The following is a 115,343-nucleotide window of genomic DNA, read 5'->3' as shown; positions in this document are numbered from 1 at the left end:
TGCGCTCCAGAGCTCACAGCCTGCACTACAATGATGTGACTTTTAACCCAGGGATTCAGGTTGATTTCACGGATTTCTTCAACAAAGCGGCAGTTTGGCAGACAGACCCAGGTTCGGGTGCTGCGCTGAATACACTGTTTACCAACTTGGCTAAAACTGATCCTGAAATGTTCACAATGCTTCAGCAAATGATGGGCGCATACATGATGGATCCAGTCAACAATGCTCCTGGTGTTGGGAATTTCAGACTTGCAATAAATCCCGACACAAGCGACATCAACAACGACATCATGTACGACTCCCGTTTACGCCTCAACATGAAAGCTAAGGTGTGGGACAATGTTAAGTTTTCTGGTCGTCTGGCCATGTACAAGAACTGGGGTGATTCTACCAATTCTCAGGTTTTTGATTCCTGGCGAGCCTTCTCCATGGACGGCACCAACGGTGGGAACACTAACGGTGACGCCCTTCGCGTAGATCGCGCCTACATGGACTGGAGCAATATCGCTGATACGGGCATGTACCTCTCCATCGGTCGTCGTCCCTCCACTTACGGCCCTCCCACCGAGGTCCGCGAGAACGAACTGCGCGGCGGCACCCCGACCGGTAACGTCATGTTCCTCAACTTTGACGGCATCACGGTTGGCCGCAGCCTCGAAGACCTGACCGGCATCGAAGGCATGGTCGCCCGCTTCTGCTACGGCCAGGGTTTTGAGTCCGAGTGGGGCAACGGTGAGCTTTTCAACGACCTCAGAACCACTAAAGACACCCATTTTGCCGGCTTCAACTTCGACCTGTACAATGATGGCCAGAACTTCTTCCAGACCACTATCTTTACGGCCCAGGACATCAACGACGGCTTCAAGGGAACCATCGCTTTCCCGACTCAATATGCCGAGCTGTTCGCTCCAACGCTGTACAAGGACATGCAGAAGTTCCCCAACTTCAACTTTGAAACCCGCTATCAGCCCAGCACTACGATCGGTGATATCAACCTCGCTGGCATGGTCTTCTCCCGTGCTGAAGACAACGGCATTAAATGGTTCACCTCTGTCGGTTGGACCCAGATGCGCCCCAACGGCAATGCCGGCATGTTCGGCGGCATGGGCACCGATGCAGTTTTCGAAGCCGAGCTCTCTGCTGACGGCACCGAGATCTATATGGTTCCGAAAAACGCCAGCGAAGACAAGAACCGCGACGGTTACGGCTTCTACGCCGGTGTCCAGGTTCCAGCGCCCTACGGCAAGGCCGGCCTGGAGTACAACTACGGCTCCAAATACTGGACCCCTTTCACCCAGGGCCAAGATGACTCTCTTGGCAGCAAGCTGGCCACCCGCGGTCATGTCGGCGAAGCCTACTATATCTTCGACATTAACCCGAAGATGTTCATCAAGCTTGCTGGTCTCTACTACGACTTCGAGTACAGCAACAGCGGCTCACCGGTTGGCAAGCCGAAAAAGATTGACGACATCCAGGATGGCACTGCTTACTCCCTGTTGCCCGTCATCGACACAGCTTATGACCTGAATGCTTCTCTGACAGTGCAGTTCTAAGTCAGACCGTTCTTCTTGGGGGAGAGGTTCAACCTCTCCCCCACTTATTTGGCGATATTAATCTATATATCGATATATTATGTTGGTTTGCCAAAGACCATTATTCTGGTAAACATAAATAATCTTACAAAACTCTAACCAGCGACACACCTTTCTTTTTTAAGGAGAAACAACCATGAAAAAAGCGTTTATGTCAGGCGTACTCTGCAGCGTCCTACTACTCGCCCTGACTGCAGCCACAGCGCTGGCAGTCGAAAACGACCACTCCTACTACCTTCAGGGCCCTCTTGATACTGGGCCGGAAGTAACGGCCAAGTGTCTTAAGTGCCACGAGAAGCACGCCAATGACTTCATGAAGACCACTCACTGGACCTGGGCTCAGGAGCAAATGGTTGACGGTAAGAAAGTTGTTCGCGGCAAGAAAAATGCGATCAACAATTTTTGCACTTCAATCTCCGGCAATGAGCCACGCTGCACCAGCTGTCACGCCGGCTACGGCTGGACAGATTCCAGTTTCGACTTCACCGATTCCAGCAAGGTTGACTGCCTGGTCTGCCATGACACTACGGGAACCTACGTTAAAGAAGCCACGGGAGCAGGCAACCCTGCCAAGCGTGTCGACCTGGTTTACGTCGCCCAGAGCGTTGGCGCACCAAGCCGTTTCAACTGCGGCACCTGTCACTTCTATGGTGGTGGCGGAGATGCGGTCAAGCACGGCGATCTCGACTCTTCCATGGAGTATCCAAGCCGTTCTGTTGATGTTCACATGGATGCCGATGGCAATGACTTCACTTGCCAGGAGTGCCACGTCACAGAAGGTCATGCGATCCCCGGCAACTCACTCGGTGTTTCACCGGGCGGTACCAGCCATTTCTCCTGCGCCAAGTGCCATGAAGACGCTCCTCATGCCCAGAGCAGACTGAACAAGCACGCAGAGGACATCTCCTGCCAGACGTGCCATATTCCGTTCTACGCCAAAGAAGTCCCCACCAAGCTTTCATGGGACTGGTCAACGGCCGGACAGGACATTGAAGCTCCTGTAGATGAAAACGGCAAACACTCTTACAACAAAAAGAAAGGCCACTTCACCTGGGGTAAAATGGTGACACCCAACTACCTCTGGTACAACGGTAGCGCCAGCGCATACAACCGTGGCGATAAAATGGACCCGTCGAAAATGACCTACCTGACTTACCCTAATGGCGATATCAAGGATGAGAAGGCCAAGATCCACCCCTTCAAGCTCCATTCAGGCAAGCAGATCTATGATTCAAAGAACAAGTACTTCATCACCGCAAAAGTTTTCGGTGATGGCGGCTACTGGGTCGACTACGACTGGGATAAGGCAGCTCGCCTCGGCATGGAGTCCAGCGGTCTTGCCTACAGTGGTGAATATGGCTTTGCGCCCACCGAAATGTACTGGAGCATCAACCACATGGTTTCTCCCAAAGAAGATGCCCTGGGTTGCCTGGACTGCCACGGAGACAACGGCCGGATGACCTGGGAAGACCTCGGCTACAAAGGCGACCCGATGGACAACCCTAAATTCGCAAGATCCAAATAAGCGCCCTTAACTTGTTTGGCTTACGGGGACCGGCAACTGTCGGTCCCTTTTTTTATTCGGGCCTACATAAAAAAGCTATCTGATTATCTACTTCGCTCCACCAATAGCCATAGGGTCTTAAACTTTTTTTGAACAGGGATATACAGGATGTATAGGATAAAACCATAAGAACCAAACATTAGTGATTTCTCCACACTCCGAAGGTTTTGACTTTATCCTGCTTATCCTGCCTATCCCTGTTATTAATATTTCTTTTGACCTTAAAGCCTCTTGATTTGTAAGGATAGAATGGTTGTCTGCTAACCTTGATCAGTTAGTTGAGTGAAGTAGATAACCACAAAACTATTTAACGCAAAGGCGCAAAGGGGGCAGAGAAAGCCCGCAAAGAAAACCATCTCAAAAAGCGAGGACAAACTCCCTTTGCGTCTTTCCTTGCTTATCTTTGCGTCTTTGCGTTGAGCTTTTCCTATTCTCGCGTAAAGACGTATTCCCTTAGTATGGGCAATAGGTCCGATTAATTTGCGAGAATGCCGTATACGGCAAGAGTCTGTAAATCAGTTGATTTTTCCATGGATATGGCTATGATGATGGCACAAACAACTCTTTCAAGGAGTCACTCCCATGTTCGGACTTGGTACAACAGAACTGATTATCATCCTGGTACTTGTCATGATTATTTTCGGTGCCGGCAAATTACCACAGGTTGGTGGTGCGCTGGGTAAAGGCCTGCGCAACTTCAAGGACGGCGTCAAAGAAGGTAACGAAGAGAAGTCTGAAGAGGAACCTGAAAAAATCGATGATAAAGAGCAGGACAAATAGTCCGGAGCTAAATAGTTAACAACAAAAAAGCGACTCCCTATCAGGAGTCGCTTTTTTGTCGGATTTTAAACTTGTTTCGATTAGTAAGTCGCGCCCTGTTGGGGAGCAATCGTAACAACCACCCGTCGATTCAGCTGGCGTCCGGCCTCCGTTGCGTTATCAGCAATCGGCTGACCTTCACCAAAACCGATCACCTGCATGCGCGTAGCATCGACACCCCGGCCGGACAAAGCATTCTGAACGCTCATGGCACGACGCTCAGAGAGCGTCTGGTTGTAGCTTTCAGCACCAGAGCTATCCGTATGACCGGCGATCTGGATCGTCGTCTGAGGGTACTGCACCAGAACCTTGGCGATACGATCGATCTCCGTATAGGCTCCGGCCTTTAAGGTTGACGAGTTAACCTCGAAGAGGACATCACTCTTGAAGGTAACAGCGAGAAGATCGGCATTGCGCTGGATATTAGCCGCATCACTCGCAGCAAACTGCTGACGAAGCTCCGCTTCCTGGTTATCCATATAGCGGCCGATGGAACCACCGGCAACGCCGCCGAGGGCCGCTCCGATGCCTGCGCCGACCAGCGTTGACTTGGTGTCGCCACCAATAACCTGCCCCAGACCGGCGCCAACGGCCGCGCCGATACCGGTGCCATAAAGAGCCCCTTTTTGAGTGTTATTCTGAGGCGCAGCACAACCCCACAGAGTTACCGCAACCAGGACCAGAACTGAAATTCGTTTAATCATAAGCATGAAAGACCTCCCCTTCAAATTTTAAGGATTCAAGATATAGTATGGACAAACGTCTTGACGACAAACAACGCGCTACCATCTAAAGGCATGATATCTTACTGACGATAACTTTGCCACTTCTACGAATCATATCAGCAACTTTACGACAGATCGCACGAAAAACAGGGTAAACAGGCAGAAACAAGGCTTCTCGCCCTTGCCTTGTTATGGACCGCCGTGCTAATTTTCTTCTTTGCTTTTTTAGACGAGATCAAGCCTTGGAGGTTTACCTGGAAATGAAAATTACTCGTACCGAAGTCGAGCATGTCAGTCGCCTCGCTCGCCTGGCATTGAGCGCAGAGGAACTCGATTCTCTGACCGGAGAGATGGATGCAATTCTCGGTTATGTTGAGCAGCTTGCCGCTCTTGATACAGAAGGCATCGTCCCCACCGCCCACGCCGTGCCGATGGAAAACGCCTTTCGCCCTGACGAGATAAAAGACGGGTTCACCCCTGAACAAGCCTTGAGTAATGCTCCTGACGCTGCAGAGAGCGCCTTCAGGGTTCGCCGAGTCATCGAATAAACATCTTCTCTACGGACAAAATATTATGACGGTTTATGATCTAACTCTCTCGGAGTTACGCGCCAAACTGGACAAACGGGAAATCTCGTCTGTCGAGGTCACAAAGACTTACCTTGACCGCATTGCGGCGACCAATCCGGCCCTCAACACTTTTATCACCATCTGCAACGAAACGGCGCTCGCAGAAGCGCAGGCCGCTGATCAAGCTATCGCCGATGGCAAGGCACAAGCCTTGACGGGGTTGCCAATCGCTGCAAAAGACATTTTCAATACCGCCGGATTGCGTACCACCTGTGCGTCGCGCATTCTCGATAATTACGTCTCCCCTTACGATGCTACGGCCATTGCCCGCATCAAAGAACAAAAAGCCGTCATTGTCGGCAAGTTGAACATGGATGAGTTCGCCATGGGCAGCTCCAACGAGAACAGCGCCTTTGGCCCGGCTCGTAACCCCTGGAATCAAGACCTCGTTCCGGGTGGCTCTTCAGGTGGCAGCGCAGCCAGTGTAGCCGCGCGCCAGGCGGTTGCCGCGCTCGGCACAGACACCGGAGGGTCGATCCGGCAACCGGCGGCACACTGCAGCGTCGTCGGCCTCAAGCCGACCTACGGTCGGGTCTCCCGTTACGGCGTCATTGCCTATGCTTCATCACTGGACCAGGTCGGTCCGGTCACCCGCGACGTTCGCGACTGCGCCCTGATGTTGCAAGCCATCGCCGGCTACGACCCGGCAGACTCCACCTCCGTCAACACCCCGGTCGCTGACTATCAAAGCAACCTGACCGGAGACCTTAAAGGGTTGAAGATCGGCCTGCCGAAAGAATACTTCATCGAAGGCCTGGATGACGATGTCCGCAAAGCGGTCGAACAGGCCGCAGACAAATACCGTGAACTGGGCGCAGAGATTATTGAGGTCAGCCTCCCGCACACCTCTTACGCGGTCGCCTGCTACTACCTGATCGCAACAGCAGAGGCTTCCAGCAACCTCGCGCGGTACGACGGCGTACGCTATGGCCTGCGCGCCGAGAATGCCGATAATCTGGTCGATATGTACATGCAGACTCGTGCGGCCGGATTCGGTTCCGAAGTCAAGCGTCGCATCATGCTCGGCACCTACGCCCTCTCTTCGGGTTATTACGATGCTTATTACCTCAAGGCACAGAAAGTCAGGACCCTGATCCGTCAGGACTTCTTGAACGCCTTTGAAACCGTAGACGCGCTCTTGACGCCGGTGGCACCAACCCCTGCCTTCGCCTTGGGAGAGAAGGTCAACGACCCGCTGCAGATGTACCTGTCGGACATTTACACGATCCCGGTCAACCTGGCCGGCACCTGTGCCATGAGTCTGCCCTGCGGTTTCTCGACAGACGAGCGACCAATCGGCCTGCAGTTGATCGGCAAGCCTTTCGATGAAGCAACTCTTTTGCGCACAGCCCATGCTTACGAGCAGGCGACGGAATGGCACAAACGGAAACCAGAATTTTAATGTCTCTATAAACACAAAAGTTTAAACGCAAAAGGGCTAAGAATATGAGCCAAAGTTACGAAACTGTCATCGGCCTGGAAGTGCATGTCCAGCTGACCACCAACACCAAGATTTTTTGCGGCTGCTCTAAAGATTTCGGCCAAACACCCAACTCGCAGACCTGCCCGGTTTGTCTCGGCCTGCCCGGCGCCCTGCCCGTCCTCAACCAGAAGGTCGTAGAGCTTGCCATTAAAACCGGCCTGGCGACCAAATGCCAGATCGCACCACGCTCTATCTTCGCACGCAAAAATTATTTCTACCCGGACCTGCCCAAGGGCTACCAGATCTCCCAGTTCGAACTGCCGATCTGCGAGCATGGCTGGTTGGACATCGACCTCGACAATGGTGAACGCAAACGGATCGGGATCACCCGCGCTCACATGGAAGAGGATGCCGGCAAACTGATCCACGGCGACACCCCGCAAACAGCAGGGAGCTCGCTGGTCGACCTCAACCGTGCCTGTACACCCTTGCTGGAAATTGTCTCGGAGCCGGACATGCGCTCTGCTGAAGAGGCCATCGACTACCTGAAAAAACTACATCAGATCGTCGTTTATCTCGGGGTTTGCGATGGCAACCTGGAGGAAGGCAGCTTCCGTTGTGACGCCAACGTCTCGGTGCGCCCCTACGATCAGGAAGAGTTCGGCACCCGCGCCGAGTTGAAGAACATCAACTCCTTCCGCTTCATTAAGCAGGCCATCGAGTACGAGGTCGAACGTCAGATCGATCTGATTGAAGGAGGCGGCAAAGTCGTTCAGGAAACGCGACTCTTTGACAGCGACACCGGCATGACCCGCTCCATGCGCGGCAAGGAAGAGGCTCACGACTACCGCTACTTCCCAGACCCGGACCTTGTGCCGCTGGTCATCAGCCCGGAGTGGATCGAAGAAGTGCGGGCCACCCTCCCCGAGCTTCCGGAGGTAAAACGCGGCCGCTTTGTCGAAGAGTTGGGGATGTCCGTCTACGACGCCGGGGTACTCGCATCTGACCGTGCTCTGGCTGAATATTTTGATGCTTGTGTCGCCCTCGGCAGCGACGCCAAAAGCTGTGCTAACTGGATCATGGGTGAGATTTTGCGCAAGCTCAAGGAATCTGATACCGAGATTACGGACGTGCCGATCACGCCAGAGCTTCTCACCGGCTTGCTCGCCCGCATAGCAGACAACACAATCTCCGGCAAGATCGCCAAAACCGTCTTTGAAAAGATGTGGCAAAAGGGCCAGACCGCTGATCAGATCATAGACGCTGAGGGCCTCAAGCAGGTCACAGACACCGGTGCCATCGAAGGCCTGGTCGATGAGGTTATCGCCGCCAACCCGGACCAGGTCGCTGAGTACCTGGGCGGCAAAGACAAGCTGATCGGCTTCTTCGTCGGCAAGGTCATGCAGGCCAGCCAGGGCAAAGCCAACCCCGGCATGGTCAATCAACTACTGAAGAAAAAACTCACAGGAAACTGAAGACAATGAGCAATTGCGCAGCATTCCCCGACGCGGGTGGTATTCGACCCATCAAATACAACGATGGCGTTCTCAGCCTGATCGACCAACGTCTCCTGCCGACCGAAGAAGTCTGGCTGGAATACACAGACTACCTGGCGGTGGCCGAGGCGATTCGCAGCATGGTCGTCCGAGGAGCCCCGGCGATCGGCGTGACCGCAGCCTACGGTGCGCTCTTCGGGGCACGTGCCATAGAGACCGAAGACTATGCCGAATTTGTGAAAGAGTTTGACCATGCCTGCGAAGTTCTAGGGGCAACCAGGCCGACAGCGGTCAACCTCTTCTGGGCTCTGGACCGGATGAAGAGCCTGGTACAGGCTAACCCCGAGCAGCCTGTAGGCAACCTGAAGATCGCTCTTGAGTACGAGGCCATGGCGATCAACGAGGAAGATATCCGCATCAATATGAATATGGGCCGCCACGGGGCAGCGCTCCTGCCTGACAAGGTACGTATCTTGACGCATTGCAATGCGGGGGCCCTGGCAACGGGCGGTTACGGTACAGCCCTGGGAGTCATCCGCGCCGCAGTCGCTGCCGGCAAGGAGGTTGCTGTCTTTGCCGATGAGACCCGTCCCTTCCTGCAAGGTTCTCGGTTGACCGCATGGGAATTGCAAAGAGATGGCATCCAGACCGTTCTGATCTGCGACAACATGGCGGGCTACCTGATGTCGAAGGGCGCCATTGATGCGGTCATTGTGGGTGCCGACCGGATCGCGGCCAACGGCGATGTTGCAAACAAGATCGGCACCTATACCGTTGCCATTCTCGCCAAGGAGCACAAGATCCCTTTCTATGTCGCGGCGCCGACCTCGACGATTGATTTGCAGCTCACTGACGGCTCACAGATTCCGATCGAAGAAAGAGATACGCGCGAAGTGACCCACATCGGTGAGCAACAACTGGCGCCTACAGGTATTGCTGTCTTCAATCCAGCCTTTGACATAACACCAGCGCGCCTGATCAGCGCCATCATCACCGAACATGGTGTCGCCCAAGGGAACTACACAGAGCAACTGGCCGCTTATGTCCGGCAGAGCGGATAAATGACCTGATGACCTTTTCAGAGATTCGGACATGGCTGGAAGAACTCTTGACCGGTGATGAAAAAGCCCTTGCGGAGACTGCCAGAAAAGCTGGCTTTGCAGAACCGGCGAAGACCGCAACCAACCTGGTTCTTCTACAGGGAATATTTACAAGGCCCAAGCTTGTCATCAACATTGCCAAGCATGCGCTGACAACTGCCGATCCCGACCTGGCCCTCAACAATCTCGAGCGTTTAAGCGGTACAGTTAAAAATGAGCGACTGACCACGATCCTGAGCCACCCCATACCATCAAATCAACTCCTGACAATTCTTGGTGCTTCACCCTTCCTGGCAGGGCTGCTCTGTCGTAGAGCCAGCTTTTTTGAAGGGCTGTTTGTTCAATCCCAGATAGAGCAGACAAAAACCGAAGAACAAATGTGTGTTGAACTTCGTCAACTGATCGCTGATACGGCAGATACAGCGGCATTGCATCGTGGTCTACGCATTTACAAAGGCCAGGAGATGTTGCGTATCGGCGGTCGCGACCTGTGCGGGCTTGCAGAGTTGGAAGAGGTCACGGATGAGCTCTCCTCACTGGCTGCAGCCACCCTGCAGAGGGCATTCGAAGTCTGCAGCGTTCAGCTTCAGTCCGACTATGGTTTGCCCCTTATCGATGCCGAGGACGATGAAGCGCCGGAGACCGCAAAATTCACTGTGCTTGGCATGGGCAAGTTCGGCGGCTGCGAACTGAACTTTTCGTCTGATGTTGACCTGATCTACTTCTACAACTCTGATCGTGGCAAAACCACCGGCGTTAACGACCCTGTTCGAGGACTGCGCAACCAGATTTCAATCCATCAATACTTTGTAAAACTCTCTGAGTTGATCAGTAAGGCGATCGGACAGGCGACAGAAGACGGCTTCGTATTCCGCGTCGACCTGCGCTTGCGGCCGGAGGGCAACAGCGGAGAGATGGCCAACTCCATCGCCGCCGGGGAAATTTATTACGAGAGCTGGGGGCAGAGCTGGGAACGCTCTGCAATGCTCAAGGCTCGCCCTGTTGCGGGTTCAAAGCCCCTGGGCGAAGAGTTGCTGGAACGCTTGCAACCCTTCATCTACCGTCGCCACCTCGACTACGCCATGATCGATGACATCAAGATCATGAAGCAGAAGATCGATCGCAGCCTGACGCGTGAGAAAGAGGGGGAGTTGAACCTTAAGCTGGGACAAGGCGGGATCCGCGAAATAGAGTTTTTCATCCAGGCGCTGCAATTGATCAACGCCGGGAAAAAACCGCAGCTACGTGAACGCAACTCCCTCAAAGCTTTGCATCTTCTCTGTGCCGAGGAGCTCATTACCACCGAAGAGCGGGACAACCTGACTGCCGCCTATCGTTTTCTGCGCACGGCAGAGCACCGCATTCAGGTGGTCCATGAACAACAGACTCACAACCTGCCAACCAGGCCCGACGAACTCACTGCGCTGGCAAGGCGCTGTGGCTTCCCTCATACCGACGCATTCATGACAGAGCTGCAAAAGCACCGGGACAATGTCACGACAGTCTTTCATGATCTCTTCTATACCAGTGAAGAAGATCTGCCTACCCAGGTCAGTCGCGAAGTGTCCCTTCTCTTTGATGACAACGCGGACCCGGACCTCTGCCTGGACATTCTTGAAGAAAAAGGCTTCCGGCCCCCGGAACCGGCTTTCGAGAGCCTCAAGATGCTGCGTCAAGGTGGCACCAAGGGTTACCTGACAGAACGGGCACATCGACGACTCGACCGTATCGCTCCACTCCTCTTCCAGGAAGTCTTGCACTGCCCGGACCCACCGATGGCTCTGGCGAACATGGAAAAGTTTCTCGAAGCCTGTCGGCGGGCACGTGGCACTTACTATTCCCTACTCGCAGAGAACCCGGAGATTATCAAGGTTCTGGTCTCGCTTTTTGCAACCAGTCAATTCCTGTCACGCAACTTTATCCAGCACCCGGAAGTTCTCGACACCCTTGTATCAAGGAGCTACGCCCAGAACATCAAGACCCTGGAAGACCTTGACCATGAGCTGACCGAATTGCTGGACAATGCTCCACACTACGAGGAACTGCTGAACACCCTGCGACGGTTCCGCAATGAAGAGTTTCTGCGCATCGCCCTCAACGATATCTATGGCCATACACCACAGGGACACACCACGACGCAGTTGTCACTGGTCGCTGAAGTCTGCTTACAAAAGGCAATGGAGATCGCTCGCAAAGAGCTGATCGAGCGCTACGGGCTGCCTTATTGTGAAGGCAATGGAGACGCGCTGCATGAGGCAACCTTTGCGATCATCGGCATGGGTAAACTCGGCGGCATGGAGCTGAACTATCATTCCGACCTCGACATCATCTTTATCTACGAAGGTGACGGAAAGACCAGACCGGTTGAAGGGACCGACCCTGATCGCTTCAGGCCCCAGACCAATCAGCAGTATTTTGCACGTCTTGCTCAACGGATTATTTCAGTGCTGACCCTGATGACCCAGGAAGGGCATGTCTACGAAATAGACACGCGATTGAGACCTTCAGGGAATCAGGGGCCGCTGGTCTCGTCCCTGCCAGCCTATCGGGAATACCACGAAGAGTCAGCGGCGCCATGGGAGCGTCAGGCGTTAATCAAGGCCAGGGTTGTCGCAGGCCACCCCGGGCTAGCAGCAAATTACGACGCACTGACAGCAGAGATTGTTTACGAACAGCCCTTGCCCGAGAATCTCAAAGAAGAGATCTACCGACTGCGTCAACGCATGGAGAAAGAACTCGGCCAGGAAAGTGCGGAGAATCGAAACATCAAAACCGGGCGTGGCGGCATGGTTGATGTTGAGTTCATCGCTCAATATTTACAACTACTTCACGGCAGGGAGCATGTAGCGCTACGCTGTCGCAATACGGTAGAGGCTCTAGAAATTCTCAGGGACGAAAACTTGCTTTCGGAAAAAGACTGTGAGAATCTCGTTATCGGCTATAAGTTCTTAAGACGCCTCGAAAACAAGTTGCGGCTGGTACATGACCAATCAATTAACCAATTGATGTCTGAGCCACTCTATCTTGCCAAACTGGCGCGGCATCTTGGCTATTCAGAGGCCACCGGTCGACCTGAACAGTTGTTCAAGGATGAGTACGCCAGAACGACTCAGACCATCCGGGATATTTTTGAACGTATCTTGAACAGCAAGGAGAGTGCTCGAGCATGATTGCGGAGGGGGGCAACAAGCATATTCTGGTCGTGGATGACGATCCTAACATTCGTCGTTTTCTCTCCGAGTCTCTGCGTCTGCACGGATATCAAGTGCACAGTTTTGAAGATGCGGAAACCGCATTGGAGGAGCTGGACAAGCACGACTTCTCCCTCGCTCTCCTCGACATCCTGCTTCCCGGCACCAATGGCTTGCAACTCTGCCGTAAGCTGAGGGGGATCCCCAAAACCAGCGAACTGCCGATCATCATGATGACGGCTTTCTACAAGCAGGCAGACCACATTCAAGATGCTCGTGAGCAATACGGAGCAACAGACTACCTGCTCAAGCCATTCCCTCTAAAAACACTCCACGAAAAGATTGACGCGTTGCTCGGGGCTCCGACGGCCGCTTCCGAAACAGGTCGTCTGAGCATTGAAGGGAATCTCTCGGAAACTGCCTTTCCACGGATCCTTCACAACCTCTACAGCTTACGCGCGACCGGTCTCTTGCACCTGGAAAACAACAACCTGAAAAAAGTTGTCTATATTCGCAACGGCTATCCTATCTTTGTCCGGTCAAACCTGGTTCGCGAATTTCTTGGCCAGATGCTGGTTCGCACTGGCCTCCTCAGCGACGAGGTTCTTGCAGAGTCGCTGGAAGCGTCCAAGCAGAGCAAGCAACGACACGGCACGGCTCTGATCGAGATGGGCTTGCTCAAGCCCCAGCAACTGAACGACGCTCTGCGTACCCAGGTGCTGGACAAACTCCTCGACATATTTTCCTGGCCGGAAGGCAAATACCGCTTTGTCCAGGCTCGTGAATTTAAGCAGGGCGTCACCAGCATTGATCTTTCTCCGGCCAATTTGATTCTTCAGGGATTGCGCGACCACGCTAACAGAGACCAGGTTTTGAAAATTCTTGAGCCACATCTTGAACATTACCTGCAACAGGCAGAGAACCCTCTTTATCGTTTTCAGGAAATCCAGCTCTCGGTCAACGAGCAGCGCATACTTGCAAGTTGCCAGGGCAATGAGACCTTGGGCGAAGTTCTCAAACGGCACCTTTTGTCACGCAAAGAGGCAGAACCTCTTCTCGCGGCCCTCCTGACGACGGGGATACTCGTTACCCGCATGGAGTCAGAAGAAGCAAAAGAGGACTTGGATTGTGATGAGACGGAACTTACGCGAGCACGCAGAGAATCCTTTCTGAAAGATTACGCCTGGATGATGGAGCAGGACTACTTTACGCTCCTCGGTGTGAGTGAGTCGGACTCACGCGAGCAAGTGCGCAAATCGTATTACAACATGGTCAAAAAATATCATCCGGATCGTTTTTTTGAGCAGGACGCACTCCCCGACTTAAAGGACAAGGTTAACGCCCTCTTTCAACATATCAGCGACGCGCATGAAACACTGAGCGATACAAAGGCCAAAGCTCTTTACCTTAACGACCGCCAGGGAGAGAAAAAAACTTCGACCACCAGCCTGGAAAAAATCCTGCAAGCTGAAACCGCTTTCCAGAAGGGCATCGTCCTCTTTAGAGTTAAAAAATACGACCAGGCACAAAAAGCTTTTGCCGAAGCCCTTGAAATCAGTCCAAACGAAGCTGAATACCTGATGTACCAGGCGTGGTGTGCTTACAAATTCAACCCCAAGGCAACGGACGTCATCATCAATGCCCGTAAAAACCTGCTGCGGGCGATAGAGTTGAATCCCAAACTGAGCCTTGCGTATCTGTTCCTGGGCTATGTATGCAAAGACGAAGGCAATGAAAAAGAGGCTCTACGCCGCTTTGAAAAGGCCATTCAATGCAACCCGAATTGCACCGAGGCCTTGCGGGAGATACGGCTGATGAGCATGCGAAAAGAAAAAGAGAAAAAAGGCTTGTTCGGAAAAATGTTCAGCTGAGAATCAAGGAGTGCCATTAACAACCGGCATGGCCAGCCAGCTGAGGCAAGGATCATCAAGAGAAATCCCCTCTCTTGCGCAGGCACACTCAATACAGGTTTTTTCTATAAAGCGTTTTAACCGTTCAAACATCTCTATGTTGGTCGGCTTGAAAAGAACTCCGATCTGGGGCTGTAGCCGGCTCGGCGAATCTCCCGCCGGAATACAATAGAGCACCTCGGAGGGAATCCTCAGAATTTCACCCGCAAGTTTTGCTTCAAGGATCAACTCTGTGCCACGAGGAATTTCTCTGGCACAGGTAAGGCGTCCGCCACGGTCAGAAAGGGAAACCAGCTGACCCTCCAACCACTCGCTCTCAATCTTCAATTCAACCGATATTTCCGTGGGCACCCGGATGTTTCTACGTGGTGTTGGAAAGAAATGAGCTTCCAGAAGGAGATACAGTTCACTCAGAGAGATGGGGGTCGTCAGAAAATCACCCTTTTCAAGAGGCATGGACGTCAACCAAACCACCTGAACATCTTGATCGGGCAATTCGACACCGCGTTCAACAAAAGCAACCGTTGCTGCAGAGAGATCTTCAACCGCGAAAAATTTCCAATCGGCAAGAATGCTGGTCAACAGTTTACTGAACTGTTGACTGCGCGTAATCACGGCAACCTGTTTTATTTCAGACTGCTTACCCCCGAGTAACAATATCAGCGCTCCCCTTATATAAAAACATCACGAAAATTAATGACAATGGCGGTACAGTCATCGATGCCATCAACTCTCCTGCTCATCCAACGCCATCAGTCTGGCCAGCTCACGATCCAGCAAGTGTCTCGGCTGTACATTGCTTAGAGCACGAATCATGCTTCTTTTGAGATAAGGATTTTCGTCTGCAAGCTCAGTCAGAAGTTGCTTCATACGCTGTCTTTTCTGGTCTTCTTGTCCCATCACGGGACAGCCGCAGTCAATGACAGGAAATTCGTTCTGGCGAGCTAACTTGATTATATCGGATTCTTCCACATAAACCAGAGGACGAATCACCGTATGACGTTTATTGTCTGCCAGAAGTTTCGGACTCATGGCAGCAAGTTTACCAACATAAAACTGATTGAGCAGCAGGGTCTCGATAAAATCATCAAGATGATGACCGAGGGCAATCTTGTTGCACCCGAGCCGGTCGGCCACGGAATAGAGAACACCGCGACGAAGGCGCGCACAGAAAGCACAGTAGGAAGAACCGGGGCGTCTTTTTTCTTCAATAATCTCTGTGCAGTTCGTGCTTTCCATATGCACTTGGAAACCACATTCCAGCAGATAATCTTCCAGAACACCTTTGCGATAACCAGGAAAGCCGGCATCCACATTCACTGCGATCAACTCGTAATTAATCGGGGCACGGCGTTGTAGTTGCGTGAGGATATGCAACAGAGCGTAAGAATCTTTACCACCGGAAACAGCAACGGCAATACGGTCGCCATCTTCAATCAGGTTGAAATCGCCAACCGCCTGGCCGGTGAGTCTTTTGACTTTGCGAAAGTGGCTATTATTGAGTAGCACTGTCGTGATCCCGCTTCTTTTGAGATTTGCAACACAGTTGCTCACTCAAGTTAATATAAGATTGAAACATTTAACGCTATAGGTCTAAACTTTTCAAGGGGAGAAAGCAACGGCGACCTTGTGGCCGCCGTTAAAAGGGGGTGTTTCTTGCGGACAAGAACTTAGTGCCGCGTCATTTCATCATTGACGCGACACTAGCCTTTTGAACCAGAACTGTGATCGGCATGAAAGTGCTTCAAACCGAAGATTTGACGGACATCTTCCAGTGCCAGATAAAGAGAAGGAATCAACAAAAGGGTGATCCCCGTCGCAAAGAGGATTCCGAAGGCCAGGCTGATCGCCATAGGAACCAGGAACTGGGCCTGGACACTGGTTTCCAGAATCATCGGCATGAGACCGAAAAATGTCGTCAGAGAGGTCAGTAAAATCGGTCGGAAACGTCTTTGCCCTGCCTCCATAACCGCATCCATCAAAGACGTCCCCTTACGGCGAACACGGTTGATGTAGTCAATCAACAGCAATGAATCATTGACCACCACGCCGGTCAGGGCAACGATGCCAAACATGCTCAGGATACTCAGGTCGTAGCCCATAATAAAATGCCCAAGAATCGCGCCGACAATCCCGAACGGAATCGCAACCATAATCAGCAGCGGCTGAGAGTAGCTGCGAAAAGGAATCGCAAGCAAAGCAAAGATGACAATCAACACCAGTTTAAAACCTTTGAACATACTCTCCATCGACTCTCTACGGTTCTTGTCTTCACCTTCCATGTCGTAGCTCAACCCGGGGTAGTCGGCCATCAATTTCGGCAAGTCAGTTGCTTTAATTGCAGCGACAACCTCTTCGGCGTTGGCAGTATGGCTGTCGACTGTCGCCGTAACATTGATCACGCGCTTCCGATCGCTGCGGTTGATTTTGCTGAAACCGCGACTCTCAACCAGGGTCGCCGCCCGATCCAGAGGGATCTCGCCACCATTCGGCACCCGGATGCGCATGGTTTCCAGATCCCAGAACCGCCTCCGGCTCTCTTCCGGGTAGCGAACCAGAACCTTGACTTCATTGCGACCACGCTGTAATCGCAAAGCCTCAGAACCATAAAAAGCACCACGCAACTGTCGACCAAGGTTCTCTTCCGTAATCCCGAGGGTGCGGGCTTCTGCCTTCAGGCGAACTTTCACCTCCCGTTTGCCCAGAGTGTAATTGTCTGTGATATCTCCCGTCCCGGGATATGTAGCAATGAGTTCTTTGAGACGTTCGGCCGCCTCATCCAAAACGGTAAAGTCCTCATGAGCCAGTTGAATATCGATATTGGCACCGAGATGAATCAAGTTCGAAACAAACGTCAGCTTTTCAACCGAGGCGATCTCTCCCACCCGTTCGCGCCAGCGATTTGAGATTTCCGTAGCCGGCACTCCCCGCCGCTCACTCGGAGTCAGAAACATGGAAATCGTGGCCAAGTTCCCACCGGCACTGGAACTTGCGCCGCCAGGGCCCCTGTCCGTTGTCGCTGAACCAACCGACGCATAGACGTGACGCATCACTGAATCAGACGCCGGGCGATCCTTATCGTAGTCGGCAATCACGTCCATGCCGGCATTAACGATCTGCTCCTGAATCCGGGTTGTCAATTCCACAGAACTCCCCGGTGCCAACTCAAGAGCAACCTGAATAACATCACCATCGACCTCGGGCATAAAGCGGAACTTGACAATACCACCACCGACCAGACCGACCCCGGCCATCAGCAAAACCGCACAGGCAGCGGCAATCGTCGTGTAGCGGTATTCCAGACAAAGCGCGAGAGTCTTCCGATAGGGGCCCTCGATGAATTTCTGCAGTGCCTGACCAAACCGTTTGCGGTTTTTATCCAGCCAGCCCAGGAAACCACCCGTGTCCTGACGAGGTTTGCCAAACGCCAGGTGCGCTGGCAAAATGAATAGACCTTCGACAAGAGAGACCAGCAGAATCGTAATAACGATCGCCGGAATGACCATGATGAATTTGCCCATGATGCCGGTCGTGAAGAGCAGGGGCAAAAAGGCTGTCACCGAAGTTAGAATGGCAAAGATAACCGGCTGAGCAACCTCGATCGTGCCATCAACGGCCGCCTGCAGATAAGTTTTGCCGGACTGTCGATGCTCGTAAATGTTTTCTCCGACGACAATGGCATCATCGACCACGATGCCGAGCGCCATGATAAATGCGAAGAGCGAGATCATGTTAATCGATACGTCGATGGCGGGCATAAAGAGCAGGGCGCCGCAGAAAGAGATGGGGATGCCAAGCATGACCCAGAGTGCCAGACGAATCTCAAGGAACAGGCCGAGGGTAACAAACACCAGGACCAGACCGATCAAAGCATTCCTGATCAGCAGGTCTTTGCGGCTTTTGAAAAGCTCAGAATTATCGTTCCAGGTCGCAAGGTCGACCGATTCGGGAAGTTGCCTGCGCTTCGCCTCGACAAACTTTTTGACCGTATCGGATATTTCCGTGGGCTTCTGATCACCGACCCGATAAACCTTGACCATGGCTGCAGGTTGGCCATCAAAGAGCCCGAACTGATCGGTCTCCTCGAACCCATCCTGAATGGTTGCAATGTCACCGAGGCTGACTTCTGTACCATCGACCGTTGTTAAAACAACGATACGGGCGTACTCATGCCCCACATAGCGGCGCTCCTTGGTCCGGATAAGGACTTCGCCCGAGTCGGCCTTGATGGTTCCACCGGGAAGATCGAGAGACGCCTGACGAACCCTTTGCGCCACCTGATCAAAGGTTAAGCCGTAGCGGCGCAGGTTATCCTCGCTGATCTCAATGGAAATTTCGTAGGGTCGCACACCACTCAAATCGACCTGGGTGATGCCGGGTTCCAGTAGCAGTTCGTCTCGAACCTGCTCTGCCAACTCGCGTAAGCTGCGCTCCGGCAGAGCACCGAAGACAACCACGGAGATGACTTCACGGCGGTTGAGAATTTTACTGACCACCGGTTGTTCCGCATCCTTCGGAAAGGTGGTAATACGATCCACCTCGCTCTTAATATCTTGCAGGACCAGATCTATGTCAGCGTCAGTTGTAACTTCCGCAATAACACTCCCGTAACCTTCAGCCGCAACGGATTTAACCTGTTTGATACCGTCAACCCCGGTCAGGTTTTCCTCGACCTTGAAGATGACACCCTCTTCGACCTCTTCCGGACCAGCGCCAGGATAAGCCACGCTAACCTGAATCCGATCAAGGGTGATATCCGGGAAGACTTCCTGTTTGATGCTGAAGCCCATGATCACGCCGCCAACGATCAGCACCAGCATCAACAGATTGGCAGCAACGTGATTCTCCGCCATCCAGCGAATAGCCCCGTTCATTAGTTGGTCTCCCGCATTTTCGGTCTCAGCAGCATCCCTTCAGCGGCTCCGGAAAGGTTGGTCAGAACGATCTTTTCATTCGCATCCAATCCGGAACGAATCAAAACTTCATCACGTTCCCGACGCAGGATATCAACCTCACGGATATGCAACCGATTTTCGTCATCAATCACCCATATGGTGTCGTTATCGTGTAGGGCACCGCGCGGCACGGAAATGACATCAGGGAGCTCCTCTCCCAAAAGTTGCACATTAACGAACATGCCCGGCAGAAGATCATTCAGTAGATTCGCTTTCTCTGTATCCTCGGTGAAAGGATCATTCACAGTGACGACGACGCGCGCCATCCGGTTGCGCGGGTCAATTTCTCCCAATGATCGGGTAAGCTCTCCCTGCCAGTGGAATGTCCTGCCACCTGATTGCAACTCAACCTTCGCGAGAGAGCCTCTCTGCTTTGTTCCTTTGCGCGGCACTTGTAACCAGACAATTTCATCGAGAGAAACCGGCACAACAATTTCTATCTGGTCTATCCCTGCCACAGTCGCCACCGGTGCTCCCGCAATGAGAAACTGCCCTATCTCGAGCTGCTCGCTGCGCACGTAACAATCAAAGGGAGCATAGATCCTGGTCCGCTGCAGATTAAGTTCGGCCTGTTTGACATTCGCCTGAGCGGCATCGCGCAGAGCCCGGGCACTTTTCAACTGGGGTTCATAGACAACCAAGGGGTTTGGCTCTAAATCGCTCTCACTGTTCAGTGAATGCCATTCCTTCCGGGCCAGGTCAGCCAGGTTCTCGTTGCGCAAGAGTTCCAACTCTGCCTGGGCCAGAGTGGCTTGTGCGTGAGCGATCGCCAGCTGGTAGTCAAGGTCTTCGATGGCGAACAGCAATTCATCTTTTTGAAAGGTTCCGCCAGCAACCATCTGCGGTGAAAGCTCGCTGACCCGACCTTTAACCTGTGGCGTAATACTGACTTCATAGCGCGACTGGGCACTGCCGGTGCCGCTGACCAGGATCTGGCGGTTGGCTTTAGTCAGCACTCCAATTTCAACCAGAGGCCCGAGATGAGGCGTCTCATGAGGCTTGGGAGTCTTGCGCGACTTGACCAGAACGAAGGTCAACACCAGGGCAATCACGATCACCAGGAAAGGTAGTAGAGCTCGCTTCATCTTCATTGTTTCTTATCCTCTTCAATCTGCAAACGTGAATTCATTTGGTCCCTCATCCAGTCGCCACCCAGCGCTCTTGCCAGACTGATTCGCTCAGCAAGCAATTGGCGCCGCGCAGCAAGCAGTCGACTGCTGACATCAAAGTCAGTACGCTGGGCTGTCAATACAGGGAGATAGTCCACCAGGCCGGCGAGATAACGGTCCGTTGACAACCTCAAGGTTGCTCCGGTTGCCTGTGCGGTTTCAGCAAGCCGTTCGACGCGTTGTTCCGTTGCATAGTTATTGACCAAAGCGTCTTCGACTTCCTGAAAAGCGGTCAAAACTTTTTGCTGATAATTCGCAACGGCTTCCCGCAAGGCCGCCTCTTTTCTGTCGACCTCGGCACGTCGTCGGCCACCATCAACGAGTGGCATGGCCAGGTTGCCAAGCAGGCTCCAGAACTCGCCTTTGATCAGCCCTGCAGTCACATCCTGACGCAGAGAACCATAGCCGCCAGAAAGGCTGATCGACGGGAAGCGATCGGCAATAGCCGCAGCTACGCGGTAATCAGCGGCTTCAACACGCTGCAAAGCCGCCTGCAGGTCAGGCCGCTGACTGATCAGCTCAGCAGGGATACCGGCATCAAAAAGATCGGGGGCTCCGGGTAATTGCTCAAGACTGCCACCGGGACTGCTCTCAGGATATCGCCCTATCAGAACAGCTATGGCATGCTCGACTTGGCCCAAGGACGCTTCAAAAAGATATCGCGCAGCCTGTGCTCCGGCCAGGCTCTGACGAGCCTGGTACATATCGACAGCGGGAACCAGTCCCAGGTTATAGCGGTTTTCGACACGCAACAAAGTCTCTGCAAAAGAGGCAATGGACTGGTCGGTCAGCGCCAACTGTGCGCGCTGTTCAATGGCAAGGAAGTAGAGGTCAGCCAGTCGTGCTGACAGTCCCAGATAAAGGGTCTGCATGTCCTGGCGGCTGGCAGAGAGGTCTAACTCGGCAGCCCTGCTCTGCGCCGACAGCTTGCCCCAGAGATCAAGCTCGTACCCTGCCGCCAGAGACAGCTGTTGATTGTTGCCGATTAAATCATCCGAGAGGCCGGGCTGGCTTGAGCGACCCACATTCCCCCCGCCAGAGAGAAACGGAGACTCTGCACTGCGGGTGATCCGTGCCAGGGCTTCAACTTGTTCGAGGCGCGCCACCGCCTGCGTCAGTTCCAGGTTCTGTTTAAAAAGCTCTGTCATTAACTGATTGAGCTGTTCATCCTCGAAAGCCAGCCACCACTGCCCAGCAAGCGGCCTGGCCTCACCTGTCACTTGTTGCTCGAGGAACTCTTGCGGGAGCTCCACTGACAGCCTGACTTCTGTCGGTTTATGCAGGGAGCAGCCAGCCAGGAGCAGCATCATGATTAGAGCACTGACACGGTTCATTATTGAGTCCCCTCCATGCCTGCTGCCGCAAAATCAAGAAACAGTTCCACTTCCTCTTCAACACTCATATCGATACTGACATCTTCTGGAACAATGGAATGGCGTTCATGACAGCGCATCACGTGGCTCAGGGAACCCAACACAAAGTGAACCCGCCAGAAGAGGACCTGTCGCGACAGGCCGGGAAGAGAAAGACTCAGCGCCTGGAATAAACGGAGCATCAGCGGTTCCATGTGCCGCATGAAGATTGACATGGCAATCCCCTGTGGTTCAGCAAGGGTTCTGCCGACAAGAGCGACAAAATTCTCTGCGCCCGACCCCTGCTTACGTAAACGGAGCGTTGGTTCGACGAAGGTTCGCAAGACGTCACGGCAGCAAGGGAGTGTTCCGGCTTCTTCTGTTTTCTGCAGCAGAGCTTCGAGCTGACTATGGCGAATCTGGTTGAGGGGCCGCAGTCGACGATCGATAATAGCTTCGAGTAGAGACTCTTTACTCCCAAAGTGGTAATTGACCGCGGCCAGGTTGGCTTCAGCCTCGGTGGTAATGCTACGCAGGGAGGTGGCATGGTAGCCATCGCGGGCAAAAAAATGCTCTGCAGCGTCAAGAATCCTCTGCTTGGTATCGGCTTGACTCATCTGAGGACAAGGTCTCCATGAAAAAGGGAAAGGATTGATTCGATCATACACATGATTTAAACGTACGTTTGAATCATGTCAAGCCTTTTCTGATTGCTCCTGCGGCTTGATGAGTAAGGACGGCAAAATTCACTTTCGCCAAGCGAACCTGACAGTTTCACCGCAATCAATCACAGAAGCTACGATACATTTCCCCACGCACAACGAACCCTGCGCAGCAAAGACCGGGATGTTCTGCACAACCACTAATAATTTCAGAGACCTTCGTTGCACCCCGCCACTTACGTGCTAGCCTTTAGTTTGAGAGATGCCCCCTGCCTTTCGACATATCTGTCATTAAGGGTGTCTGTAAAAGCTACTTTGCCAGCAAGGATGCCTCCTCATGTCGCTCTGGAAAAAAACTCTTCTGATTGGCGTAAGCCTGTGCCTGCTTACCCTGGTCTTCATCACCTTGATCCTGCCGGGGATTATCAATAGCCGTGCCAGTCTTTGGGTCGCAGAAAACACAGGCAGAGCGCTCAAAATTGAATCGATCAGCATCAACCCGTTCAACCTCAGTGTGACGATCAAGCAACTCCAGCTCAGTGAAACTGATCAGGAAAAAACTTTCGTCTCCTGGGATTTACTGCGAGTTTCTTTAAGCGCCGCTTCGCTTTATCATCGCGCAGCGGTGATCGACGAATTACACATAGAAAAACCTTATGTTCACCTGGAAAGGCAACCGGCCGAACGCTTCAACTTCAGCGACCTGCTCCCGGAGAAACCAGATGAACCTGAGCACACAACCCTCGACGAACCGAGCCGTTTCTCCCTGAACAACCTGTCCATCCACCATGGCCGGATAGACCTGCTCGACAACAGTCTGGATGAAGCAGTACAGCACACCGTGCGTAATCTGCAACTGGTGCTGCCCTCAATCGGCAACCTGCCATATATGGTTGAGAATCCCGCCCAACCTCTCTTCAAAGCAGAAATCAATGATTCAGAAATCAATCTCGCGGGGGAAGTGAAACCTTTTAGCGATGTTCAGGAGATGCAGTTTAAACTCGAACTTGACGACATCGACCTGCCCTTTTATCTCGGCTATGTGCCATTCGAACTTCCGGTCGAGATCCTTAGCGGCAAGCTCAGCCTCAATCTTGACCTGCTCTATCGCCTCTTGCCGGAAACCGGAGGTGAATTCGAGTTAAGCGGAAAGCTCAATCTGGCGTCCCTTAACATCCATGACAGCTTGCAGGAGCAACTCTTTTTCCTGCCATTGCTGCAGGTTGAAATAGCCCCGTCAAAACCATTAGAAAAGGACCTCCACCTCTCGGCCTTACGTATTTACAACCTTGAAGTTCAGCTCAAGCGTGACCTCCAGGGACAATGGAACCATGCCCGTATGGCGTCGACGCAAACAAGTGACCCCGTCGAGGAAAACACCGAGGAACTATCGAACCCCTTCGATTTAAAGATCGACGCCATAGAAGTCCGCGATGGTGTTCTCTTCTTCACCGATGAAATGGCCAGCGGTGGATTTAGCACCATCGCCCGGGAGATCAATATTGACGTCAGGAATTTCACCCTTGACGGCAAGCAGTCCAGCCCCCTCAAGCTGATTCTGGAGACAGATCGTGGCGAAAGGGCCTCGGTCAAGGGGCTTTTCTCACTCAGCCCATTCACCATAGTCCTGGACACCGATCTGAGAAACATCGATACGGCTGCCTATGAACCCTATTACGTGGGATTTTATTCAGTCCCCATAGAAGGTAAAATCGATTTTCGCGCCAACCTTGCGAGCAACCCGGAGCAGCCATTCCTTTTGAGCCATGGGCAATTCAAAATCCGCGATGCTTATATGGCCTTCAACGCAGATGAAGGCATTAGACTCAAGGAAAACAACATATCGAACATTTCTTTTGACCTTGCCAGAAACCGACTGGAAATCGACTCTGCAGAATACACAGACAGTCGGATTAATTTCTCCCGAACCGCCGAGGGGCACTGGACTATTCTCTCAAACAACTTCCCGATTCTTGCCAAACTCACCGAGACCCGGGAAGAGCAGCCGGCTCCTGAGGTTACACCTGAAGGACCTGTTTTCAGCTATCGTATCGGCACTCTTGCCATCAAGAATCTGGAAATTGACATCATTGACAAGCTGCCGACAACAGCAACCAATTTGAACGCCAGCGCCATAAACCTGATCTTCAACAACCTGGCCGCACCTGAAAAAGTCGAGAGCCCGTTCACTTTAAGCGCACTCTTTCAGGGCAAAGGAGAGATCGACATCAAAGGGAAGGCTTCACTTGCCGACCAGTCGATCAGCATGAGTTCGCTCCTAAAACGCATCCCACTGGCCAGCTTGTCTCCCTATATAGAAGAACATCTCAATCTGGTTCTCACTGATGGCTACCTCAACACCAAGCTGCAAACGAACGTCACAGCGGGCTCTGACACGCGGCAGCTCACCTTCAGTGGCGATATCGGTGTCAGCCGATTCCACCTGATCGACAATCTGCACCAAGAGGACCTTTTAAAATGGAACAGTCTGCAGGTTGCCGGCATAGAAGGAGGAATGGAGCCTTTAAATCTAGAAATCGAATCAATCACCCTCAGTGATTATTTTGCCAAAGTACTGATCGATGAAGAGGCCCGTCTCAACATGGCTGAAGCCTTTAGCAAAAAGGAAGAACTCGAGGACAGAGGGGAACAAAAACAGGAGAGCTCCCCCGTGGAGGAGTCTGAGACGACAACACCTCCGGTCATAAATATCAACACCATCACCCTGCAGGGAGGTCATGTCGATTTCACCGACCGTCACCTCTCCCGACTGTTCACAGCAGATATGCGAGATCTCGGCGGGCGGATCGAAGGTGTCAGCTCTGAAGCTGAATCACGCGCCCAGGTCGACCTGAGAGGGCAGTTACGCAGCCAGTCTCCGTTACAGATCAGCGGCGTCATCAACCCGTTGGCGGAAAAGCTTTTTCTCGACCTCAAGCTGAATTTCCATGACATCGAACTCAGCCCCTTGTCACCCTATTCAGGCGACTATGTCGGCTATTTGATTGAAAAGGGCAAGCTCAACCTGACTCTTGAATATTATCTTGAGGACAATCAACTCAAGGCCAAAAACAAGGTCTTTCTCGACCAATTCAGCTTCGGTGATGAAATCGAAAGTGAGAATTCAACCGAACTGCCGGTAAAGCTTGCTGTGGCCCTGCTCAAAGACCGCAACGGCGAGATTCATCTCGACATCCCGGTCTCCGGAAGTCTCGAAGATCCTCAGTTCAGCATAGGTGGTGTGATCTGGACAGTCGTTAAGAATCTGTTGGTTAAAGTAGCAACCTCGCCCTTCGCCCTGCTCGGAGCCATGTTCGGTGACGGCGAAGAAGACTTCAGCCATATCAGCTTTGCCTACGGCTCGTCATCACTCAGTTCGGCAGAGATGGAGAAATTGCAGCGCATGGCACAGGCCCTGGCCGACCGGCCAAACATTGACGTCGAGGTCAGTGGCTTCGTTGATCTGGAAAACGATGAAGAAGGCTACCGCAGCGAGCAACTCACCAGACAGGTTAAGCGACTCAAGTACCTGGACCTGGTCAAGAATGATCAACTCGAGGAAGGAAGGACAGAAGAGAATGTGGTTGTGCCTGCTGAAGAATATGACGAATACCTCTGGCAGGTCTATCGCAAGGCCGACTTCCCCAAACCACGCAATTTTATCGGCATAACCAAAAAGATCCCCCCCGCAGAGATGGAAAAGTTGATCTTCACCCACACAGAGGTCTCTCCGGACGATCTCGCCGAACTCGCCCAGGCGCGAGCCCTTGCAGTACAGAGATACCTGATCGACGAGGGGCAACTGGAGCCGAAACGCATCTTCCTTAAGAAACCGGACATCACGGCGGCTCCGGAAGAGGAAACGAGCTACCGTGCCAGGGTTGAACTTGGCGCCGCTGTGCGTTGACCTCAGCGTTCATCTGCAAAAGCTCTTGTCAGACAATTTACTCCCTAGCGGTGACTTCGACTCCAGCGAAGACTCAAATAATATCAAAACAGCTAAATTTCCAGAGAAACACGCTTTTGAAACCTTGTTCCTCTGAACCCTTTTGCGTTATGTTACGGGATATTATTAATTTCCAAGGAGTCTAAATCGTCATGTTCTCACGTTTTATCATTGTTGTTTTGATCGCCGGGCTGGGTTATCTCGTTTATACAACGCCTAAAGAGGAAGACCACAAAGCCTTCCTGCTCACCGAACTGCAGCAGACTTACCCCGTCTCTGAGGAGATGCAGACGCGGATATGGAAACAAGTCGACTATTCAAATTTTTTCGTCTGCTCATTCATGAAGACATCTGTAGGCAGCACGATGATCACCTCCGGCTTCCTGAAAAAGGTCAAACTAATCGACACAGAATGGGTCGACAAAGTTAAAACCGAATTGCACCGTCAGGCCGAAACTTATTAAAACAACGGGCAAAGGCCTCTCTACATTTTCGATTTCCGGCACTGGTGTCCTTAAAATCGGGAGCGTAGAACAACAACGCTTGGCTCAATGCCGCCTGACGGCAAGCAACAACTAAGCGAGAAACATTCGAAATCTGTGGCGTCTCTTGGTTCGATTTTCACAAACTTTAAAAAACTCGACTGGCGGGTTCTGACCCGGCCCGTCATTCTCAGCGTGCTGGTTGGTCTGGTAACAGGTAGTGCTGCAGTCCTGTTCTATTTCGCCACCAACAGTATCGAGCACCTTTTTCTCGACAATCTTGCCGGCTACAGCCCTCCCAAAGAGGGAGCAGAAGCGGTTTTGGCTATGGGCGACCAGATGATCGATAACCTGGCCATGGACCACCGCTGGTTTCTCTTTCTGATTCCGATTATCGGTGGTCTGATCTCAGGCTTTCTGGTTTTCAAATTTGCTCCTGAAGCGGAAGGACACGGTACAGACGCCGCCATCGACGCCTTCCACAACAAGGGAGGCATTATCAGGGGACGGGTGCCCATTATTAAGGGTCTCGCTTCGATGGCAACAATCGGCACTGGCGGCTCGGCAGGCCGCGAGGGACCGATCGCCCAGATCGGGGCCGGTTTTGGCTCCTTCATTGCCACCAAGCTCAAGTTAACCTCTGCTGATCGCCGCATCCTTTTGCTGGCCGGCATGGCCGGAGGTATCGGAGCGACCTTCCGTGCACCTCTTGGTGGGGCCCTCTTTGCGGTAGAAGTCCTTTATAAAAACCCGGAATTTGAACATGAGGGGCTGATCCCGGCGATCATCTCCTCGATCACCGCGTTTTCACTCTTCGGCGCCACGACCGGTTGGAAACCACTTCTGGAAACACCTCATTTCAGCTTCGAGCATCCGCGTGAGCTGGTGCTGTTCCTCATGCTGGGCATCATCTGCGCCGGCCTCGGCAAGCTTTACGTCAAATGCTTCTACGGCGCTCAAGACCTGTTCCGCAAGTGGGACTTCCCGGTCATCTTGAAACCTGCAGTCGGTGGCTTCATGCTTGGCCTGCTCGCCATGATCGTCCCCCAGGTGCTCGGCTCAGGCTATGGCATGGTACAGGCCGCCATCTATGGCAAAGTGGCCCTCTGGGTCATGCTGGTTGTTGCCCTGGCCAAAATCATTGCGACCAGTTTGACGATTTCCTCCGGAGGTTCCGGTGGTGTCTTCGCCCCCAGCCTGGTGATCGGTGCCATGCTCGGCGGCGCCTTCGGCGCATCGGCAGAGCTGCTCTTTCCAGCGATGGTCCATGACCCGCGCGCCTACGTCCTGATCGGCATGGCCGGCTTCTTCTCCGCAGTCTCCAACACACCGATCGCCACCCTGATCATGGTCAGCGAATTAACCGGTAACTACGGATTGCTCGCTCCCCTGATGTTGGTCTGCACCGTGGCAATGATCGTTTACCCACGCAATTCAATTTACCAGAAGCAGGTCAAAAGCCGGATTGACTCACCGGTTCATCTTGGTGAATTCATTGTTGACGTTCTAGAAGGGATCAGGGTTGAGGATCTGCAGGAGCATGGACGAAAACCCACTTTGATTGCCGAAGGCTTGCCGCTGCCAGAGATTCTCAAGCTGATAGCCAATGCCGAGGGCGCTTACTATCCTGTGGTCGACGATGAGTTGCGCATGATCTCTATTTTTTCGGTCAACGATATCCGCCGCATCCTCAGCGAAGATCTCCCACCCAGCCTGGTTCTGGCCGGTGACATCGCGATCACACGCGTCATCACCACGACTCCCGATGAATCATTAACCGAAGTCATGCGAAAACTTTCCAGTCGCGGGCTTGAAGAGATCCCCGTGGTTGCTGAAGATGACCCGCAACAAGTACTCTACATGCTGACCCGCCGCGCCGTGCTGGCCCGTTACGCGACAGAGCTGGAAAAGAAAAAAGAGCATTATTCTTCAGATTAATGAGACCTTGATCGCAGCGGTAACGATGGACGCCATTCAGAACTTGAACCTCACAGCTATTGCAACACAGCTCTCCGGTTACTCACCAGTCATCCAGGAGCCCGGCCAACGCGGTCATGCCGCCGTTGCCATGCTTATCAAGCAGGGAACAACCTCTCCGGAAGTCCTCTTTATCATTCGTGCCGAGCATGATCGTGACCCCTGGTCCGGGAATATTGGCTTTCCTGGCGGCAGGCTCAATGATGCAAACGAATCTCCACAGCAGGCAGCCATTCGTGAGACCTTTGAAGAACTCTCCGTGGACTTGCGGCCGGCGCGATATCTCGGTCGCCTCGACGATCTTTTTGGCGCCACCATGCCAGTGCTGGTCTCCTGTTTTGTCTATCACGTAACAGAACCACTTACACTGAACCCTAACCATGAAGTGGCGGCTACCTTCTGGACACCACTCATAAACTTATTGGAGAGTGAGCGTCACCAGCAGAGAAACTTCTTTTACCGCGACAAGGAACATAGCCACCCGGCAATCGAACTGCTTGAACCTCAGCAACCGCTCCTATGGGGAATAACCTACCGCTTGATCCGCAGTTTTTTCGATATTTGCGCAATTGATTTCGGATTTTCAGAAGTAGAAGAACCTTGAGTCTCTATGGTCAGAACTTGCCTCCATGCAATTCTGCGCTAAAATTCCGTTATCATCACTAGGTGTTATAAAAAGTCTTAAGCTTGCCCCTGCCGAAAGAGAGGTCTGATGAAAAATCGCCATTTTCGCAGAATCCCGTTTGAAGCTGATGTCACCCTGAAAGCCGACGAGGAAACCTGCACAGGGCAGCTGTTCGATGTTTCTCTCAAAGGAGCCATGGTGGGCACGGAGACTCCCCTTCCATTCAACCTCGGAGCAAAGTGCAGTCTTTGTATCGTCCTGCCGGGCACCCCGATCTCTCTCAATTTTCAGGCAGAACTTGTCCACCAGGAAGAGCTTTGCTATGGCTTCAAGTTCATCAGTGAAAACCTCGAAACTCTGACCCACCTGCGAAAGTTGATTGAACTCAACACAGGTGATGCAGAAGCGACACGTAGCGAATTAGGCACTTGGCTTAGCAACTTATAAAGAAACTCCACCAGTACGCAAAAAGGCAGCCCTCACTCTGAAGGCTGCCTTTTATATTGAAACTATGCGAGGGAATTTATCGTCGACTGAGCCAATCGACAAGGTTAACGGCCAGTTGCCGGTTCGCCTTATCGAAGAAACGGTTCTGGAAAAGGGCATCATCGCCGATGACAACATAGCGGCCCTGGCCAATCTCTCCCGCCACCATCACACCGAAGGGCTGAACAGCATCGTTGCTGGAAAATTTGCTGTCGCGGTCAAGGTCTACCCAGCTCTTCTCTCCCGTCTCCGCCAGAACTACGGATTGTGGCGCGGTTCCACGTAAAGCCCATGCACCATAGAGGGAAAAACTTTCCAGCCCGGCCGTCAGAGGGTGCTCTGTGAGAGAAGTGACCTTGAAATTCTGTGGGTTGTCGCCAATCACATCACGCGTCTCACGTAAAGAGCCGTTGGTATGATCGACCTCCAGGCGATGCAGCAGATCACGCACAGGTTGCGCAATATGCAACAGGACTGCGAGCCCTCCGCCAGCATGAATAAACTCAACCACAGCCTCTACCTCAGCGCCGCTTAACGGGCGGAAGGGGCCGGAGATCACCAGAACATCAACCGCGGCCAAAGAATCTTTACTCAGTTCTTCGACTGAACTGGTAACGACCGCACCCTGCTCTTGGTAGAGTGCCGCCAGTTCGGAAAGGTCAAGGGCTCCACTCTTGCCTGTGAGAAACTGCTGCGCATGGCCTTCATCAAAGAGCACCACCGGTGCTGCAGAACAATAGGAAGTGTATGGTGAAACAATCAGAGAACACAGGAAAATAACACGCAGAATAAAGTGCATGACAAAACCTCGAATCAGAGAAGGTTGGGAGAGAGTTCAGACAGAACTATCTGTTAGTGGACAGTCTAGCTTGAACTCCGTACTGAGTTCAAGCCTTGATCCGGAATATCTTGTTCTTCGTCATCAACGATCAGGCCATAACAGTTTCCAACTGGGGGGATGCCGCGAACGTCCCTGGACACACAAACATCAGCAACTCCGGGACGGCCATGACGGTTACAGGACACCAGAGCTTCAACACATTCCCATCCCAAAACACCGCTATCTGCCATTCTGGTCAACTCTTCCAGGGCAGTACGGTTATCATACGACATTGGTCGATAAGGCCGCGGAGAAAGCAGAGCATCATAAACATCGCATGCGGCAACCATCTCCACCACCGGATCAATGGTTGTGATCCCACGCGGATAGCCACTGCCATCTCTTCGTTCATGATGATCACGTGCAACGAGCACGGCGGGGTGGTGGTGATCACCGAGATAATAGGCGAGCAGAACATACCCCGAAAGAGGGTGGTATTTGAGGAGTTGTTTCTCTCGAATCGTTAACGGGCCTGCTTTTTTAAGAACATGCAGCGGCACCGAAATTTTGCCGAAATCGTGGCTCGGCCCTGCGACAAACTCCGCATCACTCTTTTGCCTGTCTGCACCAAGGCCTTTAACAAGCACCGATGACAGGTTAAAAACCATCAGAATGTGTCGATAGGTATGAAAATCATGTTGCCGAAAATAATCAAGGGCTTTCAGCAATGGCAGGGGCAAACGGACACTTTTCATCTCGGCAAACAACTCTGCAACTAGCTCCTTGTCTGAGAAGATATCCAGATAAGGAGGGACCGCCAAAAAACGCTGCAAGTCGGCTTGCACTGTGCCGTACTCCAGCAGGGGACACTCTTCACGGTGCTGCAGGCGGCCAAGGGCTGCAACATCAGCAACCACTTGCTCCGTCAAAAAAGTACCAGCTGGCAAGATTTCTTTTTTATCCAGCGTCACAACAGCAATGGGTAATTCATACTCAAACATGAGTCGTCCTTATCCGTTCAAATTAACAGTATGAGAATCCTGTAGAGGAATATCTTCCTGAGAATAAGACATCAAAACAATTGATGGCTGACCTTACCAATTGAGTTCCGTACCAAAACGCATCTGCACCCGAGGCTATACTTCGCCAGAGTTACCGGATGGGGTCAAGAAAATTGATTGAGCCTCTCGTCCTCTTCGAAAAAAAACCATCCAGACTAACCGGCACCGATTATGGCTTCTGCCGCTCGGTTAACGATCTTATTCTGCCATTGATTATCAACGACAACCAACGCTTCTGACACGGCGTTGATTATTGCTCGTAATTGCTCTTTTCCTGAACTGGCCTCATTCAAGGCAGTGCGCAAAGCCATGGCTGTTTTGGCTCGATTCTGGACTTCGACCAGTAAGTCTTCGTTGACTCTCTTTATGCGATAGGTCTGTCAAAAAATAGATTAAAATCTATCGCTAAATACTGTCTACCTTAGGTAACGGTGTTGTCAAAAAAGTTGAAATACTGCCATTTCACGATATAAATTGCTGAAATAACCGTAAGCAGAAAAAAACGGCTGGCCGGTCAAGTTACAGGCTCATAATGATAAAAATCATAGAATCAGGCGTAAAACGCCTCGATATCCACTCATGGAGCCCCTCCCCACAGAGAAGAAAAAGCAAGACCTGTTCCTTAAAATATGTTATGAATATGCCCGATTTAATTTGATGTAAAAACGAACTACCAGAGGAGGTTTCAATCATGGGAATCATTGACGTGCAAAAAGCGATCAAGGACTCCATCCAGACGGAAAAGGACGCCATGGATTACTACAAGTATGGCGCGGAACGTATGGCTGAAGATAGAGCTCGGCAGACATTTGAGATCCTTGCTCGTGAAGAATATCAACATGCCGAATCTTTTTATAGAATCTACTCCGGCGATGACATTCCTTCTTTTCAGGAATTCATGAATGCACCACCAAACACGGATTCCTCGTGGTGGAAGAACCTGCAGAGCTTGTTAGTCCAAGATTTTGACGAGCGCAAGGCGCTGGAGCTGGCGATTGATCAGGAAGAGGCCCTGGAGAAAACCCTCCGCGAGATGGCCGCCCAGATTGATGACCCAGACATTTCGAGGGTCTACCTGGCGAACGCTACATCAACTCATAACCACCTTGAACTGGTTGAAGAAGACTACAAAGCCATGCTTGGCATGAGCGGCTGATTCTTCTCAAAGATGCATATAAAAAAAGCAGAAAAGGCTGTTCTCAACTGAGAGCGGCCTTTTTAATTGCAGTGTCCCGTCCTGAAATAAGCTTACAACTAGGGGGCTTATTTATGGGCATCAAACCCAACAAGGACATTTCAAACCTTCTCTTAACGCTAGGTCGCAAAGGAAAGTCTAAAATTGGGCAAGGGATTATAGATCAAAAACAAAAAGCCCCGCAACTCGCGGGGCTTTTTCGATTATTTGGTTTATTCCTAGTTAAACATCTTGGCGCCAAGGTAGGCGAGTGCCGGCCAGGCAATCAGTACGGCCGAGACAAAAGCAAAAACTCCGAGGACGCCCATAACTGCGATGGTGTAACTGGCCTTAACATTACTAACGATATTGGCTGCGCTTCTCATGATATCTCTCCTGGGGAAACTCTCTTTGCTGAGAGTGTTGGTTGTTAAAGTCTGATCCTAGTTAAACAGCTTCGCACCGAGGTAAGCGAGAGCAGGCCAGGCGATCAATACAGCAGAGATAAAAGCAAAGATGCCGAGCATGGCAATGATCAGAACCATGTAACTACTTTTTACGATATCGATAAAATTGCTTTGAGTTTTCATGACGACCTCCTGTCGGTTGGGTTTTAACGTTGCTCCTTACTCTTGATTAAACTTTTAACATTAAATAACTTTCATGTCAACTAACAAATTAAAAAAAATTCATACTTTGTTAATATTTGCAACTATCCGTTTTTAAGAGGTATTCGCCTATTCATGGTTGGGAAATGGTGTTTTTTGCTCTGTTTTACATTATTATTTTTAACTTTTTATTAATAAAAACCAATAATGCTTGCCTGGATCAGGAGCAGAACCCGTCGTCTCCGGACAAAAATTTATTCTTCTTGAGACGAAAGAAGACTGATGACTACTCCATTCTGCTTAAAATTTAACTTGCGCCTCTCAAAGGCACTCATTTAATATGAAACCCCTTGGGTCATAGATCCTTTCGTTCAGCAATGGTATGAGGGCACTTCAAACAAACCAAAAATGTAACAGTGCACAACATGTGGGGAGCACGACTCTGCAGCATATCGCCATTGTCAGCCCCCAAGCAGAACAGCAAGGAATCATAACAAGCCGGATTAACAACTAGCACCTGCGGCTCTCTTTGCAGGCCAGAGACACAACAGAAGGAAGGGTTCATTATGAAAAAAATCTTCACCCTGCTTTTAATGCTCGCACTTCCCTTTGTATTTTTCACAAACGTTGTTGCCGACAACACGCAGGGGCAAGGCATCTATATGAACTTTTGCGCGCCCTGTCATGCCAGCGGCGTTGCAGGCGCGCCCAAAACCGGCGACAAAGCCGCCTGGCAGGACCGTATTAACAAAGGGGAAGAAGCGATGGCCGCGCTGGCGATCAAAGGTTTTCAAGGATCAAGCGGATTCATGCCAGCCAAAGGCGGCAACAGTGCGTTAACAGACGAAGAGGTAACCTCTGCAACAACCTACATGGTCGAACAAAGCAAATAGACAGAAACTGCTTACCCACTAATTTGGGACGGGTGAGACCTCTGACCAATGGCAAGACCCGGCTTTCTGTAGAAGCCGGGTCTTGTACCTATCCTTGAATTTAAGACTTAGAGAATCTCGAATTGAGTTAAGCCTTAAAGATATCAGTCAAGTTATCGATTACCCCACCGAATTGATTGTTCCAACAAAAAATAACGTGTTATCTTGATCTTTCGCCTTTTTTTAATGATTGAACACATACAACTGTCGACAGAGACAGAAAAACATAGCGCGGAGCACCATGACACAAGAATCATCCCTCTATCAGCTGAAACGACCGGCTCGCTACCTGGGCGGAGAACGGGGTAGCATCCGTAAAGAGTGGGCGCAGGTCGAGGTGACCTTTGCTCTGGCATTCCCCGATGTCTACGAAGTCGGCATGAGCCATATCGGCTCAGCCATCCTTTATCGGACACTCAACGACCACCCATGGATTGCAGCAGAACGAGCCTATACCCCCTGGCCCGATCGTGAGCAACAGTTACGAGATGCGAAGCGCCCCCTCTCCTCCCTGGAAAATGGCCGCAGCCTCGCTGATTTCGACATTGTCGGTTTTTCTCTGCAATACGAGCTCTGCTACTCAAATGTCCTCTCAATGCTCGACCTGGCAGGTTTGCCAATGAGGGCCACAGAACGTGACGAGCAGGCCCCCCTGATTATCGTTGGTGGCCCCTGCGCATTCAACCCTGAACCTCTTGCTGACTTTTTCGACTGTGCCGTTATCGGCGATGGAGAAGAAGTCGTCGTTGAACTATGTGCTGCTGTCCGAGCCAGCAAAGCCTCTGGCGAGAACCGTGCTGAGCTTTTGAAGCGGCTGGCTGCCATTGAGGGAATTTATGTTCCTTCTCACTTCATTGTCAGCTATCAAGCAGATGGTCGCATCGAAGCGATCACCGCAAAAGATCCACAGCAACCGAAAGTTCGCCGCCGGGTCCTCGCCGACCTCGACTCCGCGCCCTACCCGGAACAGCCGATCGTGCCTTTTTTAGAGACGATCCATGACCGGGTCGCCATTGAAGTCGCCCGTGGCTGCACCCGGGGCTGCCGCTTTTGCCAGGCCGGCTACATCTACAGGCCGGTCCGCGAACGCCAACCGGACACCATCCGCAACCTGATCGATCAGCTACTGAACCACTCCGGATACGATGAGGTCTCTCTGTTGTCCCTGTCGACCGGTGACTACAGCGCTATCGAGACCTTAATGCAGAACCTTATGGGTTGTTACGCCGACCAGAGCATTGCGGTTTCCTTGCCCAGCCTGCGCGTTGGCTCCCTGACACCGGAGTTGATGAACGAAATAAAGAAGGTGCGAAAAACCGGCTTCACACTGGCCCCAGAAGCTGGCAGCGAAAGGCTGCGACAGGTGATCAACAAGGGGATCAATGCTGAAGATTTGGTTGACAGTGCCACCGCGGCCTTTGAACTCGGCTGGAGAATCATCAAGCTGTACTTCATGATCGGCCTGCCAACGGAAACGGACGAAGACCTTGACGCGCTCGTTGAACTTGCGGCCAGAGTCAAGAAAGCCGGCAAAGGAACGCAGGGTGGAGCAGATGTCAACGTATCGGTTTCAACCTTTGTGCCCAAAGCACATACCCCTTTTCAGTGGGAAGCACAGATAGGCTACGAAGAAACAATAGCTCGCCAGGAGATGCTGCGTGGTGCGCTGAAGAAGAAACGCCTGCGCCTGAAATGGCATGACGCCGAGCTTTCTTTTCTCGAAGGAGTCTTCGCCCGTGGAGACCGTCGTCTGGGTGCGGTCCTGGAGGAGGCGGTGAAACAAGGTTGTCGTTTCGATGGCTGGAGAGAGCACTTTCGCTACGACATCTGGATGGAAGCCTTTGTCAAAGCTGAGATTGATCCCGCATGGTATCTGCGCCAGCGTCTGCCGGGAGAAATCTTCCCCTGGGAGCATATTGATGCCGGAGTCAGCAGGGATTTCCTTGTACGGGAACGTCAAGCCGCCCTGCTCGGCAAAGCAACCCCGGACTGTCGCAACGGCCAATGCAGCTACTGCGGCCTCTGTGACTTTGAAACCGTCAAACCAAGGCTCGCCGACATAAACCGGCTACAAACGCCAGAGGCAGCAGAGCCAGAGGGACCAACAGAGCCAACGCTCCTGCCCAAGCTGCGCCTGACAATAACCAAAACCGGACGCACAGCCAGCCTGAGCCACCTTGAGTACATGACCCTGATCCACCGTGCGATTCGTCGAGCGGACCTGCCGATTAAATACTCTGCGGGCTTCCATCCGGCACCGCGCATCAGCTTTGGAGACGCCCTGCCTTTGGGAGTTTCAAGCGAAGCTGAACTTATCGATCTGGAGTTAAGGGAGCCATGTCTCGCTCAAGAGGCGCTAACTCGGCTTAACCGGGAGCTTCCCGAAGGAGTCGAGGTGTTGGCCGCGACGAGTTGGCCACGCAAAGGGGAATCACCGGCAAACAGCCTCTTTACCGCGACTTTCAAAGTCCCGCTTCCAGAAGATACAGAGGAGCACCTTGAGAAAAGACTGACCGCTTTCCTCGAGCAGGAGACGGTTCTGACCACAAGGATGAAAAAAGATCGCCCCGTGGAGATCAACCTGCGCCCCTGGGTTCATAATCTGAAACGACAGGACAACCTTTTGTGGATGGACATGCATTGCGGCAGTCCACTCTTCCTCGCGGCATTCCTGTTGGACAAAGATGTCGAAGAGGTACGATCACTCGGCATATGCAAAACCGCCGTCGAGTTGAAAGAACAGGATAGCCAGTTAGATTAAGAAAGAGAGTGGCAGGCACTGTCGCGAAGCACTCAAGCCTGCGGACGAAGCCGTCAAGAGACCCTGTCTTATTGAGCTCCTGCGGGTCGGAGAAAACAAATTTACGCATTTGCAGTTTTCACATATTAAACCATTTAAACTTTTAATCTTGAAGGAGACAGCCCATGACCAAAGAACTGGTCATCAACACCACGTCCCATGAGACGAGGATTGCCCTCCTGGAGAGCGGCCACATTGCCGAGCTCTACATCGAGCGCAACCGTGAACTGGGAATTGTCGGCAACATCTACCGCGGCAGAGTCATCCGGGTGCTCCCTGGCATGCAGGCGGCCTTCGTTGATATCGGTCTGGAGAAAGCAGCCTTCCTCTATGTCGCCGACGTTCTCGATGAGATGGAAGCCGTAGAACATTATGTCGAGGTTGGCCATCGTCACGATCAGCACAGTGAAGAGACGAGCGAAGAGCGCCCGCCGCTACCGCCGATCGAAGAACTGCTGCAGGAAGGCCAGGAGATCCTGGTTCAGGTTGCCAAGGAACCGCTCGGCACCAAGGGTGCACGCATCACGTCGCACATCTCACTGCCGGGACGCAACCTGGTCTATATGCCGACGGTCGACCATGTCGGAATCTCCCGCCGCATCGAGAACGAGGAAGAACGGGATCGCCTTAAGCACCTGATCGATGTCATGCGCCCGGAGGGGACCGGTTTCATCGTCCGCACCGTGGCCGAGAGCCGAGACGGTGAAGAACTCAAGGCCGACATGGACTATCTGGTCAACCTCTGGGAAAAAATCAGTGAGCACTGCGAAGACAAAGGCGCACCCTGCCTGATCCATTCGGATCTCGATGTCACCAGCAAGGTTTTGCGCGACATCCTCACGGAAGACGTCTCGCGGATCATCGTTGACAGCCCTGTCGAGTTCGACAAAATCGGCAGTTTTCTGAACACCTTTATGCCTGGACACAATTTCCAGGTCGACCAGTACAAAGGCGATGAGCCGATCTTTGACAGCTTTGGTCTCGAGGTGGAGATCGCCCGTGCGCTGGGACGAAAAGTCTGGCTGAAGAGCGGCGGCTACATTATTATTGAACAGACAGAAGCTCTTACGGCAGTCGATGTCAACACCGGGCGCTTTGTCGGCAAACACAATCTCGAAGACACGATTCTCAAGACCAACCTCGAGGCAGTCAAAGAGGTTGCCTTCCAGTTGCGCCTGCGCAACATCGGTGGTCTGATCATTATCGACTTTATCGATATGGAGAAAGAGGCCCACCGTGAGAAGGTGCACGGCTCACTGGAAGAAGTCCTCAAAAACGACAAGTCGAAAACCAACATTCTCAAGATCTCGGAACTTGGACTGGTCGAAATGACCCGTAAGCGGGTTCGTGAAAGTATCGGCCGCACCCTGTGCGAAGCCTGTCCTTACTGTGACGGCAAAGGGTATGTGAAAAGCCGCACCACCACCGTTTATGAAATTTTCCGTGAGCTGCAACGAGAGATGGGGCCTGCACCGGGCTACCGCATGACCCTCTTGGTTCATCCCGACATTGCTTCACTCCTCTATGATGATGAACGCCACGGCATCGAAGAGTTGGAGAAAAAGTTCGAAAAACAGATTACGATTACGGCACGCCAAAGCTTTCACCTTGAGCAGTTTGAAATTATTGTCGGCTAAGATTTTTTCTTGACATGCTTATACCGACGGACGTATAAGTACCAGTTCCTGAACGGACCAAGGTCCGTAATCCAAGGAACGAAAGCGAGGTGTATAGGCTATGTACGCGGTCATTAAAACCGGAGGAAAACAGTATAAAGTTTCCGCAGGCGACCTTCTTAAGGTCGAAAAACTTGCTGGTGCGGTGGGTGAAACCATCGAACTGGACGAAGTCCTCATGGTTGGCGGAGAAGAGGTTAAAATCGGAACACCTCTCTTACCTAATGCGAAAGTAACAGCAACGATCGTTGAGCAGGGTAAAGATAAAAAAATCCTGGTCTTCAAATCGAAGCGTCGTAAAAACTATCGCAAGAAGTACGGCCACCGTCAGCCCCTCACCCGTCTCAAGATAACGAATATTGAAGCTTAAGGAGTAGACTCATGGCTCACAAAAAAGGTGTCGGCAGTACTAGAAACGGCCGAGATAGCGCAGGCAAACGCCTCGGAGTCAAGCGTTACGATGGCCAACTGGTAACAGCCGGATCAATTCTGGTTCGCCAGCGCGGCACGACCATTCACCCCGGCAACAATGTCGGTTGCGGCAAAGACTACACTCTCTTTGCCCTGGTTGAAGGCAAGGTCAAATTCGAACGTCTCGGCAAAGACCGCAAGAAAGTTAGCGTCTACGCTTAAGGTCAGACTCCCGAACAACTTGAAAAACCCGAGGTTCTTTAGTGAGCTTCGGGTTTTTTATGTTAAGACTTTAAATAATGGAGAAGGATTCAAGGACAATGGTTAAGGGCCTCCCCCTGAACCTTTTACCCCTTACCTGAGCCTGTTCACATGAAATTCATTGATGAGGTCAACATACACGTCAAGGCTGGCGATGGCGGTCGCGGCTGCCTTTCCTTCCTCCGCGAAAAGTTTGTCCCCCTTGGCGGTCCTGACGGCGGTGACGGCGGTCGTGGCGGTGACGTCCTGCTTGAAGTGGATACGGCCCTTACGACCCTCCTCGACCTGCGCTACAAACATCACCTTAAGGCCAAGAATGGCATCCCCGGCATGGGCAAGAACAAGCACGGCAAAAGTGGTGAGGACCTCGTTATCAAGGTTCCGCCAGGGACCCTGGTCTACGACGACGAGACAGGCGAGCTGCTCGCCGACCTGACCAAAGCCGACCATGGCTTTCTGCTGCTCAAAGGCGGCCAGGGCGGTCGTGGAAATGCCCGGTTCCTGACCTCCACCAATCGTGCGCCCCGTCACACTCAACCCGGGATGCCCGGTGAAGAACGCATTCTGAGACTGCAGCTCAAGCTGCTCGCCGATGTCGGCCTGGTTGGCTTACCCAACGCCGGGAAATCGACTTTGATTTCATGTATCTCGGCAGCTCGCCCCAAGATTGCCGACTATCCCTTCACGACTCTGGTGCCAAATCTCGGCGTAGTCAAACATGGCGACTTTCGTTCCTTTGTTATGGCGGACATCCCCGGCCTCATTGAAGGCGCTAGTGACGGCCATGGCCTCGGCGCGCGATTCTTGCGACATATCGAGCGCACTGACCTCTTTCTTCATCTCGTCGACCTCTCCTACTTACAGGAAGGTGACCCGATTGAAAACTTCGAAAAGATCAATCATGAACTCGAACGTTTCAAGCAGGAATTGAGTGAACGTCCCATGCTGGTAGTCTTTACCAAGCAGGACATTACCGAAGTTCGTGAAAAAACCGAGGAAATTCGCGCCGAGTTCGAACAGCGCGGCTTCAAGACTTTCGCCATCTCCGCGGTGACCAGAGAAGGCCTCCCCGAGCTCGTCACGATCATCGCCAGCGAACTTGATCGTATGCGTCAGGCCGACCCGCTTGACAGCTCTAGCGACGAAGGGTAAAGTTTTCAGTCTTTTCAACAACTTCTACAAGTAGAGTACAATGCGCACAATTCTTCTGGCACATGTCAAACGAGTCGTTATCAAGATCGGCAGCGGCGTCATCTCGAACGGTGATGGCCTCGACCTCGATCGGATTGCAACCATCTGCGAAGATGTCCACAAACTTCGCCAGCGTGGTTACGAAGTCATCCTGGTTTCTTCTGCTGCGGTCGCGGCAGGCAAAGCGGACCTGGGCATTGTCGGCAAGCCGAAGACGATCCCTCTGAAGCAGGCCGCTGCAGCCATTGGTCAAAGTCGCCTCATGCGCGCCTACAAAGATTCGTTACGCCAATACGACCTCAAAGCCGGCCAGATTCTCCTGACACGCGATGACCTCGCTAACCGCCGCCGCTACCTCAATGCACGCAACACATTGATGACTCTGCTCGAATACGGCATTGTACCGATTATCAACGAGAATGATTCAGTCGTGGTTGACGAAATCCGTTTCGGCGACAACGACAATCTCTCTGCCATGGCCACCAACCTGGTGGAAGCCCAGCTTCTGGTCATTCTCTCCGATGTTGATGGACTCTACGACAGTGACCCGCGCAAGAATCCAGATGCGCGACTGGTTTCAGAAGTCGAACGTCTCACCCCCGAGATTGAGGCCATGGCCGGCAACGAAGACACGGACCTCGGTACCGGCGGTATGACCACCAAGCTCAAAGCCGCCAAGCGAGCCACACTCTTTGGTGCGGGTACGGCCATCATCAACGGCCGCACACCCCACAATCTGCTCTATCTTTTCGATGGCCATGAACTCGGCACCTACTTCCTGCCAGCGCGCGACCCGATGGCCGCCCGCAAGCACTGGATCGCCTTCACCAAGAAGCCAAAGGGCAAGCTGATCCTCGACCATGGCGCACAAGCGGCCGTCACCGAGCGCGGCAAAAGCCTCCTACCTTCAGGCATTTATCAACTTGAAGGTACGTTTGAGCGTGGCGACGCCGTACGTATCTGCGATCTGGATGGCATCGAATTTGCCAAGGGCGTTACCAACTACACCTCAGCAGAGCTGGTGCGAATCCTCGGCAAAAAGACCAAAGAGATTGAAGGGATCCTCGGCTACCAGTATGGTGACGAGGTCGTTCACCGCGACAACATGGTGATCAACACATGAAGGAGCAAACAAGATGAACGTAGCTGAACAGATGCTGAAGATCGCGCAGGAGGCCAAAGCGGCGTCCCGGATGTTGGCCAGTCTCTCCTCCGCAGTCAAGAACGAACTGCTGCAGAAGATGGCGCAGGCGCTTATAGACCATACCGAACAGTTGATCGAGTCCAACGAAAAAGACCTGATGGCAGCCCGCGAAGAAGGGCTGGCGCCGGCCATGGTCGATCGCCTGACTCTTGACTCGCAACGCATCCGCAGCATGGCAGACGGGCTACGTGAAGTCGCCGACCTTCCTGACCCGGTTGGCGAGATCACCGGCATGTGGCGTCGTCCCAACGACTTGCAGATCGGCCGCATGCGCATCCCGCTCGGCGTGATCGGTATCGTTTACGAATCTCGTCCCAACGTCACCGCCGACGCTGCAGGCCTTTGCCTGAAGAGTGGCAATGCTGTGATTTTGCGTGGCGGCAAAGAAGCGATTCACTCTAACCTGGCGATCGGCAGAATCCTGAAAAATGAATTGGAGCGCATGCGGCTGCCAACGGCGGCCCTGCAAGTAATCGAAACAACCGACCGAACCGCGGTGCTCGAACTACTCAAGCTGGAAGAAGAGATCGACCTGATCATTCCACGCGGTGGCGAAGGCCTGATTCTTTTTGTCAGTGAGAACTCCCGTATCCCTGTCATCAAACATTACAAGGGCGTCTGTCATACCTTTGTCGATGCCAGCGCCGACTATGCCAAGGCGGAGAGCATCTGCATCAACGCCAAGGTTCAACGCCCAGGCGTCTGCAACTCCATGGAGACGCTCCTTATCCACCAGGACATCGCCGAAACGTTCGTCCCCTATATCGCTTCGGCCATGCGCGCCCAGGGTGTCGAACTGCGCGGCTGCGAAACAACCAGAGAGTTTGCCCCGGAGGCACAACCGGCCACCGAAGAGGATTGGCACGCCGAGTACCTGGACCTGACCCTGGCGGTGCGAGTTGTCGAGAGTCTCGATGAAGCAATTGACCACATCCAGACCTACGGCTCGCTACATACAGAGGTCATCGTCACCCGCGACTACGAGAATTCACAACGATTCCTGCGCGAAGTCAACTCGAGTGTCGTCATGATCAACGCCTCATCGCGTTTTTCCGATGGCAATCAATTTGGGCTCGGTGCAGAAATCGGCATTTCAACCACAAAGCTGCATTCATTCGGCCCTATGGGACTCGAAGATTTGACAACGCGTAAGTTCATCGTCCTTGGTGACGGTCAGATTCGATCCTGACAAAAGCAGGACTGAACAGACAAGATCTTACTTCAACGCAGAGACACTCAGCTGCAGAGAGAATTTTTCTGACGGCGCCGAAAAGAATGGTGCTTTCTCTGCGGCTCAGCACCTTCGCGTTAAAAATTATGACCATTTTGCCTTGGACTTAAACCATGAAGACCGGCATCCTCGGCGGCACATTTAACCCGATCCACCTCGCTCACCTGCGCATTGCGGAAGAAGTGCATCAGACGCTTGAACTCGACAGAACACTTTTTATTCCGGCAGCAGAACCTCCCCACAAAGATGTCGCCGGCGAGGTTTCCTTCGCCCACCGTCTCGCCATGGTCGAGGCTGCAATTAAAGAGTACCCGGCCTTCCAGGCCTCCGATCTCGAACTGCAGCGGAGTGGCAAGAGCTTCTCCGTCGACACCTTGGAGATTTTGCGCCAGGAGGACCCGCAAGGGGAACTTTACTTCATCATTGGCCTCGATTCTTATCGTGACATCGCTTCATGGAAAAATGTTCCCCGCATTTTCAGTCTCTGCCACCTGGTTGTAACAACCCGTCCTGGCGTCGTAATCAAGGATTCTCTGCAGCCCCTCTCCGTTGCGATGCACAGAGACTTCTGTTACGATGAAGATGCAAAAAAAATACGCCACAAATCAGGCAATTATCTGATTTTTCTGGAAGAGACCAGACTCGACATCTCATCAACACAGATTCGTGCGCTGAAAAGAAAAGGCCAACCGATTGAGCACCTGGTTCCTGCTGCCGTCGCAACCTACATTGAAGAGAATGGCCTCTATAAAGAGAGCCCGCATCAATAAAAGAAGCACACTTTAAGCAGAAAAAACCTAACACAGGGAGTCACTAATTTGTTATCGCAAGACCGGGCGCAAAAATGCGCCGCTTTAGCCCTCGACAAAAAAGCATTTAACGTCCGCGTTCTCGACGTTCGTAAGATTTCATCACTAACCGATTTTCTTGTCCTCGCTTCCGGCAGCTCGGATCGCCAGGTCAAAGCGGCCGCCGAATCGGTACATCTCGGCCTGAAAAGCGAACACGCTACCATGCCGATCGGTATTGAGGGCCTCAACGAAGGCCGCTGGGTACTGATCGACTACGGTGATGTCATGGTGCACGTTTTCCACGAACCGGTTCGACTCTTCTACGACCTTGACGGTCTCTGGTGTGACGCTGAAGAGGTCCCGATTCAGGAAGACGCTATGGCGGGCCAGGAAACCCCGTGAAATTAAGCCTGCTCTGTGTCGGTCGCCTTAACCTGCCGTTCGCGAATGATGGCTGCGCCGAATTTACCGGGAGGTTGAAACGTTACCTGCCCCTCGTCATCCATGAGATCAAAGAGCATAAGACGGGACGCAAACAGGACCTGCCACGCATCGTTGCTACAGAGGGTGAAGCTCTCGGGCAGAAGATCCCGCCCGGAGCCTTTGTGATTGCACTGGACCAGGGCGGCAAGAAGCTAAGTTCTGAGGGGCTTGCAGACCTGATGCAAGATCACATGCTGCGCAGCATTCCGGAATGGACGCTTTTAATTGGTGGCCCCTATGGCCTGAGTGACTCCTTGAAGAAACGGGCAGACCTGACCCTCTCCCTGTCACCCATGACCCTGACTCATCAGATGGCACGCCTGCTGCTGCTTGAACAACTCTACAGATGTTGTACGATTATTCGCAACGAACCCTACCACCACCAGTAGCAGAAAGATTGTTCCATCAACCCTTTTTAAGTGATTTTTTCTTCGCCAGAAAGCCGTCTTTTGTGGTTAACTGACAGACCATACAATTTTCAGACATGTTAAGGAGAGTAGCATGAGTAAACGTTTCGACCAGGTCAAAGAGCAGTTACTGAAAGAACGCCAGAACCTTCTGCAGGAAGTCAGCAATTCCTATGAAGCCTGCCGTGAGATTGGTCAGGATGGCGTACCTGATATCGGTGACATGTCCTCTGCAGCCTACAGTCGCGACGTCCTCTTCAACGTCAGCGAAACGCAACGTCAGCGTATCAACGACATCGATGTAGCCCTGAATCAGATTGAAAAAGGCGAATATGGCATCTGCATGAGCTGCGGCGAAAATATTTCACCCCGGCGGATGGAAGTCAGGCCATTTTCCCGTTATTGTATAGAATGCAAAACCGACATTGAAAAATTTGGTGAATAACCTGATCTTAAGTGCTTCATGACGATAAGCCTACCGGGAGGGTCACAATGATTTATCTGGCAATATTAACCTTCGTTTTTGTTATTTTTGCATTCTGCTTCCTCTACTTCTGGGGCATCAACCCGGGAGATATGACAGTCTTCTACGCGGCAGGCGAGGGACTGACCTTTCCGGCTCCAATCATTATCATCGGCGCGATTCTGATCGGCTTGCTGCTGGGCAACGGGCTGCATATTCTGAGTCTTATCGCTCATTCATTTTCTCATTGGCGTCGCGACCAGAGCCAGAAAAAGGCCCAGGAGACAAATGCCATTTATCGCGAAGGCGTCGGCCGGCTCCTCTCCGGCGACCTGAAAAAAGCGCGTACCCTTCTAAACAAGGCCATTGATCGTGACCCCAAACGGGTCGACACTCTGATCGCCATGGCCAACCTGGCCGCCCAGGAGGGTAACTCCACGGAGAGCCTTGGCCTGTTGCGAAAAGCAGGGGATCTGGACCCGAAAAGTCTCGAGGTTCTTTTCAAGACGGCAGCGATCCAGGAAGAGACCGGCCATGATGATGAGGCCATGGCTTCTTACCAGGAACTTATTAGCCGCGAAAAGGACAACCGTAAAGCGCTTCGCTCTCTGCGAGATCTCTACATCAAGCACGACCGCTGGCAGGAGGCTCTTGAAACCCAGCGTCAGGTGCTCAAGGCCGGACCGGGCGCTAACCGCGTTGCCGATGAGAAAGCCCTGCTTCTCTACCTGCGCTATGAAGTGGCCAGCCAGTCAATATTGAACGGTTCTGCAGATCAGGCTAAATCGGAACTGAAGGACATCCTGCGCCAGGAGCCTGACTTTGCTCCGGCGCAAGTCTCCCTTGGTGATGCCCTGGTCGCTTTAAACCAGGGAGACGACGCGGTCAAAATCTGGCAGGAAGGCTACAAGAAGCTTGGCAAAGGTGTTTTCCTCGAACGTCTTGAGGACTACTTCATGGAGCGTGAAGATCCTTCTTCACTCCTGAACTTCTTCCGCAGCGAAGTCCTCGAGCAAGGTGATGATCTCATGTTCCGCCTCTTCTATGGCAAGCTCTGTCTTCGCCTGGAAATGGTCGACGAGGCCAAAGAGCAACTTCAGGCGGTCGAGAGTTCCGGCGTCGAATCCCCTCAAGTGCATCTCCTGCTTGCAGAAACCTACCGTCGCTGCCGCGAGCCGGAGCAGGCCATCAGTGAATACAAAAAGGCTCTTGGCATCTCCAAACGCCTGCACCTGAACTTCGTCTGTGAAAAATGTCAGCACGTTTCTGCCGAATGGAACAGTCGTTGTCCAGCCTGCGGCGAATGGAATGCGAGCAGTCTGGTCGATCGCAAGCTGATTCAGGATGCACGTCCTCTCGCTCTCGACAAGATGGTCATCCATCACGGCGAGCAAAAAGAATGGGCAGGTGCATGAAAAAACCGGTAGCACTGATCATTCTGGACGGCTGGGGAATTAACGAGAATTGCGAGAACAACGCCGTCTGCCTGGCAAAGACTCCACGCCTGGATGATCTGTTTCAGAGCTACCCGTCGACCTGGCTGAATGCCTCGGGCCTCAATGTCGGCCTGCCGGAAGGGCAGATGGGCAACTCGGAGGTCGGACATCTCAATATCGGCGCCGGCCGTATCATCTACCAGGATCTGACCCGCATCAGTCAGAGCATTGCCGAGGGAGATTTCTTTACCAATCGGGTCCTGCTCGAAGCCCTGCAGCAGATCCACAAAGCTGGCGGCAAACTCCACCTGATGGGGCTGCTCTCAGACGGCGGCGTCCATTCGCACAACACCCACCTCTACGCCTTGATCGAACTGGCTAAACGCCAGGGAGTTGAAGCCTGCATCCACGCCTTTATGGATGGTCGAGACACGCCTCCGCAGAGCGGAGCAGAGTATCTCGCACAACTTGAAACGGAGCTAAAGCGCATCCAACACGGGCAACTGGCAACCGTCATCGGCCGCTACTACGCTATGGATCGAGACAATCGCTGGGATCGTGTATCGCGAGCATGGCAGGCGATAACCCTCGGCCAGGGGCACGCGGTCAATTCAAGCGCTGAGGCGATCGAAGCGGCCTACGCGGCCGGCCAAACCGATGAGTTTGTCGAACCACAGGTCATCCAAAAAAATGGCACGCCGGTCGGCCCCATCAATGATCAGGATGGCATCATCTTTTTCAATTTCCGCGCAGACCGGGCCAGAGAAATCACCCGTCCCTTCACACAAAAAGACTTCAATAAATTTGAACGTGTGCAAACACCTCAACTCTCAACCTTTGTCTGCCTGACTGAATACGATGAAACCTTTGACCTGCCGATCGCTTATAGCACCGAAAGTTATCCCAAGATTCTCGGCGAAGTTGTTGCAGCCGCCGGGATGAACCAGTTGCGGATTGCCGAGACCGAAAAATATGCCCACGTCACCTTCTTCTTCAACGGTGGCATCGAAGCTCCTTTTAACAACGAAGATCGCGCACTGATTCCATCACCCAAAGAGGTCGCTACATACGACCTGAAACCCGAGATGAGCGCTCCTGAAGTCACCGAAGAGGTTATCAGACGTATTCAATCAGAACACTATGATCTGATTATCCTGAACTTTGCCAACCCAGACATGGTGGGCCATACAGGAGTTCTGCCAGCGGCAATCAAGGCTATGGAAACGGTTGACCTCTGCACCGGTCGAGTTATTGATGCTTTGCTGGCGACAGGAGGCTGTGCTCTGATAACAGCTGACCACGGCAATTGCGAAAAGATGCTCGATGAAAACGGCACGCCTCATACCGCGCACACGGCAAACAGGGTTCCGCTCATCTTCGTTGACGCTGCAAAACGCGACTGCAGTCTTCAGCCCGGCATCCTTGCTGATATTGCACCCACCATTCTCAACCTGCTGGGCCTCGAAGTTCCTGCTGAGATGACAGGCACGAACCTTATTTCATAAAGTGTAGTAAGTTATCATACCTCTGGGGGGGGGGGGAATCCATGTGGGTCAACTTGCGTCGTGCACTATCGGCAGGTATCGACCTGTTTTTACCACCGGCCTGCCTGCTCTGTGGACAGCTTCTGCCCCCAGGCTTCGACCCGCAGGAATTCTGCGCAGAATGTCAGGCAAGCATGCCGCCCCTGGGGAGATCACACTGCAGTTGTTGCAGCCAACCTTTCCCCGCATCTTCATCACAACATCTCTGTGCAACTTGCCTGCAGCGACCAGCTGCCTTTTCAACCGTCCACGCGGCCTGCTCCTACCAGGAGCGCGTCAAAGACGCCATCCATCAGCTAAAGTATCGCAACCAGGTCAACCTGGCAGAGCCCCTAGGAAAACTTCTCGGCAAATCGCTTGAGGTTGCTGAAGTCGGCTTCAAGCCAGAGTGTATTATTCCGGTCCCCTTACACCCCGGTCGCTTGAAAAAACGTGGCTACAACCAGGCGCTTGAAATCTCTCGGCCGCTGGCCAGAAAGATGCAGGTTCCTATCGATACCACTCTTTTACAACGCACCCTTAAAACACCGCCACAGCAAGGGCTGACCGCCGCAGAGAGAAGAAGTAATCTACGCAACGCTTTCATAGTCACCACAACACCCTCTGCACGAAACATCTTACTGGTCGATGATGTTATGACGACCGGTGAAACAGTCCGTGAGTGCAGCAGGGTTCTTATGAAAAACAATATTGCTGAGGTTCAGGTTGCCGTGATCGGACGCGCTTGAAAATCGGGGATTGTGACGCACAGAGCATTAGTGATAAAATCTTAAACCTAAGGAGTTTATCTTCCTAATGTCAAAAGCCAGTGCCATCATAAAAAACATCTCCCTTGAGCAAGCCCTGACGACTATACCCAGCGGCCTGTTTGTCGTCGACACAGAGATGCATATCGTCTACTGGAATCCTGCCGCGGAGCGGATCACTGGTTATAGTGCCGAAGAAGCCGTCGGAAAGCATTGTTCTTTTTTGCGAGGGATTCCCTGCGAGGAAAGATGCGGGCTTTTTCACTCCGACACCCCTAAGCCGATCATTGGTGGCAGATGTACAATCATTACCAAGTCGGGCAAAACGGCTCAACTGATCAAGAATATGGAGTTTCTTCGCGACGCTGACGGTGAAATTGTCGGCGGCATCGAATCGTTCAACGATCTTTCTCAACAGTACGCATTGGAAGAATCTTTGCGCGAACAGGCGACGACGCTGGAAGTCAGGGTCAATAAGCGCACAGAGGAACTCAAGAAGAGCGAACAACGCTTCCGTATCGTCCTTGACAACATGGACGACTTGGCCTACATCGCCAATGAAGACCTCATGCTCACTTTTATGAACCGTGCCATGCTGGAGTCTTTCGGGGATCGCGTTGGAGAATCTTGCCATGAAGTCCTCCACAACGAAAAAAATCCCTGCTCATGGTGCCCTATGGACAAGATCTTCAAGAACCGCACGGTCCGTGACGAACGCAAGCTCGGCGGGCACGAGAGAACCTACGAAATTGTACACACACCCTTGCCGGCAGAAGACGGCATCAGGCAGAAGCTTGCGGTCTGCAGAGATATTACCCTACGCAAAAAGACGGAAGACGACCTGAAAGAAGCCAATCGTGAACTGGATGCTTTTGCACATTCAATTTCCCATGACCTACGCGGTATTCTCGCCCCGGTCGTCACCTACATGGACTTCCTGAGCATAACCTACAGCGAGGTCTTTGACGACCAGATCCTTCAGATTCTAGGTGAAGTCGAACGCCAGAGTGAGAGGGCCATCGCGCTCCTTGATGATCTTCTGGACCTCGCACAGGTCAGCCACGTTAAAGCCGGCGACAACCCGACAGATGTCAATATGATCGTGAATGAAGTCGTTCGCGAACTGACCCTCAACAATGAGGACAGCCTGGATATCATTGCCGAGAAACTGCCCCAGACGTGGCTTCCCGAAACCCTTGTTTACCAGATTTTCATCAATTTACTGAGCAACGCCAACCACTACGTACCGAGGGAAAGTAGCGCCATCGAAATAGGCAGTTGGGATGAGAGCAAGAGTACCACCTACTTTGTTCGCGACTTCGGTCCGGGCGTTCCTGCGAAGGAACGGGAAACCATTTTTGAGATTTTTTCCCGTGGCAAAAGAGCCAAGGGACAACGCGGCACCGGTGTCGGCCTCGCCATTGTGCGTAAAATTGCCTTGCGCTGCATGGGCCAGGTTTGGGTTGAACAAACGCCCGGTGGGGGCGCAACCTTCTGCATCTCTTTGCCGAAAGCACCGGCCTTCGGAGAGAAACCCAATTAACCCACCCTCTCAAATCCGTACAAAACCAAAGGGATGACCAACGCCCTCCACAACGACCATGCCTAAACCAACAGAGACAGAACTACTCTGCCTGTACATGACGTTGCTTGACCACTTCGGGCCACTCAACTGGTGGCCGGCGGACAACCCCTTCGAGGTTGTTATCGGTGCCATCCTCACTCAGAATACAGCCTGGACCAATGTAGAACTGGCGATAGCAAACCTTAAAGAAGAGCAAGTTCTTTCCCCTGACAAATTGGCTGACATTCCGATTGATCGGCTCGAAGAGCTAATCAAGCCCTCCGGTTTTTTCCGGCAGAAAGCAAACCGACTGCAAAGTCTTTCCAGACATCTGGCAACGGAATGGCAAGGTAACTTGAACGATTTTTGCAGCGGATCACTTGATGAAGCCAGGGATAGATTGCTTGCCAGGCCCGGAATCGGCCCGGAAACCGCAGATTCTATTCTCCTTTACGCCGTATATCGGCCTTCATTTGTCGTTGATGCCTACACCAGACGCATTTTCGAGCGCGTCGGAGTTTTGCATGGCGACGAGACTTATGCTGAGGTTAGAGAGATCTTTACCCAGGCACTCCCCGAAGACGTTACCCTCTACAACCAATACCACGCACTGATCGTGCAACTGGCCAAGACCTTCTGCAAAAAGAGAAAGCCCCTTTGCAACGGATGCCCGATCTGCAGAGACTGCCGTTTCGCAACCCAGACAACGCTTGGCGAGACAAACGGACCATGCCCGCCCAAAGCCCCATAAAGATACAATATTGTCTGGAATTGTATCTTTATGGCCAAGCACAGCCACCCTCATTTGTAAATTCGACGCGGCAAAAAGCCGTGAAGACTCAATTTATGGCCGTTATAAATTTTTTAATCCCCATACATCATACTGGCACTCCTCCTGCAAATATCAGCCCCCAAGAAAATCAAGCGTTAACATCCGGAGGTATTAAACCGTGGGAAAATCTGTCAAAAACCCTAAAAAGCACATCGTTTCTTGCCGCGTCAACGAAGGTGAAATGGAAACCCTTCAACATCTGACCGAAGAGTCCGGCATCAGCATCTCGGAACTCTTGCGACAAAGTCTCTTACAACTTTGCGACCAGCCTCACCAGGGCAGCCAGCAAGCCGCCTGAACAAGAGACAGGCCCGATTAGCAAAAGCCCTTATTCAGAGGTTCTACCTCAGCTCAATCCCCTGATTTACCTTGACTTATTCAGCCATTTTGATAAGTTGCGGTGTTCAAATCTGCACCGAAAAGGGGGCCTGCGAGGCTGAATATGGACTACAAAGAGACGCTAAATCTTCCGGCAACCGATTTCCCGATGCGCGGCAACCTGCCACAACGCGAGCCGGAAATCATGCTCCGCTGGACCGAACTGGATCTCGACCGCAAACTTAGCGAGCCGAACCAGGAGAAGCCCAACTTCACTCTGCACGACGGCCCTCCCTATGCCAATGGCAACATTCACATTGGCCATGCGCTGAACAAAATCCTCAAAGACATCGTCATCAAAAGCAAGCGGATGCAGGGCTATTATGCGCCTTACGTCCCCGGCTGGGATTGCCATGGCCTGCCGATCGAGCTGAAAGTCGATCAGAAGCTGGGCAAGAAGAAGCGGGAGATGACCAAGGCCGAGGTTCGCAAAGAGTGCCGCACCTACGCCAAAGAATGGGTCGACATCCAGAGTGATGAATTCCGCCGTCTCGGCATTTTCGGTGACTGGAAACATCCCTACCTGACCATGACCACCGATTACGAAGCAGCAACCGCTCGTGAGCTTGCGCGCTTTGCCGAACGAGATGGTCTCTACAAGGGACGCAAACCAATCCACTGGTGTTCTTCCTGCGTAACAGCGCTGGCTGAGGCCGAAGTCGAGTATGAAGACCACACCTCGCCATCGATCTTCGTCAAGTTCCCCTACCTGGACGAGTTACCTGCAGGCTTTGACGCGCTCGCCGAAAAACCCTTGTCGTTTGTTATCTGGACGACGACCCCCTGGACGATTCCAGCCAACCTGGCCGTCTGCTTGCACCCTGAGCTGCCTTACGTCGCCATCGACACCGGCGCCGAGCTGTTGGTCATGGCAGAAGGCCTGCACGCCCAGGTCCTGGCCGAACTCAACATCACTGAATTCAAAATCGCCAAAACCTTTCAGGCTGACGTCTTCGAAAAGAAAGAGTGCCGCCACCCGCTTTACGACCGCGCTTCACTTCTGGTCCTCGGCGATTACGTCACCCTTGAAGCTGGGACCGGATGCGTACACACCGCGCCCGGGCATGGTCATGATGACTACCTGACCGGCCTGCGTTACGGACTCGAAATCTACAACCCGGTTGACGACTACGGTCGTTACCGTGAGGACCTTGAGTTCTTTGGCAAGGAGAAAGTTCCAGCCGTCAACCCTCAGGTCAGCGCCAAGTTGGCAGAAGTTGGCGCGCTGCTCGGCGAAGACAAGCTTTCTCACAGCTACCCCCACTGCTGGCGCTGCAAGAAACCGATCATCTTCCGGGCCACCGAACAGTGGTTCATCTCCATGGAAGCCAATCAACTCCGCCAGAAAGCACTCGAGCACATAAACGATGTACAGTGGATTCCACACTGGGGACGCGACCGCATCTACAACATGATCGAAAACCGTCCCGACTGGTGTATCAGCCGCCAGCGCAGCTGGGGTGTACCGATCACGGTCTTCTATTGCGGCAAATGCGATGAAGCTTTGGCCGATGGCAAGATCATGCACCATGTCGCCGATCTTTTCGAAGAGACGGGCAGCGATATCTGGTACGAAAAAGAAGCCAAAGAGCTCTTGCCTGAGGGCACTGTCTGCCCAAGTTGCGGCCATGATGATTTCCGCAAAGAGATGGACATCCTTGACGTCTGGTTCGACTCCGGCGTTTCGCATGCCGCGGTCGTGGAGAAGAAAGAACAGCTCAAGACACCAGCCGATCTCTACCTCGAAGGCAGTGACCAGCATCGCGGCTGGTTCCATTCCAGCCTGCTCGCCTCGGTCGGCACCCGTGATGCGGCGCCATACAAAGCGGTTCTGACTCATGGCTTCGTGCTCGACGAGAAAGGTCGCCCGATGTCCAAGTCGGTCGGCAATGTCGTCGCTCCAGAAAAAGTCATCAAACAATATGGCGCCGAGATCCTGCGTCTCTGGGTGGCCACCCAGGATTACCGCAACGACACCCGCGTCGGCGATGCGATCCTCAAGCAGGTCTCAGAAGCTTATCGACGCATCCGCAACACGGCCCGCTACATCCTGGGCAACATCCATGATTTCGATCCGGCCACCGACACGGTTGCCGACAAGGATCTGCTCGAGATCGATCGCTGGGCTCTCTCCCGCCTGGAAGAACTGGTTAATCGCGTTCTGAAATCCTACGAATCTTACGATTTCCACGTGCTCTATCACGCTGTACACAACTTCTGTTCTGTCGATATGAGCGCTTTTTACCTCGACGTCCTCAAGGACCGGCTCTACACCTCGCCGACCGAGAGCCTGGAGCGCCGCAGCGCCCAGACCTCTATGTATCGCATCCTGGATGCACTGACCCGCATGATGGCTCCGGTCCTCTCCTTCACCGCTGAAGAGATTTGGGAGTTTATACCTGGAGAGCGTGAAGAGAGTGTCCACTTGGCAGAGTTCCCAAGCTTTGAGGATAGTCTTATCGATAATGCCTTGGAGGAAAAGTACGAACGTATCCTGGCTGTTCGCAGTGACGTTGCCAAAGTTCTCGAATTGGCCCGTGCAGAGAAGATCATCGGTCATTCTCTTGACGCGCGCGTAGAACTCGCTGCCGATGGCGCCTTGGCCGATTTGCTTAAACAAGAGTCGGCACAGCTGGCCTGCCTGTTGATTGTCTCTCAGGTTGAAGTGACAGATAGTCTGGAAAACGCTACTACGGGGGAGAACTTGCCTGGGTTGAAGATCCGCGTCAGCAAGGCCGATGGCGAAAAATGCTCGCGCTGCTGGAACTACGCCACAACAGTTGGTGACCATGATGATCACCCCGAGATCTGCCACCGCTGTCTTCAAGCTCTTGCCTGAAGACAAACGAAACGCGGCACGCGGAATGAGTGACGAGAACAGGCACGACCCACCCGCAAGCCCTCGACAATCTGACAGCGCAACAGTAAGCGTTTGTTGTTAAGTTTTTTTTGCATCCCACGTTACTCGCCGCGCGTACCGAGAACCTATGAAAAGGTATTACACATTATCGGCCATCAGCCTGGTTCTTTTGATTCTTGACCAGGCAAGCAAACTGTACGTGGACGCCAACTTCCGCCTCCACGAAACGGTGCCGGTAATCCGTGGGTTTTTCCACCTGACCTATGTCCGCAACAAGGGGGCGGCCTTCGGCATCCTCTCCGACAGCGCTATCCGCATCCCCTTCTTCATCACCGTATCGATCATCGCCATGCTCGGCATCCTCTGGTATATCAAGCGACTCAGAGAAGACCAAAAGCTGGCCTTTTTTGCCTTGTCTCTGGTTTTTTCCGGAGCTTTCGGCAACCTGATCGACCGTATCCGACTCGGCGAAGTCATTGACTTCCTTGACGTCTTTTGGCAACGCTACCACTGGCCGGCCTTCAACGTCGCCGATTCAGCAATCACTATAGGCGTCACACTTCTGTTTATCGAGATGTGGCGTGAAGACAGGAACAAATCTAAATCTGAAAAGGAGGAGAGTACGTTATGAAAAAAATCTGTCTGCTTCTGGCGCTGGGCTTTATGGTATTCACCCTGTCTGCCTGTGAAACCATGAAAGGCCTCGGCAAAGACGTGGAAGACGCCGGCGAATGGGTTCAGGAAAAAGCAAACTAACAAAAGGCTGCCCCTCAAGGCAGCCTTTTCCTTTATCTAGAAGCAATCAAGCCACTGATAGTGATTCTTACTATGCCACCCTCTGTAAACGGGGATGATGCAGTTTGACATTACTCAGGCTCTGCAGAAAACCGATCAGACTCTGGTTGACTTCATCAGGAGCCTCCAAGTTAATCAGGTGACCGGCGTCATTGATGAGCTGACGGACACAATTTTCCGGACCAGGCTGCTTGAGTGCCGTCATGACCTTGTCTCGGGCGCCGGTCATGACCAGGGTCGGGACAGGATAGAGCTGACCTTCATCACGGTATCTGAGCCGACTCGGCCGCGAAGCCAAAGCTCCCGCCAGCATCGTATCAGAAGGCTTTCCCATCCAGTCACGCAGCTGGCTTTTCATGTTCCGCTTAGCCTCTGAAGGCTGCCCTGAGAGAAGGTGTTCACAAAGGTTATCAATTGCTGTCGGGCGATGTCCTTCTCGAACCAGTTCTGCCAAATCAAAACGACGGACCTCTTCGGCAGCATCTCCCGGCTGCATCGCTGGCGACAAGAAGCAGGTTGCGGCAACCCGGTGAGGATAGCGCTCAAGCATATCCAATAAAAGCCCACCGGCCATGGAGAAACCAACCATAACCGCACGGCCAATACCGAGATAACTCATCAGCGCATTGATGTCGTCGGACAATGCGGCGAGACTAAAGCTTTCTTCGACACAAACACTTTCACCAAAGCCCCTTAAATCAGGAGCGACAACACGCATGCCCTGCCCCGAGAGAGCTTCGATCTGCGCTTGCCACATTTGCCGACAGAGTGGAAAACTGTGGATCAGGATCACGGCTGGACCGCAGCCGACATCATCATAAGCCAACCAATTGCCATTGATACATGCCTTCATAAGAGACCTCCAGGGAGTATGGGTTGCAATAACGCACATCTCTTAAGGCAAGGTTCATACCATTGTTCTAAAAAACCAGAGTCTTTTTTTAGTCAACAATTACATATATTTAGAGAATAAAATAAACCAAAAAATATCGGTTTGTACTTGAACGGCTTGCAGATTTGCAAACCTGGATATATTTTTCTTTGCATTTGTGCAAAAAATAGCGGAAGAAAAAAGGTCAGGTATGAGCTATAGACATAGGTAACCCTATTTCCTTGACCTGTACAGTCATACCACCCTAAGCGCCCTGTTTTGTAGCAAGGAACAGCTCTTCAACCTTCTTCCTTGCCCAGGGCGTCTTGCGTAGAAACTTGAGACTGGACTTCACGGAAGGATCATTCCGGAAACAGTTAATATCGATGCGTTGCCCCAGTTCATTCCAACCATAAAATTCAACCAGTCTCTCTACGACCTGCTCCAAAGTTACACCATGCAGAGGGTTGTTGATTTGCTGTTCACTCACGGGATCACTATCTCCTCTTTTCACAAAAATGGAAAAAATGTAAAGCACCTAAAAAAATAACCCTGGAAATCTCTGTTGAACAGACCAGAAACATCCGGGTCTTGTTCTGGACCATCGGCCCCATCTTGTCTCGCTGCTTTTGTTCACCCAGGGGCAAACTCAAGCCTTGTCAAACCCCCTGCCAGCGACTAGAATCATCACCACCATGGAGCCGGAAAAATGAAAATATGTCTACTTGAGCCTTTCCATACCGGCTCCCATGCCGTCTGGGCGGAAGAGTTTGCCCGCTACAGCCAGCATGACGTAAAACTGATGACACTGAGCGGGCGACGTTGGAAATGGCGCATGCACGGTGGAGCGGTGACCCTGGCCCGCCACTTTATGGAGAGCGATGCTCTACCCGATCTTCTGCTTGCCAGCGACATGCTCGATCTGACAACCTTTCTTGCCCTGACCCGGGCGAAAACGGCCGGGTTGCCGACCGCACTCTATTTTCACGAGAATCAATTGTCCTACCCCTGGTCTCCCAACGGAGCCAACCCGGCGCAGCAACGCGCCCACTATGCATTCATCAATTACACCAGCGCTCTCGCTGCTGACAAGGTCCTCTTCAACTCACAATACCACCTTGAAGCTTTCACCGGTCAACTGACTGAGTTTTTGAAAAGCTTTCCCGACCAGAATGAGCTGGAGAGTGTTGATCTGATCAAAGCCAAGAGTGAAGTCCTCCACCTGGGTCTCGACCTGCAGCGCTTTGACGAACACCGGCAAGAAACAATCGACGAGGCCAGCAAACCACCACTGATCCTCTGGAACCACCGCTGGGAATATGACAAGAACCCGGAAGAATTCTTCACGGCTCTCTACCGCCTGCAAGAGGAAGAATTCGCTTTCGAAGTGTCTGTACTGGGTGAGTCCTACCGCAACTGCCCGCCTGTCTTTACCGAGGCACAGCAACGTCTCGGCGAGCGGATTATCCATTTTGGCTATGCCGAAAATTTTGCCGATTATGCCCATTGGCTCTGGCGGGCTGACATCCTGCCCGTCAACTCCAATCATGACTTTTTTGGAGCCAGCGTCATTCAGGCCATCTACTGTAACTGCACACCACTCCTGCCGCGTCGCCTGGCTTACCCGGAGCATATTCCCCCGGCACTGCAAGACGATTTTCTCTATGATGACTTTGAAAACCTGCTGCAACGTTTACGGAACATTTTAAAAAAACCTGTTCAACAAAAGGGTCTCTTGCGCTCCCACGTTGCCCGTTACGGCTGGCAAAAGCAGATAACACGCTACGACAACCTGTTCACCGGCATGTTATAGAGAAACTGTACTGACAACTTTTTGTTGCAACTATCGGAAGAATTGCTAAAGTGCGTTTGCATCACAAGCTCTTATTCCACAACAGAAACAGCCTTCTTCACATAAGGAACAAAGATGAAAAAACTTTTTTTGCTCGCCCTGCTCCTAATGGTCTGTCTGCTCGTGACAACAGGGTGCATCCCGGACCTTCCGGGCCCCATCGGAATCCCTGGGATTTAAAGCACAACCTTGAAGCCTGACAACAAAGCCTTCTTCACCCGATCTGGAGTCAACGCTCTTGCAGACACCCGTCAAAGGACATATCGCCCGGCGCGCCGCCGAAATCACGCCGTTTCTCGCCATGGAGATCATGGAGAGAGCCAAAACCCTTGAGCTGGAGGGCCGTGAAATCATCTACCTCTGTCTTGGAGAGCCCGATTTCCCGACCCCCGAGCCGATCGTTAAGGCAGCCCAGAAAGCGATGCTGGCAGGAGAGACGCGCTACACACACTCTCTCGGCCGCATCGAGCTACGGGAAGCGATCGCAGAACATTACCAAAAACGCTACAAAGTGACCGTTGACCCGGAGCAGGTCATCGTCTCCTCCGGCACCAGCCCGCTTATGTTGTTGCTCTTTGCCGCACTCTGCAACCCGGATGACGAAGTCATCCTCACCGACCCATGCTATGCCTGCTATCCCAACTTCATCCGCTTTGTCGGTGCAAAGCCGCGTTTTTTACGAACCCACCCGGAGCAGGGATTCCAGCCACAACCAGAAGACGTAGTCCCCCTGATTTACGACAGAACCAGGGCTTTGCTGATCAACTCACCGGCCAATCCGGCCGGGTCAATCCTCTCTCGAGCAGAACTTGCAACACTTGCCGAACTGCCGATCCCGCTAGTCTCGGATGAAATCTATCACGGTCTGACTTACGAAGGGGAAGAACACAGCCTTCTCGAATTCACGGATAAAGCTTATGTCCTCGGCGGTTTTTCAAAGGCTTACGCCATGACCGGTTGGCGGCTCGGCTACCTGATCGCCCCGGAGCATGCGGTCAGAACTCTGCAGACCCTGCATCAGAATGTCGTGATCAGCGCCAACAGTTTCGTCCAGTTGGCCGGAGTTGCAGCTCTAAAGGAATGTGACTCTTATGTCGAAGAGATGCGCAGGGAGTATGATCGACGGCGACGCCAACTGATTCCACGCCTGGAGGAGATCGGCCTGAAAGTCCACACGCACCCGGTTGGCGCCTTCTACGTGCTCGCCGATGCTCGCCACATTTCCAACGATTCGCTCGCCCTGGCCAAAGAGATCCTCGAAGCCACCGGCGTGGCTCTCACCCCCGGCATTGATTTTGGGGAAGGTGCCGAAGGCTTCCTGCGTTTCTCTTACGCCAACTCAATGGAAAATCTCAACACAGCCGTCGATCGGCTCGCTGATTTTTTCCGGCAACGGGCCTGGCTCTGATCAGGGCAAACTGAAAGCAAAGAACGGCCGGCCAGGAGCCCTTATCAGAACAGGTATTTCTCCTCTTCACAAACGGTCGCAGCCAACAGCCGCTTGGCCTGCAGAAGCCCTGTCGCATCATACTTGGCAAAGCGCCGCACTCCTGACAAGACCATCAACAGCTGATCGCCTTCCTCAACATAAAAAGCCCCCTTCTTGGCAGCACTGCCGGCGATTTCCGTGGCGCTGAAGGCAAACACTTTTACAACCGCCTCAAGTAAAGCTTTTTTCTTTTCATTCGCTGAACGACAAGCCTTCTCGGCGCGCAAGACAGCACTTTCAATGGCAAAGATTTGAATTGCGATGTCAGCCGCGGCCATGAGGATTTCCTGCTCATCAGCCAGCTTTGTCATATACTTCTGTACAGCCGTACCGGCGAGAATCAAAAACAACGTCTTGAGATTTTTCAGCAATGCTTTCTCGGCGGCGAAAGGAATCGAGTCATCCAGTTCCTCAAAGCTTGGCGTCATCAGCGCCTCAAAAGCCTTCATGGCCTCGGCTTGCAACGGCAGTTCGCCCTTCAACGACTTCTTAAGGATCATACCGGGAATCAATAAGCGATTGATTTCATTCGTCCCCTCGTAAATCCGGTTAATTCGTTCGTCACGATAGAAACGTTCCGCCGGGTATTCACTGACGAAACCGTAACCACCGTGAATCTGTACCACCTCATCGACAACCCGGGCCAGCACCTCGCTACAGTAAACCTTGGAAATCGCGCATTCCGTGGCGTACTCCTCGATTCCCTTCTGGTACTCAATATAGTAGTTGTCGATCTCTCTATCGATGGTTGCCAGCTTGGTATCAAGCAAACCGGCCAAACGGTAGACGAGTGATTCAGCGGCGAAGGTCTCCGCTGTCAAATCAGCGATTTTTTCCTGAATGGCCCCAAAACTACTGATCGGCTGATTAAACTGTTTACGCTCATTAGCATACCTGACGCCGACAAGAGTCGCCTGCTTGGCAGCTCCGGTCACACATGCGCCAAGCTTGAAGCGACCGACATTGAGGACATTGAAAGCGATCTTATGACCTTTGCCCGCCTCGCCCAGCAAATTTCCAACCGGGACCCTGCAGTTATCGAGAATCACTTGAGTCGTCGAAGACCCCTTGATGCCCATTTTTTTCTCTTCGGGACCAATAACCAGGCCTTCAAAATCCTTTTCGACCAGAAAGGCCGTAAAGAGTTCCTTGTCAATCTTGGCAAACACAATGAAAAGTTTGGCAAAACTGCCATTAGTGATGAACTGCTTGGTGCCGTTGAGGATATAATGTGTCCCATCCTCGCTTAAAATCGCGGTCGCTCGCGCGCCGAGGGCATCGCTACCAGAACCCGGCTCGGTCAAACAGTAGGCAGCAGGCCATTCGCCGCTGACCAGTTTCGGCAGGTACTGCTCCTTCTGTGCCTCGGTGCCATAATAAACCAACGGCAAAGTACCGATCCCGGTGTGTGCCGCATAAGCGACAGAAAAACCTCCGGCAGGCGCTATCTTTTCGGCAACCAGCATACTGGTCACCTTGTCCAGCTCCATGCCTCCATACGCTTCCGGAGTATCCATCATCAACAGACCAAGATCCCCGCATTTCTTGAAAGCTTCAATCACCAGATCAAAATTCTGGTCTTCAATCTCATCGATGTGCGGCACAATTTCATTTTCGACAAACTGCTCGGTGGTCTCAGCAATCTGTTTCTGCTCGTCAGTAAACTCCTCTGGCGTAAAGATCTCGTCACAAGTCACTTCCGTAACCAGGAATTCACCACCTTTAAAGATTCTTTCCGCCATAGTTCACCTCTCTTGAAATTCATCGATTAAAAAATTCACCTGCGAACAAGACAACATCTTAAACAGAGCCTTGTTTATAACTGAGATGATTTGATCGTTATATCAGCCCATCACATACGCTCAAAAATCCCGGCCGCGCCCATCCCGCCACCGATACACATGGAGACCATGCCATAACGGGATTGCCGCCGCTTCATCTCGTGCATCAGGGTCGCTGTCAGTTTGGCGCCGGTGCAACCCAGGGGATGGCCGAGAGCAATTGCGCCACCGTTGACGTTGATAATCTCAGGATCCAGAGCCAAGGTCTTGATGACCGCAAGTGACTGAGCGGCAAAAGCTTCATTGAGTTCAATCAAATCAAGGTCTTTTTGCTGCAGACCGGCCATCTTGAGTGCCAGAGGAATCGCTTCGACCGGGCCAATGCCCATAACCTCGGGTGGCACCCCCCTGACCGCAAAACTAACAAAGCGGGCCAGAGGGTCTCTCCCCATCCGCTTGAGAAACGTTTCGGAGACGACCAGAGTTGCCGCTGCACCATCGGTCATCTGTGAGGTGTTGCCTGCTGTCACCGAACCGTTGACTTTGAAAGCCGGCTTGAGCCGGGCCAGCCCTTCAACCGTGGTATCGGCGCGGACGCCATCATCAGCACTGACAATAACCTGGGTCTTCTCAACCTTACCCTTAACGATCGCCGTCTCCTCAACCTGCACGGGAATGATTTCTTCTGCAAATCGACCGGCATCGATGGCCGCGGCCGCCTTGGCGTGACTTCCGGTCGCGAACAGATCCTGAGACTTACGGTCAATTCCGTATTGATCGGCAACCAGCTCTGCCGTGATGCCCATGGCAGCAAAAGTTTCCGGCCAATCTGCGACCAAGGCCGGGTTGGCGCTGAACTTATTGCCCCCCATAGGCACAGTGGTCATCGACTCGACACCGCCGGCAACAACGCAATCGGCGAACCCGGCCATGATCCTTTCGGCCGCCAGGGCGATCGACTGCAGTCCCGAAGAGCAAAATCGATTAATGGTCTGGGCCGGCACCTGGTAGGGGATACCTGCTCTCAAGGCGGCAATCCTGGCGACGTTCATTCCCTGCTCACCTTCGGGGAAGGCACAGCCGAGCAGAATGTCGTCGATCTCCAGTGCGTCGATACCTGTGCGTTCCACTAACCCGGAGAGGGCAGCTGCCGCCAAATCATCGGGGCGCATGTCCTTGAATTTGCCTTTGTTTGCCCGGCAGCCAGCCGTTCGGTAGGACGCCAGAATATAGGCTGTTTTCATTGCTATTCTCCCTTAACGAAATCAGTTACGTAGCGGCTTGCCGGTCTTCAACATATGTTGGATGCGCTGGGCGGTCTTTTTGTTGCCGCACAATTTGAGGAAACCTTCGCGTTCCAGTTGCAGCAGATACTCCTCTGAAATCGGCATACCGGCGGGCACGTCACCACCACAGATAATCGAGGCAATAATACTGCCGATTTCCGCATCATACTCAGAAGCAAAACCGCCCATCTGCAGATTCCAGAGTTGGCTCTTGATACTGGCTGCTACGCTGCGTCCAGGTGCCGGAACATTCTCCATGGGCCGCTTCGGCCGGAAGTTGACCGACAGGGCCAGCACCTTCTGTTTGGCATCAGAGAGCAGACGGTCTATATCCATACTGACGCTATCTACCGTGCGCATGTAACCCATGTCGAACAGTTCAGCCGCTCCCATGGAGAACTTCGCCATACCAATCTGTTTAAAATATTTGAAGATAAACGGAGTCACATCGGTGTCGTGGCGAGTTGCCAATTCTGACGCGCGCAGGCACATCTCCTTGGTTCCGCCACCGGCCGGCAGTAAACCGACACCGACCTCGACCATACCCATGTAGGTTTCCGCATAAGCGTTGATTGCGGCAGCATGAAGGCAATATTCAGAAGCCCCGCCAAGGGTCATATTGAAGGGCGCGGCCACCACCGGCACCTTGGCAAGCTTGACCGCCATGGTCGCTTTCTGGAAAACGCGCACCATCATGTTGATATCTTCATAGGCCCCTTCCGCCATGGCCACCGCCAGCAGCATCAGGTTGGCGCCAACAGAAAAGTTGGCACCCTGGTTACCAATAACCAGGCCGACGCCTTCTGTCTCTGCCCGCTTGATCGCCTTATGGGTCATGGCCAGGATATCGCCCGTGACTGCGTTCATTTTTGAATGAAACTCCAGACAGAAAACACCGTCACCAAGATCAAGGACTGAGCTGCCGGAACTCTTCTCAACCACGCCCTGGCTCTTCTTGAGAATCTGTAGATTGATCTGCCCCGGCTTGAGTGGGTAAGGCCGGTATTGGTTAGATTCCAGATCGAAAAATTCTTTTTGACCGGACGCGTTGAAACGATAAAAGCTTTTGATCTTTTTCAATGCTTCAGGAACGATGACACCATCGCTTTCTGCGCGCTTGACGAAGTTTTCGACACCAAAGGCATCGAGCATTTCGAAAGGCCCGAGCTCCCAATTAAAACCCCACTTCATTGCATTATCAATGTTGACCACGTCGTCAGCGATTTCCGGGATGCGGTTAAAGGTATAGACCAGAGTGTCGCGCAAGGTCTTCCAGGCGTATTCGGCCGCCTTGTCCTGCCCTTCTGCAACCATCCTGATTTTCTGCGCCGGATCATCAACCATCTTGACCGCTGCGATGGAGGCGAATTTCGGTTTTACGACAGGCTTGAATTCTCCACTGGTGTAGTCGTAATAAAAGATTTTACGCTGACCGTCGACCTGTTCCTTACGATAGAAGCCAGCCTTGCTCTTGTTACCGAGCAGCCCCTTATCGACCATCTCTGCCATGAACGTCGGAACTTTGAAAACCTCTCGCTCCTCATCGTCTGGCAACAGCTGATAAGAATTGTTACCGACATGGATCAGGGTGTCGATACCAACCAGGTCGGCGGTACGAAAGGCTGCCGACTTCGGCCGACCTGTCGCCGGACCTGCGATAGCGTCGACCTCTTCCACGGTCATGCCCATAGCGACCATGTGCTCAATGCCCTTGTAGATGGCATAAACACCGATCCGGTTGGCGATAAAGTTGGCCGTATCCTTGGCGTGCACAATGCCTTTGCCGAGCCGAAAACTGATAAAAGCAGCGAGAGCGTCCACTACGGCCGGATCCGTCTCGCGACAGGGAACAATCTCCAACAGGCGCATGTAACGCGGCGGGTTGAAGAAGTGGGTGACCAAAAAATTCTTACGCACATCGGCCGGCAAGCCTTCAGCCATGGCGTTAACGGACAGGCCGCTGGTGTTGGTCGACAGGATCGTCCCCGGCGTCAGGTGCGGCACCACTTTCTCGAACAGGCTCTGCTTGATCGGCAAATGCTCGATGACCACCTCGATAACCCAGTCACAATCCTTAAGCCTTATCAGGTCATCATCGAAATTGCCGACCTCAATCTGGCTGGCATACTCTTGCAAATAGAGTGGCGCCGGTTTCATTTTCAACAAACCCGCAAGACCCGTTGCAGCAATGCGGTTACGCACCTGGGGCGTATCCAGGCTCAGACCCCAGGCTTCTTCCTCATCACTCAATTCCTTCGGAACCATGTCGAGCAGCAGAACATCAAGACCTGCGTTGGCCAGGTGAGCGGCAATCGTGGCGCCCATAACTCCGGCGCCCAATACGGCCACACGGTTGATTTGCCTCATGTGAGTCCTCCATTATCCTGCGGTTGATCATCAGAACCGTTGCCATTGCGCAGGTAAAGCCGTTCGATACCGTCCTGGTACTTGGCAGCAATCACCTTGCGCTTGAGTTTGAGGGTTGGTGTCAGTTCTCCTCCATCCACAGAAAAGTCACGCGGCAGGAGAATGAATTTTTTTATCGTTTGATAGGTGGGCAGCTTCTCGTTGATGCGTTGCAGACGGTGAGCATAACGTCTTTGCACCTGCTGGTTCGTGACCAGGTCTTCCATGTCCAGGTAATCAAGACCTTCTTGCTGCGCCATCTGGATCAAGCGTTCCAGATTCGGCGTCAGGATTGCGACGAGATAAGGTTTGCGATCACCATAGACAAAAGCCTGTGAGATGTACTTGTCCATTCTGAGAACATTCTCCAGAGGTTGCGGCGCAATGTTCTTGCCACCGGCGGTGATGATGATCTCTTTTTTCCTGTCGACGATATACACGTAACCATCCTCGTCGATCCTGGCAATATCACCAGTTTTCAGCCAGCCGTCCTGCATAACCCGCTCAGTCTCTTCGGGGGCCTTGAAATAACCCTGCATCAACAGAGGGCCACGAACCAGGAGCTCATTGTCGTCGGCAAGCTTGACCTCCGTCCCGGGCAACGGGGTGCCCACCGACCCGAAGCGAATTTTCCAGGGGCTGTTCAGGGTAACAGCGGGGCTTGTTTCCGTAAGTCCATAGCCCTCAAAAGTCGGAATGCCGATGACCCACATAAATTCGTTGATGAGCTTGTCGAGGGGAGCCCCGCCAGAAATAAAATATTTCAGCCGACCACCAAAACGCTTGCGGATCTTCTGAAAGACCAGCCAATCGAAGAAGCGGTACTTAAGGCCGAGCAACCCTAGCGGCTTCGGGTCTATGTAACGACGTGAAATAAACTCACGGCCAACCTTGATCGCAAGGTGAAAAAGGCTACTGCGGATTGAAGACATCTTGTGAACATCCTCGTAAATTCGCGCGTAAATTTTTTCGAAGAGCCGCGGCACGCTCACCATGACGGTCGGACTGGCTTCCTGCATATTTTCAACGACCTTGTCGATACTTTCGCAGAAAGCCACATGACAACCCGTCATCAAGGGTGCGTAGTAGCCTGCCGTGCGTTCAAGGACATGACTCAAAGGTAAGAAGCTGAGGAACGTCTCGTTCTTACCAAAGGCTTCCAGCTTTTCCAGGCCATAATGTGCATCATAGAGAATGTTGCCCTGGGAGAGCATAACCCCTTTAGGAACACCCGTGGTTCCGGACGTGTAGATGATTGTGATCAGGTCTGTAGACTGGATGGCATCGATACAGCTTTCGATCTTGCTGCGCTCCTTATCGGAGAGCGGATAAGAGTCTTCCGATAATTGGTAGAGGCTATAAACGGGAAGCTCGTGACTGCCGAGAAAGCGATCAAAGGAGACGACTTGCTCAAGTTCCGGAGTTTGGTCGCAGACGCCAAGCAGCTTTTCGTACTGGATCCGGTTCGAAACAAAAACAATTTTTGCTTCGCAGTGATTGATGACATAGGCAGCCTGCGCAGCAGTATTGGTCGCATAGATCGGAACGGTAATGCCCTGCACACACTGAATTGCAAAATCAGCAATCGCCCAGCCTGCACGGTTTTCGGAAAAGATCGCCACCTTATCGCCCGGAGCGACACCGGCCTTAAGCAATCCACGCGCAGCCATAAGCACTCTTTCGTAGAAATCGCTGTAGCTTAACGATCGAAAGCGCCCCTCTTTCTTATAGCTGATGGCAATCCGGTCGGCATACTGCTGTGCATTGGTTCTGAGCATTTCCGGGATCGACTGGTGCGGCAATTCATACATGTGAGGAAGGCTCCCGGGGATGGCAACAGTATAAAGGCTACGTCACAACGTCAGGGGTATATGGTGACTGCTATTAAGTATATCAACAGGAAGGAGACGAGCAAGGAGGGAACACCGCAAAAGTACTGAAATGACAAACTATTCGTCGATTAGCCAGAGAGAGGCAAAGCATTCCAGCGCTGCACAAGAGAGAACTTCTGCGACACAGCGAGAGAGGCAAGAGCATGTCGGGCAAGGGGAAAGCTTCTCAGCCACCAGCTTCCATCACAGGTGCAGGACCCGGCAAGATGTGCAGGCCCGATATCCTGGTCAGGGTCCGAGAAGCCATCACCCTTACCTTTCAGCCAGGCTTCCTTGCGCGTCCAGATGCGATAAAAGCGCCTGAGCCTGCGCGGTTCGGGGCAGGCACGCAGCCACTGGTTCTCGGTTTCGGAGAAGAACCGTCGGGCAAGAGGGGCATAATCCAGGTCGGGGTTAATTGTCTCAACATCAACACCCACCTCACCTCGGCTAACGACGGCACACACAGCCCAGTTGCCCGAGTGAGCCAGATTGAACGCGGGCGAGCCTGCAAGGCCGACGAGTGCAGGCTTGCCTGCGCGACCATAAGAAAAGCGAAGAGATTGGGGCTCCATATCCAGGTAGCCGGAGAGGATCTGACGCAAGCGAGCACGGGCGACGACAAAAGCGCGGGCTTTATCTGGGTTGCGCAGACGTTTGACACGCTGTAACTCTTGTTCATCGAGGAGAGGTTCGAGGGGATCTGAACAGACAAGCGGAAAACGCCAGAGGTGGACCTCTTCTGATTTCAAGTCAGGAAGGGACGGTGGGTCATGCCATGGCGTCAAAGTAAGCGGCATAATGAATACTCAATGCAAAAGCTACCAGGGACAGTTATACGGCCAGGCTTTTATGGCATTGCTCGCAAACACCATGGCTTGTTTTACCAAAGGGGCCCTTACGATGGCCAAGAGAGCGGCCACACCAGGCGCAAACCACATTCATCCTTTTTTCTTCCTCATAGCGATCTATAAACTTTTCCAGTGTTGAAACGTCTTCGTCAGAAAGGTTTAAAAACTGCAAACCGACCCCTGTGGCGTAATCAGGCTTTCGCCGATTATGATCACAATTTGTCCATGCGACCCGGGCATCACATGAGAGGGGCAGCTCCCCCTCCCGGCCGGGGAGAGAAAAGGAGAGGGACAAGGTGTCATCAACGTCCAAGGGTAATTTGGTTCTAAGGTAAAGTCCACCTACGCTTAAATTACTACTGAGACCTGAAAGGTTTATTTCAGGCAAGGATTTATATTTGATTTTAGCCTCAAAGATAACCCGCTCCAGGAGACTTTTACCACTAGCATTTTTAGTTTCTTCTGACATCAGCAGTGCCCTTTTAATTTCATCAGTCATTAGCCAATAGTCATTAGTCAATAGTCATTCGTCTTAGACAACTTGCTGGGTAGAAAAACTAAGCACTTATAACCAAAAAAAACGGTTGCAAAAATTTAACGCAAAGGCGCGAAAAGGTAAAGAATGATCGTAAAGAAAACCACTTCAAAAAAGAGGAGAGTCAGCCTTTGCGTCTTTCCTGGCCTTGCTTAGCGTCTTTGCGTTGGTCTCTTTATTTCAGGTCCTACTGTTTTGCGTAATGACGTATGCCCTTTGTTCCGGCTATCGTCCAGAAAAAAGCCATGGCCCCTTGAGAAATTCAGCTCATCGAGACGTTAACCATTCGCGCAATCGCTCTATCCCCTCGTCAAAAGTGACTTCAGGCTGATAGCCAAAGTCATTTCTTGCCGCGCTGAGATCAAACCAGTGTGAGGTGGATAATTCCTTGGCAACAAAGCGCGTCATCCTCGGTTCGCCTTTGAGTTTAATTAGCCCATAGACCTTCTCAAGGATCGCGCCGATTGTGTAAGCCAGGGCAGGAGAGAGGGTACGGGTCACCGGTGGCAAGCCACCTGCATCGAGGATCCGGTTGACCACATCCCAGATCGGCAAAGGTTCTCCTTGAGAGAGGAAATAAGCTTTACCGGCGACGACGGAACCGACGTCAAGGTGGTCGGCAGCCTGCAGGTGAGCGAGAGCGGCATTATCAATATAGACGGTATCAACCAGGCATTCACGGTTTCCAAGCTTACGCAGGGCCCCCTTGGCGCCACGCTCAAGAATACGAGGGACCAGGTGATTATCTTCCGGACCCCAGATCAGGTGCGGCCGCAAAGCAACAGTGGCAAGCGTTTGATCATTGGCCTGCAAGACCAACTGTTCCGCTTCGGCTTTGGTCTGAGGATAAAAGGCTTCGAAATGTTCCGGGTAAGGGACCGACTCGTCAACACCCTCCATGTCGGAGCCATCAAAGACCACGCTCGGCGAGCTGGTATGGACCAGGCGTTTGATGCCATGCAGACGACAGGCCTCGATCACATGTTTCGTCCCCAGGACGTTTGCCCTGTAGAACTCCTCGTATGGGCCCCAGACACCCGCCTTGGCGGCAACGTGGAAAATAATGTCGCAACCCTCGACAGCCCGCTTGACCGCTCCGGCATCAGCCAATTCTCCCCGGCAATGTTCAACACCCATCTCGATCAGAGCCGGGTGTGGATTTCGCGAGAAAGAGCGGACCTCGTCACCACGCTCTCGTAGCAGCTTGACGATTGCTTTGCCGAGGAAGCCTCCGCCACCAGTCACTAAAGCTTTCATGACAGCTTCTCCTCGGCCCAGACAGCCAGCTTCTCACGGAAAATCTTGGCATTGTGACGAATATCGACAGGGAATTCGGGATGGAAGAGGAAGGTCTTTATCTGACTGGTTACCTCATGCCCGGCGCCTATAGCAATTAATTCCTTGTGGATCTTTTCAAGTCTTGAGGTGTCAGTCCCCTTTTCCAATTCGATGCAGAGAACCGGCCTCTGATTCCCCCATTCACCGACACCAACCAGGGCTGTCCGAAACACGTTTGGATGGGTATTGAAGATTGCCTCGCAGGGGATCGTGAAGTAGGTCTTTTCAGTGGTCACAACCCTGTGCGCCTTACGTCCACAGAACCAGACGCGGCCCTGGTCATCACGATAACCTAGATCACCCATGCGATGGTAAAAACCCGGGTTTTCCTGGTCAGAAATCTTGCCGAGCGCGGTGGACTCCTCGCGGTTGAAATAGCTTTGGGTGACCTGCGGGCCCTTCACCACAATTTCACCGATCTCGCCAATGCCAAGCTTCAGTTTATCGTCCCAGGCACCGATCGGCGCGTCGGAGATAGCGATGATTTCAAGTTGGATATTCGGCACCGGCTTGCCGACACAGACACCTTTGCCCTGATCCGTGGCGTGACGGGTCTCGCTCAAGATTTCAGCGCTGCCGATCGAACACACGGGCAAGGCCTCGGTGGCCCCATAGGGGGTAAACACCTGGGCTCCGTCAGAGAGCATAGTGGTGAAACGTTCCAGGACTCCAGCGGGCACCGGCGCCCCGGCGGAGATCGCCCGCTTCAGGCTCGTCAGCTGAATATTGTTTTCTTCCCCGTAACGACCGACCTTATTGATCAGGGCCGGCGAACCGAACATGGTGGTGATCTGAAATTTTTCGATGGCAGCAATAATCTTGACCGGATCGACATCAGCCGGGCGGGTGAAGTCCATTTCAGGGACTACGGAGGTCATTCCCAAGGCCGGTGCGAAGAGAGCAAAGAGCGGAAAAGTCGGCAGGTCAATTTCACCGGGACGAATATCGTAGACCTGGCGCAGCATCTCCACTTGCGCTGAGAAGTTACCGTGGCTGTAGACAGCTCCCTTCGGTACGCCGGTGCTGCCGCTGGTAAAAAGAATCGCCGCAGTTTCTTCGTCAGAGGTCTGCGCTGTCTGGTATTGCTGGTCTTTAGGAATTCTGCTCAGGATTTTGTCGAGGGTCGAACCACCCCAGAACCTTTTGCCGACGGTCAGGAGTGTCTTAACAGTCGGCCTGCCCAAGCCAAGGAGAAGGCGGGCCAGATGTGCCTTTGGAATACCAATAAAGACTTCAGGTTGGGCTTCAGCGAGACAGGTTTTGAGGTTTTTAACACCCATGCCGGGATCGACCAGCACCGGTACTGCGCCGATTTTAAAGAGTGCGAAGGTCAGGGCAAAGAATTCGAACCCGGGGGGAACCATGAGGACGGTGCGGACACCACGCTTGACCCCGGTCGCTTCCAGGGCCGCTGCCATGCGATCGCTTTCCTGATCAAGTTCGGCAAAGGTGTATTTTGCGTAGAGGGTCTGCTGCCGGGCGTCACGGCCCTGTGGGATAAAGATAGCCGGAGTTTCCGGCTGCAACCGCGCGATCTCGGGGAGATGCGCGGCAACATTGGCGGAGGCCGTCTGGCTCATTACGCTCTCTCGTCAGGAGCTGCCGTGGCCGGCGGGTCGAGGGGGTTGGCCGCCAGGAATTGTTCGATAATCGGGATCACCTCATCGCTGGCATCTTCAAGGATGTAATGACCGCAGTCATCGAAAGCGTGGACTTCCGCATTGGGAAAGCGACGCTGCCACTCCTTGAGGAAATGCTTGTCGAACACAAAATCCTTCATGCCCCAACAGATTGTCATCGGCAGACCAGCAAAGCGATCCAGGCCCTCTTCGACCTCGGTAACCAGGTCATAACCTGGGTCTTCCGGGTTCAACGGGATATCCTGGACGAAGCGCAAGGTAGCTATGCGATCGGCAACCGTGTCGTAGGGAGCACAATAAGCTCCGCGCAAGGCCTGCGACATCGGGTTGCGCTTGCAGCCAACCCGGGCCGCCATCAGTGCAAACATGTTCAGCTTTTGCACCAGAAAGGCACCGATCGCCGTATCACGACAGATCTTCAGAGCCAGCGGAAACGTCTTGCCTTCAGGAAGGTGGAAGGCTCCCGTATTGAGAATCACCAGACGCGCGATCCGCTCCGGGTGCCGGGAGGCGTAAGCCATGCCGATCATGCCCCCCCAGTCATGCACGACCAGGGTGATGCGCTCGCGCACCTCGAGGTGCTCAAGCAAAGCCTCGAGATCATCGACCCGCTGCTTGAGGGTATAGGAGTAATCCTCGTCACCGGGCTTGTCTGAGAGACCGCAACCGATATGATCAGGGACGATAACACGATAACGATCGCGCAGCGTCTTTGCCAGGTTGCGATAGTAGAAAGACCAGCTCGGGTTACCATGAACCATGACCACGGGGTCACCCTGACCTTCGTCAAGGTAGTGATATCTCAGCTGGTTTAATTCCAGGAAATTATTTTCAAAGGGGTAGAGATCGCTCATTTAATGTACTCATTGAAAGACTTTGTTGTGTTTAGGTTTAACCATCCTGCATATCCTGTATATCCCTGTTAGATTTTAGCCCTTGGAATCAAAGACGATTTACAGGGATATGCAGGATGAACAGGATAAAAGCAAAAGCTGACGCTCATAGAGCTCTCTTTGCATTACATTTAAAAGTATTGGTTCTCGTTTGGCATAAACTCTTTACAATCACCACTGGATGGCCAGCATCAGGCAGTTCAAGCCACTGCCGATACCGAGAAAACCAACGGTGTCGCCGGGCAGAAGGAAGTCTCGTTCCTTGGCAATTGCAGCGGTTACCGGCAGAGAAACGGTGCCCATATTGCCGAGAAATTCGTACGAGGAAAAATCCTTGTCGGCAGAGAGACCGATCGTCTGCAGGATCAATTTCTGATGAGCCTCGCCCACCTGGTGACAGATAACCTTGTCGATGCGATCGGTGGTCAGATCCAGTTCCCTGGCAAAGGCATCCCAGGTCCTTTTCCCCAATTCCACACCGTACTTCATAACGGCGACGGCATCAGTCTGCATGTAAGGGACATGGTTTTCAGGGTCGTCGGACTTGATCCCCCAACGACAGAGGGTGTGATGCTGAGGCTCGGCCAGGTTAACACCGCCAAGCAGACGCGGCCGTCGTGCCGGTGTAAAGGAACCATCGGTGAGGAGAACAGCAGCAGCACCCGAACCGCCGGTTAAAGTGGCCAGAGACTTGGTGAAATTCTCCATGGTCGGGTTATCCAGCATCTGCTGAATCATGATCTCGTTGATTTCTCGAGAGCTTTCACAGGCAACCACGAGACCGGCACGGATCTGGCCCAACTCAATGCGATTGGCAATATCAAGGACACCGTTGAGGACTCCGAGACAGGCGTTGGAGGTATCGTAAATCGCAACATCCCCCTGGATGCCAAGGGCTGAAGCAACCTGACAGGCCGTTGCCGGTTCGTAGTGCTCACGACAGACACCGGCGTAGACGACGGCGCCGATATCAGACGGCGAAATCTTGCGCTCGCGCAGGGCCTTTTTTGCAGCCGCGATCGCCCCTTCCGAAATGCGCGTGTTCGGTTTCCACCAGCGGCGTTCCCTGATGCCGGTCAATGCTTCCAGTTGGCCCATGGGAATATGCAGGGCCTCGTACATCGGCTTCAGCCGGCTTTCCAACTCCGTCGATGTCACCACGATCGGCGCCAACTCATAGCCGACCGATTCCACGTATACTCGTGAGTACTTCATTCACACCACCATTATCTTAATTAATGCCAAGCTCGCCACATACTACAAGCTCGCTATAAGGCTGTAAAGCTATAAGACTGTAAGGTTTCAGGACTCTAGGGCTTTAAAGAATTCCCACTTTACAGCTTCAAAACTCTAGAGCTTAAAGCTTTCCATCCGGCCACAACCGGATGGAAAAGTCTTTCATCTGGTAGATGACCTTGCCATCCACCGAAAGGTAACCGTCAGCTTTCAAAAGACGTTGTTCATCATCAACCGAAGTGACGACAGCCTCGACCAGGACCTTATCATTGCTCGGAATAATCTGACCGCGATAGTTCCAGCGATGCGGCTCGCCCTGCGCGATAGTTTCCAGGACGGTGTTGGCAGCGCCCCCCCAACGTTTGACGGCAGCGATTTTAAGCAGTTGCAAAAAGGACTCGAGGCCGAGAGAGCCGGGCCAAACCGGATCCTGGTAGAAGTGGGCTTTAAAGAACCACTCATCTGGATCGACAAGCTTACTGCCGCGAATAAAGCCAAGGCTTTGCGGACCACCATCAGCAACAAACAACTCAATGTGATCGATCATACGCATCCTGGTTGCGGGGAAAGGTGCTTCTGTCGGGTAGTCAAACTGCCCACCGCGGGCGATTTCCCCGGCACTCGGCTGATAAGGTTGGGCTTCACGCACCCCGACCTGTTGAGCGAGAGATTCTGTCGAGAAGAAGCCAAAGACCGTGTCGCCGGTATAGACCGGACCGAGATGATCGCTGATTTCAAAATCGTAATTCTGGATGATCATACCGCCACTGCTGGCGATACGGGTAATCGTGACCCTGGTGGTCAAAGTTCCCGATTCGGGTGTCACCGGACGGTGCTGTATGGCATTGCCGTCGAGGTTGCGGAACTTGAGATCGGTTGCACTGGTCAAAGCTGAGCCAAGATAGGCGGCCAGCCAACCGCATGGCTGCAGGCCGGCTTCAAGCAAAACACTGAACGGCATCTCCGGCTGTCGTCCCGCCTTGAAGTACCAGGCATCGGACGGCACATCATACTCGGCTTCACAGGTTGCGCCTTCAAGCAGCTTGAACGGCTCGCCGGAAACATCGACGATGCGATCGAGGAACTGGAACGGTGGCCGCGGCAGGCGGGCAATCTTGCGCTCGCTGTCGAAGACCTTGTAAGGGGCACCGAACGCTTCGGATGGGTTGCCGTCCGAGAAGGCTAGGATTTTGTCGTAATCATACAGGACACGGGGGCTGGGGGTTGGGGGCTGGGGGCTGGAAGGAGACGGGCCTCGTTCCGTGACAGCCTTTGACCACAAGCCTTCAACCTTGTCGCGTGTCAGGCCGGCCAGGCGAATCGACATGTTCGGGATCTCGACGATCGGTTTGCCGTCGGCAAACATCAGCGCATCAACAATCGCAAACGGCTCGGGCCCATAGCCGAGTTCCTTGATGCTGACCTGGTAGGTGACGGTTTTGGTCGTCTCGATAACCTGGCCGCGACACTTCAAGCCGCTATCCACACCTGGGATCGGTTCGCACCAGGTGCTGCCCTCTTCACCGATCCAACCCATACGCAGCAGGTAGATACGCAGGGTGTGCATGCAGCACTCGTACATCAGGGTACCGGGCATAACGTTATCGTCGCAGAAGTGGCAGGTTAAAAACCAGTCGTCCGGGCTGATGTCCATCTCGGCGCGAATCTGACCGAGACCATAGCGACCACCCAGCGGGTTGAGTTCGATGACCCGATCGACCAGCTTTAAGTAACCACCGGGCAAGGTGTAGGGTTTTGTCAGTTTCAGATCAGCAAAGAGCTCACCGAAGGCCGTCGCCAGATCGCCGGCGTAGATGGCATCGACCTGGGCTTCATCGTAAGACTCAACGGTCAAGGGTGCCAAATCACGCCAGTCCTCAGGTTTGATACCGGGTTGCGGCAGCAAGTCGAGTTTGGTGTGGACAATACCTTTGCCCGCAGCCAGCTCCTGTTCGCTAAAGAAGCCTGCGCAACCGTTCTGCATGGACAGTAGAGGCTCGCCGTTGACAGTGCCCTCGAAGTTGAATCTGAAGAGGTAGGTCTGGTCCTGGCGGAAGAAATGGTCGATCTTGATATCGTAACGGATCACATCACCAACAACTGGCAGACCACGATGGAAAGTCACCACGGCATCGAGCAGGCGATAGACGGCCTTACCCTTGCTGAGGAAGTCGATCCCCAGGTAACCGGAGAGAAAGAGGTCGGCCTGGCCCGCTTCAACAGCCACGCAGGTGGGAATGCGGCCACCATCAAGATACCAGCGATCTGCGGTGACATCATGTTCTGTCACCACCCGGCCACTGGTCATGGAAAGCGGCTCGCCCTCAACCGTCATGATGCGGTCCACAAGCATCAGCGGCTCATCAGGCAACCGGACGCGGGTCGGATAAGTGTCGACTTCGGCAAACTCCGGCCCGAGCATCTTGGCGATCGAACCGATGGCAAACTCCATGCACATTTCGCGGGTGTAAAGCGGGGGCTGGGGGTTGGGGGCTGGGGGCTGGACAGGTGGATAGCTTTCACGTCCCGCGTCCCACATTTCGAGTCCCGCTTGAACCACAGGTTCAAGCCTCGGAACAGGCTCACCATTGGCAGCCATCTTCTGCAGCAAAGACATTTGCAGGTTGATATTTTCGGTCAGCGTCTTCTCCATGGTGCTGGCAAACGTCAGGTAGGCTTCATGGGTCTTGGCATTCAAAGCAGCCGTCTCAGCCATCTGCGCCACCAGGGGATCTCTGGCGAGATCCGGGGTCTGGGGACTGGGGTCTGGGGGTTGGACGAAAAATGTCTCCTGAAAGGGACCGTCCACATGCTGTTGACCTTCTCGTTCCGCGTTCCGCGTTCCGCTCCCCGAAGATTCTTCAAGTTTCTCCGGAGGTTTAGGTGGTTCAAAAGCACGTCCACCGATAACCGTTTCAATCCATGGACCGGATTCTTTTTCGCCAACCATCATACTCGTCGGGTAGAGGACATCAAGATTGACCGGCACCCGCTCCGCCAGACAATTGGAGAGCAGGCGCAGGAGCAAAGAAGTCGCCTTCTGTCCGGGGTAGCAGACCGCCCGGGTCATATGCGGTTTGCCTTCGAGGATGTTGCCGATCATCCGACTGCAGGAATTGCCCGGTCCCATCTCGAGGAAAATGCGTACGCCGTCAGCGTAGGCCTGCTCGATGACCCTGGTGTAGTCAACCGTCTCCAGTGCCTGGCCGAGGATCACATCGGCAGCGCTGTCTGTGGTGACCTGATAGCTCTGACCCAGGTTGCAGCTGTAGAAAGTAATGTCTTTGGGTGCAGTCACAGGGAAAAGGTGCAGCTCCCGGTAAGGCTTCGCCACCGGCTCGGCAACCTCGCAATGCACTGTGGTTACGCCACGCAGGGGGAAGAAGTGACCATTGACTTCGCGAGCCAGGGCTTCGACCTGGTTACGATCACCACCAACAACGCACTCCTTGTGCGTATTGATGATCAACAGGTAGGCCTTGTCTTTGCCGACAAGAGCCTCTTTTACTTTCTCTGCAGGAGCATCAACAAGACCTAAGACCCAGTCGACCTGTTCGTTCTTTGGCAAGTTCCAGACCTTGCGAGCGGCCTTGCACTCACCGGCAAGCTGTTCTGTAAAGAGGGTCGATTCGTTAAGCCTTTGCGACATGCCGTCGCGGTCCTGCCAGGCACCAAAGGAGAAAAGGCCGGCCGATTCGCCAAGGCTGTAACCGCTCACAGCGCTGGGCTCAATACCAAAGCTGCGCACCAGGTCGCTAACTGCAGTGCCCAGGGCAACCTGGGCGATAACCAGGGCATTATGGTCGTCATGCAGCGTCTCGGACAGTTCAGATTTCCAGAAATTTTCGGGTAAAAACTGCCGGGCCAAAAACTTGCTCAGGCCATCCTGATGGCTGTAGATAGCGGGCCAACGAGCTGAGAGATCACGCCCCATAGCCGCAAAATGATTGCCGGAGCCGGGGAAGATAAAGGCAACTTTACCTTGCTCTGCAAGCGGTGACGGAGCATAGAAAAGTCGATCGCGAAGGCTCGTGGAGAGCACAGTTCCATTCATGCCATTGCCACCCAGCATCTTTTCCGGATTATCACACAGGGAAAGCAACGCATGCTCAAGCAGGTCAAGCAGTTCCGCACGATTCGACGCAACCATGGCCAGACAACGTTGCTTGTTCTGGTTGAGACCCGTCTCGCGATACCACTGAAACGCCAAGGCTTCGATTCCGCCATCAGGGGCCATGGCGACATAGTCCTGAAGTTGAGTAATCTTTTTCAGCAACCCTTCAACATGATCCGCTTCAAGAACGAACAGGCCTTCGTCGAGGGCACCCAATGGCCGTTCAAATGTCGTGGGCTGAGCGCACCCTGCTTTATTTTCAAAACCTTCCAGGACAACATGGGAGCAGGTGCCATCATTGCCAAGACCGCTGACCAGCGCTCTTCGCGGCCCTTCGACCCGGTTGCGCAACCAGAATTGTGCTGCTTCGGCAGCGATGAAATTGCGCTTGCCGCGGACCCAGTCATAGCGGAGCGACTGCAGGTTGCGCAGTGGCGGTAAAAGTTGCGTTTCCAGACAGAGAGAGGCCTTGATCAGGGAAGCCAGACCGGCCACCGAACCCGTATGCCCGACTTCAGCCTTGACACTGCCTATATAGCAGGGCTTTTGCGTCTGTTTGGCACCGAAAATAGCGCCAAGGGCTTTCGCCTCAAGGAGATCCTCCGACGCCAGGCCGCTGCCATGGGTTTCCAGGTAACTGACTGATTCCGGAGTCGCCCCGGCTTCGAAGAGCGCCCGCTCAACAGAGAGAGAATAGGCATCACTGTTCGCGGTTTCATCCTCAATCCGGCCGCCGGTTGCCGTACCAACACCCTTTATAACAGCATAGATATGATCACCATCCTGCTTGGCGTCATCAAGTCGTTTCAGAATAACAGCAGCAGCGCCCTCACCGACCAGTGAACCGTCTGCATTTTTATCAAAGGGGCGAGCAACGCCACTCTTTGAATAAGGCTGCTTTTCATGGCGACCAAGAACCGCACGCAGATCGCCGGCCATGTCCGCAGCGCCTACAATCGCCCGGTTGATAGAGCCTTCCTGCAAAGCGCGCACACCCACTTCGAGGGCTCTTAGACCGGAGTTCTCCTCGCTCGACAGGGTGAAGCTGGGGCCACCGACCTTGAACTCCTTGGCCACCCGGCTGGCAACGATGCTGCCGAGCGCCCCCATTACCCGGTTGGCACTTAAGGCCGGACCGGCCGATTCGCGCAGAGCGGCAATCCAATCATTAAGCTCCGCTTCGGAGAGGTCGCGGCCAAGCTGTTGCGCCCACCGGCGAGCCAGTTTTTCAAGACCCCAGCGAAAGCTGAAGTTGGTCGCGTTAAGATCCAGCCCCGTTCCGATAAAGACCCCGGTAAAGAGCAGGTCCTCTTTCTTGATGCCGGCGTCCTTCAAGGCCTCGTCGGCCACCTTGAGCATCAGGAGTTGGCGGGGCAGCATCTCCTCAACCTCTTTCGGCGGAATGCGAAAGACTCCGGGAGAGGCGTGCGCATCAGAAACGTAAAAGCCTTTGAAATCGGATTTTTTGAAGCCTTTGTTTTTAAACCAACGGCTCTCTTCCGCCCCCCACCAGCGTGAGGGGAGCTCTGGCTTGACTGTTTCATCACCCAGGAAGCGGCTGCGCAGAGAGTCAAGAGAATCCCAGGGGCCAAGATGTGCACCCATGCCGACAATCGCGATCGGTGGGTTCTTCTTCTTGAATGACGGTGGATAGGTCACAGAACTTTTTGCCGGTTGTTTTGGAATCCATTCCTCAACCAGCAGGTGAGCGTTGATTCCGCCAAAACCGAAAGCACTTACGGCAGCCCGGCGCGGCTGGCCTTGCTTGCGCTGCTTCCAGGGCTTTGATTGGCGCAGAACCCGGAACGGACTTTTCTCAAGGTCAACACCCTTGGCCGGCTGCGCAAAGTTAGCGGTCGGCGGCAGAGTGCGTTCTTTCATCGCCAACAGGGTTTTCATCAAAGCGGCGGAACCGGCAGCTGTCAACAGATGCCCGATATTCGATTTCACCGACCCGATCACACACTGGCCCGACTGCCAACCTTCTTTACCCCAGAGACTTTTCAGGCTGGAGAACTCGACCACGTCTCCAACCGGGGTACCAGTGGCGTGGCACTCGATCATATCAACATCGGAAGGAGACCAACCGGCTTGCTGGTAGGCAGAACGCATCGCACGCAGCTGCCCTTCTGAGGCAGGAGCCAGCAAGCTGCCGCCGATATCGTTGGACAGGCCGATGCCGCGAATCACGGCATAGATATGATCGCCGGCACGCACGGCATCTTCGGTGCGTTTGAGCAGGAACATACCACTGCCCTCGCCGACCACCAGACCATCGCCATTGGCGTCGAAAGGGGAACAGGTACCGGAAGGAGATAAAGCATGCAGTTGGGAGAAGCCCATCTGGGTGTAGAGAGAATCAGGCCGCGCCAGTCCACCGGTCAGCATGGCATCGGCACGTCCGGCCAGCAGTTCATCGACAGCCAGCTTGATGGCATAGAGTGATGAGGCACAAGCCGCATCAAGGGTATAACAGGTGCCACCGAGGCCGAGAGCTTTGGCGAGGAGACCGGCAGGAAGACCGGCGACGTAGCGATTCAGAGGGTCGACACTCGGCAGCTCCGCTTGCGCTTCTGTACCGAGGACTTTTTCGGCGAAAGTGCGGCCGAGATAATCCCTGGCCATGGTCGAGGAGTGTTCACTGGGGAGAGCCAGGTTGCCGATGATGACGCCGACCTTCTGCCGATCAACCTGGTCGATGCGGCCATCACTAAACGCTTGGTGGCCGGTACGCAACAGCAGGCGATACATCGGGTCGAGACCGTTTAAGAAATCGGCATCGATCTCGAGGCCGGCAACGGATGACGTATCGATCTCGTCATCAATGAAGCAGGCTTTCTTCGAATAGATTTTGTCGGGAGCACCGATTGCGGGATCAAAGGCTTCATCGGGTTCGAGCAGCCAGCGCCCTTGCGGTGGCTGCCGAGACGTGTCGACATTGCCGGTAATCGTTTCCCAGAAACGGTCCAGGGTCGGTGACATTGGAAAAATGCCGCCGACCCCGACGATTGCTACAGATTTACCGTGCTTCATCCTCAGGCAACTCCCTGCAGTTTGTTGCGCTGGAAGCTCGCATTCAGCGACGTATCAATCACGCACTGGTAATCCTCGATACGGGCGATCAGTGCGCCGCTGCCCGGGTCGACAAAATCGATTTCCGCAGCGGCCTTGCTGGCATTTTGGTTGGTCACGCGGATACGGATCTCGGCACCGCTTTCAGGGAAGCGCTCCAGGTACTGACGATAACGTCCAGCGAAGACCGGCAGGGATGCAGACTTGTAGCGCTCGAAGCTCCAGAGGATCATCAACTGGAAGCTGCTGTCGAGGGCTAGAGGATCAGAGAGCCATGAATTTCGCAACGGCTGCTTGATCCAGTCGGTCGGCAGTGGCGCCGGACGGACCATCGAAGCGATGCCGTCAGCAGAGCAGCCAATTACCTCACGGATACCGTGGAAGTCTGGTCCGTGGAAGAGCCGGTCAGGTTGGTAGACTTCTTCGATCGGCCGACTGTAAGCCTGGAGTTCAACACGCTCCATAGCCACCTTGCCTTCAGGCAGCTTGGCAGCCAGAACGATTCTGGCGCGGCAGTGAACGAACTGCTTGCCGTTCGCCGCAACACCTGAGAGCTCCACGGGCACGACATGCACACCACCGCTCTTGAAGGACTTGCCGGTCATCACCTGCAAGGTATGGCTTTGCCCCTGCTCCAGGGTGACACCTTTCAACACCCGCAGATCGTTGAAACCATGGAAACGTAAGCCCGGATTGTTATGAATCGCACCATGCGCCATCCACTCAATCATCACCGCCATTGGCAGAACCGCCTTGCCATCTATGACGTGGGACTTGAGGAAGGGGTACTGTTCAATCGAGACCTCCAGGTCGAAGGCCTTGGAAACATAGATATTATCATGAGACTGAGATGAAACTTCGCTCGCCGCTTCTTCACGCCCACCGAGGATCACCAGCTCGACCGGCCCACCCGGTGGCGTTGCAATTTCCTCGACCAGGTAATCGGCACCCGCCTTGAGGTCGATGACAGCCACCCCTTCTTCAGCGAAAACTTTCTTCAGCGCCGGGGTCACCATGCCTCCATCCCAAGGCCCCCAGTTCAGGGAGAGGACGCGACAGTCAGAACGTTGTGCCGCCTCCTCTTGGGCTATCTTATTGAGGATCTCGTTGGCCACGGCATAATCAACCTGACCGGTGCGGCCGAAACGCCCGGTTGATGACGAGAACATCACCATGAATTTCAACGCATCATCGGCAACGGCAGTCAGCAGATTGCGCAGGCCCGCGATCTTGGTGCTGTAGACTAGCTCAAACTGCTCTGCGGTCTTGTCCTTGATCAGGCGATCGGCCAGCACTCCAGCGCCATGAATCAGACCCTTGACCGGACCGTACTCTTCACGAACGTCCTTGATGACAGCTGCAACAGCACCCCCGTCACGCAGGTCGACGGAGCGATAGATGGCCTGTCCTCCGGCCTCCTTAATGCGCCGCAAGCTCTGGCGGATTTCACGATTGCCAAGAATCTCCTGGCACTTGCGACCCACATCTTTCGGCTTAAGGGGGCTGTCGGCATTAGCAACCACCGCTTTTTTGATCACTGCTTCACCCTGCAACCCCTCCAGCCAGACCGGTTCCGATTGTGGTGCTGCACTGCGACCGAGCAGCAACAGTGTCGCGCGACTCGATGCGGCAAGAGCAATCGCAACCTCCGCAGTCACACCGCGTGCGCCGCCGCTAACCACGACCACATCACCATAATCGACCGGCGAATCAAGCTTTTCACCAGAGATAGCTTCTTCGACCAAGCTGAGCGTTTGCAAACCTTGAGTCGAGAAACCGACTTCCTGGACACCGTCAACCAGAAGTTCGCCAACCAGCATTTCTGCGCTTTTATTCACATCAGTCAGGTCTGCCGACAGGTCGAAGGCTTTGCAGGCGACTTCAGGCCACTCGTGCCCGGCCGTTTTGGCCAGACCGGCCAAGCCTCCTGAAAGGGCATCGGTCACTGCACCACCGTCAGCCAGACCGAAACAACCGTTCAGTCGCGACACCGTAGCCATGACCGCTCCAGACTTATCAGCAGCAGCTTTAAGCGCTGGCTCCGCCAATTGCATCAGGCGGAAAGCGCTCTGCAGGAAAAGATCATCACTACCGGAGTGTGGAGCAACCAGGACCAGCCCAGCCAGGTTGTCATTCGGGACAAGGCCATCAAGTTGAGCGAGACTGGTTTTCTCAGCCTTCAGCCCTTGGGCTTCCAGCTGCTGGCAAAGCGCATTGGTCAGCTCCGAACCATCATCACTGACCCAAACCAGAGACCCTTTTGCCAGATTTAGTGACTCCCGATTCCCGGAGGACGGCAACGGAATCGCCTTGAGGACCTTGCGTTCCACACCGCTGCCTACAGACGGCAACTCAAGAGGCGCTTCAACCTTCGCCTCTGGTTCAGAGACGCCGGACACACTGGCGAGAAAATCCACAATATGACCAACAGTCTGTAAAGTGCCTAGGTGTTCCGGTTTGATCGCCGGTGCTCCCGGTAGTTTGTCCTGCAGAGCGGAGAGAATCTCGACGCGTTTGATCGAATCGATGCCGAGATCCGTATCAAGCGCCATCTCAAGTTCAAGCATCTCGACCGGGTAACCGGTTTTGCCGGCAATCACGTCCAGCAAGGTTGCCGCCACGGCATCACGATCCAGTGGACTGCTCGTTGCAACGGGTGTTACCGGTGCGGCGCTCTTGTTGCCAGCCACTGCGAGATGTTCTACGATCTGACCGAGGGTTTGCAGCACGCCAAGATCTTCCGGTTTAACCGCCGGTGCCTCGGGGAGCTTCTCCTGCAATGAGGAAAGAATTTCAACACGCTTGATCGAATCGATACCAAGATCGGTGTCGAGGGCCATCTCCATCTCAAGCATCTCAATCGGATAGCCGGTCTTCTCGGCGATCACTTCGAGCAGCACGCTTGCAACGCGACCGCTATCAAGAGCTGGCGCTGCAGCGGCCTGTGCTACTGGCGCGTCAATGACCATGCCTGCGCTCAAATGATCGACAATCTGGCCAAGCGTCTGCAACACACCCAGATCTTCAGGCTTGACGGCCGGAGCTTCCGGCAACTTTTCCTGGAGCGCAGAGAGGATTTCGACGCGTTTGATCGAATCAATACCCAGATCAGTATCGAGAGCCATCTCCATCTCAAGCATCTCGATCGGATAGCCGGTCTTCTCGGCGATCACTTCGAGCAACACGCTTGAGATACGGCGACCATCAACCTCAGGGGCCGCAACCGGCACAGCACCTTGAGCGGCCGATGCCGGTGACATACCGGCACTCAAATGAGCGATGATCTGGCCAAGAGTCTGCAGAGTGCCAAGGTCTTCCGGCTTGACGGCAGGAGCCTCCGGCAACTTTTCCTGTAATGCGGAGAGGATCTCTACACGCTTGATCGAATCAATACCGAGGTCGGTATCGAGGGTCATCTCCAGTTCCAGCATCTCTTCCGGGTAACCGGTCTTCTCGGCGATCACGGCAAGCAAGGTGGCTGAAACGACATTGCTGTCAACTGCTGGCAATGCGGCAGCGGCAGCCGTGGGTGACGCCGCCATGCCGGCACTTAAGTGCTCAATGATCTGGCCGAGAGTCTGTAGAGTGCCCAGATCCTCCGGCTTGACCGCAGGGGCTTCGGGCAACTGCTCCTGCAGCGCGGAAAGGATCTCCACACGCTTGATCGAATCGATACCCAGGTCGGCATCGAGGGTCATCTCCAGTTCCAGCATCTCTTCCGGATAACCGGTTTTTTCAGCGATGACCGCGAGCAGAATCGAGGAGACCTTATTGCTGTCAAAGGCAGGGGCAAAAATCGGCGCTGGCGCGGCAGTCACAGCTGTCGGAACCGGTGCAACTGGAGCGGCCATCGGCTGAACCGGAGCAACGGCAGCAACAGGGGCCTGAGCAACGGGGGCAACAGCAGGCTTCAACGGCTGGCCCTGTATCAGACGGTTTTGCTGATCAACCAGGTTAAGGAAAGAGTGGGTCGCGGCTTCCTGACCGGCAAGGAACTGTTGATGCAGGCGCGACGTCTGCTCCTGCAGATTCTGCAAAGCCTGCATGCTCTGACGGGTCATCTGCAAGGCTTCCTGCAGGGAACCGGCATCGGTGACAGGTGCCGTCGAACTCGGCGTCGACACCGCTTGCGGAACAGCATGAGCGACAGGCGCTGCCGCAGGAGTTGCAACGGGTGCGGCTTGTTGCGCGACCGGCGGACGCTTTGCGGGGCGTTTGAAATAGTTAGCGCCGGTCAAAGGAATCGTCATGCCGGGCTTTTTGCCCTGCTTTGACTTGATGCTTGCAGCGTAGCCTTCATCCCAGTTCGACAGTACAACCGGGTAACCCAGCGCGCTCAGCTGAGCCAGGGCCCGGGCCAGGTCGTTGATGCCCGAACGCTTGCCATTGGAGGCGTCGACGGCAATCGCCTGGCAGGCTCGTTCACCAAGGATCGCTTTGACCATACCGGTCAAACGCGCACCAGGGCCAACCTCGAGGAAGGTGCGCATGCCGGCTGCGTACATGGCTTCAATTTCTGCGACAAAGTCGACTGGGCAGGCCAATTGAGCAGCGAGGATATCGCGAGTTTTCTTAGCCTCTTCCGGGTAAACACTTCCGGTGGTGTTGGCAAAGACACTGGCCGTCGGTTTACCAAACTTGATCTCCTGCAGACGTTCGCCAAAGGGGCCGCTGGCATCAGCGACCAGCTCACTGTGGAAGGCCGCTGCAACAGAAAGTTGCTTATAACGCAGGCCTTGCTCATCGAGGAGCTTGACGGCTTTTTCTATTTCAGCCGTCGCTCCGGAGAGGACGCCCTGTTCGGGAGTATTGCGATTGGCCAGAACGAGTTGCAGCCCGGAATTCTTGAGAAAGGTTTCGACCTGATCGAGAGGTGCGGATACCGCCAGCATCGAACCACGGTCGCCGTCACCGGCGGCCATCAATTCGCCACGCAGGCGTGACAGCGAATGGAACGCATCAATATCGAAATAGCCGCCGGAGCAGAGGGCGGTCAGCTCTCCGTAGCTGTGACCGGCATAAGCTTCGGCAGTAACGCCGAAGGTGTCCAGTACGTCGCGGGCTCCGAGGCTGACAGCACCGAGTGCAGGCTGGGCAACTTCAGTTGCCTGCAGATTTGCAACATTCTGATCTCTGCTGGCCTGGTCGAAACCGGGGCGAGGATAAACAAGTTCAACCAGACGACCTTCCTTGCCGTTTGTGTTAGACAAAAAAGCTCGATCGGCAGTCGTGAAGGAGTCGAGGAATTGCGGGAACTGGGTCGCCAGGTCCTTGAGCATGCCCGGGTACTGGGCGCCCTGACCGGGGAACAGCATCGCCAATGTGCCATCAAGCTCACCCTTGGCAAAAAAGCTGCCGTCGGGAGTGCTCCAGGAATCTTGATCGCTGCTCTTGAGCATAGCCAAAGCGCTTTTCACCTGAGCGGCAGGCTTGGATTTGTCTTTCTCAAAAACCATCAGCAAACGACAGGCTTGCTGTGCAGCAAAATTGTTACGGCTCTCATCAGCAGCCAGACGCAGAGTGTTCCAGGCCGCATCGGCCGGGAAGTTCTGCAAAGCGGAGGCCAGTCCGCTTTCATCTGCGGCACTAAAGGCAGCGATCTGCACATCACCCTGCCAGTCGGCAGCCACTTTGAGCGGCTGGTATTCCTCAAGCAGACAGTGGAAGTTGCTGCCACCAAAACCGAGCGCGCTGATACCGGCCCGGCGGGGATGATCGCCGCGCGGGATCCAGGGGCGGGTTTCGGTGTTGACATAGAATGGAGAGGTTGCCGCGGTCATTGCTTCCTGTGGCTTCTCGACTTTAATGGTCGGCGGCAAGGTCTTGTTGTAGAGCGCCATGGCGGCTTTAATCAGACCGGCAGAGCCTGCAGCTGCCTTGGTATGACCGATCTGGGACTTGATCGATCCGATCGCGCACCAGGGCGACTCCGCTTCGCCGAAAACTTCCTTCAGCGCAGTAACTTCGACAGCATCACCAACCTTGGTACCGGTGCCATGTGCTTCGATCAGTTCGATTGTTTGCGGATCAACGCCACCCTGCTCGTAGGCCCGGCGCAAAGCTTTCTGCTGCCCGGCAGCGCTCGGCTCGTAAATCGCCGCACCGCGACCATCACTTGACGCACCAATACCCTTGATGACAGCGTAGATTTTGTCCCCATCACGCTCGGCATCAGCCAGACGCTTGATGACGACAATTCCCAGGCCTTCGCCCAGAGTCGTGCCGTCAGCATTATCGGCAAAAGGTTTGGCATGGCCGGAAGGAGACAGGGCCGGAGTCTTGCTGAAGCAGGTGTACATGAAGATGTCGTTAAAAGTATCGATGCCGCCGGTGACCACCATGTCCGATTTGCCTGCGGCCAGTTCCATCGCCGCCAGGTTGAGGGCACTTAAGGAGCTGCCGCACGCGGCGTCGACCACGCAGTTGGTGCCACCGAAATCAAAATGTTTGCTGATCCGTCCGGCAACCACGTTGCCGAGCAGGCCGGGGAAGGAGTTTTCCTGCCAGGGGACGTATGAATCACTGATGCGCTGCATAACGTCTTCGGCGATCGCATCGGCGATGCCGGCGTCTTTCAGCGCTTCGCGCCAGCGCGGATGACCGAGGCGGGCACCGAGGGGCACAACCAGCTCCAGAGTTCCGGTCACGCCGATGATGACGCTGACGCGATCACGATCGAATTCCTTCTCAGTCGTATAGCCGGCATCCTGCAACGCCTGATCTACGGCAACCAGCCCGAGCAATTGCGACGTATCAATCGCCTCAAGCGCATTGGGCAGAACGCCGTACTCCATCGGGTTGAAATCAACCGGGGAGAGGAAGCCGCCGTACTTAGCGTAAACCTTGTCAGCCGTCTTGGGATCGGCGTCGAAATAATCGTCTGAACGCCAATGGGTTTCGGGAACCTCGATGATCGAGTCCGTACCATTCTTGATATTGGTCCAGAAGGTTCCCTTATCTTCTGCCTGGGGAAAAAGGCAGCCGATACCGACGATTGCCAACGGCGTCGTTGCCGCTGTCTTCTGATTCTGTTCTCCGCTGTTTTTCTTCAACTGAGAAACTCCTTAATCTGAGCGATTTCCAGGGGTGCCGAAAGCTCTGCCTCATCATCGAGACAAACCCCTTGAAGTTTAAGTTGGTTGGCCCTTATCAACACGGCCGCACCAAAGAGAATATTCATAGCCACTGTGGCAACTTTTCGTTGTTCGGCCGCATCCAGCACAGAGCCCTTTACCCATTCGTTAAAAGCGCCCATCGCCGGCCCGCACCAGATCTGATAATCGAGCTTGCGGTCGGCGACACCGCGATTGGCCCAGACCGGCGACTGGCCGAGATACCAGCGGAACACCAAGGCCATCTTGTACTTCGGGTCAGCCTCAGCCTTGGCCAACTGGCGCGGGTCTCGCTGGGTGAAAAAGCTGCACGTCTCTTCCCAGACCTGATCGAGATTCTTGCGAAACACCGTCTTTTCGAGCTTCTGGCGCTCTTCGACAGGCAGATCTTCAATACTGCTGTGAGCGCGGTAGAGCTCATAGAGCTTGGCCGCACGCATGGAGAACATGGTGCCTCGTTTGATCACCTGAACCTTGACACCCATCTCAAACATATCGCCGGACGGCGCCATGGTGACATCAGCCTGCCGGGTCTCGGCGAGCATCTTGCGTACTTCATCACAGGTTCCGGACTCAACACAGGCCTGGTTAATCGTACCGGTCACAAGGTAATCGACGCCCAGAGCAAAGGCCGCAGCCGCAGAGGCTGGCGTGGCAATGCCGCCGCCAAGGCCAACGCGCAGGGGCTGGTTGTAATTATACTCTTTCTGCAAGGTATTTTTCTGCGCCTTGATGGTCGGGAAGAGCGCCATGGCAGGACGGTTGTCAGTATGTCCACCTGAATCGGACTCGACGGTCACATCCTGAGCCATAGGAATCTCGGCAGCCATCTCAGCCTGCTCAGCGGTCAAGTCTCCCGCAGCAACAAGTTTTTGCAAGAAACGCTCCGGCGGTGGAGCAAAAAAACGTGCGGCGACTTCTTCTCGGGAAATTTTGGCGATGATGCGGTTCGGAGCAATGACACGCCCCTGGGCATCACGAGAGATGCCGTGGGTTCGATAGCGCACAAGAGCAGGCGTCAGCGCGAGAAAAGCCGAGGCTTCCACCAGGTTAATGCCACGACGCAGGTAAAGGTCGACCAGGGCATTTTCCAGCTCCGGCTCGTTGGGGCTATGAATCAGGTTAAAGCCGTAAGTGAGCCCGGCAGAAGAGCTTTCCAGCTGATCAATGGCCGCCTCGACCTCTTCGATCAACAGTCCCGCAGCACCAAAGAAACCAAGCATACCAGCATGGGCCAAAGCCTCGACCATAGCCACAGAGCTGATGCCTTTGGCCATGGAACCACCAACGTATGGATAGCGAATAGCGTAGTCACGACAGAAACTGACATCGCCAAGTTTTTCTATCGGACAAGCCAGGGCCATACCGTTAAAGACCTGTCCCTCGGCAAGCGCATGAAGTGGCCCAACTGTGCCAGTCATGACCTGAGTGTCACAACCCTGTGCCTGCAGGTAAAGCGGTTGCTGGATATGACGCAAAGCTGCGGTCAAAGCCGGCCCTGCAGCAACCTGTTCAACGGGGTCAAAAACCCCTAAGGGCTCTGATGGTTTGTAATGCGACTTTTGCAAATGACACTCCCTGAAGCGACTATTCGAGCATTTCTAAACCTCTGTGAAACAAGGCTCAATCCTGCAGAATTTTTAAACACAAATTTTTCATTTAAGCAGAACTGATGAGTATAGTTTTTTTTTGTCCGGGCCACAAGAAATTATAGCCACACAATGGCCATTTCATGCGGTTTTACAAGACATTTACAAAAACTGGTCATCCGAAAAGCCGAAGACTGAAGATGGGCCTCAAAGAGAAGGTCAGCTTGCCGTCCATGGAAATCGAAAAGAATCCCAGCCGAGCCTCGAAAAAGACAAGCATTCCAGCCGCTTGCAGAGCACCTTAAACTTGGGTGGCAGGCACAAACCAGATCCCATAAATTTTCTTTATAGATTAAATACTTACAGGACAAAAACAACAAACAAAGGACTTGCTAAACAGCACAGAAGAGATAAAATTTATTTGCGGGGAGAACAGCTAAAACAACCCTGCCTTTTTCGGGAACGGGCACCTAGAAGAAAGGGGTGATCGACTATGTTACCGATACGTTTTGATCCGATGCGGGAGCTCAGTACCCTGCAACGCGAAATGGATGATCTGTTCAAGAGGATGTTTGGTTCAAACCGGGAAATCGGTGAAAGCAGTATGTTGACGACGTCACCTGCCGTCAACAGCTTCATAAAGAACGGCGTGTTTCACCTTGAGGCGGAACTGCCGGGAGTCGACACGGACAAACTGGATGTCAGGATGGATGATGGCAACCTGGTGATTCATGGCGAACGTCGCAGCACGCACAAGACCGAAGACGTAAATTACCTGCTCAAAGAGTCAAGCTTAAGCACCTTCGAGCGGCGCATGTCACTTCCCACAGGAGCCGATATCGAGAAGGCCCACGCCACTTACAATAACGGCATGCTCGAAGTAACAGTACCGATTAACGAAGCAAAATTGACGGGCCGCAAGATCCCTATTGAGGGCGTCAAAAGCGGCAAGAAGAGTAAAGAAATTCACTGATTACAACAGCTGGCAAACCGCCCGTTCCCGGCTCTGAACAATTGTTCAGAGCTTTTTCTTTGACACAAAGATGGAGAGAAAACAATAGGAGGCAGCCCCAGGCGACGGACATTTACCAGCCGCCCCCACCGCCGCCCCCACCGCCCCCACCTGAGGAACCGCCGCCACCGGAACCGGAGGAAGAGCCAGGAGCAGCCGACGAAGACGACAAGGCAGAACCAAGCGAACTGCCAAGAGAGGTACTGAAATGACCAAGGTTTTGCACCTGCCAGTTGTTGCCATGATACCAGACCGGGCGGTAGTGTTCGCCACGCTCTTCCAGTCGCACAAAGAGGCCTGCGAAACGTTCCATCCAGTGCTGCTCGACACCGAGAGCGAGCGCGTAGGGAAGAAAACGTTCAAAGAGCTCCGGCGTCTTCTCCGGAGGGTTGCGAAAGTTCATCTCTTCGCGCTCGGCAACTTCGAGGAACTGGCGAAAGCCTTCCATCTCGTCGAGCAAGCGACGACCGGCCCGGGTTGGCGCCTTGAGCAGGTAATGGAAAAGCAGGTTAATGACTATGGCAGAGATGAGCATCACTGGGAGCGTCACCGACACCTGGCTACCGAGGATCCCGATCACGACAACTTCTGCGGCAAAGAATGGCAGGGAGAAACCGGTGATAAAAACGGCACCGATCGTATCCAGGGGAGATTTCAGGGTGCGCCAGGCATGCCAGACCTTCTTGCCTAGAGAGAAGACACCGAGCGTCCAGAAGGTCAGCCAGACCGAAAGGAACAGCCCTGTCATTTTCAGCTCCGTATTTGGCAGCCCGTAAATCACTCCGCCATAAACCAATACAGAGACGAGAATTCCCGGGATCAGCCAGCCACGGTTGCGTACAAAATAAACCTTTTCACTATTCCTGCTCAGGGCCGCTTCATGCGACTTGAGCGCCTTGCGTATCGTGGCATGCTTGCTTTGCTTCAAGGTGATCGAAGTCCCCTTGAGGTTGCGAAACAGGTGTTTCAGGATCGCCTTTTCACCGGCCGCCAAGTTATCTGGCGGATTGCTGGTACGAGTCAGGGTGTACTCCCGGCCCTCCTCCTTAATCTCGATCAAGCCTTTGACCGCGAGGTTGACCAGGGCCGCAGCGAAGGTCTTGTGATCATAGCCCATGCGGTCGACGTACCGCGACGAACCGGGCGACAAACCGACCGGGGGCTCGTAACGGGTGATCACCACGCCGGATTGAGGATCACGACCAACCATGACCCAGGCCAACAGGTAGTAGGCCACCAGCGCAGAAAGGCCAATCAGCAAGATCACCCAGCTCTGGTTGTCTCGCAGCAGGAAGTTGATTTCCTCGCGACGGGTCGGCTTATGGACATAACCTTTAGGCCAGGAAACCACAATCGTCAGCCCTTCTCCCTGAGAGAAAGCTCGTGTCGTCTTAAAACGCACGCTGGCATCATAATCAACAGAAGTGCTGTAATCCTGGCCCTTCGCTCCAAGCGGGCCGGTGTAGGCCTCCGCCTCAAGCTGCTCCGCGCGAAGCCCTTCGGGTAGAGTCACGCGGGCGCTGACCGCTTCGATCGGGAAGCTCCAGTGGTTTCCGGTCACATTCCAGTAAAGCTCGTCGTGATCATCAAAAAAACCAAGCTGCCGGTTGGTTCGATAGGTGATCGCGTAAGTATAATCACCCTTATCCAGGTAAATATTCTTGTCGCCCAGGTAGACCCGCACCCCATTGCCCTGGGCCTTGCTGTGCCAGCTTTCCTGGTGGCCATCGCGTTTCGCTTCCAAAACCTCGAAACCAACCCGGTAACGATTGCCGAAACGATCCTTGTAATCGGTAGGGAAATCACGATAGATGCCACGCTTGATCTCTTGCTGCTCAGCGCGCACACGAATCGTTTCAGTGACCTGCATCGAGCCGTCGACAAAGACTTCGATATCACTTTGATAATCGAGGATGCGCTCGTCCGCCAATGCGGAGCAAGCAAGAGGCACAAACAACGTCAGCCAGAACAAAACACGGTAGATCATGACAAAATCTCCGGAGAGTTCTTTTCTGCGGCATCTTCGAGCTCAAAGAATGGTTTCGGGATAAATTTGAAGACGCGGGCAAGGAGAAGATCAGGGAAGGAATCGATCCGGGTATTCAGGTTGCGTACAGATCCGTTATAGAAACGGCGGGCATATTGGATGTGGTTCTCAATTTCGGTTAATTCGCTCTGCAGCTGCAAAAAACTCTGGTCAGCCTTGAGCTCCGGGTAGGCTTCCGCAAGAGCTATCAGGCTGCGCAGGCCACCACCGATCTGTGACTCAACAGCACCCCTCTCTCCAACATCGCTCATCTGCCCCGTCCGGCTGCGCAGCTCGATCAAGGTCTCTAACGTCGAGCGCTCATAGCTCGCATACTGCTCAACCGCCGCCACCAGCTTCGGGATCAGGTCATAGCGCCGCTTGAGCTGCACATCAATATCACTCCAGGCTGTCAGAACCCGCTGACGATCTCGCACCAGACGATTGTAGACCACGATCACCCAAACGATTATGACAACAACAAACAACCAGACAACAGTCACATCTGCCTCCCTTTAATTCGGTGACAGTATACTCATTTACTGTCAAGCATCGCAACTGAGTATAGGTTCACCACATTCCGGAGATTGCCCTTTCAATGCCGTCTGCTAACCTTAATAACATGAAGACTTTGGAAATCTTTTTCGACTACATCTGACCCTGGTGCTACTTCGGTACCGTGCGTACCGATAAACTGCGCAAGGAGTTTGATCTCGACATTCGATTGAGCGTGTTCCCGCTCCATCCGGAGACTCCCGAGGAAGGTCAGTCCCTGGAAGATCTATTCGCCGGGAGTTATGACATCGAGGCCATGATGCAGCGCTGCAAGCAGGTCGCCGCAGAGCTTGACCTGCCCTTTGGCGAGCGCACCCACACTTACAATAGTCGCCGCGCCCAAGAGCTGGGGAAATGGGCAGAGGAGCAGGGGCCAGGCGAAGCCTTCCACACGGCCGTTTATCATGCCTATTACGTTGATGGCTGCAACATCGCGTTGCCAGACAAACTTGCCGAAATCGCTGAATCTGTCGGCCTTGATCCCGACGTCGCCCTGTTGACCCTTGACAAGAGACGCTATGCTGCACATGTTGATGAAGATTGGAAGCGAGCGAAAGAATTCGGCATCTCATCGATCCCTACAATCGTCTATCAGCAACACGCGCTGGTCGGCTTTCAACCCTACGCTCACTACCGTCGATTGATCGATTCAACAAATTCATAGTATCGACTGCTGGCAGCCATGCCTTCTTCATATTCCTTCAGGACAAGCCAATGACCGATCAACTCCCAGACGCAATCAGGCAACACCTGCCTTCCAGCCAAGAGAAAAAAACTCCGCACAGCTGGTTGAAGATCCTTGGTATTGTTGTCGTTGCCAGCGTCATCTCCACCCTCGTGGCAATCGGAGCGGTGTACCTCTACCTCTTCCCTGGCGACTTCAAACCGGTCACCTTAAGCGTTAGCGAGGAGCAGGCATTAGAGAGTAAACTTGATCAGTTGGGTAGCATGCATCGATCTCGAGTTTTGCATCAAGACAGGAAACAACCAGGAGACAAGAAAGATCTGCAACCTGAGCGTTACGACGAAACCAACGCCAACCGAGAAATCATACTCACGGAACGTGAACTGAACGCCCTGCTGGCAAAGAATACCGACCTGGCCAGCAAACTCGCCATCGACCTCTCTCAAGATCTGGCCAGCGCCAAACTGCTGATCCCTCTTGATGAGGAGTTCCCGCTACTCGGTGGCAAAACACTCAAAGTCACCGCCGGGTTGGAGCTGTCCTACAAGAACGCAAAACCGGTCGTCGCCTTACGGGGCATTAGCCTCTGGGGCGTACCGATCCCCAACGCCTGGCTCGGCAACATAAAGAACGTCGACCTGGTCCAGGAGTTCGGTGATCAGAAAGGCTTCTGGGCAGCCTTTTCCGACGGTGTAGAAGAAATGGAAGTCAGTGATGGTCATTTGCGGGTGAAGTTGAAGGAATAAAAGTTCAAGAGTATTCAACGCGGAGACGCGGAGACACAGAGGGAGACAAACAATCAGCTTAAGGTTTTAACATCTTTAAAGACCGCCAAACAACGGCACCCTGTTTTTTCAGCGCCTCAGCGTCTCCGTGTTGATTCGTTTTTTGGATGCCCTCAGAAAGAAGCGAAGATGCGTGCCGTTGATCGGCCTGGGGCCTGCAGGTCAAGATCAAGGAAGTAACCAAAAGGTGTCTGCCAGACATCGTACCCTGAACCGCGAAGACGCTCCACAGCGCGACCCAGCAAAGCCTTGGTGAATTTTGCCGAGGCTTTTGTTTCTGCCAGATGTGAAAAAGTGTGGATAACAATACGTTGTGTCTTGTTCTTACGCGCCCCCCACTTGAGATTCTTCACCAGCTTCTTTTCCACCCCCGCAGCATTCTCTTCATCAAAGGCTTCTGCGTGAATCAAACCGACCACCGCCGCCTTGATTTCGCCCGGCTCATGGCAATCCGGTTCGTCATCGAGCGTCTTAACCGCAGGAGTGTACGCAAACCGATCTGTGTAGAGCATTAAAAGTTTCATGCTTCAGCAATATCAAGCTCGATCGTTCAAAACAAGAAAAAGAGCGCAAACAAATGCTTTAATTGAAGACTCAAAGCCCTTGCTCAGCAGAATGATCGGCGCATTTATTTGCTGTAAACATCTAATTTAAATAGAGAACTTGACGTTTAATTATCTAGTGATAGCTTTACTATTAAGCATTACTAAATCTTTTAAGGAAACATGATATGAAAAAACTTTTACTTCTACTGTCGACCATCTTTATTGTCGCGTCACTGTCAGCATGCGCATCGATGGATGGCGGCGATGAGGTCAAGGTCAAGTGCCCAGCCTGCGGCCAAGATTTCTCCGTGGATGCTGCTGATACCGGCAGCTAATTTAACGAACAAACGCTTACACCATTTGAGGAATAAAGAACACGACACCCCGCCGCAAGGTGAAAGTGTCGTGAGTCTTTAATCAAGGCAATTCCTCAACGTATTCAGCCTGAGGTTGTTCTCTCTCAGCTACGCCAAAAGGCTTGCCAATCAATCCGTTTATATGATAAAAATCCGCTGCATAACTTAGAGCTGAAACGGGATGTAGCGCAGCCTGGTAGCGCACCTGCTTCGGGAGCAGGGGGTCGCAAGTTCAAATCTTGTCATCCCGACCAGTATTTACAAGGAGCGACCTCCCCGGGGTCGCTCTTTCTTTTTGTTCTCCGGTCCATGTCCGGTCCGAATCACATCTGTAGATGACAATTTGAGCGTTCAGGGAGTGAGTGTTTGCATGCTCCGGGGCGGGGTTTCTAATCCGGGGCTCCTCTGGGGCGGATCGGGTACGGAGCGTCATTTTGGGGAAAACATATTTCCCCAGAGAATTAATCTAGAAAAAACGCCTAACACATATTGACATCCGCATATTGCAATGATACGTTCCTGAGCCTTGTTTTAGTTAAGTTATATATAAGCACAAGAACGTAATTCTTCACTCTGCGACCGCACCCTTTTCCTAATTAGCAGCAGGTGTTTTTTTGACAAACAATTTTGTAAAGGCGAGGGAGTAATTGTATGAAAGTAAACTTAGCATTGATGATGGTTTTGTGCGTCTACTCTTTTGTTGGCGCTGCGCATTCTGCTAACGCCCCAACGGATCCAAACAAGCAGACACCTTGGGGACTTTATCTAACTTCTGAGGAAACTTACGAGATGAAACAGCGTCTCGGGAAGCAAATGTTATTTGTTGATGTGCGCGATCCAATCGAAATAATGTTCACAGGCTTTACTGACGTCGTAGACATAAATATTCCTTTTAAGTTTGCAGACAGAACAGAATGGAACACCAAGAAGCCTGTTTTTCAAATGGTAGAGAACCTAAATTTTGAGAAAGATATTGAAGCGGCTTTAGAGGCAAGAAGACTCAATAAAAATGTACCCGTGGTCATTATGTGCAGATCTGGCGGAACTCGAGGCGCACCTGCCACAAAACGCCTTGAGGGAAAAGGGTATACAAATGTTTACGTTGTTACTGATGGCTTTGAGGGGGGGACTGTCAAGGAAGGTGACAAAAAGAATTGGCGGCTCAAAAATGGATGGAAAAATGCCGGCTTACCGTGGAGCTACAAACTAAACAAAGAGAAGATGTATTTAACTTCTTATAAATAATCAACAAGAAAAGGCTCAAATGTACACACACGCGACAACACAAACACTGAGTACAAAAGTTAGTAGAAATTCAAATTATAAGTGGCTACTTGGCTTGATCATGGTTGCCGTAATTGCCCTAGGGTGGAGATATCCTCTTTTGGGATTTGTGGTCCCCGCAGTAATGACAGCTGGAATAATTGGTGGGTTCATGAAAGGCAGATGGGTATGTGGCAATGCATGCCCTAGAGGTAGCTTTCTTGATTCTTGGTTCTCATTTGTCGCAGGGGACAGAAAATTTCCTCGTGTCCTCAAAAGTGGAATGTTTCGCTGGACAATACTATCGGCATTAATGGGCTTTATGGTTTTTCGCCTCTTTCAAAATCCTACAAGCTTTGATCACTGGGGAATTGTCTTTTGGCAAATGTGTGTAGTGACAACAATTGCTGCTATTGGCCTAGGGGCCAGATACAGTGCAAGAAGCTGGTGTTCAATTTGCCCTGTAGGGACACTTGCAAGCACGGCAGGGAAAGGCAAATATCCTTTGCAGGTTTCATCAACTTGTAAAGCGTGTGGCCTCTGTGAAAAGAGCTGCCCAATGAAACTAGAGGTTGCTCGTTACCGCCACATAGGAAAATCCGAGGAAAAAGATTGCATCAAATGCTCTGAATGTATCAACTCATGTCCTCACAATAGTGTCTTGAGTTGGCCAATCAAAGAGGCTGCATAATGATTCGTAAAACTATTTCACTGACAGCATTGCTGAGTTTCATCCTCTTGATGCTCACAAGCATAATTCTCTACATCATCCCTGCTGGCAGGGTTGCCTATTGGGCAGACTACCACCTGTGGGGGCTCACCAAAACACAATGGGGTGATTTGCACATCAATCTTGGATTTCTGTTTTTTGCTACCATTTTGGCTCACACCTATTACAACTGGAAAGCCATAGCAACATACATGAAAAACAAGGCAAAGGAGTTCAGGCTCTTCACAAAAGAATTCAATGTCGCCCTGTTCCTTACTCTGGCATTCTCAGCTGGTACGCTCTATGGGATCCCACCATTTTCTTCTATCCTCCAATGGGGTGAAGATATCAGTTCCAAAGCTAACGCATTCTATGGTGAACCGCCCTATGGTCATGCAGAACTATCTTCTTTTCAAACGTTTTCCAACAAAATGGAACTGGACCTTTTTCAAAGCATAGAGCGATTGAACAATTCTGGCATCTCATTTGAAAACAGCGGCCAGACACTCAAAGAAATAGCAAGCTTGAACTATGTCTCACCAAACGACATCTACTTGGCAATTTCACCACTTCATGAGCGCATTAAAACATTTCCCAAACAGCCTCCTGCAGGCCTAGGGATGCGACCACTAATTGATCTATGCCAAGAATACTCTGTCAGCATAAAGTCTGTTCTCTCCATCCTTGCTGACAACGGGATCTCGGCGAAAGAGACCATGAGCATCAAGGAAGTTGCGAATCTTGCTGGGATAGATCCTTTTGCCACTTACGAACTTATTCGAAACCATCTGTAACATTTCTCAAACAATACTGTTAATGTTCGCCCAGACGAACCATGTTGGGGCTTTTCTATGAGCTTGCCTGGAAATTTCCATTCTCAGCCAACACGGAACTGTTATGATTTTCAAAATTCTTAGCAAAAGACCCGAGATGAGCCCTATTTGTCCAGGCCAAAAAGCTGGAAAGCTGTTTGCAAAAGGGCTGAACTGCACACAAGCCGTACTTCAAGCCACGACAGGCAGAACCGACAAGGACATCATGAAAATGGCGAAAGCTTTTGGTGGTGGGATTAGTGACAGGAAGTGTCTATGTGGAGCAATCACCGGGGGACTGATGGCTTTGGGCCTAAACGGCAAAGGCAACAAATCTGGAGAGTTAATTGATCATTTTAGAAAAGACCAAGGGGCAACATGCTGTGTCGCCCTCTCACGTGGGCTCAAATGGAAAAGTAAAGAGCACCGAAACAATTGCCGTAGGATTACAGAAGAGACTGCAAAAACTGTTTCTAAGCTCCTCTAAATAGCGCAACTACTCCCACCCTAATGTTCTCCCATGGGCAAGACAGCCTAAACTGACTTGTTAACATCCCAGAGAAAAAACAATCATTCAACTAACGACCCAAAGGATTTCTTAAACTGTACGACAAAAACCCACGCAAAAAAGGACCATTGAATCCAGACCATTCCATCTCAACAAACAGGACTTAAACGCCCCGCAAACATTAAAATTCTTTACTCAAAAGCGGTATTAATGTATCCATATTTTCAAATAATATACGGAGAGCGGCATGATTGAAATTTGGATAGGCGTAATATCATTTGTTACCGGGTTTGTAAGTTTCGTGTATGGAGCTAGGCTTTGCTGGGAATGTGGTAAAACTTGTCATTTCGGAGAAGAACCCACAATCAAAAAGAAAAAGCTAAGGTTCTATTTGCCTGCAGCAACAGGATTTTTTCTATTTGGCTTCATGTTGATTTTTGGAATGTATACTGATGGTTTTCTACCTAGATATATCTATGCTTTAACCAGTGCTGTCCTTCTGTCTCATTTCCTTGTCTCCTTGTTTATGCCAAGCTTCAAGCGCGACCAAAGGCACTTAACAGAACAAAACCACTTCAACAATGACCAAGAGACATGTCAGCCAAATCTATATACAGGGTAGAGTCTAAACTTTTGAGCGACCCAAAGACATCACACGTGAGCGTCATCCAGCGGGGTTGGCCTCCAACAAGAGACCCTGCATAAGGACACTAGCCCCAGCCATTCCCGGTTGGGGCTTTTTCATTTCCACCACTCGGCCTCCCCTCCCCATCCCCCAAAACTTTCATCTCAGGGCCGAATTACATCTCTAACTGACAATTTGAGTGTTCAGGAACGTAGCGTTTGTGTGTTCCGGGGCGGGGTTTTGTCTCCGGGGCTATTCTGGGGCAGATCCGGGGCGAGTGGGAAGTCTGGGGCGGGGACTAAATACTCAATGGTCACGCTTTCGAGGAACAAACCTGCCTGCAGTCGGGGGGCTGAAAAAAACTTCTTTAAGAAAACCGATCGATAAAGATTCAGAACGATTCCAGGGCAACAAAAGCAACAATCTAGCCAAAGGGCAATAATTCAAGAAGAGGTTTGCAGCCAAGCCGACGGTAGTGATGTACATCAGAAAAAGGAAGCCAGGGATATACGTTCCTACAAAAACCCAGATGAAATAGGCCAGTCGAACTTGAACAGGAAGTGGTTTGAATTGAAAACTAAAGAGCCACAGAAAAAACAAAGAGTGAAATGCCGACAAGATAACAACCCATTGATAGAAATATCTATCGTAGAGCCCTGCTAACAAAACAAGCCATATTGTCAGCCATATCCACCAGATCAACCGCTTTCTAGTCGTTTCAGGTAATTTTTGCCAGGGCGAGCTTTTCTGTTTCCCTTTTTGTTCCTTTGGAGTCATAAAAAACCGTCTATGTTTTAATATTTGTCATACTTACTATAGCAGCTTTGGAGCCCTGGCCCTATTCCGGTTCGAATCAATCTCCAAAGAGACAATTTGAGTGTTCAAGGAGTGATCTCTTTGGTGATCCGGGGCGGGGTTTCTTCTCCGGGGCTACTTTGGGGCTTTTTTTTTGCTAACAGGGAAATCACGTAAATGATATAACCTACTGAACATACTAAGATCGCCTACTGTTGCAGTCAATCACGTTATATACACTGGTAACTCAATAAACATGAAATCAAACATGACTACCCAAAACGGTAAAATAGCACCTTTCCTTAAGTGGGCAGGAGGCAAAAGATGGCTTGTGAAACTTCGTGATGACCTTCTCGATACTGGGTTTAATAGATATGTTGAGCCATTCCTAGGGAGTGGTGCTGTTTTTTTTCATGTAAATCCCACTACATCGATACTTAATGACAAAAACAAAGCTCTTATAGATGTGTATAGAGCCATTAAAAACGACCATAGCAGAGTCCTTTACCTTTTAAACGCACACAGTAAAAAGCACTCTAAAGAATATTATTATGAGATGAGAGCAAAAAAGTGCAGGAACCAATTTTCAAAAGCTGCACAATTTATTTATTTAAATAGGACTTGCTGGAATGGACTTTATAGGGTGAATTTAAAAGGCGATTTCAATGTTCCGAAAGGGACTAAGGACAAAGTTTTATTAGATACTGACAACTTTGCAGAAATAGCAAATTTACTTCATGGAGCACAATTAGAAGATGGTGACTTTGAAAAAGTGATCGACAGCACAGTAGAAGGAGACTTAGTTTTTATTGATCCACCATACACGGCAAACCACAACAACAACGGCTTTTTAAAATATAATGAACACATTTTTAGTTGGAAAGACCAGATTAGATTGAGAGACGCCACGCTGAAAGCCAAAAACAGGGGAGCAAAGATAATACTAACTAACGCAAACCACGGCTCGGTAAGAGAATTATATAGTAGACACTTCAATCTACAGGATATTTCTAGGGCCAGTGTCCTTTCTGGAAAGAAAGAATATCGGGGCGCAGTACAAGAATTATTAATTACCAGTTAGCTAGGGGGATAAAACATTGCTTTTAGGGATAAAGAAAATTTTTCTATGGTGTTTTAGCAGGGTCCCAATTATAGGGAACCTGACCAAAACAAGCTTTAAAGCACAAAAAGAAGCTACCATTGAAATGGTCCTCACACTAATTTTTTCAACACTCCCTATCTGGTTTAGTGGCTTGAGGGTCGCTTCAAACAAGTACTATAAATTGCTCGACTTACCGGAGAAAAACCGTCCGGCAGAAATTAATTTCCTTGAGATTTATTGGAGTGCCATCATTGATGCAATTTCAAATGCCGAATTACTCATGTATTCGGCGGCACTTCTTGGTCCAACCTTATATCTTGCTTTTAAATCCTTCATTCAAAAAAGAGAACCTTTCCCTTGGGTCCGCCCACAAATTATCTTTGCTGTCTTGATAAATTTTATTGCTGCAGATTTATTCTTTGCCTCACGCGAAAACCATTACTCTGCAGAGCCTTCATTCTTAATTGTTACCTTATGCTTCTATTCTGCATCCTTATTAATTTTGTTCCCAGCTATGGCGTATGAACATGACAGGATCCTGTTGGACCCCTCAAGAGAACAGAGGACTGAACAAAAATCCTATCAACGAAGCTACAAGACACATAGGGGGCAATAATGGAAGAAAAGACGAGGAGCTTTGACGTCAATTATCTAAAAGTATCTCAACCCATTGGTGATTTTTACATAGCCTCTATACCGGCTCAACAACTTGTAGACATAACTGATTTTGATGTGCGGCGTGTATTAATGGAAGAACGTGATGTTGAACGATACCTCGGCATTCAAAGGCCATTAAATAAAAACCGTGTCAAAGAAATAACAAACTATGTTGGGACCTTAGATGCTTGCTTCCCTACCGGAATAATCATTGCTATTCCAAACAGATGCATCGAGTTAAACGAAGATACTAGCGTAATGACGATCAAAAATTACGTTGACGACGTTGACGACATCGACGAAGAAGATAATGTCATATATAAAAGAATTGCCCGAGTACTTGATGGGCAACATCGTTTAGCCGGTCTTAAAGGTGTTAAAGAAACCTTTGAAGTCAACGTTAGCATTTTTGTAGACATAGATATTGCAGACCAGGGGAACATTTTCTCAACTGTCAACCTAGCCCAAACAAAAGTAAACAAAAGCTTAGCTTATGATTTATATGATTTGACGAAATCAAGAAGCCCGCAGAAAACTTGTCACATTATTACAGTAACCCTTGATAGAGACCCTGATAGCCCATTTTATAAAATGATAAAGCGCCTTGGGGTTGCAACCCCTGGGCGCTCTGAAGAAACATTAACTCAAGCAACATTTATCCAACCTCTACTTAAAATGATTTCGGCTGATCCGATGAAAGACCGAGATCGTTATCTGCGCAAGAAAAAACCAAGCAAGATTGACCCAAAGCTATTAAGTAGACATCCATTTCAACACATGTTTGTTGATGAGAAAGACTTTGAAATCACAGATATTGTTTGGAACTACTTTTCAGCTGTCAAAGGAAAATGGTCAACAGCATGGGCATCAAGAGATAAGGGTGTAATGCTCAACAAGACAAATGGGTATCGAGCTTTAATGCGCTATCTTTTATTTCTGTATAACAACAAATTCAACCCGGGGAAAGTGCCTACAACAGAGGACTTTAAAACTGTTCTTGATGATATAACGATTAAAGATGCAGACTTTAATGTTGAAAATTTTGCACCGGGAAGTAGCGGTGAAAGTCTATTATTCAAAACATTAACGGAGCAAACAAAAATCAACCAACCCATGGACAAAAAGAACTAAACCTATTTAATTAGGGACTCAAACTCACGCCCCAGCCATCCCCGGTTGGGGCTTTTTCATTTCCACAATTCTGACTCCCCTCCCCACCCCCCAAATTTTCATCTCAGGACCGGAATAGGACCGGACTCGCTAACCAGCTTTTCAGAATCCCAGCAAAACAGAGCACCCCCGTCAGCAACGCAAAGAATACCCTAATCTGTGCACCAAAAATTCAATCAAAGGAGGACCACTATGTCCAGTAAACGATTTCCGTTCACCAAGAGAGCCATCGAAGCAATTTCACCACACGATCCCGACAGCAAAAGCCGTGAAGCCGAATACTCGGATGCAGAATGTATTGGTTTGAAGTTGAGGGTCAGTAAGGGAGGACGCAAGTTCTTCCAACATAGATACCGCTATATGGGCCGGAAGAAATGCCTGACCATAGGGGAGTTCCCTCACGTCACCATCCAGGATGCACGTCAGAGGGTAAGCGAGCACAAGTCCCTATTGTCCAGACAGATTGATCCCAGTGATGAACGTTCCCAAAAGACCAACGATCTCACCTTTTCAGTTTTCGTTGCAGACTTCTACATTCCCCACGCAAAGCAACACAAGAAGACATGGCAAGAGGACGTCTATAAACTTGAAGGGCAGATCATCCCCGCTTTTGGGAAGTATCGGTTGTCATCGATTACGGCAAGAGACATATCAACGTTCCTGACACAACAGAAAGAAAGAACGTCATCAACAACGGCCAATCACTATGCGACCCTGCTGAAGAGGATGTTCAACCTGGCCGTCAAGTGGGGCCTGCTCGAAAAGTCACCCGCAACTGGCCTGGATCGGTTCAAGGAGAAGCCTCACAGAGAACGCTACCTAACCAAGGAGGAGTTGCCGAGATTCTTGAAGGCTCTAGATGACTTGGAAGACGGACTATCCAAAGCGGCCATCAAGCTACTTCTTTTCACTGGAGGACGAAGAGGAGAGATCACATCATTACGATACGACCAACTGAAGCTGAATGAGAAGAGGCTGTTTCTGCCTGACACAAAGAATGGTAAGTCTCGGTCGATCATACTTAACGACAGGGCCATAGCGGTGATCAAAGAACTAAAGAAGAACAAAAGCAACTCACCACGCACCGAGGAAAGTGAGTATCTGTTCCCGACTAAACAGGGGACCAAGAGGCCGTACATATATGACCTGAGGACACCATTCGGAAAGGCTTGTGACGCAGCCGGGATTAGCGGTCTGAGAGTGCACGACCTGAGACACAGCTTTGCTACGTTGGCTTTACAAGGAGGGGCGAGTCTCTACGATGTCAGCAAGCTATTGGGTCACAGTGACGTTTCGATGACGCAGAGGTATGCCCATATGGCTGATGACAGTTTGCAGACAGCCACGGACAACATGGCGGGAGTCATTGATAGGGTAGTGGACGGGTAACCCCTACATTTATTTTCAATGGAAAGTAGAGCCCTGTGGAACTGTAGTTGAGTCTAGAACGTCATTCATCATGTCACATATCACTCTCACCGGAGATGGTTTTGGTAACATAAAAGTATTCGTGGCCCTGACAAAATCTAAATGCTCCTGTTTGTCAGTGCCGGTGAAGAAGATGAACCTGCTACACAAAGTGGGGTCTACTTCCAAAGCTTGTATGTACATTTCGATACCGTTCATTTTCGGCATTTCTATGTCCGAGACAATCAAGTCGAAGCGTCCCTGCTGAATGCGAGAGATACCCTCTTCCCCGTTTCTGGCGATAACCACTTCAACATCATCTACAGCCAAGGCCTCAAGCATGCGTGCAACTGAGTGATTGTCTTCAACTATCAAAACACGTTTACTGTCAGGCTGGGATATTCTTTTGGCCCTTTGGACAAGGCTTTCCCCATCAGGTAGCGATGAAATGTATTGCTGGATGTTTATCCTATGTTGGTCAACTTCTGATACGGCCTTCTGAAATTCAACATCCGCAGCATTCAAAGTGTCTATGGCGTAAAGAAAGACTTCATTCCATTCAGAAAATTCTGCCTCCGCAAGTATGTCCACCATCGTTTCCTTGGTTAATTCACCCGATCTCAAAAGTTGCCAGGCACGAGTAAAAGGGGCCTCTATTTTCCTACGGAAAACTCCATCGAGGGAAAAGCTAGCCTTCTTCATTTTTATGTCTGAGATGGAGGCACTTGCTTTCTGAAGCAGTTGTTCGTGCTCCTTTTCTTCAACAGACATTATTGATAAAAACCGGGAAAAATCATCATCTTCACGGAAAACTACTGCCGCTTTTGCATATAAGTTGGAGGCTGTAGCCTCAACACCTATCAACCAGCGAACGATATCATGCATCCTTCCCCCCTTTCCCATACACGGGATCATCCTTTCCTCTAGCCAAGACAAAGCATAACAGTCACAGAGCAATTCACAATCGGCTCATCCCATATCGGGGTGGGCCTTTTTCTTTTTTCAGGAGGATCACATGGTCAGGCTCACATCCATACAACAAACCCTGAGCCTTCGGGGCACCACCCCCGAAGTAGTCATCATACGGTCACTACAATTCATGGATAATGGCTATAACCCCGAAGTACAAGAACACATCATCATCCAGATAAGTCACAATGACTTCAGCAGGACTCAGAGATATGCCCATATGGCGGATGATAGTTTGCAGACTTCCACTGACAACATGGCGGGAGTCATTGATAGGGCTGTCGGTGGTTAGGTCAAACAGACGCAGAATGATGTAATCAGAGATCCCCTCTGAGAAAGACCAAAGTCATGGTTATCAAATACACAACAACGTAGGTTCCCATAGCGAAGTAGATCCTTTTCCTCACCGTAAACCTGCCCTTGATCCCTGTCACGAAATAGACAAAAGCAGAAGCCCCAAGAAGTATCAGCATCATTCTCATAAAGCGCACCCCTTCATAGCTTCAATAATATCACTACATGGCCTGTTCCTCTCAAGGGGCAGGCCTTTTCTTTTTTCAGGAGGACACATGAAAAGGCTCAAGTCATTGCAAGACGTATTGGATCACAAAGACACCATACCCACCCTAGCGTATATCCGAGGAATTCAGTTCTGCGGAAGCCAAGGATACCAAGCAGACATAGATGGCTGGATAGTCGTCATGCAGGAAGGTGATGACATAACCCACATAAAGGAGATTGGAGTCGATGGACTATTCGATGATGAGCTACCAAATTTTGAATATTGCTCAGCTTTTGCTGATGGCGCTCAAGTTACTTTCGAGTTGGTTTTTCAGCTTGATGATTCAAGGACTGTCGCGGTGATTGTTCCAGATGAGCCGTGGTTGGATCCATTCCTACGTAACATTCTCAGGGAAGCAGCAGGGGCGCTATTGCCTTTGTCACAGATTAAGGAGGTGACGCTATGAAAATACTAAAACAACCTAACGGATTGGAGGGCTATATCGTTAAGGTTGAAGAGACTGACCTGGACAGGCCATTGGAGCTATTGGAGGTACAAGGTGAATGGGTGGACATCATCAATCGATGTGAAGGGGTCGTCCTGAAGGGCGGCCTTTTTCATTGTTTGTACCTGACAAATAACGAATTTGCCATCGAGTTCATGATCCCCGATGAAGCATGGCTACCTGAAGAACTGAGACAACGAATATATGAGCATCTTATATGAAAGGAGAAAAACTATGTCTGAAGAGATACGTATCTTGAGGAAAAGCACATGCCCTTCTCTGTCGGTACGCTCTGAACTGGCCTATGAATTCGGGTACCACAACAAGACCATCATGTTCCGTATCACCGAGAACACAGGATCCGGTCATTTCTGTGACCATTGGGTTCCCCTGGACGACATACTCAAGTGTCTCCAGGAAGCAAAAGAGCCCTTCAGCTTGAGTGTATTCAAGACTGTCTACTGTGGGCAGAGCATCAACAACACAGGATTCCTTGGAGCGGCACTGAAGAAAGAGGGATTGATCGTCTGTGAGAAGCGGCAATACATGAAGAAGGATACAAAACCCTTCATAGAAGAACTGAACAAACTTACTAAAGCCACCAAGACCACTACGAAGAAGGCAAGCAAGAAGGAGGCCTCAAAATGATAGAGAAACTGGTTCCTATTGCTGTGGCTGTAGGCCTTTGTTTGATGTTCAAGAATACTCGAATTTTTTCAATCGTTGCTATCGCAGCAACATCCTATTTTTACCCTATTCCGTTTCTGGTGATCGGGACTGTTGCCGGGATTGGCTACGGTGTTTACAGGTGGCGGCAGGGGTGACTCGACGACCTGACCCTGGCCTGTCGCCCGTAAGCCCATGAAAACTATGGCAGGGCGACAAGTCGTCGGGTGCGTCGATCGAACGCCAAAAAAAATCCCACAACAAATGCGGGGCAAGGGAGTCGGTACACATCACAAAAAACTTTTCAAAACACCTGTCGCACTCGACGCCTCGACGCCATCCCATAAAAATCAAAGACTTACGATTTTAGGGGCAGCGCCGAAGCGTCGGGTCCTGGCCTAGTCGCCTGAAGCTATGTCGTCAATCCGAATACCCGCCGAGTTTCGCAGATCATCACAGACATCACAGTCGCTTGACTCAAAATCATGTCCTGCCTTGATTAACAGGCCGTCGCACACATTGGCGATAAACTCCTCAAATTCGTGGGACTCTGCCGTCTTGAGCAGATTATACCCTTCGCCAAACTCGGAAAGATCAACGTCTTCAAGGATGATGTCTCCGAACAGATCAACCAGCCAAAACGTTCCTTCTTTGTAGCAAATCCCTTTGCCCCGGTACGGCTTTATCAACTCATACGCGTGGTTGCTCAAATGCCAGTTCACTCTTTCCAAAATATAATCAATGTTAAGCCATTCTTGTCGTTGCATTAGTTTCTTCCTTTCAAAAATTAGTTAATTGAATTGAGTATGTAACGTTTAGGGGACAGGTGTTCGCACCCAACAAACTGTAGCGGCAAAACACCCTTACGAACCATGTCCGCGATACAGCGACCTGCCAGCGGCGACTCACCCCTCTTCAATGAACCCCAAAGCATGGGGCCGCAAAGTTTCTCCGCAGTGTATTCAACGTTGGGCTGTAGTACATGCAAGCCATCTAAGATTTCGTGCTTTATCCGGTCATAAAAACCTTTATGTACGGTGTAATCTTCATCTAAAACAATCATGATTTCAGTCTTCATTTTTACCTCCAAGAACAGTAATAGCTATGGTCCTGTGTTTCCCCCGTGTGAATGTCACCGAGACCCCCTGCGTCAGCAGTCCGGCCTGAAGTGGTAATAACCGCTTCGATAATGCAATCGGATTTTGCGGCCACTCCCTCGACCTCTGAGTGTTTCGGCCAACTGTGGCGTTCAGATCCTCCAGCAGTTCAGCAGGAGTCCCGACCCATCCTGCAGATTTTAATGTTTCCGCAAAGTCAAGAACCTCTGAGGCAAGTAAGCAGCTTTGCAGACTGTCGAGCTGGCCCTGATTGATGACGTTGCTGTACTCCATTTGGTAGGCCCCTTTAGGAGCATCAGAAATCACTTCCATCGCAGCAAGCCACCGGCAAAAATCCAGCATCCGCTCAGGGTGACTGACTTCCGCTTCGGGTAGATATTTAAAGATGTTTGCAATCAACCCGAAAAGCTCACGCATAATCACCGGCAGATCGGCATCGAACTCTCTCAGCAGTTCCGTCTCTGATTTTCTCTGGACCTCTGATATCGGCTGCAGTTCTATCGTCAGGCTGCGTTGATGCAGGTCGGGCTGCTCGACAATATTTCCAATGCCGTTGATCACTAACCCTCCGTGCAGATTGATGCTCTGCTCCTCATCGTCCGTGTATAGGCGCCTTGTATTCAATGTCCCACCCGTTGAGGTCATGCAGAGATAGTCAGACATAGTTGAGCTGACAGTACGGGTATTGTCGATACATCGCAGGTGCGAGTTCTGCATCGAGATCGCAAGGTCTTTCACGTTTTTGGGCAGTACCTGGACACCTGTTCTACTCGGATCAATCAGCTTCAAAAGTAGATTGCACAGAAACGACTTGCCGCTCCCCTGCCCGCCGACCAGAAGCAGTATCAGATAGTTAGTCGATGGAATCTTCGGGTGCGCCAACGTGTAACTGATCCAGGCAACCACCAACATCTTCAATACCTCGCGCATATTGAGATACTTACGCAGTGTTCTCATTCACTGACCTCCGCAGGCATACTCATTGGCAGTGTTGATGGCGTGCGGAAGAACAGAGTTGTAGAATCTTCCTTGACGATCTCCACTTCCCCGGCAGTGATTCTGACGTGCGTGTGCTTACTGTCGCCCAGGTCAATCTCGATACCGCCTTCAATGGGCGCGGTTCGGTACCAAACCTCTCGACATATGCCAGCTGATTCAGCATGCGCTTGAAGTGAATGATTGATATCCCTGATGTCGGCTTGTCGGAGGTTAATGTTGTGCCGTTGGGCATTGACCCGGATGAGGTTGTTAAGTTGCTTGCTCCCAACAGCCAAAACATAAGGGTTGCCTGCATCCTTCATGATGGCGTAGGCATTTCCCGTTTGTCCGAGCACTAGGTTCAACTCAGCTGGAAGGTTGTCTGGGAACTTCTGTGTGATTGTAGGCCTGTCCCTACAGGCTACGACTTGTGGTGACGAGAGAACATCACCGGGGAGTTCAACAACTTGTGGTTCAAGCTCTTTCATGGTTTACCTCCTATTAGCTAGAGCTTTTTGTCAGGAGAAAACCAGATAGAGCCCCATGCCCAGATCCACATCTCCTACTAGTAATGCGTTACTAGTAACGAGATACGGATGAGATGGTTTGTAGCTATCTGTTATTACTAAGAAAATTTTTACAAAAAAACCTTCAAAAGTCTTTGTTACCGGTAATCGTCTTCTGCTTTTCTTATTAGTGTGCCAGCCTCGTCATCTTCATCATCAAAATCTTTGGCTTCGCCATGGGCTAGAGAATCATCGTATTCATAATGTCTAGAAATCAGCTTTGCCCGTTCAGCGGCGTTACGTCTGTCATCGATGATTTTAAAACGTGGCATGTAATTATTTTCTTCATGCAGGGGAAAGAACGGATCATCTGTCAGTCCGGTTAAATCTTTCAGAGCTTTTCTAAGTAAGGTTATGTCCTTGGGGATAACACCGTGTTTAGTACCATGCGACTTATCGCTGATGAAGTCAGATGTTGGCTTCTTTCGACTCAGCCATATTAATATCTCTCCTGTTTTGTTTAGAGAATTATCTTTCTTTCTCCACAGGCCGACATCTTGGAATGACAGAACCTTTTGATAATATCCCTTGTTAAACAATGAGATCTTAAAGTTTTTGTTTATTCTAATCTGGCAGTCTTCCCAGCTTGTGATTTTTCTTGCTGATGTTTGAACGGGTTTCCAATCAGTAATATACGTACGAAAATATAATTTAGCCCAGTTAGATACGTTTTTCACATTCAATAGAGGCCTGCCCTCTGCTTGAGCCACGACCTCAATCCTATGACGAACGGGGAATTTAACAGCTTGTTCTAGGGCTTGCTGAAGGCACAAAGCGAATTTGAGTCTTTCTCTGCAAGCGATCCAGAGAAGTTCTAACGTCCTCAGACGTTCTTCAGAGGTTTTACCACGAGCATTTTTGTACCTCTCTTCTGCATGGTCGCACAATATTTCTAAGTAATCATAAAGATCATATGGAGTTTCATCAGCTGGGAGTAAATCTAGATTGATCATTCGGGCGACTGCTGCTTCGATGGAAATCGTCGGTATTTTTGGTTTAGCCATGACATGACTCCTGTCGTATTTACTTGTTCAGCCAGACAATTCTACGTTGAAACAATTGGTGCAAGTGAGCGGAAATGATGTCGAGCGTCGAGTCTTTTTGAAAATTTTTCTGATGTAGTGACAGAAGATCATCCCATGAAAAAATTGTTGTGACAACCCGCCGCACTTGACGACCCGTCGCCATCAAACTGTCCTGATGAAATTTCACCATTAGGCCGCCACTCCCAACTCGCCACCTCTGCCCCTGACCGACCACCTATGGCCCGACCGTGACAGCCCCATGGCCCTACCCATCCCAGACGTCTGGCGCAGGTCTATGAGACGACGAGAAGCTCGTAAATGTGCATGCCGGCGAGGATGTGTTTGCGTGCATTCGGCAGGCGCTTCGAAAAGTTGCTATTGTTCTAAGGAGTTATGATGAGAGCGGATGCGCCTGCAGGGGAAATCTCGAGATATGTGCCTTCGGTAAACTTCCGAATAACTTTACTTAAGAACCTAGTTGGCATAGATTAGTTTTGTCTTATTTGTTGTCTTCCATGGGGGATGGAATGATCAACTTTCTTGCAGGACGATATTGAACCAACCATCTGACCGCTGTTGTCGGCTACATGCTGACCTCTGGCGGTTTTTTTAGGGCGTCAAGACAAAAACTCTGCCCCCATCACACCTTAACGCTCAATTTCTGGAGGATTCTTCAATGAAACTAACGACTATTGCCGTAACACTCCTTGCTTTGATGATGATTGGCTGTGGTCCTAAAGAAACTGAGCAGTATTTATCATGCGAAGCTATATTCGTAAGCCCAATTAGATCCTCGGGCACAGGAAGCAAATCAAATTTTGGTTTCACCATAACAAAATTAGATGACAAAGTTATCAAAGTGAAATCTAATTTTGGAAGGGTTTATACTGAAGAAGAAACTATCCATCAGGAAGAGGGCAAAAACATTGCCCTTAAGTTGATAGTCGAGGACACTAGGATTAAAATGCATGCTTTATTTGAAGGCGAAGAAAGGCCTATTGAAACAATAATAGATAACTCTGGAGGACTCAACAGAAGTTCATACGGAGGCTGGTTTGAGGGCTCTTGCAAAGTGAGCGCAAAGGTATTTTAGTAAATAGAGTACAATTCCACATTGAGTAGAGACCCCTCCAAGAACGCCCCCTGGATGACGTCCTCTCTGGTACGTTGGCGCACAGTGAGCAGAGCGAACGCTTCTGCTTCGGGAACAGGTGCGCTATGACCATATTTTGATGATATAGCGCATCTTGGTAGCGCACTTTAGTCTCAAAACATGCCCCAGCGCATGGAGAAAAATCTATGGATTAAGAGGTTTTTTCAAATGACTCAATCTAACTACATTTCAATCCTTCCTGAAAATCCACACAAGAGACTCCTTATTCTCGCCCAGCAGCACTCTGAAGAGAGAAACGTCGCCAAGATGATTGAGGCCTTAGAAGAATATGTCGCTTTACGCTCGGAGCATCTTCAAATCAGGAGAAAACTTGCCGACATATATTTGTACCACGGTGAAAATAACAAGGCCTACAATCTCTACTCAGGTTTGGTCCCTGATTATGAGAACCTCCGATACAGCGCTGGGATAGTTAGAGCAAGGATACTGATGAACAAGGCCATTCCAAATATCCCTGAAAATTTGCATATCATTGCAAATATGTACGAAACAGACTGCCAAAATGCAGACGCCATTGAGGTTTACAAAATACTGATTGAACTCTATGAAGAGTCAGGTCAAATAGATGAGATGAACGAATGTAAGCACAACATCAACCGCATCTTCAAAGAGTCACCAGAAAATAGCGAGGATGGATTGTTAGGGAGAACTCTTTCAGAGTGTCCCCTCTATTGCTTAGAGAAACATGGCCTGAAAAACCAGTATGGCTGGTTCCCTGGAGATCTCGATATAGATGGGAGCTCTGGCTAAATATGCTTTTGTTATTGATAGCATATTTATACTAAAGGTATATTAACTTACTTCACCATACTCCCTGAATTGCAGAAGTAGTCAATCAAATGGCAAGTATATTAGTCAAACAAAGTATCTCCAGAATGGCCAAGGTCTCGGCCGCTACGTATTTTTCTACTGTTACAGGGCTCTGGTCGATACTTCAAATATTCACCTATTTTGAGGGATCTACCTTCAAAAAAATTGTTGGTCCTTATTGGGGAGCTCTTTATGGCTGTCCCGTCCTTGTCGCACTATTGATCGCTTGTTTACACACAAAGAGATATTACCAATTAGGGAAAAAGGAAGAAGAGCTTTCTGGGGACGAAAATGACCTAAGGCTGCCTGCCCTAAATAACGGTGTTAAATATTTAGACCGCTTTCAAATTAAAGCAAACCTTTCCAGAGAGGGACTAACTAGTGTGTATGTTGCATGGGATGAAGCGGCCACCCCTCACAGAGAAGTAGTGTTGAAGTTACTCAAACTGGATGTACGAGATAAGTCTGCAAATCAATTCATAAGAAGAGAACTTGAAATATGTAAAAAGCTAAAAAGCTACAATTTGCATGGGTTGATCAAGATCCATGAAGTTCATTGGTTATCAAACAAACAAGGCGCATTTATTGTGCAGGATTATCTAGGCACCTCAAGAAGCTTACATGACATTTTGCTAGCAGAGGGGCAACTGGAAGTTGAGCGGGCTCTTACTATTATTCTTCAATTGTGTGACGGCATAGCAGGGTTACACAAAAACAAGATTGTTCACTGTGACATCAAGCCGCTCAATATTTTAATCAATGATGCCGGAGAACCCATCATAATTGACTTCGGGACTGCTAGATACTTCGGAGAAATTATTGGCCCTGACGATATGAGAGTAAGCTTTCCTTACACAGACCCTGCTTTAACTGCTAATGAGCCAGCAGATGAGAAGAGTGATGTATACTCCCTTGCCGTTACATTGACTCACATGTTGAATGGGCTACCAGACAAAATTAGAGAAGAAGGAAACCCCACTAAGGTATTAGGCCGGAGTTCTGAACAAAAGGATATCCCCAATATGGGTATACAACATTTAGATTCCAGCTTAGTCATCTGCATAGCTTCTGCACTTCGACAAGAGGGGTACAAACCAACGTTGACAATAGACATGTTCAAAACTGAAATTAGTCAAATCATTACGACAATGGACTTTTCTTCCGAATAGTACTCCCACGAGATAAATACAAGAACGACACGGGATGTTCCGCAGCCTGGACGCACAGTGAGCAGAACGAACGATTCTGCTTCGGGAACCTGTGCGCTATGACGATGAGCTATACAACACAAAAGCACATCAAACCACCGTTATCATTGACTTATAGCGATAGCGCAGCCTGGTAGCGCACCTGCCTCATATAAACTTCAATTAAAGGGGTGTTTTTTCTCTTGACATGTCTGACTAAAAAGGTAAGATATCAAACAACAGAACATAGTTCTTCATTTTTACCTCCTAAAAACCCATAGAAACCCGTTGCCCCACTCTCCCCCTCCTGGATTGTGGGGCTTTTTTTATTACAATGCAGGGTCAGCAATAATTCCGCATTTCTGTCGAAAAGCCACTGTGAATTAGTTGCGAGAGGATTTACAGTACCCCCCCCACTTTGACCTCAACATACGACCAAGTATAATTGGCCTGTAACCATCCCTTAAAGAATATCGGTAATGTCTTATTTGAGTTCGTACTCTAAACTTTTACGGACACTGGAGGAATCGGCATGGAGTTCATATTCGATCATATTGTCATTAACGTTGTCGACATTGATAAAATGGTCAAGTTTTATACTGAAGTTCTGCAATTGCCAGGCGAGAGGCTGGAGGAGTTTACTGCGGGGCAGGTTCCCTTTCCCTCTGTAAGGCTTTCTACCGACAGCATCATCGACCTTTTCCCGAAAAAAATGTGGGAGAAAACCAATCCAGAGGAAGTCTGTCGTCCCAACCTCAACCACTTCTGCTTTGCGACTGACGAAGCTGGTTCAAAAGCCCTTCAGGCAAGGCTCAATGAGCAAGGCGTTGTTATTGAGGAAGGGCCAGTCAAACGCTGGGGAGCACATGGGACTGGCACGTCAATTTATTTTAGGGACCCGGAAGGGAATACGATTGAAGTCCGCTATTACTCTGATGGGGAAAGGGCTCTACCTTGTTTCCTTGACTCATGAAAACCCGTGGGCTTTTTTCATAAGTCAGGGGTACTGAGAATTTCTCTGTGTGTCAGAAATGCATGCCTAATTTTAGGGTATAATTATTTGCTCTGGCTAATAACCTTCCGAGGTAGGGAGGCTTCATTTCAAAGGCCTATTGGGTTTGGCT

Annotated in this window: 94 protein-coding genes, 1 tRNA gene and 1 pseudogene (1 of these 96 running past the window's edge); 59 read left to right on the top strand and 37 right to left on the bottom strand. The window is 51.8% G+C overall.

The genetic code is table 11. From position 1 onward, the window contains the following. The 3 genes from P9J64_15585 to tatA all read left to right on the top strand — a co-directional run. Nucleotides 1-1,553: the 3' portion of a DUF3373 family protein gene (locus P9J64_15585; GenBank protein MDG5469743.1), read on the top strand. The gene continues 178 nt to the left of window position 1, outside the view; 1,553 of the gene's 1,731 nt are visible here — the last part of the coding sequence; its start codon lies off the left edge, out of view; the stop codon is at nt 1,551-1,553. A gap of 175 nt (nt 1,554-1,728) precedes the next feature. Beyond that, entirely contained in the window at nt 1,729-3,117 is a 1,389-nt protein-coding gene (locus P9J64_15580) for a tetrathionate reductase family octaheme c-type cytochrome (GenBank protein MDG5469742.1), read from the top strand. Nucleotides 3,118-3,738: 621 nt separating this feature from the next. After that, a complete protein-coding gene (gene tatA, locus P9J64_15575; protein ID MDG5469741.1) occupies nt 3,739-3,936 on the top strand; it encodes a twin-arginine translocase TatA/TatE family subunit in 198 nt (65 codons plus the stop codon). Nucleotides 3,937-4,016: 80 nt separating this feature from the next. Here the strand turns inward: tatA and P9J64_15570 are convergent, their stop codons facing one another. After that, a complete protein-coding gene (locus P9J64_15570) occupies nt 4,017-4,679 on the bottom strand; it encodes an OmpA family protein (GenBank protein MDG5469740.1) in 663 nt (220 codons plus the stop codon). A gap of 281 nt (nt 4,680-4,960) precedes the next feature. Here P9J64_15570 and gatC point away from each other — a divergent pair, with 281 nt between their 5' ends. From gatC to P9J64_15540, 6 genes are read left to right on the top strand one after another with little or no spacing between them, the layout of a single operon-like run. Continuing rightward, the gene (gene gatC / locus P9J64_15565; GenBank protein ID MDG5469739.1) at nt 4,961-5,248 is read left to right on the top strand and encodes an Asp-tRNA(Asn)/Glu-tRNA(Gln) amidotransferase subunit GatC; all 288 of its coding nucleotides are present in this window, start codon (nt 4,961-4,963) and stop codon (nt 5,246-5,248) included. Between the two features lie 25 nt (nt 5,249-5,273). Continuing rightward, nucleotides 5,274-6,731, top strand: a complete 1,458-nt coding sequence (gene gatA / locus P9J64_15560) for an Asp-tRNA(Asn)/Glu-tRNA(Gln) amidotransferase subunit GatA (GenBank protein MDG5469738.1) — start codon at nt 5,274-5,276, stop codon at nt 6,729-6,731. 44 nt (nt 6,732-6,775) lie between these two features. Next, the gene (gene gatB, locus P9J64_15555) at nt 6,776-8,227 is read left to right on the top strand and encodes an Asp-tRNA(Asn)/Glu-tRNA(Gln) amidotransferase subunit GatB (GenBank protein MDG5469737.1); all 1,452 of its coding nucleotides are present in this window, start codon (nt 6,776-6,778) and stop codon (nt 8,225-8,227) included. 5 nt (nt 8,228-8,232) lie between these two features. After that, nucleotides 8,233-9,309: an S-methyl-5-thioribose-1-phosphate isomerase gene (gene mtnA / locus P9J64_15550; protein MDG5469736.1), complete on the top strand. Its 1,077-nt coding sequence runs from the start codon at nt 8,233-8,235 to the stop codon at nt 9,307-9,309. Between the two features lie 8 nt (nt 9,310-9,317). Next, the gene (gene glnE, locus P9J64_15545) at nt 9,318-12,518 is read left to right on the top strand and encodes a bifunctional [glutamate--ammonia ligase]-adenylyl-L-tyrosine phosphorylase/[glutamate--ammonia-ligase] adenylyltransferase (protein MDG5469735.1); all 3,201 of its coding nucleotides are present in this window, start codon (nt 9,318-9,320) and stop codon (nt 12,516-12,518) included. Next, the gene (locus P9J64_15540) at nt 12,515-14,410 is read left to right on the top strand and encodes a response regulator (protein ID MDG5469734.1); all 1,896 of its coding nucleotides are present in this window, start codon (nt 12,515-12,517) and stop codon (nt 14,408-14,410) included. The genes glnE and P9J64_15540 overlap by 4 nt, the downstream gene beginning before the upstream one ends. Nucleotides 14,411-14,413: 3 nt before the next feature. Here the strand turns inward: P9J64_15540 and P9J64_15535 are convergent, their stop codons facing one another. The 6 genes from P9J64_15535 to P9J64_15510 form a co-directional block, all read right to left on the bottom strand. Beyond that, nucleotides 14,414-15,106, bottom strand: a complete 693-nt coding sequence (locus P9J64_15535) for a PilZ domain-containing protein (protein ID MDG5469733.1) — start codon at nt 15,104-15,106, stop codon at nt 14,414-14,416. A 69-nt stretch (nt 15,107-15,175) separates the two neighbouring features. After that, on the bottom strand, nt 15,176-15,958 hold the full coding sequence (ttcA, locus tag P9J64_15530) for a tRNA 2-thiocytidine(32) synthetase TtcA (GenBank protein MDG5469732.1): 783 nt from the start codon (nt 15,956-15,958) through the stop codon (nt 15,176-15,178). A gap of 194 nt (nt 15,959-16,152) precedes the next feature. Further along, nucleotides 16,153-19,323, bottom strand: coding sequence for an efflux RND transporter permease subunit (locus tag P9J64_15525; GenBank protein ID MDG5469731.1), 3,171 nt, complete (start codon nt 19,321-19,323; stop codon nt 16,153-16,155). Next, nucleotides 19,323-20,495 carry an efflux RND transporter periplasmic adaptor subunit gene (locus tag P9J64_15520; protein MDG5469730.1) on the bottom strand — a complete coding sequence of 391 codons (1,173 nt, stop codon included), beginning with the start codon at nt 20,493-20,495 and terminating at the stop codon, nt 19,323-19,325. Before P9J64_15520 ends, P9J64_15525 begins: the two co-directional genes overlap by 1 nt. Then, on the bottom strand, nt 20,492-21,907 hold the full coding sequence (locus P9J64_15515; GenBank protein ID MDG5469729.1) for an efflux transporter outer membrane subunit: 1,416 nt from the start codon (nt 21,905-21,907) through the stop codon (nt 20,492-20,494). Before P9J64_15515 ends, P9J64_15520 begins: the two co-directional genes overlap by 4 nt. After that, the gene (locus P9J64_15510; protein MDG5469728.1) at nt 21,907-22,542 is read right to left on the bottom strand and encodes a TetR family transcriptional regulator; all 636 of its coding nucleotides are present in this window, start codon (nt 22,540-22,542) and stop codon (nt 21,907-21,909) included. The genes P9J64_15515 and P9J64_15510 overlap by 1 nt, the downstream gene beginning before the upstream one ends. Nucleotides 22,543-22,924: 382 nt before the next feature. Between P9J64_15510 and P9J64_15505 the strand changes: the two genes are divergently transcribed. From P9J64_15505 to P9J64_15485, 5 genes are all read left to right on the top strand, one after another. After that, complete coding sequence (locus P9J64_15505) at nt 22,925-26,494, top strand: DUF748 domain-containing protein (GenBank protein ID MDG5469727.1); 3,570 nt, start codon at nt 22,925-22,927, stop codon at nt 26,492-26,494. A 191-nt stretch (nt 26,495-26,685) separates the two neighbouring features. After that, nucleotides 26,686-26,997, top strand: coding sequence for a hypothetical protein (locus P9J64_15500; GenBank protein MDG5469726.1), 312 nt, complete (start codon nt 26,686-26,688; stop codon nt 26,995-26,997). 135 nt (nt 26,998-27,132) lie between these two features. After that, complete coding sequence (locus tag P9J64_15495) at nt 27,133-28,953, top strand: chloride channel protein (protein MDG5469725.1); 1,821 nt, start codon at nt 27,133-27,135, stop codon at nt 28,951-28,953. Between the two features lie 7 nt (nt 28,954-28,960). Continuing rightward, nucleotides 28,961-29,596: a CoA pyrophosphatase gene (locus tag P9J64_15490; protein ID MDG5469724.1), complete on the top strand. Its 636-nt coding sequence runs from the start codon at nt 28,961-28,963 to the stop codon at nt 29,594-29,596. Between the two features lie 108 nt (nt 29,597-29,704). Beyond that, on the top strand, nt 29,705-30,064 hold the full coding sequence (locus P9J64_15485; GenBank protein ID MDG5469723.1) for a PilZ domain-containing protein: 360 nt from the start codon (nt 29,705-29,707) through the stop codon (nt 30,062-30,064). Nucleotides 30,065-30,140: 76 nt separating this feature from the next. On the opposite strand, the gene P9J64_15480 is transcribed toward P9J64_15485, so the two are convergent. From P9J64_15480 to P9J64_15470, 3 genes are all read right to left on the bottom strand, one after another. Continuing rightward, the gene (locus P9J64_15480) at nt 30,141-30,902 is read right to left on the bottom strand and encodes a DUF4350 domain-containing protein (protein MDG5469722.1); all 762 of its coding nucleotides are present in this window, start codon (nt 30,900-30,902) and stop codon (nt 30,141-30,143) included. 65 nt (nt 30,903-30,967) lie between these two features. Beyond that, on the bottom strand, nt 30,968-31,924 hold the full coding sequence (locus P9J64_15475; protein MDG5469721.1) for a hypothetical protein: 957 nt from the start codon (nt 31,922-31,924) through the stop codon (nt 30,968-30,970). A 215-nt stretch (nt 31,925-32,139) separates the two neighbouring features. Next, nucleotides 32,140-32,295, bottom strand: a complete 156-nt coding sequence (locus P9J64_15470) for a PAS domain-containing protein (GenBank protein ID MDG5469720.1) — start codon at nt 32,293-32,295, stop codon at nt 32,140-32,142. A 380-nt stretch (nt 32,296-32,675) separates the two neighbouring features. On the opposite strand from P9J64_15470, the gene P9J64_15465 reads away from it, so the two are divergent. Next, on the top strand, nt 32,676-33,140 hold the full coding sequence (locus tag P9J64_15465) for a ferritin family protein (GenBank protein MDG5469719.1): 465 nt from the start codon (nt 32,676-32,678) through the stop codon (nt 33,138-33,140). A gap of 257 nt (nt 33,141-33,397) precedes the next feature. Here the strand turns inward: P9J64_15465 and P9J64_15460 are convergent, their stop codons facing one another. Then, nucleotides 33,398-33,544: a hypothetical protein gene (locus P9J64_15460; GenBank protein MDG5469718.1), complete on the bottom strand. Its 147-nt coding sequence runs from the start codon at nt 33,542-33,544 to the stop codon at nt 33,398-33,400. Between the two features lie 57 nt (nt 33,545-33,601). Continuing rightward, nucleotides 33,602-33,748: a hypothetical protein gene (locus P9J64_15455; GenBank protein MDG5469717.1), complete on the bottom strand. Its 147-nt coding sequence runs from the start codon at nt 33,746-33,748 to the stop codon at nt 33,602-33,604. A 584-nt stretch (nt 33,749-34,332) separates the two neighbouring features. Between P9J64_15455 and P9J64_15450 the strand changes: the two genes are divergently transcribed. The 21 genes from P9J64_15450 to P9J64_15350 all read left to right on the top strand — a co-directional run bounded on the left by P9J64_15450 (nt 34,333) and on the right by P9J64_15350 (nt 55,732). Next, nucleotides 34,333-34,659 carry a c-type cytochrome gene (locus P9J64_15450; GenBank protein ID MDG5469716.1) on the top strand — a complete coding sequence of 109 codons (327 nt, stop codon included), beginning with the start codon at nt 34,333-34,335 and terminating at the stop codon, nt 34,657-34,659. A 280-nt stretch (nt 34,660-34,939) separates the two neighbouring features. Continuing rightward, nucleotides 34,940-37,459 (top strand): TIGR03960 family B12-binding radical SAM protein, encoded by a 2,520-nt coding sequence (locus P9J64_15445; protein ID MDG5469715.1) that lies wholly within the window; start codon nt 34,940-34,942, stop codon nt 37,457-37,459. Nucleotides 37,460-37,623: 164 nt separating this feature from the next. Next, the gene (locus P9J64_15440) at nt 37,624-39,135 is read left to right on the top strand and encodes an Rne/Rng family ribonuclease (protein MDG5469714.1); all 1,512 of its coding nucleotides are present in this window, start codon (nt 37,624-37,626) and stop codon (nt 39,133-39,135) included. Nucleotides 39,136-39,235: 100 nt separating this feature from the next. Continuing rightward, nucleotides 39,236-39,544, top strand: coding sequence for a 50S ribosomal protein L21 (gene rplU, locus P9J64_15435; protein MDG5469713.1), 309 nt, complete (start codon nt 39,236-39,238; stop codon nt 39,542-39,544). Nucleotides 39,545-39,555: 11 nt separating this feature from the next. Beyond that, nucleotides 39,556-39,807 (top strand): 50S ribosomal protein L27, encoded by a 252-nt coding sequence (gene rpmA, locus P9J64_15430; protein MDG5469712.1) that lies wholly within the window; start codon nt 39,556-39,558, stop codon nt 39,805-39,807. A 150-nt stretch (nt 39,808-39,957) separates the two neighbouring features. Then, nucleotides 39,958-40,998, top strand: a complete 1,041-nt coding sequence (obgE, locus tag P9J64_15425) for a GTPase ObgE (protein MDG5469711.1) — start codon at nt 39,958-39,960, stop codon at nt 40,996-40,998. A 40-nt stretch (nt 40,999-41,038) separates the two neighbouring features. Then, complete coding sequence (gene proB / locus P9J64_15420; protein ID MDG5469710.1) at nt 41,039-42,160, top strand: glutamate 5-kinase; 1,122 nt, start codon at nt 41,039-41,041, stop codon at nt 42,158-42,160. 13 nt (nt 42,161-42,173) lie between these two features. After that, on the top strand, nt 42,174-43,430 hold the full coding sequence (locus P9J64_15415; protein MDG5469709.1) for a glutamate-5-semialdehyde dehydrogenase: 1,257 nt from the start codon (nt 42,174-42,176) through the stop codon (nt 43,428-43,430). A gap of 155 nt (nt 43,431-43,585) precedes the next feature. Beyond that, nucleotides 43,586-44,242, top strand: a complete 657-nt coding sequence (gene nadD / locus P9J64_15410) for a nicotinate-nucleotide adenylyltransferase (GenBank protein ID MDG5469708.1) — start codon at nt 43,586-43,588, stop codon at nt 44,240-44,242. A 48-nt stretch (nt 44,243-44,290) separates the two neighbouring features. Further along, the gene (gene rsfS / locus P9J64_15405; GenBank protein MDG5469707.1) at nt 44,291-44,665 is read left to right on the top strand and encodes a ribosome silencing factor; all 375 of its coding nucleotides are present in this window, start codon (nt 44,291-44,293) and stop codon (nt 44,663-44,665) included. After that, nucleotides 44,662-45,135 carry a 23S rRNA (pseudouridine(1915)-N(3))-methyltransferase RlmH gene (locus P9J64_15400; GenBank protein ID MDG5469706.1) on the top strand — a complete coding sequence of 158 codons (474 nt, stop codon included), beginning with the start codon at nt 44,662-44,664 and terminating at the stop codon, nt 45,133-45,135. The genes rsfS and P9J64_15400 overlap by 4 nt, the downstream gene beginning before the upstream one ends. A 112-nt stretch (nt 45,136-45,247) precedes the next feature. Further along, nucleotides 45,248-45,598 (top strand): TraR/DksA C4-type zinc finger protein, encoded by a 351-nt coding sequence (locus tag P9J64_15395; GenBank protein MDG5469705.1) that lies wholly within the window; start codon nt 45,248-45,250, stop codon nt 45,596-45,598. A 47-nt stretch (nt 45,599-45,645) separates the two neighbouring features. Further along, complete coding sequence (locus P9J64_15390) at nt 45,646-47,031, top strand: tetratricopeptide repeat protein (protein MDG5469704.1); 1,386 nt, start codon at nt 45,646-45,648, stop codon at nt 47,029-47,031. Further along, nucleotides 47,028-48,557, top strand: a complete 1,530-nt coding sequence (gene gpmI, locus P9J64_15385) for a 2,3-bisphosphoglycerate-independent phosphoglycerate mutase (GenBank protein MDG5469703.1) — start codon at nt 47,028-47,030, stop codon at nt 48,555-48,557. Before P9J64_15390 ends, gpmI begins: the two co-directional genes overlap by 4 nt. Before the next feature lie 41 nt (nt 48,558-48,598). After that, the gene (locus P9J64_15380; GenBank protein MDG5469702.1) at nt 48,599-49,324 is read left to right on the top strand and encodes a ComF family protein; all 726 of its coding nucleotides are present in this window, start codon (nt 48,599-48,601) and stop codon (nt 49,322-49,324) included. Nucleotides 49,325-49,391: 67 nt separating this feature from the next. Continuing rightward, nucleotides 49,392-50,885 (top strand): PAS domain S-box protein, encoded by a 1,494-nt coding sequence (locus P9J64_15375; GenBank protein MDG5469701.1) that lies wholly within the window; start codon nt 49,392-49,394, stop codon nt 50,883-50,885. Nucleotides 50,886-50,943: 58 nt separating this feature from the next. Beyond that, nucleotides 50,944-51,657 carry an endonuclease III domain-containing protein gene (locus tag P9J64_15370; protein MDG5469700.1) on the top strand — a complete coding sequence of 238 codons (714 nt, stop codon included), beginning with the start codon at nt 50,944-50,946 and terminating at the stop codon, nt 51,655-51,657. Nucleotides 51,658-51,856: 199 nt separating this feature from the next. Continuing rightward, complete coding sequence (locus P9J64_15365; protein ID MDG5469699.1) at nt 51,857-52,036, top strand: ribbon-helix-helix domain-containing protein; 180 nt, start codon at nt 51,857-51,859, stop codon at nt 52,034-52,036. A 144-nt stretch (nt 52,037-52,180) separates the two neighbouring features. Further along, complete coding sequence (gene ileS / locus P9J64_15360) at nt 52,181-54,955, top strand: isoleucine--tRNA ligase (GenBank protein MDG5469698.1); 2,775 nt, start codon at nt 52,181-52,183, stop codon at nt 54,953-54,955. A gap of 148 nt (nt 54,956-55,103) precedes the next feature. Beyond that, nucleotides 55,104-55,607, top strand: coding sequence for a signal peptidase II (gene lspA, locus P9J64_15355; GenBank protein ID MDG5469697.1), 504 nt, complete (start codon nt 55,104-55,106; stop codon nt 55,605-55,607). Beyond that, nucleotides 55,604-55,732, top strand: a complete 129-nt coding sequence (locus tag P9J64_15350) for an entericidin A/B family lipoprotein (protein ID MDG5469696.1) — start codon at nt 55,604-55,606, stop codon at nt 55,730-55,732. Before lspA ends, P9J64_15350 begins: the two co-directional genes overlap by 4 nt. Nucleotides 55,733-55,802: 70 nt before the next feature. Here the strand turns inward: P9J64_15350 and P9J64_15345 are convergent, their stop codons facing one another. Both P9J64_15345 and P9J64_15340 read right to left on the bottom strand, forming a co-directional pair. Then, complete coding sequence (locus P9J64_15345) at nt 55,803-56,624, bottom strand: alpha/beta hydrolase (protein MDG5469695.1); 822 nt, start codon at nt 56,622-56,624, stop codon at nt 55,803-55,805. Between the two features lie 283 nt (nt 56,625-56,907). Further along, nucleotides 56,908-57,132: a VF530 family protein gene (locus tag P9J64_15340; GenBank protein MDG5469694.1), complete on the bottom strand. Its 225-nt coding sequence runs from the start codon at nt 57,130-57,132 to the stop codon at nt 56,908-56,910. Between the two features lie 219 nt (nt 57,133-57,351). On the opposite strand from P9J64_15340, the gene P9J64_15335 reads away from it, so the two are divergent. Next, nucleotides 57,352-58,455 carry a DUF3524 domain-containing protein gene (locus P9J64_15335; protein ID MDG5469693.1) on the top strand — a complete coding sequence of 368 codons (1,104 nt, stop codon included), beginning with the start codon at nt 57,352-57,354 and terminating at the stop codon, nt 58,453-58,455. Between the two features lie 340 nt (nt 58,456-58,795). Continuing rightward, nucleotides 58,796-59,902 carry a pyridoxal phosphate-dependent aminotransferase gene (locus P9J64_15330; GenBank protein MDG5469692.1) on the top strand — a complete coding sequence of 369 codons (1,107 nt, stop codon included), beginning with the start codon at nt 58,796-58,798 and terminating at the stop codon, nt 59,900-59,902. Between the two features lie 44 nt (nt 59,903-59,946). Here the strand turns inward: P9J64_15330 and P9J64_15325 are convergent, their stop codons facing one another. From P9J64_15325 to P9J64_15265, 13 genes are all read right to left on the bottom strand, one after another. Beyond that, nucleotides 59,947-61,725 (bottom strand): acyl-CoA dehydrogenase family protein, encoded by a 1,779-nt coding sequence (locus P9J64_15325; protein MDG5469691.1) that lies wholly within the window; start codon nt 61,723-61,725, stop codon nt 59,947-59,949. A 110-nt stretch (nt 61,726-61,835) separates the two neighbouring features. Next, nucleotides 61,836-63,008: an acetyl-CoA C-acyltransferase gene (locus P9J64_15320; GenBank protein ID MDG5469690.1), complete on the bottom strand. Its 1,173-nt coding sequence runs from the start codon at nt 63,006-63,008 to the stop codon at nt 61,836-61,838. Nucleotides 63,009-63,029: 21 nt separating this feature from the next. After that, nucleotides 63,030-65,417 carry a 3-hydroxyacyl-CoA dehydrogenase/enoyl-CoA hydratase family protein gene (locus P9J64_15315; protein MDG5469689.1) on the bottom strand — a complete coding sequence of 796 codons (2,388 nt, stop codon included), beginning with the start codon at nt 65,415-65,417 and terminating at the stop codon, nt 63,030-63,032. After that, nucleotides 65,414-67,267 (bottom strand): long-chain fatty acid--CoA ligase, encoded by a 1,854-nt coding sequence (locus P9J64_15310; protein ID MDG5469688.1) that lies wholly within the window; start codon nt 67,265-67,267, stop codon nt 65,414-65,416. The genes P9J64_15315 and P9J64_15310 overlap by 4 nt, the downstream gene beginning before the upstream one ends. Before the next feature lie 149 nt (nt 67,268-67,416). Beyond that, entirely contained in the window at nt 67,417-68,127 is a 711-nt protein-coding gene (locus P9J64_15305) for a 4'-phosphopantetheinyl transferase superfamily protein (GenBank protein ID MDG5469687.1), read from the bottom strand. A 34-nt stretch (nt 68,128-68,161) separates the two neighbouring features. Further along, nucleotides 68,162-68,647 (bottom strand): PilZ domain-containing protein, encoded by a 486-nt coding sequence (locus P9J64_15300; GenBank protein MDG5469686.1) that lies wholly within the window; start codon nt 68,645-68,647, stop codon nt 68,162-68,164. Between the two features lie 333 nt (nt 68,648-68,980). After that, on the bottom strand, nt 68,981-69,970 hold the full coding sequence (locus tag P9J64_15295; protein MDG5469685.1) for an NAD-dependent epimerase/dehydratase family protein: 990 nt from the start codon (nt 69,968-69,970) through the stop codon (nt 68,981-68,983). Beyond that, the gene (locus P9J64_15290; GenBank protein MDG5469684.1) at nt 69,967-71,631 is read right to left on the bottom strand and encodes a fatty acid CoA ligase family protein; all 1,665 of its coding nucleotides are present in this window, start codon (nt 71,629-71,631) and stop codon (nt 69,967-69,969) included. The genes P9J64_15295 and P9J64_15290 overlap by 4 nt, the downstream gene beginning before the upstream one ends. After that, nucleotides 71,631-72,545, bottom strand: a complete 915-nt coding sequence (locus P9J64_15285; GenBank protein MDG5469683.1) for an alpha/beta fold hydrolase — start codon at nt 72,543-72,545, stop codon at nt 71,631-71,633. The genes P9J64_15290 and P9J64_15285 overlap by 1 nt, the downstream gene beginning before the upstream one ends. A gap of 210 nt (nt 72,546-72,755) precedes the next feature. Continuing rightward, on the bottom strand, nt 72,756-73,799 hold the full coding sequence (locus P9J64_15280; protein MDG5469682.1) for a 3-oxoacyl-ACP synthase III: 1,044 nt from the start codon (nt 73,797-73,799) through the stop codon (nt 72,756-72,758). Between the two features lie 142 nt (nt 73,800-73,941). Then, the gene (locus P9J64_15275; protein ID MDG5469681.1) at nt 73,942-80,967 is read right to left on the bottom strand and encodes a beta-ketoacyl synthase N-terminal-like domain-containing protein; all 7,026 of its coding nucleotides are present in this window, start codon (nt 80,965-80,967) and stop codon (nt 73,942-73,944) included. 2 nt (nt 80,968-80,969) lie between these two features. Next, entirely contained in the window at nt 80,970-88,058 is a 7,089-nt protein-coding gene (locus tag P9J64_15270) for an SDR family NAD(P)-dependent oxidoreductase (protein MDG5469680.1), read from the bottom strand. Continuing rightward, nucleotides 88,055-89,482, bottom strand: coding sequence for a PfaD family polyunsaturated fatty acid/polyketide biosynthesis protein (locus P9J64_15265; GenBank protein ID MDG5469679.1), 1,428 nt, complete (start codon nt 89,480-89,482; stop codon nt 88,055-88,057). Before P9J64_15265 ends, P9J64_15270 begins: the two co-directional genes overlap by 4 nt. A 718-nt stretch (nt 89,483-90,200) precedes the next feature. On the opposite strand from P9J64_15265, the gene P9J64_15260 reads away from it, so the two are divergent. Next, nucleotides 90,201-90,680 carry an Hsp20/alpha crystallin family protein gene (locus P9J64_15260; GenBank protein MDG5469678.1) on the top strand — a complete coding sequence of 160 codons (480 nt, stop codon included), beginning with the start codon at nt 90,201-90,203 and terminating at the stop codon, nt 90,678-90,680. Nucleotides 90,681-90,792: 112 nt separating this feature from the next. Here P9J64_15260 and P9J64_15255 read toward each other — a convergent pair whose 3' ends face one another. Further along, the gene (locus P9J64_15255) at nt 90,793-92,706 is read right to left on the bottom strand and encodes a DUF2207 domain-containing protein (protein ID MDG5469677.1); all 1,914 of its coding nucleotides are present in this window, start codon (nt 92,704-92,706) and stop codon (nt 90,793-90,795) included. Next, nucleotides 92,703-93,248 carry a LemA family protein gene (locus tag P9J64_15250; protein MDG5469676.1) on the bottom strand — a complete coding sequence of 182 codons (546 nt, stop codon included), beginning with the start codon at nt 93,246-93,248 and terminating at the stop codon, nt 92,703-92,705. The genes P9J64_15255 and P9J64_15250 overlap by 4 nt, the downstream gene beginning before the upstream one ends. 170 nt (nt 93,249-93,418) lie before the next feature. Between P9J64_15250 and P9J64_15245 the strand changes: the two are divergent. Both P9J64_15245 and P9J64_15240 read left to right on the top strand, forming a co-directional pair. After that, nucleotides 93,419-93,964 (top strand): annotated as a pseudogene (locus tag P9J64_15245) (DsbA family protein). A gap of 50 nt (nt 93,965-94,014) precedes the next feature. Beyond that, nucleotides 94,015-94,731, top strand: a complete 717-nt coding sequence (locus tag P9J64_15240) for an arginine N-succinyltransferase (protein MDG5469675.1) — start codon at nt 94,015-94,017, stop codon at nt 94,729-94,731. A gap of 152 nt (nt 94,732-94,883) precedes the next feature. On the opposite strand, the gene P9J64_15235 is transcribed toward P9J64_15240, so the two are convergent. Next, nucleotides 94,884-95,294 (bottom strand): threonyl-tRNA synthetase editing domain-containing protein, encoded by a 411-nt coding sequence (locus P9J64_15235; protein ID MDG5469674.1) that lies wholly within the window; start codon nt 95,292-95,294, stop codon nt 94,884-94,886. 206 nt (nt 95,295-95,500) lie between these two features. On the opposite strand from P9J64_15235, the gene P9J64_15230 reads away from it, so the two are divergent. From P9J64_15230 to P9J64_15205, 6 genes are all read left to right on the top strand, one after another. Continuing rightward, nucleotides 95,501-95,650 (top strand): hypothetical protein, encoded by a 150-nt coding sequence (locus P9J64_15230; protein ID MDG5469673.1) that lies wholly within the window; start codon nt 95,501-95,503, stop codon nt 95,648-95,650. Nucleotides 95,651-95,848: 198 nt separating this feature from the next. After that, nucleotides 95,849-95,925, top strand: a tRNA-Pro gene (locus P9J64_15225). Between the two features lie 397 nt (nt 95,926-96,322). Next, the gene (locus tag P9J64_15220; protein MDG5469672.1) at nt 96,323-96,916 is read left to right on the top strand and encodes a rhodanese-like domain-containing protein; all 594 of its coding nucleotides are present in this window, start codon (nt 96,323-96,325) and stop codon (nt 96,914-96,916) included. A gap of 708 nt (nt 96,917-97,624) precedes the next feature. Continuing rightward, a complete protein-coding gene (locus tag P9J64_15215; GenBank protein ID MDG5469671.1) occupies nt 97,625-98,437 on the top strand; it encodes a DUF4405 domain-containing protein in 813 nt (270 codons plus the stop codon). A 103-nt stretch (nt 98,438-98,540) separates the two neighbouring features. Next, nucleotides 98,541-98,942, top strand: coding sequence for a C-GCAxxG-C-C family protein (locus P9J64_15210; GenBank protein MDG5469670.1), 402 nt, complete (start codon nt 98,541-98,543; stop codon nt 98,940-98,942). 268 nt (nt 98,943-99,210) lie between these two features. Beyond that, complete coding sequence (locus P9J64_15205; GenBank protein ID MDG5469669.1) at nt 99,211-99,585, top strand: hypothetical protein; 375 nt, start codon at nt 99,211-99,213, stop codon at nt 99,583-99,585. A gap of 309 nt (nt 99,586-99,894) precedes the next feature. Here P9J64_15205 and P9J64_15200 read toward each other — a convergent pair whose 3' ends face one another. After that, a complete protein-coding gene (locus tag P9J64_15200) occupies nt 99,895-100,365 on the bottom strand; it encodes a hypothetical protein (GenBank protein MDG5469668.1) in 471 nt (156 codons plus the stop codon). 274 nt (nt 100,366-100,639) lie between these two features. Between P9J64_15200 and P9J64_15195 the strand changes: the two genes are divergently transcribed. The 4 genes from P9J64_15195 (at nt 100,640) to P9J64_15180 (ending at nt 104,701) form a co-directional block, all read left to right on the top strand. Then, nucleotides 100,640-101,464: a Dam family site-specific DNA-(adenine-N6)-methyltransferase gene (locus tag P9J64_15195; GenBank protein ID MDG5469667.1), complete on the top strand. Its 825-nt coding sequence runs from the start codon at nt 100,640-100,642 to the stop codon at nt 101,462-101,464. A 16-nt stretch (nt 101,465-101,480) separates the two neighbouring features. Beyond that, entirely contained in the window at nt 101,481-102,101 is a 621-nt protein-coding gene (locus tag P9J64_15190; protein MDG5469666.1) for a hypothetical protein, read from the top strand. Continuing rightward, nucleotides 102,101-103,273, top strand: coding sequence for a DGQHR domain-containing protein (locus P9J64_15185; protein ID MDG5469665.1), 1,173 nt, complete (start codon nt 102,101-102,103; stop codon nt 103,271-103,273). Before P9J64_15190 ends, P9J64_15185 begins: the two co-directional genes overlap by 1 nt. Nucleotides 103,274-103,504: 231 nt before the next feature. Further along, nucleotides 103,505-104,701, top strand: a complete 1,197-nt coding sequence (locus tag P9J64_15180; GenBank protein MDG5469664.1) for a tyrosine-type recombinase/integrase — start codon at nt 103,505-103,507, stop codon at nt 104,699-104,701. A gap of 15 nt (nt 104,702-104,716) precedes the next feature. Here the strand turns inward: P9J64_15180 and P9J64_15175 are convergent, their stop codons facing one another. Further along, entirely contained in the window at nt 104,717-105,604 is an 888-nt protein-coding gene (locus tag P9J64_15175) for a response regulator (GenBank protein ID MDG5469663.1), read from the bottom strand. 653 nt (nt 105,605-106,257) lie between these two features. Between P9J64_15175 and P9J64_15170 the strand changes: the two genes are divergently transcribed. From P9J64_15170 to P9J64_15155, 4 genes are read left to right on the top strand one after another with little or no spacing between them, the layout of a single operon-like run. Beyond that, on the top strand, nt 106,258-106,656 hold the full coding sequence (locus P9J64_15170; GenBank protein ID MDG5469662.1) for a hypothetical protein: 399 nt from the start codon (nt 106,258-106,260) through the stop codon (nt 106,654-106,656). Beyond that, nucleotides 106,653-106,916: a hypothetical protein gene (locus P9J64_15165; protein ID MDG5469661.1), complete on the top strand. Its 264-nt coding sequence runs from the start codon at nt 106,653-106,655 to the stop codon at nt 106,914-106,916. The genes P9J64_15170 and P9J64_15165 overlap by 4 nt, the downstream gene beginning before the upstream one ends. A gap of 13 nt (nt 106,917-106,929) precedes the next feature. Further along, nucleotides 106,930-107,343 carry a hypothetical protein gene (locus P9J64_15160; GenBank protein MDG5469660.1) on the top strand — a complete coding sequence of 138 codons (414 nt, stop codon included), beginning with the start codon at nt 106,930-106,932 and terminating at the stop codon, nt 107,341-107,343. Beyond that, on the top strand, nt 107,340-107,519 hold the full coding sequence (locus tag P9J64_15155) for a hypothetical protein (protein MDG5469659.1): 180 nt from the start codon (nt 107,340-107,342) through the stop codon (nt 107,517-107,519). The genes P9J64_15160 and P9J64_15155 overlap by 4 nt, the downstream gene beginning before the upstream one ends. A 240-nt stretch (nt 107,520-107,759) precedes the next feature. Here the strand turns inward: P9J64_15155 and P9J64_15150 are convergent, their stop codons facing one another. The 5 genes from P9J64_15150 to P9J64_15130 form a co-directional block, all read right to left on the bottom strand. Then, the gene (locus P9J64_15150) at nt 107,760-108,128 is read right to left on the bottom strand and encodes a hypothetical protein (protein MDG5469658.1); all 369 of its coding nucleotides are present in this window, start codon (nt 108,126-108,128) and stop codon (nt 107,760-107,762) included. A gap of 20 nt (nt 108,129-108,148) precedes the next feature. Further along, complete coding sequence (locus tag P9J64_15145; GenBank protein ID MDG5469657.1) at nt 108,149-108,439, bottom strand: hypothetical protein; 291 nt, start codon at nt 108,437-108,439, stop codon at nt 108,149-108,151. Continuing rightward, the gene (locus P9J64_15140; GenBank protein ID MDG5469656.1) at nt 108,429-109,436 is read right to left on the bottom strand and encodes a hypothetical protein; all 1,008 of its coding nucleotides are present in this window, start codon (nt 109,434-109,436) and stop codon (nt 108,429-108,431) included. The genes P9J64_15145 and P9J64_15140 overlap by 11 nt, the downstream gene beginning before the upstream one ends. Beyond that, a complete protein-coding gene (locus P9J64_15135; protein MDG5469655.1) occupies nt 109,433-109,945 on the bottom strand; it encodes a hypothetical protein in 513 nt (170 codons plus the stop codon). Before P9J64_15135 ends, P9J64_15140 begins: the two co-directional genes overlap by 4 nt. A 176-nt stretch (nt 109,946-110,121) precedes the next feature. Then, entirely contained in the window at nt 110,122-111,027 is a 906-nt protein-coding gene (locus P9J64_15130) for a hypothetical protein (GenBank protein MDG5469654.1), read from the bottom strand. Nucleotides 111,028-111,724: 697 nt separating this feature from the next. Between P9J64_15130 and P9J64_15125 the strand changes: the two genes are divergently transcribed. The 4 genes from P9J64_15125 (at nt 111,725) to P9J64_15110 (ending at nt 115,192) form a co-directional block, all read left to right on the top strand. Further along, complete coding sequence (locus P9J64_15125; GenBank protein MDG5469653.1) at nt 111,725-112,141, top strand: hypothetical protein; 417 nt, start codon at nt 111,725-111,727, stop codon at nt 112,139-112,141. 228 nt (nt 112,142-112,369) lie between these two features. Further along, nucleotides 112,370-112,972, top strand: a complete 603-nt coding sequence (locus tag P9J64_15120; GenBank protein MDG5469652.1) for a hypothetical protein — start codon at nt 112,370-112,372, stop codon at nt 112,970-112,972. A gap of 125 nt (nt 112,973-113,097) precedes the next feature. Further along, nucleotides 113,098-114,201 carry a serine/threonine-protein kinase gene (locus P9J64_15115; GenBank protein MDG5469651.1) on the top strand — a complete coding sequence of 368 codons (1,104 nt, stop codon included), beginning with the start codon at nt 113,098-113,100 and terminating at the stop codon, nt 114,199-114,201. A gap of 550 nt (nt 114,202-114,751) precedes the next feature. After that, entirely contained in the window at nt 114,752-115,192 is a 441-nt protein-coding gene (locus P9J64_15110; protein MDG5469650.1) for a VOC family protein, read from the top strand. The last annotated feature ends 151 nt before the right edge of the window (nt 115,193-115,343 follow it).

It is taken from the genome of Deltaproteobacteria bacterium IMCC39524, from assembly GCA_029667085.1.
In the GTDB taxonomy this organism is placed as follows: Bacteria; Desulfobacterota; Desulfuromonadia; order Desulfuromonadales; family BM103; genus M0040.
Note: the sequence above shows the minus strand (reverse complement) of the source record. Positions and strands in the feature narration are given on the sequence as shown.

Coding starts and splice junctions, on each gene's coding strand:
- P9J64_15305 (MDG5469687.1), bottom strand. CDS start 68,127: ATGCCGCTTACTTTGACGCCATGGCATGACCCACCGTCCCTTCCTGAC.
- P9J64_15220 (MDG5469672.1), top strand. CDS start 96,323: ATGAAAGTAAACTTAGCATTGATGATGGTTTTGTGCGTCTACTCTTTT.
- P9J64_15380 (MDG5469702.1), top strand. CDS start 48,599: ATGTGGGTCAACTTGCGTCGTGCACTATCGGCAGGTATCGACCTGTTT.
- P9J64_15155 (MDG5469659.1), top strand. CDS start 107,340: ATGATAGAGAAACTGGTTCCTATTGCTGTGGCTGTAGGCCTTTGTTTG.
- P9J64_15200 (MDG5469668.1), bottom strand. CDS start 100,365: ATGACTCCAAAGGAACAAAAAGGGAAACAGAAAAGCTCGCCCTGGCAA.
- P9J64_15480 (MDG5469722.1), bottom strand. CDS start 30,902: ATGCACTTTATTCTGCGTGTTATTTTCCTGTGTTCTCTGATTGTTTCA.
- gatA (MDG5469738.1), top strand. CDS start 5,274: ATGACGGTTTATGATCTAACTCTCTCGGAGTTACGCGCCAAACTGGAC.
- P9J64_15570 (MDG5469740.1), bottom strand. CDS start 4,679: ATGATTAAACGAATTTCAGTTCTGGTCCTGGTTGCGGTAACTCTGTGG.
- P9J64_15160 (MDG5469660.1), top strand. CDS start 106,930: ATGTCTGAAGAGATACGTATCTTGAGGAAAAGCACATGCCCTTCTCTG.
- P9J64_15390 (MDG5469704.1), top strand. CDS start 45,646: ATGATTTATCTGGCAATATTAACCTTCGTTTTTGTTATTTTTGCATTC.
- glnE (MDG5469735.1), top strand. CDS start 9,318: ATGACCTTTTCAGAGATTCGGACATGGCTGGAAGAACTCTTGACCGGT.
- P9J64_15500 (MDG5469726.1), top strand. CDS start 26,686: ATGTTCTCACGTTTTATCATTGTTGTTTTGATCGCCGGGCTGGGTTAT.
- P9J64_15205 (MDG5469669.1), top strand. CDS start 99,211: ATGATTGAAATTTGGATAGGCGTAATATCATTTGTTACCGGGTTTGTA.
- P9J64_15295 (MDG5469685.1), bottom strand. CDS start 69,970: ATGAAAGCTTTAGTGACTGGTGGCGGAGGCTTCCTCGGCAAAGCAATC.
- P9J64_15275 (MDG5469681.1), bottom strand. CDS start 80,967: ATGAAGCACGGTAAATCTGTAGCAATCGTCGGGGTCGGCGGCATTTTT.
- P9J64_15505 (MDG5469727.1), top strand. CDS start 22,925: ATGTCGCTCTGGAAAAAAACTCTTCTGATTGGCGTAAGCCTGTGCCTG.
- P9J64_15215 (MDG5469671.1), top strand. CDS start 97,625: ATGATTCGTAAAACTATTTCACTGACAGCATTGCTGAGTTTCATCCTC.
- P9J64_15510 (MDG5469728.1), bottom strand. CDS start 22,542: ATGAGTCAAGCCGATACCAAGCAGAGGATTCTTGACGCTGCAGAGCAT.
- P9J64_15445 (MDG5469715.1), top strand. CDS start 34,940: ATGACACAAGAATCATCCCTCTATCAGCTGAAACGACCGGCTCGCTAC.
- P9J64_15150 (MDG5469658.1), bottom strand. CDS start 108,128: ATGCAACGACAAGAATGGCTTAACATTGATTATATTTTGGAAAGAGTG.
- P9J64_15285 (MDG5469683.1), bottom strand. CDS start 72,545: ATGAGCGATCTCTACCCCTTTGAAAATAATTTCCTGGAATTAAACCAG.
- gpmI (MDG5469703.1), top strand. CDS start 47,028: ATGAAAAAACCGGTAGCACTGATCATTCTGGACGGCTGGGGAATTAAC.
- lspA (MDG5469697.1), top strand. CDS start 55,104: ATGAAAAGGTATTACACATTATCGGCCATCAGCCTGGTTCTTTTGATT.
- P9J64_15290 (MDG5469684.1), bottom strand. CDS start 71,631: ATGAGCCAGACGGCCTCCGCCAATGTTGCCGCGCATCTCCCCGAGATC.
- P9J64_15540 (MDG5469734.1), top strand. CDS start 12,515: ATGATTGCGGAGGGGGGCAACAAGCATATTCTGGTCGTGGATGACGAT.
- P9J64_15235 (MDG5469674.1), bottom strand. CDS start 95,294: ATGAAACTTTTAATGCTCTACACAGATCGGTTTGCGTACACTCCTGCG.
- P9J64_15525 (MDG5469731.1), bottom strand. CDS start 19,323: ATGAACGGGGCTATTCGCTGGATGGCGGAGAATCACGTTGCTGCCAAT.
- P9J64_15125 (MDG5469653.1), top strand. CDS start 111,725: ATGAAACTAACGACTATTGCCGTAACACTCCTTGCTTTGATGATGATT.
- P9J64_15240 (MDG5469675.1), top strand. CDS start 94,015: ATGACCGATCAACTCCCAGACGCAATCAGGCAACACCTGCCTTCCAGC.
- P9J64_15335 (MDG5469693.1), top strand. CDS start 57,352: ATGAAAATATGTCTACTTGAGCCTTTCCATACCGGCTCCCATGCCGTC.
- mtnA (MDG5469736.1), top strand. CDS start 8,233: ATGAGCAATTGCGCAGCATTCCCCGACGCGGGTGGTATTCGACCCATC.
- ileS (MDG5469698.1), top strand. CDS start 52,181: ATGGACTACAAAGAGACGCTAAATCTTCCGGCAACCGATTTCCCGATG.
- P9J64_15485 (MDG5469723.1), top strand. CDS start 29,705: ATGAAAAATCGCCATTTTCGCAGAATCCCGTTTGAAGCTGATGTCACC.
- P9J64_15230 (MDG5469673.1), top strand. CDS start 95,501: ATGAAAAAACTTTTACTTCTACTGTCGACCATCTTTATTGTCGCGTCA.
- P9J64_15320 (MDG5469690.1), bottom strand. CDS start 63,008: ATGAAAACAGCCTATATTCTGGCGTCCTACCGAACGGCTGGCTGCCGG.
- P9J64_15310 (MDG5469688.1), bottom strand. CDS start 67,267: ATGTATGAATTGCCGCACCAGTCGATCCCGGAAATGCTCAGAACCAAT.
- P9J64_15470 (MDG5469720.1), bottom strand. CDS start 32,295: ATGGCTTTGCGCACTGCCTTGAATGAGGCCAGTTCAGGAAAAGAGCAA.
- P9J64_15255 (MDG5469677.1), bottom strand. CDS start 92,706: ATGATCTACCGTGTTTTGTTCTGGCTGACGTTGTTTGTGCCTCTTGCT.
- P9J64_15375 (MDG5469701.1), top strand. CDS start 49,392: ATGTCAAAAGCCAGTGCCATCATAAAAAACATCTCCCTTGAGCAAGCC.
- P9J64_15455 (MDG5469717.1), bottom strand. CDS start 33,748: ATGAAAACTCAAAGCAATTTTATCGATATCGTAAAAAGTAGTTACATG.
- P9J64_15580 (MDG5469742.1), top strand. CDS start 1,729: ATGAAAAAAGCGTTTATGTCAGGCGTACTCTGCAGCGTCCTACTACTC.
- P9J64_15180 (MDG5469664.1), top strand. CDS start 103,505: ATGTCCAGTAAACGATTTCCGTTCACCAAGAGAGCCATCGAAGCAATT.
- proB (MDG5469710.1), top strand. CDS start 41,039: ATGCGCACAATTCTTCTGGCACATGTCAAACGAGTCGTTATCAAGATC.
- P9J64_15165 (MDG5469661.1), top strand. CDS start 106,653: ATGAAAATACTAAAACAACCTAACGGATTGGAGGGCTATATCGTTAAG.
- P9J64_15440 (MDG5469714.1), top strand. CDS start 37,624: ATGACCAAAGAACTGGTCATCAACACCACGTCCCATGAGACGAGGATT.
- P9J64_15195 (MDG5469667.1), top strand. CDS start 100,640: ATGAAATCAAACATGACTACCCAAAACGGTAAAATAGCACCTTTCCTT.
- rplU (MDG5469713.1), top strand. CDS start 39,236: ATGTACGCGGTCATTAAAACCGGAGGAAAACAGTATAAAGTTTCCGCA.
- P9J64_15210 (MDG5469670.1), top strand. CDS start 98,541: ATGATTTTCAAAATTCTTAGCAAAAGACCCGAGATGAGCCCTATTTGT.
- nadD (MDG5469708.1), top strand. CDS start 43,586: ATGAAGACCGGCATCCTCGGCGGCACATTTAACCCGATCCACCTCGCT.
- P9J64_15325 (MDG5469691.1), bottom strand. CDS start 61,725: ATGGCGGAAAGAATCTTTAAAGGTGGTGAATTCCTGGTTACGGAAGTG.
- P9J64_15515 (MDG5469729.1), bottom strand. CDS start 21,907: ATGAACCGTGTCAGTGCTCTAATCATGATGCTGCTCCTGGCTGGCTGC.
- P9J64_15415 (MDG5469709.1), top strand. CDS start 42,174: ATGAACGTAGCTGAACAGATGCTGAAGATCGCGCAGGAGGCCAAAGCG.
- P9J64_15330 (MDG5469692.1), top strand. CDS start 58,796: ATGGAGATCATGGAGAGAGCCAAAACCCTTGAGCTGGAGGGCCGTGAA.
- P9J64_15315 (MDG5469689.1), bottom strand. CDS start 65,417: ATGAGGCAAATCAACCGTGTGGCCGTATTGGGCGCCGGAGTTATGGGC.
- P9J64_15135 (MDG5469655.1), bottom strand. CDS start 109,945: ATGAAAGAGCTTGAACCACAAGTTGTTGAACTCCCCGGTGATGTTCTC.
- P9J64_15140 (MDG5469656.1), bottom strand. CDS start 109,436: ATGAGAACACTGCGTAAGTATCTCAATATGCGCGAGGTATTGAAGATG.
- P9J64_15260 (MDG5469678.1), top strand. CDS start 90,201: ATGTTACCGATACGTTTTGATCCGATGCGGGAGCTCAGTACCCTGCAA.
- P9J64_15110 (MDG5469650.1), top strand. CDS start 114,752: ATGGAGTTCATATTCGATCATATTGTCATTAACGTTGTCGACATTGAT.
- P9J64_15185 (MDG5469665.1), top strand. CDS start 102,101: ATGGAAGAAAAGACGAGGAGCTTTGACGTCAATTATCTAAAAGTATCT.
- P9J64_15130 (MDG5469654.1), bottom strand. CDS start 111,027: ATGGCTAAACCAAAAATACCGACGATTTCCATCGAAGCAGCAGTCGCC.
- P9J64_15460 (MDG5469718.1), bottom strand. CDS start 33,544: ATGAGAAGCGCAGCCAATATCGTTAGTAATGTTAAGGCCAGTTACACC.
- P9J64_15475 (MDG5469721.1), bottom strand. CDS start 31,924: ATGTTTGAGTATGAATTACCCATTGCTGTTGTGACGCTGGATAAAAAA.
- P9J64_15175 (MDG5469663.1), bottom strand. CDS start 105,604: ATGCATGATATCGTTCGCTGGTTGATAGGTGTTGAGGCTACAGCCTCC.
- P9J64_15280 (MDG5469682.1), bottom strand. CDS start 73,799: ATGAAGTACTCACGAGTATACGTGGAATCGGTCGGCTATGAGTTGGCG.
- gatB (MDG5469737.1), top strand. CDS start 6,776: ATGAGCCAAAGTTACGAAACTGTCATCGGCCTGGAAGTGCATGTCCAG.
- obgE (MDG5469711.1), top strand. CDS start 39,958: ATGAAATTCATTGATGAGGTCAACATACACGTCAAGGCTGGCGATGGC.
- P9J64_15115 (MDG5469651.1), top strand. CDS start 113,098: ATGGCCAAGGTCTCGGCCGCTACGTATTTTTCTACTGTTACAGGGCTC.
- P9J64_15345 (MDG5469695.1), bottom strand. CDS start 56,624: ATGAAGGCATGTATCAATGGCAATTGGTTGGCTTATGATGATGTCGGC.
- P9J64_15170 (MDG5469662.1), top strand. CDS start 106,258: ATGAAAAGGCTCAAGTCATTGCAAGACGTATTGGATCACAAAGACACC.
- tatA (MDG5469741.1), top strand. CDS start 3,739: ATGTTCGGACTTGGTACAACAGAACTGATTATCATCCTGGTACTTGTC.
- P9J64_15465 (MDG5469719.1), top strand. CDS start 32,676: ATGGGAATCATTGACGTGCAAAAAGCGATCAAGGACTCCATCCAGACG.
- P9J64_15450 (MDG5469716.1), top strand. CDS start 34,333: ATGAAAAAAATCTTCACCCTGCTTTTAATGCTCGCACTTCCCTTTGTA.
- P9J64_15265 (MDG5469679.1), bottom strand. CDS start 89,482: ATGGCCCTGGCTTGTCCGATAGAAAAACTTGGCGATGTCAGTTTCTGT.
- P9J64_15145 (MDG5469657.1), bottom strand. CDS start 108,439: ATGAAGACTGAAATCATGATTGTTTTAGATGAAGATTACACCGTACAT.
- P9J64_15120 (MDG5469652.1), top strand. CDS start 112,370: ATGACTCAATCTAACTACATTTCAATCCTTCCTGAAAATCCACACAAG.
- P9J64_15395 (MDG5469705.1), top strand. CDS start 45,248: ATGAGTAAACGTTTCGACCAGGTCAAAGAGCAGTTACTGAAAGAACGC.
- P9J64_15520 (MDG5469730.1), bottom strand. CDS start 20,495: ATGAAGATGAAGCGAGCTCTACTACCTTTCCTGGTGATCGTGATTGCC.
- gatC (MDG5469739.1), top strand. CDS start 4,961: ATGAAAATTACTCGTACCGAAGTCGAGCATGTCAGTCGCCTCGCTCGC.
- P9J64_15300 (MDG5469686.1), bottom strand. CDS start 68,647: ATGTCAGAAGAAACTAAAAATGCTAGTGGTAAAAGTCTCCTGGAGCGG.
- rpmA (MDG5469712.1), top strand. CDS start 39,556: ATGGCTCACAAAAAAGGTGTCGGCAGTACTAGAAACGGCCGAGATAGC.
- P9J64_15370 (MDG5469700.1), top strand. CDS start 50,944: ATGCCTAAACCAACAGAGACAGAACTACTCTGCCTGTACATGACGTTG.
- P9J64_15350 (MDG5469696.1), top strand. CDS start 55,604: ATGAAAAAAATCTGTCTGCTTCTGGCGCTGGGCTTTATGGTATTCACC.